The sequence below is a fragment of the Nocardia sp. NPDC058480 genome (assembly GCF_042720495.1).
Classification (GTDB): Bacteria; Actinomycetota; Actinomycetes; order Mycobacteriales; family Mycobacteriaceae; genus Nocardia.
Window position 1 is genome coordinate 992,161 of record NZ_JBHXMN010000001.1, and the last position, 112,162, is coordinate 1,104,322.

General features: G+C 66.7%; 113 protein-coding genes, 1 pseudogene and 1 riboswitch (2 of these 115 running past the window's edge). Of the genes and pseudogenes, 48 read left to right on the plus strand and 66 right to left on the minus strand.

Going from position 1 to position 112,162, the window contains the following annotated elements; all coding sequences use genetic code 11:
* The 3 genes in view from narH to ACFWO8_RS04600 are tightly spaced (at most 57 nt apart) and all read right to left on the minus strand, a layout consistent with a single transcriptional unit that may run on beyond the window.
* Positions 1-1,143 carry the 5' portion of a nitrate reductase subunit beta gene (gene narH / locus ACFWO8_RS04590; RefSeq protein ID WP_378941907.1) on the minus strand. It extends 507 nt beyond the left edge of the window, so 1,143 of the gene's 1,650 nt are visible here — the first part of the coding sequence; the start codon lies at positions 1,141-1,143; its stop codon lies beyond the left edge, outside the window.
* Positions 1,143-4,829, minus strand: a complete 3,687-nt coding sequence (locus tag ACFWO8_RS04595; RefSeq protein WP_378941911.1) for a nitrate reductase subunit alpha — start codon at positions 4,827-4,829, stop codon at positions 1,143-1,145. Before ACFWO8_RS04595 ends, narH begins: the two co-directional genes overlap by 1 nt.
* Before the next feature lie 57 nt (positions 4,830-4,886).
* A complete protein-coding gene (locus tag ACFWO8_RS04600; RefSeq protein WP_378941916.1) occupies positions 4,887-6,083 on the minus strand; it encodes an MFS transporter in 1,197 nt (398 codons plus the stop codon).
* A gap of 191 nt (positions 6,084-6,274) precedes the next feature.
* Here ACFWO8_RS04600 and ACFWO8_RS04605 point away from each other — a divergent pair, with 191 nt between their 5' ends.
* Positions 6,275-8,335 (plus strand): prolyl oligopeptidase family protein, encoded by a 2,061-nt coding sequence (locus ACFWO8_RS04605; protein WP_378941921.1) that lies wholly within the window; start codon positions 6,275-6,277, stop codon positions 8,333-8,335.
* Positions 8,336-8,356: 21 nt separating this feature from the next.
* Here the strand turns inward: ACFWO8_RS04605 and ACFWO8_RS04610 are convergent, their stop codons facing one another.
* On the minus strand, positions 8,357-9,226 hold the full coding sequence (locus tag ACFWO8_RS04610; protein ID WP_378941925.1) for an alpha/beta fold hydrolase: 870 nt from the start codon (positions 9,224-9,226) through the stop codon (positions 8,357-8,359).
* Positions 9,226-9,858, minus strand: a complete 633-nt coding sequence (locus ACFWO8_RS04615) for a TetR/AcrR family transcriptional regulator (RefSeq protein ID WP_378941934.1) — start codon at positions 9,856-9,858, stop codon at positions 9,226-9,228. The genes ACFWO8_RS04610 and ACFWO8_RS04615 overlap by 1 nt, the downstream gene beginning before the upstream one ends.
* Positions 9,859-10,405: 547 nt before the next feature.
* Here ACFWO8_RS04615 and ACFWO8_RS04620 point away from each other — a divergent pair.
* Positions 10,406-10,858, plus strand: a complete 453-nt coding sequence (locus ACFWO8_RS04620) for an SRPBCC family protein (RefSeq protein WP_378941939.1) — start codon at positions 10,406-10,408, stop codon at positions 10,856-10,858.
* Positions 10,859-10,908: 50 nt separating this feature from the next.
* Here ACFWO8_RS04620 and ACFWO8_RS04625 read toward each other — a convergent pair whose 3' ends face one another.
* Positions 10,909-11,358, minus strand: coding sequence for a MarR family winged helix-turn-helix transcriptional regulator (locus ACFWO8_RS04625; RefSeq protein WP_378941949.1), 450 nt, complete (start codon positions 11,356-11,358; stop codon positions 10,909-10,911).
* A gap of 115 nt (positions 11,359-11,473) precedes the next feature.
* On the opposite strand from ACFWO8_RS04625, the gene ACFWO8_RS04630 reads away from it, so the two are divergent.
* Entirely contained in the window at positions 11,474-12,418 is a 945-nt protein-coding gene (locus tag ACFWO8_RS04630; RefSeq protein WP_378941958.1) for an SMP-30/gluconolactonase/LRE family protein, read from the plus strand.
* On the opposite strand, the gene ACFWO8_RS04635 is transcribed toward ACFWO8_RS04630, so the two are convergent.
* Complete coding sequence (locus tag ACFWO8_RS04635) at positions 12,405-13,184, minus strand: alpha/beta fold hydrolase (RefSeq protein ID WP_378941963.1); 780 nt, start codon at positions 13,182-13,184, stop codon at positions 12,405-12,407. The two genes, ACFWO8_RS04630 and ACFWO8_RS04635, sit on opposite strands and share 14 nt — an antisense overlap.
* Positions 13,185-13,259: 75 nt before the next feature.
* Between ACFWO8_RS04635 and ACFWO8_RS04640 the strand changes: the two genes are divergently transcribed.
* Both ACFWO8_RS04640 and ACFWO8_RS04645 read left to right on the plus strand, forming a co-directional pair.
* Positions 13,260-13,946, plus strand: coding sequence for a ZIP family metal transporter (locus tag ACFWO8_RS04640; RefSeq protein WP_378941970.1), 687 nt, complete (start codon positions 13,260-13,262; stop codon positions 13,944-13,946).
* A gap of 105 nt (positions 13,947-14,051) precedes the next feature.
* The gene (locus tag ACFWO8_RS04645) at positions 14,052-14,852 is read left to right on the plus strand and encodes a DUF6585 family protein (RefSeq protein ID WP_378941976.1); all 801 of its coding nucleotides are present in this window, start codon (positions 14,052-14,054) and stop codon (positions 14,850-14,852) included.
* Between the two features lie 16 nt (positions 14,853-14,868).
* Here ACFWO8_RS04645 and ACFWO8_RS04650 read toward each other — a convergent pair whose 3' ends face one another.
* The 3 genes from ACFWO8_RS04650 to ACFWO8_RS04660 all read right to left on the minus strand — a co-directional run bounded on the left by ACFWO8_RS04650 (position 14,869) and on the right by ACFWO8_RS04660 (position 17,894).
* Positions 14,869-15,204: a hypothetical protein gene (locus tag ACFWO8_RS04650; protein ID WP_378941983.1), complete on the minus strand. Its 336-nt coding sequence runs from the start codon at positions 15,202-15,204 to the stop codon at positions 14,869-14,871.
* Positions 15,205-15,291: 87 nt separating this feature from the next.
* A complete protein-coding gene (gene groL, locus ACFWO8_RS04655) occupies positions 15,292-16,917 on the minus strand; it encodes a chaperonin GroEL (RefSeq protein ID WP_378941994.1) in 1,626 nt (541 codons plus the stop codon).
* Positions 16,918-17,162: 245 nt separating this feature from the next.
* Positions 17,163-17,894, minus strand: coding sequence for a Clp protease N-terminal domain-containing protein (locus tag ACFWO8_RS04660; protein ID WP_378942055.1), 732 nt, complete (start codon positions 17,892-17,894; stop codon positions 17,163-17,165).
* Between the two features lie 72 nt (positions 17,895-17,966).
* On the opposite strand from ACFWO8_RS04660, the gene ACFWO8_RS04665 reads away from it, so the two are divergent.
* The gene (locus tag ACFWO8_RS04665) at positions 17,967-19,208 is read left to right on the plus strand and encodes a hypothetical protein (RefSeq protein ID WP_378942063.1); all 1,242 of its coding nucleotides are present in this window, start codon (positions 17,967-17,969) and stop codon (positions 19,206-19,208) included.
* 108 nt (positions 19,209-19,316) lie between these two features.
* Here ACFWO8_RS04665 and ACFWO8_RS04670 read toward each other — a convergent pair whose 3' ends face one another.
* The 5 genes from ACFWO8_RS04670 to ACFWO8_RS04690 form a co-directional block, all read right to left on the minus strand.
* Complete coding sequence (locus ACFWO8_RS04670) at positions 19,317-20,399, minus strand: NAD(P)/FAD-dependent oxidoreductase (protein ID WP_378942069.1); 1,083 nt, start codon at positions 20,397-20,399, stop codon at positions 19,317-19,319.
* An 84-nt stretch (positions 20,400-20,483) separates the two neighbouring features.
* Entirely contained in the window at positions 20,484-21,359 is an 876-nt protein-coding gene (locus tag ACFWO8_RS04675) for an RNA polymerase sigma-70 factor (RefSeq protein ID WP_378942075.1), read from the minus strand.
* A 100-nt stretch (positions 21,360-21,459) separates the two neighbouring features.
* Positions 21,460-22,329, minus strand: coding sequence for a CDP-alcohol phosphatidyltransferase family protein (locus tag ACFWO8_RS04680; RefSeq protein WP_378942080.1), 870 nt, complete (start codon positions 22,327-22,329; stop codon positions 21,460-21,462).
* A complete protein-coding gene (locus ACFWO8_RS04685) occupies positions 22,326-23,039 on the minus strand; it encodes a phosphatidylserine decarboxylase (RefSeq protein WP_378942085.1) in 714 nt (237 codons plus the stop codon). The genes ACFWO8_RS04680 and ACFWO8_RS04685 overlap by 4 nt, the downstream gene beginning before the upstream one ends.
* 70 nt (positions 23,040-23,109) lie before the next feature.
* Entirely contained in the window at positions 23,110-23,382 is a 273-nt protein-coding gene (locus tag ACFWO8_RS04690) for a GlsB/YeaQ/YmgE family stress response membrane protein (protein WP_378942091.1), read from the minus strand.
* Positions 23,383-23,620: 238 nt separating this feature from the next.
* Between ACFWO8_RS04690 and ACFWO8_RS04695 the strand changes: the two genes are divergently transcribed.
* From ACFWO8_RS04695 to ACFWO8_RS04715, 5 genes are all read left to right on the plus strand, one after another.
* A complete protein-coding gene (locus ACFWO8_RS04695; RefSeq protein ID WP_378942100.1) occupies positions 23,621-24,649 on the plus strand; it encodes a beta-ketoacyl-ACP synthase III in 1,029 nt (342 codons plus the stop codon).
* A gap of 189 nt (positions 24,650-24,838) precedes the next feature.
* Positions 24,839-25,024, plus strand: a complete 186-nt coding sequence (locus ACFWO8_RS04700; RefSeq protein WP_378942107.1) for a hypothetical protein — start codon at positions 24,839-24,841, stop codon at positions 25,022-25,024.
* Between the two features lie 248 nt (positions 25,025-25,272).
* Positions 25,273-26,940 carry an FAD-dependent oxidoreductase gene (locus ACFWO8_RS04705; protein ID WP_378942111.1) on the plus strand — a complete coding sequence of 556 codons (1,668 nt, stop codon included), beginning with the start codon at positions 25,273-25,275 and terminating at the stop codon, positions 26,938-26,940.
* A 10-nt stretch (positions 26,941-26,950) separates the two neighbouring features.
* Positions 26,951-28,417 carry an ATP-binding protein gene (locus tag ACFWO8_RS04710; protein ID WP_378942118.1) on the plus strand — a complete coding sequence of 489 codons (1,467 nt, stop codon included), beginning with the start codon at positions 26,951-26,953 and terminating at the stop codon, positions 28,415-28,417.
* The gene (locus ACFWO8_RS04715; protein ID WP_378942125.1) at positions 28,410-28,757 is read left to right on the plus strand and encodes a UBP-type zinc finger domain-containing protein; all 348 of its coding nucleotides are present in this window, start codon (positions 28,410-28,412) and stop codon (positions 28,755-28,757) included. The genes ACFWO8_RS04710 and ACFWO8_RS04715 overlap by 8 nt, the downstream gene beginning before the upstream one ends.
* Positions 28,758-28,962: 205 nt before the next feature.
* On the opposite strand, the gene ACFWO8_RS04720 is transcribed toward ACFWO8_RS04715, so the two are convergent.
* Positions 28,963-29,427 (minus strand): hypothetical protein, encoded by a 465-nt coding sequence (locus tag ACFWO8_RS04720; RefSeq protein ID WP_378942128.1) that lies wholly within the window; start codon positions 29,425-29,427, stop codon positions 28,963-28,965.
* 77 nt (positions 29,428-29,504) lie between these two features.
* Between ACFWO8_RS04720 and ACFWO8_RS04725 the strand changes: the two genes are divergently transcribed.
* The 8 genes from ACFWO8_RS04725 (at position 29,505) to mnhG (ending at position 39,094) form a co-directional block, all read left to right on the plus strand.
* Positions 29,505-31,751 carry an AAA family ATPase gene (locus ACFWO8_RS04725; protein ID WP_378942135.1) on the plus strand — a complete coding sequence of 749 codons (2,247 nt, stop codon included), beginning with the start codon at positions 29,505-29,507 and terminating at the stop codon, positions 31,749-31,751.
* Positions 31,752-31,833: 82 nt separating this feature from the next.
* Positions 31,834-33,111: a hypothetical protein gene (locus tag ACFWO8_RS04730; protein WP_378942139.1), complete on the plus strand. Its 1,278-nt coding sequence runs from the start codon at positions 31,834-31,836 to the stop codon at positions 33,109-33,111.
* A gap of 114 nt (positions 33,112-33,225) precedes the next feature.
* Positions 33,226-36,015, plus strand: coding sequence for a Na+/H+ antiporter subunit A (locus ACFWO8_RS04735; RefSeq protein WP_378942144.1), 2,790 nt, complete (start codon positions 33,226-33,228; stop codon positions 36,013-36,015).
* The gene (locus ACFWO8_RS04740) at positions 36,012-36,395 is read left to right on the plus strand and encodes a Na(+)/H(+) antiporter subunit C (RefSeq protein ID WP_378942148.1); all 384 of its coding nucleotides are present in this window, start codon (positions 36,012-36,014) and stop codon (positions 36,393-36,395) included. Before ACFWO8_RS04735 ends, ACFWO8_RS04740 begins: the two co-directional genes overlap by 4 nt.
* Positions 36,392-37,987: a Na+/H+ antiporter subunit D gene (locus tag ACFWO8_RS04745; protein ID WP_378942154.1), complete on the plus strand. Its 1,596-nt coding sequence runs from the start codon at positions 36,392-36,394 to the stop codon at positions 37,985-37,987. The genes ACFWO8_RS04740 and ACFWO8_RS04745 overlap by 4 nt, the downstream gene beginning before the upstream one ends.
* The gene (locus ACFWO8_RS04750; RefSeq protein ID WP_378942159.1) at positions 37,984-38,538 is read left to right on the plus strand and encodes a Na+/H+ antiporter subunit E; all 555 of its coding nucleotides are present in this window, start codon (positions 37,984-37,986) and stop codon (positions 38,536-38,538) included. The genes ACFWO8_RS04745 and ACFWO8_RS04750 overlap by 4 nt, the downstream gene beginning before the upstream one ends.
* Positions 38,535-38,795, plus strand: a complete 261-nt coding sequence (locus tag ACFWO8_RS04755; RefSeq protein ID WP_378942162.1) for a monovalent cation/H+ antiporter complex subunit F — start codon at positions 38,535-38,537, stop codon at positions 38,793-38,795. The genes ACFWO8_RS04750 and ACFWO8_RS04755 overlap by 4 nt, the downstream gene beginning before the upstream one ends.
* Positions 38,792-39,094, plus strand: coding sequence for a monovalent cation/H(+) antiporter subunit G (mnhG, locus tag ACFWO8_RS04760; protein ID WP_378942177.1), 303 nt, complete (start codon positions 38,792-38,794; stop codon positions 39,092-39,094). Before ACFWO8_RS04755 ends, mnhG begins: the two co-directional genes overlap by 4 nt.
* 256 nt (positions 39,095-39,350) lie before the next feature.
* Here mnhG and ACFWO8_RS04765 read toward each other — a convergent pair whose 3' ends face one another.
* The 6 genes from ACFWO8_RS04765 to ACFWO8_RS04790 all read right to left on the minus strand — a co-directional run bounded on the left by ACFWO8_RS04765 (position 39,351) and on the right by ACFWO8_RS04790 (position 44,131).
* Positions 39,351-39,677: an Rpn family recombination-promoting nuclease/putative transposase gene (locus tag ACFWO8_RS04765; protein WP_378942181.1), complete on the minus strand. Its 327-nt coding sequence runs from the start codon at positions 39,675-39,677 to the stop codon at positions 39,351-39,353.
* Positions 39,678-39,866: 189 nt separating this feature from the next.
* Complete coding sequence (locus tag ACFWO8_RS04770; RefSeq protein WP_378942186.1) at positions 39,867-41,216, minus strand: DUF5933 domain-containing protein; 1,350 nt, start codon at positions 41,214-41,216, stop codon at positions 39,867-39,869.
* 50 nt (positions 41,217-41,266) lie between these two features.
* A complete protein-coding gene (locus ACFWO8_RS04775; protein WP_378942189.1) occupies positions 41,267-42,409 on the minus strand; it encodes a glutamate--cysteine ligase in 1,143 nt (380 codons plus the stop codon).
* Positions 42,410-42,419: 10 nt separating this feature from the next.
* Entirely contained in the window at positions 42,420-43,106 is a 687-nt protein-coding gene (locus tag ACFWO8_RS04780; protein WP_378942195.1) for a superoxide dismutase family protein, read from the minus strand.
* Between the two features lie 89 nt (positions 43,107-43,195).
* Entirely contained in the window at positions 43,196-43,756 is a 561-nt protein-coding gene (locus ACFWO8_RS04785) for a LytR C-terminal domain-containing protein (protein WP_378942200.1), read from the minus strand.
* Between the two features lie 42 nt (positions 43,757-43,798).
* Positions 43,799-44,131 carry a DUF3263 domain-containing protein gene (locus ACFWO8_RS04790; RefSeq protein ID WP_378942205.1) on the minus strand — a complete coding sequence of 111 codons (333 nt, stop codon included), beginning with the start codon at positions 44,129-44,131 and terminating at the stop codon, positions 43,799-43,801.
* A 171-nt stretch (positions 44,132-44,302) separates the two neighbouring features.
* Between ACFWO8_RS04790 and ACFWO8_RS04795 the strand changes: the two genes are divergently transcribed.
* The 9 genes from ACFWO8_RS04795 to ACFWO8_RS04835 all read left to right on the plus strand — a co-directional run bounded on the left by ACFWO8_RS04795 (position 44,303) and on the right by ACFWO8_RS04835 (position 54,710).
* The gene (locus ACFWO8_RS04795; protein ID WP_378942210.1) at positions 44,303-44,893 is read left to right on the plus strand and encodes a peptide deformylase; all 591 of its coding nucleotides are present in this window, start codon (positions 44,303-44,305) and stop codon (positions 44,891-44,893) included.
* Between the two features lie 111 nt (positions 44,894-45,004).
* Positions 45,005-45,955, plus strand: a complete 951-nt coding sequence (locus ACFWO8_RS04800) for a GNAT family N-acetyltransferase (RefSeq protein WP_378942218.1) — start codon at positions 45,005-45,007, stop codon at positions 45,953-45,955.
* A gap of 22 nt (positions 45,956-45,977) precedes the next feature.
* On the plus strand, positions 45,978-46,787 hold the full coding sequence (locus ACFWO8_RS04805; RefSeq protein ID WP_378942229.1) for an exodeoxyribonuclease III: 810 nt from the start codon (positions 45,978-45,980) through the stop codon (positions 46,785-46,787).
* Positions 46,788-46,857: 70 nt separating this feature from the next.
* Positions 46,858-48,060: a homogentisate 1,2-dioxygenase gene (locus tag ACFWO8_RS04810; RefSeq protein WP_378942237.1), complete on the plus strand. Its 1,203-nt coding sequence runs from the start codon at positions 46,858-46,860 to the stop codon at positions 48,058-48,060.
* Positions 48,061-48,062: 2 nt separating this feature from the next.
* Entirely contained in the window at positions 48,063-49,238 is a 1,176-nt protein-coding gene (fahA, locus tag ACFWO8_RS04815; protein WP_378943217.1) for a fumarylacetoacetase, read from the plus strand.
* A gap of 181 nt (positions 49,239-49,419) precedes the next feature.
* Positions 49,420-51,678: an MMPL family transporter gene (locus ACFWO8_RS04820; protein WP_378942240.1), complete on the plus strand. Its 2,259-nt coding sequence runs from the start codon at positions 49,420-49,422 to the stop codon at positions 51,676-51,678.
* Positions 51,679-51,751: 73 nt separating this feature from the next.
* Positions 51,752-51,876, plus strand: a riboswitch (TPP riboswitch).
* A complete protein-coding gene (gene thiC, locus ACFWO8_RS04825; protein WP_378942245.1) occupies positions 51,869-53,512 on the plus strand; it encodes a phosphomethylpyrimidine synthase ThiC in 1,644 nt (547 codons plus the stop codon). Its footprint overlaps the riboswitch before it by 8 nt.
* A gap of 167 nt (positions 53,513-53,679) precedes the next feature.
* Entirely contained in the window at positions 53,680-53,874 is a 195-nt protein-coding gene (locus tag ACFWO8_RS04830) for a hypothetical protein (protein ID WP_378942254.1), read from the plus strand.
* Between the two features lie 44 nt (positions 53,875-53,918).
* On the plus strand, positions 53,919-54,710 hold the full coding sequence (locus ACFWO8_RS04835) for a thioesterase family protein (protein ID WP_378942259.1): 792 nt from the start codon (positions 53,919-53,921) through the stop codon (positions 54,708-54,710).
* A gap of 63 nt (positions 54,711-54,773) precedes the next feature.
* Here the strand turns inward: ACFWO8_RS04835 and ACFWO8_RS04840 are convergent, their stop codons facing one another.
* The 8 genes from ACFWO8_RS04840 to ACFWO8_RS04875 form a co-directional block, all read right to left on the minus strand.
* Positions 54,774-55,280, minus strand: coding sequence for an SRPBCC domain-containing protein (locus ACFWO8_RS04840; protein WP_378942264.1), 507 nt, complete (start codon positions 55,278-55,280; stop codon positions 54,774-54,776).
* Between the two features lie 15 nt (positions 55,281-55,295).
* Complete coding sequence (locus ACFWO8_RS04845) at positions 55,296-55,625, minus strand: ArsR/SmtB family transcription factor (RefSeq protein WP_378942270.1); 330 nt, start codon at positions 55,623-55,625, stop codon at positions 55,296-55,298.
* Positions 55,615-56,046 carry an SRPBCC domain-containing protein gene (locus ACFWO8_RS04850; protein ID WP_378942279.1) on the minus strand — a complete coding sequence of 144 codons (432 nt, stop codon included), beginning with the start codon at positions 56,044-56,046 and terminating at the stop codon, positions 55,615-55,617. Before ACFWO8_RS04850 ends, ACFWO8_RS04845 begins: the two co-directional genes overlap by 11 nt.
* Before the next feature lie 215 nt (positions 56,047-56,261).
* Complete coding sequence (locus tag ACFWO8_RS04855) at positions 56,262-57,242, minus strand: aliphatic sulfonate ABC transporter substrate-binding protein (protein WP_378943222.1); 981 nt, start codon at positions 57,240-57,242, stop codon at positions 56,262-56,264.
* 48 nt (positions 57,243-57,290) lie between these two features.
* Positions 57,291-58,046: an ABC transporter ATP-binding protein gene (locus tag ACFWO8_RS04860; RefSeq protein WP_378942284.1), complete on the minus strand. Its 756-nt coding sequence runs from the start codon at positions 58,044-58,046 to the stop codon at positions 57,291-57,293.
* A gap of 91 nt (positions 58,047-58,137) precedes the next feature.
* A complete protein-coding gene (locus ACFWO8_RS04865) occupies positions 58,138-58,944 on the minus strand; it encodes an ABC transporter permease (protein WP_378942294.1) in 807 nt (268 codons plus the stop codon).
* A gap of 45 nt (positions 58,945-58,989) precedes the next feature.
* Positions 58,990-59,412, minus strand: a complete 423-nt coding sequence (locus tag ACFWO8_RS04870) for a VOC family protein (protein WP_378942302.1) — start codon at positions 59,410-59,412, stop codon at positions 58,990-58,992.
* A gap of 75 nt (positions 59,413-59,487) precedes the next feature.
* Positions 59,488-60,135, minus strand: coding sequence for a TetR/AcrR family transcriptional regulator (locus ACFWO8_RS04875; protein WP_378942309.1), 648 nt, complete (start codon positions 60,133-60,135; stop codon positions 59,488-59,490).
* 89 nt (positions 60,136-60,224) lie between these two features.
* On the opposite strand from ACFWO8_RS04875, the gene ACFWO8_RS04880 reads away from it, so the two are divergent.
* Positions 60,225-61,361 (plus strand): epoxide hydrolase family protein, encoded by a 1,137-nt coding sequence (locus tag ACFWO8_RS04880; protein WP_378942314.1) that lies wholly within the window; start codon positions 60,225-60,227, stop codon positions 61,359-61,361.
* A 104-nt stretch (positions 61,362-61,465) separates the two neighbouring features.
* Here the strand turns inward: ACFWO8_RS04880 and ACFWO8_RS04885 are convergent, their stop codons facing one another.
* Positions 61,466-62,608, minus strand: coding sequence for a GTP-binding protein (locus ACFWO8_RS04885; protein ID WP_378942330.1), 1,143 nt, complete (start codon positions 62,606-62,608; stop codon positions 61,466-61,468).
* Between the two features lie 80 nt (positions 62,609-62,688).
* Here ACFWO8_RS04885 and thiD point away from each other — a divergent pair, with 80 nt between their 5' ends.
* Positions 62,689-63,537, plus strand: a complete 849-nt coding sequence (gene thiD / locus ACFWO8_RS04890) for a bifunctional hydroxymethylpyrimidine kinase/phosphomethylpyrimidine kinase (RefSeq protein ID WP_378942344.1) — start codon at positions 62,689-62,691, stop codon at positions 63,535-63,537.
* Between the two features lie 113 nt (positions 63,538-63,650).
* On the opposite strand, the gene ACFWO8_RS04895 is transcribed toward thiD, so the two are convergent.
* Positions 63,651-64,376, minus strand: coding sequence for a TetR/AcrR family transcriptional regulator (locus ACFWO8_RS04895; RefSeq protein ID WP_378942351.1), 726 nt, complete (start codon positions 64,374-64,376; stop codon positions 63,651-63,653).
* Positions 64,377-64,526: 150 nt separating this feature from the next.
* Between ACFWO8_RS04895 and ACFWO8_RS04900 the strand changes: the two genes are divergently transcribed.
* The 3 genes from ACFWO8_RS04900 (at position 64,527) to ACFWO8_RS04910 (ending at position 68,626) form a co-directional block, all read left to right on the plus strand.
* Entirely contained in the window at positions 64,527-65,153 is a 627-nt protein-coding gene (locus ACFWO8_RS04900; protein WP_378942358.1) for a class I SAM-dependent methyltransferase, read from the plus strand.
* Between the two features lie 69 nt (positions 65,154-65,222).
* Positions 65,223-66,539: a glycosyltransferase gene (locus tag ACFWO8_RS04905; protein ID WP_378942368.1), complete on the plus strand. Its 1,317-nt coding sequence runs from the start codon at positions 65,223-65,225 to the stop codon at positions 66,537-66,539.
* Positions 66,536-68,626 carry a glycosyltransferase family 39 protein gene (locus tag ACFWO8_RS04910; protein WP_378942373.1) on the plus strand — a complete coding sequence of 697 codons (2,091 nt, stop codon included), beginning with the start codon at positions 66,536-66,538 and terminating at the stop codon, positions 68,624-68,626. Before ACFWO8_RS04905 ends, ACFWO8_RS04910 begins: the two co-directional genes overlap by 4 nt.
* Positions 68,627-68,657: 31 nt before the next feature.
* Here ACFWO8_RS04910 and ACFWO8_RS04915 read toward each other — a convergent pair whose 3' ends face one another.
* The 10 genes from ACFWO8_RS04915 to ACFWO8_RS04960 all read right to left on the minus strand — a co-directional run bounded on the left by ACFWO8_RS04915 (position 68,658) and on the right by ACFWO8_RS04960 (position 79,145).
* Entirely contained in the window at positions 68,658-68,954 is a 297-nt protein-coding gene (locus ACFWO8_RS04915; RefSeq protein ID WP_378942378.1) for a hypothetical protein, read from the minus strand.
* On the minus strand, positions 68,921-69,700 hold the full coding sequence (locus tag ACFWO8_RS04920) for an SDR family oxidoreductase (RefSeq protein WP_378942381.1): 780 nt from the start codon (positions 69,698-69,700) through the stop codon (positions 68,921-68,923). Before ACFWO8_RS04920 ends, ACFWO8_RS04915 begins: the two co-directional genes overlap by 34 nt.
* 73 nt (positions 69,701-69,773) lie before the next feature.
* A complete protein-coding gene (locus ACFWO8_RS04925) occupies positions 69,774-70,016 on the minus strand; it encodes a DUF2191 domain-containing protein (RefSeq protein WP_378942388.1) in 243 nt (80 codons plus the stop codon).
* Between the two features lie 40 nt (positions 70,017-70,056).
* Positions 70,057-70,671 carry a TetR/AcrR family transcriptional regulator gene (locus tag ACFWO8_RS04930; protein ID WP_378942391.1) on the minus strand — a complete coding sequence of 205 codons (615 nt, stop codon included), beginning with the start codon at positions 70,669-70,671 and terminating at the stop codon, positions 70,057-70,059.
* Positions 70,672-70,675: 4 nt separating this feature from the next.
* Positions 70,676-71,458, minus strand: a complete 783-nt coding sequence (locus ACFWO8_RS04935; RefSeq protein WP_378942396.1) for an enoyl-CoA hydratase family protein — start codon at positions 71,456-71,458, stop codon at positions 70,676-70,678.
* A gap of 61 nt (positions 71,459-71,519) precedes the next feature.
* Positions 71,520-72,680, minus strand: a complete 1,161-nt coding sequence (locus ACFWO8_RS04940; protein WP_378942402.1) for an acyl-CoA dehydrogenase family protein — start codon at positions 72,678-72,680, stop codon at positions 71,520-71,522.
* Positions 72,677-74,677: a biotin carboxylase N-terminal domain-containing protein gene (locus ACFWO8_RS04945; protein ID WP_378942409.1), complete on the minus strand. Its 2,001-nt coding sequence runs from the start codon at positions 74,675-74,677 to the stop codon at positions 72,677-72,679. The genes ACFWO8_RS04940 and ACFWO8_RS04945 overlap by 4 nt, the downstream gene beginning before the upstream one ends.
* A 9-nt stretch (positions 74,678-74,686) precedes the next feature.
* Positions 74,687-76,285: an acyl-CoA carboxylase subunit beta gene (locus ACFWO8_RS04950; RefSeq protein WP_378942418.1), complete on the minus strand. Its 1,599-nt coding sequence runs from the start codon at positions 76,283-76,285 to the stop codon at positions 74,687-74,689.
* The gene (locus ACFWO8_RS04955; RefSeq protein WP_378942424.1) at positions 76,282-77,433 is read right to left on the minus strand and encodes an acyl-CoA dehydrogenase family protein; all 1,152 of its coding nucleotides are present in this window, start codon (positions 77,431-77,433) and stop codon (positions 76,282-76,284) included. The genes ACFWO8_RS04950 and ACFWO8_RS04955 overlap by 4 nt, the downstream gene beginning before the upstream one ends.
* Complete coding sequence (locus ACFWO8_RS04960; RefSeq protein WP_378942430.1) at positions 77,430-79,145, minus strand: acyclic terpene utilization AtuA family protein; 1,716 nt, start codon at positions 79,143-79,145, stop codon at positions 77,430-77,432. Before ACFWO8_RS04960 ends, ACFWO8_RS04955 begins: the two co-directional genes overlap by 4 nt.
* An 85-nt stretch (positions 79,146-79,230) precedes the next feature.
* Between ACFWO8_RS04960 and ACFWO8_RS04965 the strand changes: the two genes are divergently transcribed.
* Positions 79,231-79,374: a hypothetical protein gene (locus ACFWO8_RS04965; RefSeq protein ID WP_378922306.1), complete on the plus strand. Its 144-nt coding sequence runs from the start codon at positions 79,231-79,233 to the stop codon at positions 79,372-79,374.
* A 52-nt stretch (positions 79,375-79,426) separates the two neighbouring features.
* Complete coding sequence (locus ACFWO8_RS04970) at positions 79,427-79,765, plus strand: hypothetical protein (protein ID WP_378942434.1); 339 nt, start codon at positions 79,427-79,429, stop codon at positions 79,763-79,765.
* On the opposite strand, the gene ACFWO8_RS04975 is transcribed toward ACFWO8_RS04970, so the two are convergent.
* From ACFWO8_RS04975 to thiO, 6 genes are all read right to left on the minus strand, one after another.
* Positions 79,748-80,587 (minus strand): adenylate/guanylate cyclase domain-containing protein, encoded by an 840-nt coding sequence (locus ACFWO8_RS04975; RefSeq protein ID WP_378943227.1) that lies wholly within the window; start codon positions 80,585-80,587, stop codon positions 79,748-79,750. The genes ACFWO8_RS04970 and ACFWO8_RS04975 overlap by 18 nt on opposite strands.
* A 253-nt stretch (positions 80,588-80,840) precedes the next feature.
* Positions 80,841-81,602 (minus strand): ABC transporter permease, encoded by a 762-nt coding sequence (locus ACFWO8_RS04980; protein ID WP_378942439.1) that lies wholly within the window; start codon positions 81,600-81,602, stop codon positions 80,841-80,843.
* Positions 81,602-82,537 carry an ATP-binding cassette domain-containing protein gene (locus ACFWO8_RS04985; protein ID WP_378942447.1) on the minus strand — a complete coding sequence of 312 codons (936 nt, stop codon included), beginning with the start codon at positions 82,535-82,537 and terminating at the stop codon, positions 81,602-81,604. Before ACFWO8_RS04985 ends, ACFWO8_RS04980 begins: the two co-directional genes overlap by 1 nt.
* 85 nt (positions 82,538-82,622) lie before the next feature.
* Entirely contained in the window at positions 82,623-83,381 is a 759-nt protein-coding gene (locus ACFWO8_RS04990; protein ID WP_378927978.1) for a thiazole synthase, read from the minus strand.
* Positions 83,374-83,589, minus strand: a complete 216-nt coding sequence (thiS, locus tag ACFWO8_RS04995; RefSeq protein ID WP_358104244.1) for a sulfur carrier protein ThiS — start codon at positions 83,587-83,589, stop codon at positions 83,374-83,376. Before thiS ends, ACFWO8_RS04990 begins: the two co-directional genes overlap by 8 nt.
* Positions 83,586-84,677: a glycine oxidase ThiO gene (thiO, locus tag ACFWO8_RS05000; RefSeq protein WP_378942458.1), complete on the minus strand. Its 1,092-nt coding sequence runs from the start codon at positions 84,675-84,677 to the stop codon at positions 83,586-83,588. The genes thiS and thiO overlap by 4 nt, the downstream gene beginning before the upstream one ends.
* Before the next feature lie 164 nt (positions 84,678-84,841).
* Between thiO and thiE the strand changes: the two genes are divergently transcribed.
* Positions 84,842-85,585, plus strand: a complete 744-nt coding sequence (gene thiE, locus ACFWO8_RS05005; RefSeq protein WP_378942464.1) for a thiamine phosphate synthase — start codon at positions 84,842-84,844, stop codon at positions 85,583-85,585.
* 46 nt (positions 85,586-85,631) lie between these two features.
* Here the strand turns inward: thiE and ACFWO8_RS05010 are convergent, their stop codons facing one another.
* The gene (locus ACFWO8_RS05010; RefSeq protein WP_378942469.1) at positions 85,632-86,270 is read right to left on the minus strand and encodes an NUDIX domain-containing protein; all 639 of its coding nucleotides are present in this window, start codon (positions 86,268-86,270) and stop codon (positions 85,632-85,634) included.
* Between the two features lie 128 nt (positions 86,271-86,398).
* Here ACFWO8_RS05010 and ACFWO8_RS05015 point away from each other — a divergent pair, with 128 nt between their 5' ends.
* The 3 genes from ACFWO8_RS05015 to ACFWO8_RS05025 are packed head-to-tail and all read left to right on the plus strand — an operon-like array spanning position 86,399 to position 91,550.
* Positions 86,399-87,880: a hypothetical protein gene (locus ACFWO8_RS05015; protein WP_378942473.1), complete on the plus strand. Its 1,482-nt coding sequence runs from the start codon at positions 86,399-86,401 to the stop codon at positions 87,878-87,880.
* Entirely contained in the window at positions 87,880-88,833 is a 954-nt protein-coding gene (locus tag ACFWO8_RS05020; RefSeq protein ID WP_378942477.1) for a glutamate ABC transporter substrate-binding protein, read from the plus strand. The genes ACFWO8_RS05015 and ACFWO8_RS05020 overlap by 1 nt, the downstream gene beginning before the upstream one ends.
* Positions 88,834-88,838: 5 nt before the next feature.
* Complete coding sequence (locus tag ACFWO8_RS05025; protein ID WP_378942482.1) at positions 88,839-91,550, plus strand: tetratricopeptide repeat protein; 2,712 nt, start codon at positions 88,839-88,841, stop codon at positions 91,548-91,550.
* 59 nt (positions 91,551-91,609) lie between these two features.
* Here ACFWO8_RS05025 and ACFWO8_RS05030 read toward each other — a convergent pair whose 3' ends face one another.
* Both ACFWO8_RS05030 and pta read right to left on the minus strand, forming a co-directional pair.
* Positions 91,610-92,809: an acetate kinase gene (locus tag ACFWO8_RS05030; RefSeq protein WP_378942491.1), complete on the minus strand. Its 1,200-nt coding sequence runs from the start codon at positions 92,807-92,809 to the stop codon at positions 91,610-91,612.
* Positions 92,806-94,884, minus strand: a complete 2,079-nt coding sequence (gene pta, locus ACFWO8_RS05035; protein WP_378942494.1) for a phosphate acetyltransferase — start codon at positions 94,882-94,884, stop codon at positions 92,806-92,808. The genes ACFWO8_RS05030 and pta overlap by 4 nt, the downstream gene beginning before the upstream one ends.
* A 182-nt stretch (positions 94,885-95,066) precedes the next feature.
* Here pta and ACFWO8_RS05040 point away from each other — a divergent pair, with 182 nt between their 5' ends.
* Positions 95,067-95,573 carry a nitroreductase/quinone reductase family protein gene (locus ACFWO8_RS05040; RefSeq protein WP_378942499.1) on the plus strand — a complete coding sequence of 169 codons (507 nt, stop codon included), beginning with the start codon at positions 95,067-95,069 and terminating at the stop codon, positions 95,571-95,573.
* A gap of 54 nt (positions 95,574-95,627) precedes the next feature.
* Here the strand turns inward: ACFWO8_RS05040 and ACFWO8_RS05045 are convergent, their stop codons facing one another.
* Both ACFWO8_RS05045 and ACFWO8_RS05050 read right to left on the minus strand, forming a co-directional pair.
* Positions 95,628-96,725 carry an SPFH domain-containing protein gene (locus ACFWO8_RS05045; RefSeq protein WP_378942508.1) on the minus strand — a complete coding sequence of 366 codons (1,098 nt, stop codon included), beginning with the start codon at positions 96,723-96,725 and terminating at the stop codon, positions 95,628-95,630.
* 12 nt (positions 96,726-96,737) lie between these two features.
* A complete protein-coding gene (locus ACFWO8_RS05050; RefSeq protein ID WP_378942514.1) occupies positions 96,738-96,956 on the minus strand; it encodes a hypothetical protein in 219 nt (72 codons plus the stop codon).
* 121 nt (positions 96,957-97,077) lie between these two features.
* On the opposite strand from ACFWO8_RS05050, the gene ACFWO8_RS05055 reads away from it, so the two are divergent.
* Both ACFWO8_RS05055 and ACFWO8_RS05060 read left to right on the plus strand, forming a co-directional pair.
* Positions 97,078-97,698: a DJ-1/PfpI family protein gene (locus ACFWO8_RS05055; RefSeq protein ID WP_378942518.1), complete on the plus strand. Its 621-nt coding sequence runs from the start codon at positions 97,078-97,080 to the stop codon at positions 97,696-97,698.
* Positions 97,695-98,147 (plus strand): MarR family winged helix-turn-helix transcriptional regulator, encoded by a 453-nt coding sequence (locus tag ACFWO8_RS05060; protein ID WP_378942526.1) that lies wholly within the window; start codon positions 97,695-97,697, stop codon positions 98,145-98,147. The genes ACFWO8_RS05055 and ACFWO8_RS05060 overlap by 4 nt, the downstream gene beginning before the upstream one ends.
* 25 nt (positions 98,148-98,172) lie before the next feature.
* On the opposite strand, the gene ACFWO8_RS05065 is transcribed toward ACFWO8_RS05060, so the two are convergent.
* From ACFWO8_RS05065 to ACFWO8_RS05085, 5 genes are all read right to left on the minus strand, one after another.
* Positions 98,173-98,433, minus strand: a complete 261-nt coding sequence (locus ACFWO8_RS05065; protein WP_378942531.1) for a hypothetical protein — start codon at positions 98,431-98,433, stop codon at positions 98,173-98,175.
* Between the two features lie 24 nt (positions 98,434-98,457).
* The gene (locus ACFWO8_RS05070; protein ID WP_378942534.1) at positions 98,458-98,790 is read right to left on the minus strand and encodes a hypothetical protein; all 333 of its coding nucleotides are present in this window, start codon (positions 98,788-98,790) and stop codon (positions 98,458-98,460) included.
* A gap of 30 nt (positions 98,791-98,820) precedes the next feature.
* Complete coding sequence (locus ACFWO8_RS05075) at positions 98,821-99,441, minus strand: FMN reductase (RefSeq protein WP_378942540.1); 621 nt, start codon at positions 99,439-99,441, stop codon at positions 98,821-98,823.
* A gap of 52 nt (positions 99,442-99,493) precedes the next feature.
* Positions 99,494-100,585 (minus strand): LLM class flavin-dependent oxidoreductase, encoded by a 1,092-nt coding sequence (locus ACFWO8_RS05080; protein WP_378942547.1) that lies wholly within the window; start codon positions 100,583-100,585, stop codon positions 99,494-99,496.
* Between the two features lie 77 nt (positions 100,586-100,662).
* Positions 100,663-101,421, minus strand: a complete 759-nt coding sequence (locus ACFWO8_RS05085; protein ID WP_378943232.1) for an HAD-IIA family hydrolase — start codon at positions 101,419-101,421, stop codon at positions 100,663-100,665.
* Between the two features lie 243 nt (positions 101,422-101,664).
* Here ACFWO8_RS05085 and tnpB point away from each other — a divergent pair, with 243 nt between their 5' ends.
* The 4 genes and pseudogenes from tnpB to ACFWO8_RS05105 all read left to right on the plus strand — a co-directional run bounded on the left by tnpB (position 101,665) and on the right by ACFWO8_RS05105 (position 104,959).
* Positions 101,665-103,134: an IS607 family element RNA-guided endonuclease TnpB gene (tnpB, locus tag ACFWO8_RS05090; protein ID WP_378942553.1), complete on the plus strand. Its 1,470-nt coding sequence runs from the start codon at positions 101,665-101,667 to the stop codon at positions 103,132-103,134.
* A gap of 62 nt (positions 103,135-103,196) precedes the next feature.
* Positions 103,197-104,207: a glucose-6-phosphate dehydrogenase (coenzyme-F420) gene (gene fgd, locus ACFWO8_RS05095; RefSeq protein WP_378942561.1), complete on the plus strand. Its 1,011-nt coding sequence runs from the start codon at positions 103,197-103,199 to the stop codon at positions 104,205-104,207.
* 105 nt (positions 104,208-104,312) lie between these two features.
* Positions 104,313-104,462: pseudogene (locus ACFWO8_RS05100) on the plus strand (type II toxin-antitoxin system Phd/YefM family antitoxin); the annotation flags it as partial.
* Positions 104,463-104,560: 98 nt separating this feature from the next.
* A complete protein-coding gene (locus ACFWO8_RS05105; RefSeq protein WP_378942566.1) occupies positions 104,561-104,959 on the plus strand; it encodes a type II toxin-antitoxin system VapC family toxin in 399 nt (132 codons plus the stop codon).
* Positions 104,960-105,141: 182 nt separating this feature from the next.
* On the opposite strand, the gene ACFWO8_RS05110 is transcribed toward ACFWO8_RS05105, so the two are convergent.
* From ACFWO8_RS05110 to ACFWO8_RS05145, 8 genes are all read right to left on the minus strand, one after another.
* Positions 105,142-105,444: a hypothetical protein gene (locus ACFWO8_RS05110; protein WP_378942570.1), complete on the minus strand. Its 303-nt coding sequence runs from the start codon at positions 105,442-105,444 to the stop codon at positions 105,142-105,144.
* A 206-nt stretch (positions 105,445-105,650) separates the two neighbouring features.
* The gene (locus tag ACFWO8_RS05115; protein ID WP_378942574.1) at positions 105,651-106,454 is read right to left on the minus strand and encodes a hypothetical protein; all 804 of its coding nucleotides are present in this window, start codon (positions 106,452-106,454) and stop codon (positions 105,651-105,653) included.
* Complete coding sequence (locus ACFWO8_RS05120) at positions 106,454-106,783, minus strand: hypothetical protein (protein ID WP_378942578.1); 330 nt, start codon at positions 106,781-106,783, stop codon at positions 106,454-106,456. Before ACFWO8_RS05120 ends, ACFWO8_RS05115 begins: the two co-directional genes overlap by 1 nt.
* Entirely contained in the window at positions 106,780-107,532 is a 753-nt protein-coding gene (locus tag ACFWO8_RS05125) for a hypothetical protein (protein WP_378942581.1), read from the minus strand. The genes ACFWO8_RS05120 and ACFWO8_RS05125 overlap by 4 nt, the downstream gene beginning before the upstream one ends.
* 84 nt (positions 107,533-107,616) lie before the next feature.
* On the minus strand, positions 107,617-108,375 hold the full coding sequence (locus tag ACFWO8_RS05130; protein WP_378942586.1) for an ESX secretion-associated protein EspG: 759 nt from the start codon (positions 108,373-108,375) through the stop codon (positions 107,617-107,619).
* Between the two features lie 479 nt (positions 108,376-108,854).
* Positions 108,855-109,571, minus strand: coding sequence for a WXG100 family type VII secretion target (locus ACFWO8_RS05135; protein WP_378942596.1), 717 nt, complete (start codon positions 109,569-109,571; stop codon positions 108,855-108,857).
* Positions 109,568-109,918 carry a hypothetical protein gene (locus ACFWO8_RS05140; RefSeq protein WP_378942600.1) on the minus strand — a complete coding sequence of 117 codons (351 nt, stop codon included), beginning with the start codon at positions 109,916-109,918 and terminating at the stop codon, positions 109,568-109,570. The genes ACFWO8_RS05135 and ACFWO8_RS05140 overlap by 4 nt, the downstream gene beginning before the upstream one ends.
* A 106-nt stretch (positions 109,919-110,024) precedes the next feature.
* Positions 110,025-110,615 (minus strand): DUF3558 domain-containing protein, encoded by a 591-nt coding sequence (locus tag ACFWO8_RS05145; RefSeq protein ID WP_378942603.1) that lies wholly within the window; start codon positions 110,613-110,615, stop codon positions 110,025-110,027.
* An 839-nt stretch (positions 110,616-111,454) separates the two neighbouring features.
* Between ACFWO8_RS05145 and ACFWO8_RS05150 the strand changes: the two genes are divergently transcribed.
* A complete protein-coding gene (locus ACFWO8_RS05150) occupies positions 111,455-112,006 on the plus strand; it encodes a Fic family protein (protein WP_378943236.1) in 552 nt (183 codons plus the stop codon).
* 139 nt (positions 112,007-112,145) lie between these two features.
* On the plus strand, positions 112,146-112,162 hold the beginning of the coding sequence (locus ACFWO8_RS05155; RefSeq protein WP_378942608.1) for a Uma2 family endonuclease. It continues 598 nt past the right edge of the window; 17 of the gene's 615 nt are visible here — the first part of the coding sequence; its start codon is at positions 112,146-112,148; its stop codon lies beyond the right edge, outside the window.

The window sequence follows — 112,162 nt, forward strand, 5'->3', positions numbered from 1 at the left end:
TTCGAGTGCACCGAATAGGTTGCCCGCATCCTCGCCGTCGTGCCCGTCCCGGCTGACCGCGTCGACCACCGGCGACAGCGGCGGGACGTACCACACCATCGGCATCGTCCGGTATTCCGGATGCAGTGGGAGCGCCACCCGGAAGTCCTTGATCAGCGCGTGAATCGGGGACCGTTGTGCCGCCTCGATCCAGCTGTCCGGAATGCCGGAGGCACGCGCTCCCGCGACAACGTCCGGATCGGCGGGATCGAGCAGCACGTTCACCTGCGCCTCGTACAGATCGCGCTCATCGGCGACGGCGGCAGCGTCGAGCACCTTGTCCACGTCGTAGAAGATCAGCCCGATATACCGCAACCGGCCGACGCAGGTCTCCGCGCAGACCGTCGGCAAGCCGACCTCGACCCGCGGATAGCAGAAGGTACATTTCTCGGCCTTGCCGGTCTTGTGGTTGAAATACACCTTCTTGTACGGACATCCGGAGATGCACATCCGCCAGCCACGGCACTTGTCCTGGTCGACGAGCACGATTCCGTCCTCGGTGCGCTTGTACATCGCGCCGGAAGGACAGGACGCGACGCATGCCGGATTGAGGCAGTGCTCGCAGATACGCGGCAGGTAGAACATGAAGGTCTGTTCGAGATCGGCCTTCACCTTCTCGCTCACCTTCGCCAGCACCGGGTCACCGGGGAGGATCTCGGGCGAACCGGCCAGATCGTCGTCCCAGTTGGCCGAGCCCTTGATCATCATCGGCGCGCCGGTGAGCAGGCTACGCGGTGCGGCTACCGGAACCTGGTCGCTCAGTGGGGCATTGGTCAAGTTCTCGTAGTCGTAGGTCCAGGGCTCGTAGTAGTCCTCGATCGAGGGCATCTTCGGATTGGCGAAGATATTGGCGAGCTTGCTGAAACGGTCGCCGCCGAGCAAGCGCAACCGGCCGTTCTTCATAGTCCAGCCGCCGCGCCACTTCTCCTGATCCTCATAGGTGCGCGGATAGCCCTGTCCCGGCCGGGTTTCCACATTGTTGAACCACACGTATTCGGTGCCGGTGCGGTTGGTCCACGCCTGTTTGCAGGTCACCGAACAGGTGTGGCAGCCGATGCACTTGTCCAGGTTCATCACCATCGCCAACTGCGCCATGACTTTCATCAGTACGTCACCTCCTGGCTGCGGCGACGGACCACGGTGACTTCGTCGCGCTGATTTCCGGTCGGGCCGAGATAGTTGAACGCGAACGAGGTCTGGGCGTAGCCACCCGCCAGATGCGTCGGTTTGATCAGCAACTGAGTGAGCGAATTGTGAATGCCACCACGGGTTCCGGTGGTCTCCGACAGCGGGACATCGATGGTGCGTTCCTGCGCGTGGTACACGTACACCACACCGTCGGGCATGCGCTGGGACACGATCGACCGGCAGACCAGCACACCGTTGCGGTTCACCGCCTCGACCCATTCGTTGTCGCGCACGCCGATCTTCGCCGCGTCGCCGGGGCTCATCCACATCGTCGGGCCGCCGCGCGAGAGCGACAGCATCAGCAGGTTGTCCTGGTATTCGGAGTGGATCGACCACTTCGAATGCGGGGTCAGATAGCGCAGGGTCAGCCCGACACCGTCGCGGGTTTCCCCGATTCCGGGTTCGCCGAACAGTTTTCCCATATCCAGCGGCGGGCGGTAGATCGGCAGCGCCTCGCCGAGTTCCTCCAGCCAATCGTGGTCGACGTAGAAATGCATGCGACCGGTGAGCGTGTGAAAAGGCTTGAGGAATTCGATGTTCTGGGTGAACGGCGCGTAGCGGCGCCCACCGGTTTCGCTGCCCGACCACTCCGGACTGGTGATCACCGGAACCGGCCGGGATTGGGTCTCCGCGAACGTGATTCGACGTTCCTCGCTACCCTCGGCCAACTCCACCATGTGGCGCCCGGTGCGCCGGTCCAGTTCCTCGAACCCCGCCACCGCGAGCCGGCCGTTGGACGTGCCCGACAGCATGAGAATGGTCTCGGCCATCTTCTCGGCCGTCTCCAACGCCGGACGGCCTGCTGCCACACCGGAATTCATCACGCCGTGCAGCCGGCCCAGCTCGACGACTTCCTGATCGGGGAACACGGTGATGCCCTTGGTTGTCAGACCCGCCTTCTCGACCAGCGGGCCGAGTGCCGCCCATTTCTCCGCGATGGCGGCGTAATCCCGCTCGACCACCGCCAGTGGACCCATCGTTTTACCCGGCACCGGAACATCGCCGGTGTCCTGCCAATTCGACTGGGTGCCATGGGGATAGGCCATCGCGCCGGGGGTGTCGTGCTGCAATGTGCCGAGCACGACATCGGTGCGGGTGCCCAGGTGCACCGCCGCCATCGCCGAGAACGCGCGGGCGATCGTGGCGAACGCGTCGAAATCGGACCTGGTTTCCCACGGTGGGTCGATGGCCGGGGTGAAAGCGTTCATGAAGGGGTGCATATCGGTGCTGGACAGGTCGGCCTTCTCGTACCAGGTGGCCGCGGGCAGCACGACATCGGAGAACAGGGTGGTCGAGGTCATCCGGAAGTCGATCGACATCAGCAGGTCGAGCTTGCCCTCCGGCACCGGATCGGGCGAGACCACATCCACGGGACGCTGCCCCGCCTCGGCCAGCGTGTTGCGCACATTCGAACCGGTACCGAGCAGATGCTTCAGGAAGTACTCGTTGCCCTTGGACGAGGAGCCGAGCAGATTCGACCGCCACACGCTCAGCACCCGCGGCCAGTTCTTCGGACTGTCCGGATCCTGGACCGCGAATCGCAGTTTGCCGCTGTGCAATTGGTCGACGGTGTAGGCCACCGGGTCGATGCCCGCGGCGGCCGCCTCGTCGGCCAGGTCCAGCGAGGAACGGTCGAACTGGGGATAGAACGGCGTCCAGCCCATCGCCACGGCCGAGCTCATCACGTCCATGGTGTGCTTGCCGCGGAACAGGCCGCGACCGGTCGGCGCGGCGAGCACATCGGCGCGGTAGCCGTCGTAGCGCCACTGGTCGGTGTGCGCGTACCAGTACGAGGTGCCCGCCATCAGGCGCGGCGGGCGCGACCAGTCGGTGCCCATCGCGACGGTGGACCAGCCGGTCACCGGCCTGCACTTCTCCTGCCCGACATAGTGGGCCCAGCCGCCGCCGTTGCGGCCCATCGAACCGGTGAGCAGCAGCATCGCCAGAATCGCGCGGTAGGTGGCGTCGCCGTGGAACCACTGGCAGATCCCCGCGCCCATGATGATCATGCTGCGGCCACCGGAATCGACGGCGTTGTCGGCGAATTCGCGGGCGATCCGGATCACCTGCGCGCCCGAGACGCCGGTGATCGGTTCCTGCCAGGCGGGGGTGTAGAGCGAACCGGGATCGTCGTAGCCGCTGGGCCATTGCCCCGGCAGGCCCGGCCGCGCCACACCGTACTGGGCGAGCATGAGGTCGAAGACCGTGCAGACCGGACGGCCGGCGACCATCCGCACCGGCACCCCACGATCGATCGTCTCGCCGTGGCCGTCGACGGTGTCGAAGCGCGGCATCGTCACCACCACCGACCGCCCGTCGCCCGTATCGGCCACGGTCAGCGCGGGTTGCAGATCACCGAGGTCGAGGTTCCATTTCCCGACACCTTCCTGCCCGAACCGGAAGCCCAGCGAGCCGTGCGGTACCGCGGGCTCGCCGGTGACGCTGTCGATGAGCACTGGCTTGAAGGCGGCGTTCTCGGCGCTGGAGCCGAGTTCGGCGGCGGTGAGATTCTTGCCGGGAACCAGGCGTCCGTCGCGTTCGATCAGGCTGACCAGAAAGGGCAGATCGGTGAACTGCCGGACGTAGTCGACGAAGAACGGCTCCCGTGCGCGCACGAAGTAGTCGGTGAGGATGACGTGGCCCATCGCCATCGCCATCGCGCCGTCGGTACCCGCCGCGCACGGCATCCATTCGTCGGCGAATTTGGTGTTGTCGGCGTAGTCGGGGCTGACCGTGACGACCTTGGTACCGCGGTAGCGCACCTCGGCCATCCAGTGGGCGTCCGGCGTGCGCGTCACCGGCACATTGGATCCCCACATCATCAGATAGGAGGCGTCCCACCAGTCACCCGACTCCGGCACATCGGTCTGGTCACCGAAGACCTGCGGCGAGGCCACCGGCAGGTCGGCGTACCAGTCGTAGAACGAGGTCATCACCCCGCCGATCATCTCGACGAACCGCGACCCCGCCGCGAAGGACACCATCGACATAGCCGGGATGGGTGAGAACCCGGCCACCCGGTCCGGGCCGTATTCGGCGATGGTGTGCACGTGCGCCGCGGCGATCATCTCGACCGCCTCGTCCCAGCTCACCCGCACCAAACCGCCCATGCCCCTGGCCTTTTGATAGGCGCGGCGCCGATCCGGATCGGCTTGCAGGTCGGCCCAGGCCAGGACGGGATCGCCGAGCCGCCGTTTGGCTTCGCGATACATCTCGACCAGCACACCGCGCGCGTACGGGTAGCGCACCCGCGTCGGCGAGTAGGTGTACCAGGAGAAGGCGGCCCCACGAGGACAGCCACGCGGCTCGTAATCCGGCCGGTCGGGGCCTGCCGAGGGGTAGTCGATGTCCTGGGTCTCCCAGGTGATGATGCCGTCTTTGACGTAGACCTTCCACGAACACGACCCGGTGCAGTTCACACCGTGGGTCGAGCGCACCACCTTGTCGTGACTCCACCGGTTGCGATAGAAGATGTCGCCCTCGCGACCGCCGGAACGGGAGATAGTGCGCAGATCAGCGGATTCGACACCGGGGGTGAAGAACCGGCCGCTGCGCACCAACAGGTCTTCGACGGGTCCGCCGATCCGCGCTCGAGATGCCACTGTTCATTTCTCCTTCGACGAGGTCCGATCCGATCAGGGATGGCGCGGGGAGCACCGCTACTCGACGGCGTGCAGCTTGAACACGGTGTAGGCCAGCGCGGCCAACGCGGTCGCGGCCAGCAGCAGCAGGCCGACGGCGTAGCTGTTGCTCGCTTCGTTGTAGGTCATGCCCATGATCAGCGGCGGGAAGTAGCCGCCGAGCCCGCCCGCGGCCGACACGACGCCGGTGACGCTGCCGACGCTCTGCGCGGGTGTTCGCCGCGCCACCCAGGCGAACACGCCACCGGTGCCGACCCCGAGGAACAGCGCCAGGGTGATGAACGTGGCCGCCGAGGCGACATCGGCAGGCGGCTTGAACGAGGCCACCACCGCCATCACCGCGGTGCCTGCCAGCGAGACGATCACGATGTATTTCGGCGCGATGCGGTCCGAGAGCGCGCCACCGATCGGGCGCGCGATCACGGCGGCGAGCGCGAAGGCCGCGGTGCGGCTGCCCGCGTCGACCGCGGAGAAGCCGTAGATGACCTTGATGTAGGTCGGCAGATACGAGCTGAAGGCGACGAACCCACCGAACACCACCGCGTAGAGGAACGACATCTCCCAGGTGACACCCAGCTTCATCGCGGCGCGCAGCTTGGGCAGCACCGGTTCGGTGTTCGGGGTGAAATCCGGCGAGTTCCGCATGAACAGGATGCACAGCACCGCGGTCACCGCGAGCGCGGCCGCCACGATCAGGTGAGTGGGCAGCAGCCCGAACCAGCGGACGAACCGGGGCGTGAAGAACGCCGACACCGCGGTGCCGACCATGCCCGCGCCGAACACGCCGGTCGCGAAGCCGCGCCGGGCAGGCACGTACCAGGAGTTCGCGAACGGGATGCCGACGGCGAAGATGGTGCCGGGGATGCCGAGCAGGAAGGCGAACACCAGCATCAGCGGGTAGGACTCGATGCTGCCCGCGATGCCGACCGCGACAACCGGCACGATCGAGGCCAGCGAGACCGCGATGAACATGGTTCGGCCGCCGATGCGGTCGGTGAGCGCGCCGGACACGATCCGGCCGAGCGAGCCGACGAGAATCGGCATCGCCACCATGATCGAGGCCGCCATGCTGCTGAGCGCCATCTTGTCGGCGTAGTTCGGCGAGAGCGGGCCGATGAGGTTCCACGCCCAGAAGTTGATGGCCGAAACCCAGGTGGCCAGGGCGAGATTGAGGGTCGGGGACCCGTTGCGTACCGCTGCCTGTAGCGAGGTCACCAACCCAGGAGAACACACTCCCCCGAACCTGACCGGACAACACGCAACAAGATGGCAACCATCGAATGTTCTACCGCTACCTGTGCATAGACAACACGGAAACCACGTACAGACCGCTGACAACCCCCAGCAGCAAACCATCGACTACCACGGGTGTGAATGCGGTCGGCCACATCGGCAACAATGTGGGGATGAGCGGCGTTGAGCGATGCGTGACCGATTCCTATCTCTGGCTCGAGGACGTGACCGACGAGGGCGCGCTGGACTGGGCGCGCGCCCGCAACGAGGTGGTGGGCCACCGGTTCGCCGCCACCGACCGATTCGCCGATATGGAGCGTCGTGTACTGGCGATGCTCGACGACGACACCAAGATCGCCTACCCAGGCAGGCGGGGTCCGTGGCTGTACAACTTCTGGCGTGATGCGCAGCATCAACGCGGACTGTGGCGGCGCACGACGTTCGAGTCCTACGCCACCGATGCGCCCGAGTGGGATGTGCTGATCGATGTCGACGCGCTGGCCGAGGCCGACGGGGAGAACTGGGTGTGGTCGGGTGCCGCGGTGCTGCGGCCCTCGCAGGAGCGCGCCATCATCCACCTGTCCCGCGGTGGTGCCGACGCAGGCGTCGAGCGCGAATTCGACTTGCTCACCAGGCAATTCATCGCCCCGGAGGACGGTGGGTTCTCCTTGCCGGAGGCCAAGTCGCGAATCGGCTGGATCGACGCCGACACCGTCTACGTCGGCACCGATTTCGGACCCGGATCGCTCACCGACTCCGGATACCCGCGCATCGCCAAGCGCTGGCGACGTGGCACGGAATTGTCCACAGCCGAAACGGTGTACGAGGGTAAGCCGAGCGATGTGTCGATCAGCGCCGGGTACGACCGCCACCCCGGCTACGAGCGCCACTACCTGCACCGGTCGACGGACTTCTTCAACAGTGAGGTGTCGCTGCTCGACAATGCCGAATGGCGCCTCATCGAAACCCCCACCGACGCGGACGTCGACTGGTACCGCGACTGGCTGCTGGTGCGCCTGAAGACCGAATGGACACCGGCCGACACCACCTACGCTCCCGGCAGCCTGCTGGTCACCGACCTGAACGACTTCCTCGCCGGCTCGCGGGAGTTCGAGGTTCTCTTCGCCCCCGACCCGCACACCTCGCTGGAATCGTGGGGATGGACCGAGAACCACCTGATCCTGACCACTCTGCACGATGTGCAGACCGGATTCCGGGTGCTCACTCCCGGCCCGGACGGGTGGACGACCAGCACGCTCACCGACTCCCCCGCGATGTCGTCCACCTCGGTCAACAACCTCGACCCGCTAGAGGGCGGCGACGAATTCATGCTCACCACCACCGGTTTCACCACGCCGACCACGCTGCTCAGCAGCGCCATCGGCGAAACCGCGGTGACCTTGAAGCAGGCGCCCGGCTACTTCGATGCCACCGGCATCGAGACCGAGCAGTTCTTCGCCACCTCCGACGACGGAACCGCGGTGCCCTACTTCGTGATTCGGCATCGTGACCGCCGCGGCACGCCGGGCCCGACGATCATGAACGGATACGGCGGCTTCGAAATCTCCAAGACCCCCACCTATCTCGGCTCCGCGGGCATGAACTGGCTCGAACGCGGCGGCACCTACGTGATGACCAATATCCGCGGCGGCGGCGAGTACGGACCCGAATGGCACACTGCCGCACTGAAAGAGCACCGGCACCGCGCCTTCGAAGACTTCGCCGCGATCGCCCGCGACCTGGTCACCCGCGGCATCACCACTCCTGACCGGCTCGGCGCGATCGGCGGCAGCAATGGTGGGCTGCTGATGGGCGTGATGCTCACTCGCTATCCGGAACTGTTCGGCGCCATCGTCTGCCAGGTGCCGCTGCTGGATATGAAGCGTTACCACCTGCTGCTGGCCGGTGCGTCGTGGGTCGCCGAATACGGCGACCCGGACAAGCCGGAGGAATGGGCCTACATCAGCGAGTATTCGCCGTATCAGAACACCGACACCGGCAAGCAGTACCCGCCGATCCTGCTCGCCACTTCCACCCGCGACGACCGGGTGCATCCCGGTCATGCGCGAAAGATGGCCGCGCTGCTGGAGTCTCAGGATCGCACCGTCTGGTACTACGAGAACATCGAGGGTGGTCACGGCGGTGCCGCCGACAACAAGCAGTCGGCGTACCTGTCCGCGCTGGTCTACGAGTTCTTCATCCAGATGCTGATCGAGGGCCGCCGCTCGGCCTGAGCCTGCGCGGTCGTCGCCGGATCAGCGGTCGCGCAACCACTTCTCCACCGCGTCAACGGTGGAGTCCGGATTGGTGATCCAGCCGATGTGCCCCAGGGCCTCCGGCTGGAACCACCGGGTGATCTGCGCACCGGTCAGCTTGCCGAGCAGGTGGTCGGCGGAGGTCTGTGGGGCCATGTCGTCACCGGCGACGGTGATCGACAGGACCGGGAACTTCAGCCGCGACATCCGCTCGTCGTAGTCGATATCGGCGCCGACGGGCACGAAGCGCCCGGTGCGCGCCAGCCTGGCCCAATCCGACATGAGCACTTTGGACTGCCTGCCGTACGCGCGCTTGCCGAGCAGGTCCCCCGGCCAGAACCCGGCCAGGTTCGACGCGACCGCCACCGCGGCGGTACCGACCAGCACACCCGGACCGAGAACACCGCGAAACCCCCGGAAGTACGGGGTGCCGGAAGCGACCAGGATCAGGCCCCCGAGCCTGCCGCGCACCCGAGCCGCGTACATCGCCGAGAGCTGCCCGCCCATGCTGTGGCCGAGCAGGTACGGCGTGCTGGCCGGGAACCGGTTGCGCACCGCGGCCAGGATCGCCGGAAAGTCCACCGAGACCAATTCTTGGTAGCCGTACGAACTTCCGGCATCAGGACGAGGTGTGCTCGCACCCTGACCACGCAGTTCGCCGATGGCGACGTCGAATCCGCAGGCGGCCAGCCGGTGTCCGAAATACTCGTAGTACTCCCCCGGCACGGCCAGGCCGGGCACGATGACCACGACCGGGCGTGGCGCGTCGGCGGTGACCGGATGCCGGTGTACACCGGTGGCCGGAATGAGCCGGACCGGCAGGGTGCTGCCGTCGGGTACCTGGATCGGGACGATCTCGACCCGCGCCATCAAGCCCCGACCGCGCCCAGGATCACCCGGCTCAGCACCTTGATCACCTCGTCGAGCGGAGGGCGCGGGTCGCTGCCGCTCCAGCCGTCGACGACATAGTTCACCGCGCCGATGATCGCGAGCACCCGCAGTTCGTAGTCGCCGGACGGGATTTCACCGTGCATGGCCGCGTCCTCGGCGGCACTGGCCAGCAACGACCCCCACACGCGACGCAGCTCCAGGCGGAACTTCTCGACCTTGGGGCCCGCGCCGACCACTTCGACCAGCGCCACCCGCGCCTTGCGGGGATCGTTGCCGATCGACTCGACGTATGCCCGCACGGCCGCGTCGATCTGCTCAAGCACGGTCGCCTCGGACTTGTCCTCGAGCGCCCTGGCTACCGCCTCACGCGAATGCCGGTCGATCTGCTCGTACAACTCCAGCAGCAGCGATTCGCGGCCGGTGAACTCCTCGTAGAACTGCCGAGACGATAGCCCCGCGTCCTTACAGATGGCACCGACCGAGCTGTTGGCATACCCGTCGCGCGCGAAGACCGTCAGGCCTGACTCCAGAAAACGCGCACGCCGCTGGCGTTGCCGGTCCTCTACGGGTTGCCCGGCATACATTCGTCCCGTATTCGCATCCTGTGACATTGTCGCTGACAATACCTAAGGGCCTGATCCCCTCGTCATGGATCAGGCCCTTAGGCTGCCCTTTCGGCCAACCGCGCGTTAGCCGAAAGTTGGCTACTGCCGTATCAGTTCCCGGAGGCCTGCGCAGAACCGGTGCTCATCGAGCTGGTGAGCAGGCCGAGCAGCAGGGTCAGAATGTTGCCGTCGCTGCTGTCGTCAGTGATGTTGTAAAGCATGTGTCACTCCAAGTCGATGTTTTGTGACTTCGTTGTCACGGGCCATTTGCCGTCTCGGACGATACCCAGACACAATGTGAAGTGGAGGTGTTTTAAAGGAATTTTGTAGAATTTTTTGGCAAAGGACACAAGACCCAAGAAGTTCGGTCTCGCCAAGGGCTGACCAGCCCGGGCTACCGACATGTGAAACGCGAGTGTACCGAGGCGAAAGCTCCCCTTTCGCGGTATCGGGAGTACCCGCGGACAAGTTCCGACCACGGGCGGAGGTCCGGGCGAGGTCACGGTGCTTATGCTGAGCGTGACAGCCCGTCACGTTTACCCCGGAGGCACCGTTGCCGAACACTCTCGAAGCCAGCATCGACATCGCCGCATCGCCGGAAAAAGTCTGGTCGGTGCTCGCCGACCTGCGCCGCATGCCCGAGCTCAGCCCGACGACGTTGAAGATGGTCGCGGTCGGTGGCGTCCGCGACGGCGCGTTCACCGTCAATGTCAACAAGGTCGGCTGGAAGATCTACCCGACCACCTCACGCATCGTGCGCTTCGAGCCGAACAAGGCGCTGGCGTTCCGGATGAACGAGAACCGCACGACCTGGGCCTACGAGCTCGAGCCGACCGCCACCGGCACTCGCGTCGTCGAGACGCGCACGGTCGACGTCAAGGGCTTGCCCGGCTGGCTGCGGGGAACCATCAAGGTCGCCATGGGCGGCGAGGAGAAGTTCGAGGCCGACCTGGTCTCGGGGATGCAGGAGACGCTGAGCAAGGTGAAGGTCGCCGCCGAGCGCTGACCTCGATCATCGTGTGAGCCCGCCGGATCCATCCGGCGGGCTCTTTTTTCTCACGGCAGGTTGTCGCGAATCTCGTCGAGCGCCACCGCGGCGCGCGTGAGCGACTCCTGGACCGCCGCGAGTTCGGCCGCGGTGAATCGCTCGGCGAGCGCGCGCTCCACCGCGATCGCGCGGGCGTCGGCGTCGTCCATCACCGCCCGCCCCTGCTCGGTCAGGCGGGTTTCCAGCACGTTCTTGTGCCACTCGTGCGGGGTGCGGTCGACCAGACCGCGGTCCTGCAGATTGGTCAGGACGGTGTTCATCGTCGGCGGGGTGACGCCGGCCAGCCGGGCCAATGCCGCCGCCGAGATGCCCGGATTCTCCGCGAGGTGCAGCAGCGCGCTGTACTGCGGGACGGTCAGCCCAGCCGGTTTCAGCGCGGCCGTCTTCGTCGCGATCAGGGCTTGCTCGGCGCGCTTGATATACGAGCCGAGCCGCTCGGCGGCGGACATGGACGTCATGCGTTGCATGGTATCCGCCCATCACATCATAATGCCCTTGACGATCATAACGACTCTAATTTACATTATTGTCTGTTGCTTGATGATTGGCATTACATCACTGAGAGGCTTTATCATGTGGAGAACCGTCGCCGTTGCCGCCGCGTGCCTGGCTATGACCGCGTGCGGAACCTCGCCCGCCACACCCACGCTGAGCACCGCCTATGAACTGCCCGGCGCTGCCGTATATCCCGAGGGCATCGGCCTGGACGCCCGCAACGGTGACACCTACGTCGGGTCGTTCGCGGACGGTGCGGTGTACCGAGCGGCCGCCGGCGCATCGCGCGCCGAGGTGTTCCTGCCCGCGGGCGCCGACGGCAGGAAGACGGCGAACGGCCTGAAGGTCGATCGGAGCGGTCGGCTGTGGGTGATCGATTCCGGTGTGGGCGTGAGTGTTTACGACACCGGGTCACGTGCGCTGCTCGCACGGTTCGACGTGCCCGGTGACGCACCGCGTTTCGTCAATGATCTGGATTTCGGCGCGGACGGGTCGGCCTATGTGACCGACAGCGTGCGAAACGTCGTCTACCAGGCGACTATCGGTGCCGGTAGTGCATTGACCGTCGCCTACGACCTGAGCACCGCGCTCGGGCCACGCGATCCGAAGGTGTTCGAGCTCAACGGAATTGTCGCCGACCCGGCCGGGAAGTATCTGATCGTCGTCGCCATGTCAGCGGCCCAGCTGTACCGCATCGACCTCACCGGCGGCCAGGACCCGATCCGAAGAATTGCGCTGAACGGCGGCGACGCACGCCACGGCGACGGGCTGGACCTGCGCGAGGACACCCTGTGGGTAGTGCACAACCTCGACAACACCATCAGCCGCTGGACGCTCACCGACAACGGCGCGACCGCCACTCGCACTGGCGAATTCCACGATCCGGCACTGAATGTTCCCACGACGATGGTGCATTCGGGTGAGCGGGCGCTGATCGTGTCATCGCAGTTCGACAAGGGTGGCCCGCTGGGTCAGGCGGGCACACCGGGGACGTTCGTGGTCTCGGCGGTCAGTGGGTTCTAGCGATGAATTCGCCGAGGACGGAGACGAATTCGTCCGGTTGCTCCACCTGGGGCGAGTGGCCCGCGTGTTCGACGAGGTGGGTGTCGGCGCCCGCGGCGGCGAAGCGGGCGAGGGTCGCGGCGCTGTCGTAGAGGTGGTCGTGGCGGCCGTGGATGGCGAGGACGGGCTGTTCCAGGGCTTGTACGCGGGTGTCGAGTGGTTGCGCGGCGAGGTCGTCGGCTCGAGCACCCACGGCGTAGGCGAGGCCGGTGGGGAGGGTGGCGCGGAAGTCGCGGACCAGCGCGTCGGCCAATCCTGGTGCCGAGTCGTAGCGGAAGCGGGGCGCGAAGGCCGATCGGCTCGCCAGCCGGATCACCGGTGCGGGTGTCCACCGTTGCGCCAGGCGCACCGCCCACGGGCGGACGACCCACTTCGCGGCGGCCGGGATCCTGGCAGCCCGGTAGTCCGGGGCTTGGCCGACGACCACCACGCGGGCGACGCGGTTCGACACGGCCGCGAGTTCCAAGACGATCTCGGCGCCGAACGAATGGCCCACCGCCGTCACGTCGGTGAGGTCGAGGTCGTTCATGAGCGCGACGAGTGGGGCGGTGCGGGCCGCGGCGCTGAAGTCGCCGTCGGCGCCGAGTTCGTGCGCATCGACCCGGATCACCCGGAACTCGCCGGTCATCCGCTCGGCGGCGGCTGCGAACCAATCGACCGAGCCCGGAATGCCGTGGATGCACACGATCGCAGGCGCGGTGGGTTCGCCCTCGTCCAGAAACAACACGTCAACCACCCTAATCGGCGCGGACGCGCAGGGTTTCCGGGAATTCGCGAACGGCGGTTCGAATAGGCTCTGCCCATGCCTACCGCCCTGCTGTACGGCCTCGGTACCGCGGTCCCGCTGCTGATCGGGGTCGCGGTGGGCCTGCGGTGGACGCTGCCGAAGGCCGTGCTCGCCGCGATGATGGCATTCGGTGCCGGAACGATGATCGCGGCGGTGTCGGAGGAGCTCTTCGCGCCCGCCTTCCGCCGCGACGGCGCACTGATCGCGGGCAGCGCGCTGTTCGCCGGTGCGGGGGTGTACGTGGTCGCCAACCACCTCATCGAGAACAAGCTCGGACCTGCCGCGATCGGCTGGGCATTGCTGCTGGGGACCGTGCTCGACGGCGTGCCGGAGAACCTCGCTCTGGGTGTATCCCTCAGCAGCGGAGGCGGATTCGTGTTGCTGGTGGCGATCGCCGCGGGCAATGTGCCCGAAGCGCTCAGCGGGGCGGTGCTGATGCGCGAGCAGCACGGGTTCGAGGCGGGCCGGACGTTCGCGCTGTGGGCGGTAACGGCCTCGGTGCTCGTCGCGGTGACCGTGCTGGGCAACGGATTCGCGGATTCGGTGTCGACGACGGCGATCAGCGCGGTCCAGGCCTTCGCCGGCGGCGCGACGATCGCGGTGCTTGCCGACTCGCTCATTCCCGAGGCCTACCGCGAAGGCGGCTGGTGGGTCGGGATGGCCACCGCGGCAGGCTTCTTCGTCGCTTTCGCCATCGGCTGAACCATTCCGCCCGGTCGCGGCCAGAATTTCCGAACCATCCCGGTGGCAATATTCCGCCGGTTCGCATACGCTTCGCCGCGGATGAATACGCCTCGGGAGGGACGAGTGATCACTCCGAACAGGCCGGAGGACGTAGCCGATACTCGGCACGCGGTGCCGTTGACCCAACTGATACACCTGATGGCGGAGTATCAGCACCTCGGCGCGCACCGTGACACCTTTCTCGCCACCCCCGCCGACGACACCTTCGTGCGCGGCTGCGGCATCGTGGCGGGCTGTATCGCCACCATCGGCGTCATCGTCGCCGCTGTCGGCGCATGGCAAGGCGGTGTGGCACTACTGACGATCGCTGCCGCGCCCGTGCTCCTCGCACTCCGCCGCGGCGTGATCAACCGGCAGAACCGCGCCGCCCGCATCGACCTGTTCGACCACGGCGTCACCGTCTACCGATCGGGCCAGCGTGTGGCCGGATTCCGGTGGGACAGTACCGAAGTGCGTCAGCACTCGATCCCCTTCCACGACACCACGCCGGTCACCTACCTGCTGGAACTGTCGGGCCCCGGCGGTGTCGAGGCGACCATCGACGAAGAGGGTTTCGCCCGCGCCCGCGAATGGGCCCGCGCCATCCAATCCGCTGTCACCGCAACCCAACTCCCCGCCGCGGTTGCCGCCATCGACAACGGCGAAACCGTCCCCTTCGGCGACCTCTCCCTCTCCCTCGACGCCCTCACCTTCCGCGGCGAAGCCCTGCCCTGGGAAGACATCCAGCTCATCGACGCCCGCAGCGGCCACATCCGCATCAAACTCTCCGGCATGTGGATGTCGCTGGCCCCTGTGAGCACCATCCCCAACTTCTACATCTTCAACGAACTGGCCGAGCGCCTGCGATTGACCCCGGTCGGCTGAGCGCGCGTAGGCCGACCTATTCGCTCGGGTAGGCCTTCTTGGCCAAGTCGCGTATGGCAGAACAACTTATCCACAACATCACCGCACCGATGATGACCCGCACCGAGTCCAGGACATTGTTGATCATCTTCACGTCCGCGTAGTTGGCGTAGCCGGACTTCGGCATCCCGCACGCGTTATCGCCTGGGGCCATGTCATAGCTGGTGAAATCCAGGACGAGGGGGCTCCAGTCGTGACAGGTGACCGTATCGTCGGCCAGATCGAGCAGACCCGACAGGATCGGCCAGCCGCAAATTATCCCCATCAGTACACAGAACAACCAGTACTTGCGGACCGTGTGGACGATCGCCATGTTCACTCCCCTAGTTCATGCCGAAGGCCGGCCCACCGAGTGGTGGACCGGCCTTCGTGACTTGCGTTGGGCTAGCTGATCAAGAGATCAGAAGTCCATGCCGCCCATGCCGCCGGTGGGGTCGCCCGCGGGGGCGGCCTTCTCCGGCTTGTCGGCGACGACTGCCTCGGTGGTGAGGAAGAGCGCGGCGATGGAGGCCGCGTTCTGCAGGGCCGAGCGGGTGACCTTGACCGGGTCGGCAACGCCGGCGGCCAGCAGGTTCTCGTAGACACCGGAGTCGGCGTTCAGGCCTTCGCCCTCGGGGAGGTTGGAGACCTTCTCGGCCACGACGCCGGGCTCGAGGCCCGCGTTGAAGGCGATCTGCTTGAGCGGAGCCGACAGCGCGACGCGCACGATGTTGACACCGGTCGCCTCGTCAGCGGTCAGGCCTTCGAAGCCGTCGAGCGCGGGGGCGGCCTGCAGCAGCGCGACGCCACCACCGGCAACGATGCCCTCTTCGACGGCGGCCTTGGCGTTGCGCACGGCATCTTCGATGCGGTGCTTGCGCTCCTTGAGCTCGACCTCGGTAGCGGCACCGGCCTTGATCACCGCGACGCCGCCGGCCAGCTTGGCCAGACGTTCCTGCAGCTTCTCACGGTCGTAGTCCGAGTCCGAACCCTCGATCTCGGCGCGGATCTGCGCCACGCGGCCCTTGATGGCCTCCGCGTCGCCCGCACCCTCGACGATGGTGGTCTCGTCCTTGGTGATGACGACCTTGCGCGCGGTGCCGAGCAGCTCGATACCGGCGGTCTCCAGGGAGAGGCCGACCTCTTCGCTGATGACCTCGCCACCGGTGAGGATGGCGATATCGGCCAGCTGGGCCTTGCGACGGTCACCGAAGCCGGGCGCCTTGACGGCGACGGACTTGAAGGTGCCACGGATCTTGTTCACGACCAGGGTCGAGAGGGCTTCGCCCTCGACGTCCTCGGCAATGATCAGCAGCGGCTTGCCGGCCTGGATGACCTTCTCCAGCAGCGGCAGCAGGTCCTTGACGGTCGAGATCTTCGACGACACCAGCAGGATGTACGGGTCCTCGAGGACCGCTTCCTGACGCTCGGGGTCGGTGACGAAGTAACCGGAGATGTAGCCCTTGTCGAAGCGCATACCCTCGGTCAGCTCCAGCTGGAGCCCGAAGGTGTTGCTCTCCTCGACGGTGATGACACCTTCCTTGCCGACCTTGTCCATCGCCTCGGCGATGAGCTGGCCGATGGCCGAGTCGCCCGCGGAGATACCAGCGGTAGCAGCGATCTGCTCCTTGGTGTCGATCTCCTTGGCGGTGTCGAGCAGCTTGGCGGTGACGGCCTCGACGGCCTTCTCGATGCCACGCTTCAGGCCGAGCGGGTTCGCGCCGGCCGCGACGTTGCGCAGACCTTCACGCACGAGCGCCTGGGCGAGCACGGTAGCGGTGGTCGTACCGTCGCCGGCGACGTCATCCGTCTTCTTGGCGACTTCCTTGACCAGCTCGGCGCCGATCTTCTCGTACGGGTCCTCGAGGTCGATCTCCTTGGCGATGGAAACACCATCGTTGGTGATCGTGGGGGCGCCCCACTTCTTCTCGAGCACGACGTTGCGACCCTTCGGGCCCAGCGTCACCTTGACAGCGTCGGCGAGGGCGTTCAGACCCCGCTCGAGACCGCGACGGGCCTCTTCGTCGTACGCAATTGTCTTGGCCATTGCGTTGAGATCCTCCACATGTCTATGGCTGACACACGAGACGACCACAGGTTGGATCGCCCCAAAGTTACGCTGGCCAGGTGCGGTGCCCGCGACGGACGACCGAGGGTGTCGATGGAACCCGATCTCACCACCCCGACCTGGCACTCAACAGTCACGAGTGCCAAAGCCATTTTTAGCACTCGGGTGACGAGAGTGCAAGGTCGCGCCCGGGCGCGAAGGACACACCGGGCGCGACCGCCCGCTCAGGCCTCGTCCTGCGCCGAAGCCAGGAACTGATTCAGCAGCTCGACGAGCTCGGCCTCGACGACGGCCTTGTCAAGGCCCACACCGCTGAGTACGCCCGCGCCGTTCTCCTGTTCCAGCAGAGCCAGCAGGATGTGTTCGGTGCCGACGTAGTTATGGCCCAGTCGCAGCGCCTCGCGAAAGGTGAGTTCGAGAACCTTCTTCGTGTCACCGTCGAACGGGATGAGGGCAGGCACGTCACCCTCGGCGGCGGGCAGCGAGGCGGTCGCGGCATCGCGCACCGCGTCCAGCGCGACGCCCCTGGCGACGATCTCCCTAGCGGCCAACCCCTCGGACTGACCGATCAGGCCGAGGATCAGATGCCCGAGCGCGATCTGACCGCTGCCCGAGGCGCGGGCCGCTTCTTGGGCGCCGACGACTACCTGCCGGGCCCGATCGGTGAACTTGGCGAAGCCTGCCTGCGGGTCCATGGCGGCCGTGTCGCTCGGCCCCTTCGGCACGAATCGTTTCTGGACGGCCTGTTTGCTGACACCCATGCTGGAGCCGATGTCGGTCCAGGAGGCGCCGGAACGGCGGGCCTGGTCGACGAAGTGGCCGATCAGGTGGTCGGCCGTCTCACCGAGGTGATTGGCGGCGACCACGGCGTCGGAGAGCTGGTCGAGGACGTTGTCGGGGCGGGCCTTCTTGATGCCGTCGATGAGGTCGTCGAGGCGGAAGTTCGGAGTGCTCATGCGTCAACTGTAGGTTGACGATGTGGGATCGTCAACGGTTGGTTGACGGCAAATTCCTGGCACAGTGGCGTCATGGGGAGAATCCGGCGCTGGGCGCCGCGCATTGTGGGGATTGTCGTGACTTTGGCGTGCCTGGTCGGCGCCGGACGGCTGCTGTGGCCGCAGCCGGGACTCGACGAGCAGCCTGGGGCGACCGAGCGGCAGCTGGCATTCGTGCGTGCCACGCTCGACGAAGGCTCGGATACGGCCGCGCAAGAACTGTTTCCGGAGGGATACGTCTTTTCGAACGTGCTCTACGGTCTCGCCTGGGTGCAGGCCGCGCACACCGATTCGGCACTGCGCGATGACGCGCTGCGGGAAGCACGCTGGGCGCTGGCACGAGTGGAGTCCGACGAGGGTCGCGCGGTTTTCAGCCCTCGGTTGCAGCCCGCGTACGGGGTGTTCTGGGCGGGGTGGACCAACTGGTTGCGCGGAGCGATCTTGTCGCTCGATCACTCCGATACCGCGGCGGTGCACCAGTTCTCCGCGTCCAGCGCCGAGATCGCGCAGGCATTCTCGACGGCTGACACACCCTTTCTCCAGGCCTATCAGGGTCAAGCCTGGCCGGTCGATTCGACTGTCGCGATGGCTTCACTTCGCCTGCACGACAAGTTGTTCGGCGCGAAGTACACCGCGGTGATCGATCGGTGGCTGGAGCAGGCGAAGACCCGACTCGATCCCGCGACCGGCCTACTGCCGCATCAGGTTTCATCGGCCGACGGATCGATGATGACCGGTGCGCGAGCCACCTCGCAGACAGCGATACATCGGTTCCTGCCCGAGATCGACCCAGCGTTCGCGAAGAACCAATACTCGCTCTACCGCGAGCAATTCGTCGCTTACCCAGGCGGTTTCGGGCCTGCCCTTCGTGAATACCCGAAGGGGGTCGAAGGCAGTGGCGATGTCGACTCGGGACCACTGATCGCCGGTATCAGCCTGTCCGCCACGGTTGTCGCCCAAGGTGCCGCCCGCGTGAACGGTGATCGCGATTTGGCGGCCGCGATCGGCGCCGAAGGCGAACTGCTCGGGCTACCGGTCAGCCTGCCCGGCTCCAAGCGGTATGCCTTCGGGCTGATGCCGATCGGGGACGCGTTCGTGGCGTGGTCGTCGACGGCCCGGATACTGATCGAGCCGACGACGGCGTTCGAACAGGATGTGCGCTGGTGGTGGCGGCTTCCGTGGCTGGGCATGCTCATCCTGATCGCGATCGCACCCTGGGCATGGACGTTGGCCGGCCTTGCTCGACACCGGTGGCGTGAAACCATCACCGACTGACGCCGAACGGATCGCCGCCAACCCGGCGTAATCGTGCAATACGCGGCCCGCCAGTCAGCATTCTGATTATTCGAGGCCCGATTGCACGATTACGCCAGTCCGATCGGACTATCGCAGACCGACCGTGAAGGCGGTCCCGCGCACGATCAGCTCCTTCATCACCACCCCGATTCGGCCCTTGAACACGGTATTCGTCGGAGTGTCGTCCGCCTTGACGAGCTGGAGCACCGCGTCGTTGCGGCCGAGGCTGATGCACTGCGCGACGTAGCGGCCGTTCATCGGCTCGGGTTCGCGACCACGCGCCCGCGCTGTGATCGCGCCGACCACGTATTGGCCGGCGGGAATCGCTGTCGCACAAGCCATCCGCAGCGGGCGGCCGTCCACACCCGCCATCAGCGCGGCGTCGCCGACGGCGTAGATGTCGGGGTGCGACACCGAGCGCAGCGTGTCGTCGGTGCGGATGCGTCCGTCGGCGGCGACCTCGAGGCCCGCCCGGCGAGCCAGATCGGGGACGGTGAACCCGGTGGTCCAGACGGTGGTGGCGGCGGGCACCAGGGTGCCGTCGGCGAGCCGGACAGCGTCGGGCAGCACCTCGACAACCTTGACGCCGGACAGGATCTCGACGCCGAGACGGGTGAGCGCGGCCCGGATCGCCTGATGCGCGCGCGGCGAGAGCCAGGCGCCGGGATCTTCGGTACCGAGCAGGCTGATCCGCGAATCCGGGTGCGACTCAGCGAGTTCGGTGGCCAGTTCGATGCCGGTCGGGCCCGATCCGACGATGACGATCTGGCCCGACAGCTCCGTCACGTCTTCGGCGATGGCGACGAACGTCGCGTGCTCGGCCGCACCGGGCACGGCGTTGCGGTCGGCCTGGCTGCCGAGCGCGTAGACGAGGGTGTCGTAGTGCAGCGTCCACTCACCGTCGATGGCGACGATCTTGCGGTCCGGGTCCAGATCGGTTGCCCGCGCCTGGATGAACTCGATGCCCTTGCGTTCCAGCGACTTCCGCAGGTCGAGCCGCTTGACCGGCTGGCCCGCGGCGGCCTGGTGCAGACGCACCCGCTGCACGAATTCGGCGCGGCCGTCCACGACGGTGATCTGGGTGTCGCGAGTCTTCTTCGCGAGGGCGCGGGCCGCGGTGAGTCCCGCGTACCCGGCGCCGAGGACGACGATCCGATGCTGACCGGTCATGATCTGGCTCCTTCTCCCGAAATGCCGACGCACACCAGACCGATCAGCAGCCGAGTTCCTGACAGGTTCTCGACGTGATCTGGCTCACACCGTTACCGCACTCAATTTGATCGGGTTCACGACCGTGCGAACCGCCGCGATCGAACCCGCTTCGTCGAAGTCGAAGACGAGCACGCCGGCCGGGACCTCGTCCTGGAACATGACCAGACCCACGTCGCCGTTGATCTCGGCGAATTCGAACCGCGACGTCGGAGTCAGGAAGCGTCGCAGGTTGGACAGGTAGCGCGCGACCACATCGCCGCCGACCACCGGGATCTTGGCCGCGACAACCTTGCCGCCACCGTCGGCGACCGACACCACGTCGTCGGCGAGTAGTTCGCGCAGACCGCCCACATCGCCGGTCGCGGCCGCCTGCAGGAACTTCTCGATCATCGTGCGCGCGTGCTCGGCCGACACCACATAGCGCTGTTTGCCGGTGCGCACCCGCTGACCGGCCCGATGGAAGACCTGCTGGGTGTTGGCCTCGGTGAGATCGAGCATCTGCGCGATCTCGGCATGCGGATAGCCGAAGGCCTCGCGCAGCACGAACACCGCGCGCTCGATCGGGCTGAGCCGTTCCATCGCGGTGAGCACGGCCAGGGAGACCGACTCGCGTTCCTCGACGGTCCCCAGCGGACCGAGCGCACCGGCACCGGTCGGCACCGGCTCCGGCAGCCACTGACCGACATAGGTTTCGCGCCGGGCACGGGCCGAAACGAGCTGAGTACGACACAGATTCACGGTGACGGTCGTCAGCCACGCTTCGGGATTGGCGATCTCCCCGCGGTCGGCCAGCGCCCACCGCAGATAGATCTCCTGCACAACGTCCTCGGCCTCGCTCGCCGCACCGAACATGCGATATGCCAGTGAGAACAGCCGCGGGCGATGCTCCATGAACTCCGCGACACCGTCGGATTCCACCTGTTGCCCCCTTAGCCCACTGATCTAGTGCCGCAACGGTACCGCCGCACTCCCCGCCGATCACCACGATGTGGGCGCCGTCTCGCGCGGGCGGCAGAACCTAGTCGTCGTTGCGCGGACGACGCAGACGCAACCGCGCCGACCCGCGAATAGCCGGTCGGCGAATCGCGGGCATCCGCCGCTGCGCCCGCCGCTGCGCACGACGCTCAGCAGGCTTGTGCTGCCAGGTCTCGGGCCGGGCAGCCACCCAGCGGGCCGAACGCCAGGCGAACGGGATGTGTGCCAGGTACAGCGCGACCAAGATCAGCAGCAGCACGATCGGGTAGGTCACCAGCAGCGCGGCAGCCAACGCGGTCAGGACCAGCAGACCCGCTGCGGCCTGGGGAGCGACGGAGACGGACTTCATCGCCAGGGTCGGAATCGTGCTCACGCACAGCAGTGCGGCGAAGACCGTCCAGGCCGCGACGAAGGCGAAACCGTCCCACCAGCCGTCGCCGAACTGCACCTTCAACGCGATCGGCACCAGCGCGATCAACGCACCGGCGGGCGCGGGCACACCGACGAAGTACTCACGCGCCCAATTCGGGCGGGAATCGTCGTCGAGCAGGGTGTTGAAGCGGGCCAGGCGCAAGACCAGGCTCACCGCGAACAGCAGCGCGACGATCCAGCCCGCGCTGTAGCCGTCGAGCAGGGTCACGTAGATGACCAGCGCGGGCGCGACACCGAAGGAGATGGCGTCCGACAGCGAATCGAGTTCGGCGCCCATCTTCGACGTGGCGTCGAGCATGCGCGCGAGCCGACCGTCGAGGGTGTCGAGCACGGCGGCCGCGCCGACCATCGCCAACGAGATAGCGAGCTCGCCGTCGAGCCCGAACTTCACCGCCGACAGGCCCGCACACAGCGCGAGGATGGTGACGACGCTCGGCAGCAGCCGTACCGAGCGAGGACGCTTACGAGCCTGTTCGATCATCCCAGCACAGCCAGGACGGTCTCTGCCCCGATCGTGCGCTGCCCGGGGGCGACCAGCAGTTCGGTGCCGACCGGGAAGTACGTGTCGACGCGAGACCCGAACCGAATCAGGCCGTAGGTGTCACCGATGGTGAGCAGGTCACCGACGCGGGCATCGCAGACGATGCGGCGGGCCAGCAGACCGGCGATCTGAACCACGACGATCTGCTTACCGTCGGCGGTGTCGATGACCATGCTGTTGCGTTCGTTGGCATCGGAGGCCTCGGGCAGATCGGCCGAGAGGAACTTGCCCGGCTGATGGTGCACCTCGCGCACGGTTCCGGACACCGGAACGCGCTGCACATGCACATCGAGCACCGACAGGAAGATGCTCACGCGCGGCAACGGCTGATCGCCGAGTCCGAGCTCGACGGGCGGCACCGCGGTGTCGACCAGCGCCACTTCACCGTCGGCGGGCGCGACCACGATGCCCGGCCGGTTCGGCGGCACGCGATGCGGGTGCCGGAAGAAGGCCGCGCAGGCGGCGGCAGCGGTCAGACCGGCTCGACGCACCCATTTATTGCGTCCGCCGACGACCGCCACCGCCAAGGGCACCGCGACAAACGGCAGTCCGGCGGGATGAAGCGGGGGTACAGCGGCCCGAACCAGGTCGACGACATGGCCGACGGCAGTGGTATCGGGCGTGCCGGACGGGGTGGGGCGGCGTGCCACGGGCTCCCTCTTTCGTGTGATGACTACAAGCGATCACACCTTACGGGAAGCCCGGGGCAAGCACCCGTGGTCAGTGGACCGATTTACGCCCGGTGAACAGCTTCACCAGGTACAACAGCACGCAGGCGCCGACCAGACAGGTGATGAAGCTGAAAATCCAGCCCGCGCCTTCGACATCGACTCCGAACAGGCTCAACAGGAAACCGCCGAGCAGACCGCCGATGACCCCGACCACGATGTTGAGCAGGATGCCCTGCTGTGCGTCGGTCTTCATGAACTTGCTCGCGAGCCAACCGGCGAGACCGCCGATGATGATCCAACTGATGATGCCGAGTCCGAGCATGATGTCCTCGATCCCTCGATGGGTCGGCGAGCAATCGCCGTGCAACCAAGATACCCCCGGCCCTCTTGTGACAATCGACACTCGGATCACAATCTGACGCGCTAATATGAGGAAGCCTCATGTCTGAGCGTTCACATGGTATCCACGCGCGGGCCACGGGCGATGAGGGACAGATTTCGATGCTTCGGGTACACCCAGCGGTGCTGCCGCCGGTTGACAGGTACATAGGAGACACACAATGGCTGCTCGAATCGCCCAGACGACGGGTGCTGAGCACACCGCGATCCTCGGATTGGGTGTCTACCGCCCAGCCCGGGTGGTCACCAACGACGAGGTCGCGGGACCGATCGACTCCAGCGACGAGTGGATCCGCACCCGATCGGGCATCAAGACCAGGCGCTTCGCCTCGGCCTCCGAAACCATCCAATCCATGAGTGTCGCCGCCGCACGCGACGCGATCGCCGCCGCGGGCGTGCAGGTCGAGCAGATCGACTGCGTCATCGTGGCGACGTCGACGAATCTGGTGCTCACTCCCTCCGTGGGCCCGCGCATCGCCACCGACCTCGGCATGACCGGCGCGGCCGCCTTCGACATCGCGGCGGGCTGCGCCGGGTTCTGTCACGCGGTCGGGATGGCATCGGACCTGGTCCGCGCGGGCACCTCGAACCACGTGCTGGTGGTCGGCGTCGAGAAACTCACCGAGACCATCGATTTCACCGACCGGTCGACGGCGTTCCTGTTCGCCGACGGCGCGGGCGCGGTGGTGATCGGCCCATCGGCCGAGCAGGGCATCGGACCGACCGCCTGGGGTTCGGACGGCACCCAGCACCACGCCATCCGCCAGTCGAAGGACTGGGCGGAGTTCTTCGCCGAGATCGAGGAGAAGGGCACCGACGCGGTACGCCCGTACCTCACGATGGAGGGCACCGCGGTGTTCCGCTGGGCCGCGCACTCGCTGGAGAAGGTCTGCCGCGAGGCGATCGACCGCGCGGGCCTGACCACCGGCGACCTCGACGCGATGATCCCGCACCAGGCCAACGGCCGGATCATCGAGATCATGGCCAGGGTGCTCGAGCTACCGGAGCACTGCGCGCTGGCCAACGACATCGAGGATTCCGGCAACACCTCGGCAGCATCGGTCCCCCTCGCGATGGAGGCGCTGCTGCGCAAGGGCGAATCGAAGCCGGGCGACACGGCACTGCTGATCGCCTTCGGTGCCGGGCTGTCCTATGCGGCACAGATTGTCACCATGCCCGCCTGGAAATAGCTGATCAGCAATTCTCGCGAAACCGGGGTGGCCTGCGTCGAAGCAGGCCGCCGACCGGTTGGCTCGCCGTGTCCACCTTGTCCCACTTGCACCAACTCGGACATGCTGGCAAACTTTTCGCTACCGATGTTTGCTGATCTACGAAGCTCAGCCTCCGCGTTCCCGTCGTCAAACCCGAGGTGATCGGCCGTGAAACTGCGCTCATTCCTGCCACGCAGGCACATCAACGAGGTTCCGCTCTTGCCGGGACCGGACGACGCCTTCGCCCTCCCCAGTGCGCTCGTGCCGCGCGGCACGCGTCTCAAACGCGAGGAACGCCTCGAACGTTTGCTTACTCCTAGTGAGCTCGACTTGGTGCTGCACCACCAGCTGTGAGCCTTCGGTCGAGATCGCCTGGTCTCCGATCTTCGGTAGAGACACATCGCGGCTACCCGCTCGGGGTTGTCTGGTGGCTGTATTTTTGGAGCGCTGGCGCGCTCGAGCGGGCCCCTGGGGGGCCCTGATCTTCCCTCCCTCCGGGTACTCCTTCGTCGCACCCTCCGGTCAGTCCAGATCAGGGCGGGGCCCTTTGGGTAGAGACTTACGGGGGTTACCTGGCCCGTGGAAGGGGGATACTCGACTCCGTGAGCACTCCCTCGGTAACCAAACCGGCCATTCTGAGCGTTGACGATGATCCCGGCGTGTCGCGGGCCGTGGTGCGCGATCTGCGTCGGCGCTACGGCGCCGATTACCGGATTCTGCGGGCCGAATCGGGGCAGCAGGCGCTGGAAGCGCTGCGGGAGATGAAACTGCGCGGGCAGCCTGTGGCGGTGCTGATCGCCGATTACCGGATGCCCGGCATGGACGGGATCGAATTCCTCGAACAGGCGATGGACCTGCACCCGTATGCGCGCCGGGTGCTGCTCACCGCCTACGCCGACACCGATGCCGCGATCGACGCGATCAATGTCATCGATCTCGACCACTATCTGCTCAAGCCGTGGGATCCGCCGGAGGAGAAGCTGTACCCGGTGATCGACGGGTTGCTCGAGGTGTGGCGCAGTGCCGAGCAGCGGCCGGTGTACGAGACCAAGGTCGTGGGCGATCGATGGTCGCCGCGGTCTTCGCAGGTGCGAGAGTTCTTGGCGCGCAATCAGTTGCCGTATCGGTGGTACCCGGTCGACGAGCCGGAGGGCACCCGGTTGCTCGAGGCGGCAGGCGCGGATCCGCTGACCTGTCCGGTGGTGATCACGGCCGCAGGTACCGCGCTGATCCAGCCGACCGACAGCGAGCTCGCCGAGAACGTCGGGCTCGCCGTCGAACCCAGCGGGGACTTCTACGATCTGATCGTGGTGGGCGGCGGGCCCGCCGGGCTCGGCGCGGCGGTGTACGGCGCGTCGGAGGGGTTGCGCACGGTGCTGGTGGAACGCACGGCCACCGGCGGGCAGGCGGGGCAGAGCTCGCGGATCGAGAACTATCTCGGATTTCCCGACGGGGTGTCGGGGTCGCAGCTGGCGGATCGGGCCCGGCGGCAGGCGGCGAAGTTCGGCGCGGAGATCATCACCACTCGCGATGTGGTCGCGCTCGAGGTCAACGGTTCGGCGCGCACGGTGCGGTTCGCCGATGGCGGAAAGCTGTGCGCACATACGGTTCTGATCGCCACGGGCGTGGACTATCGACGTCATCCGGCGCCGGGTGTGGACGAATTCACCGGGCGCGGTGTGTATTACGGCTCGGCGATGACCGAGGCGGCCGAGTGCGCCGAGCAGGAGGTCTACATCGTCGGCGGGGCCAATTCGGCCGGGCAGGCCGCGGTGTTCCTGTCCCGCAATGCCCGTCGCGTGCACCTGGTTGTCCGGGGCGACTCGCTGGATCGGTCGATGTCGCACTATCTCGTCCAGCAGATCGCGGAGATCCCGAACATCGTGGTACACACCGAGACCGAGGTGGTCGGCGTGGACGGCGACACGCACCTGGAACGGATCATCCTGCGCGACAACAGCACCGGCACCGAAGACAAGGTCGACGCGCAACGACTGTTCCTGTTCATCGGCGCCGCACCGCAGACCGGCTGGCTCGACGGCGTCGTCACCCGCGACGCCGCCGGATACGTGCTGGCCGGACCCGATCTGATGGTCGACGGCGCGCGACCACCCGGCTGGGAACTGCCGCGCCCACCGCAGCATCTGGAGACCAGCGTGCCGGGTGTGTTCGTCGCGGGCGATGTGCACGCCGAATCCGCCAAGCGGGTCGCCTCGGCGGTCGGCGAGGGCGCGATGGCGGTCATGCTCGTCCACCGGTATCTGGCCTAGGCCCTAGGAGATGAGTTCGTTGATCTGCGATCCGGAAGAACTGCGCACGCTGTTCCTGTTCGAGAAGCTCGACGACACCCAGCTCGCCGAGCTGTGCGCCGTCGGGCGCATCGAGTACGTCGACCCTGGTCCGGTGTTCCGCGAGGGCGAACCGGCGACCTGCTTCTACGTGCTGATCGACGGCGAGGTGCGGCTGACCAAGCTGTCCGGTGGGGTGGAGATCGAGATCAACCGGACCGACCATCGCGGGGTGTACGCCGGCGCCTGGATGGCGTATCTGGGCGAGCGGGCGAACCAGAACTACAACGGCTCGATGTACGTGCTGCGCCGCTCCCGGTTCCTGGTCATGGACGCGGCGGATTTCTCCAGGATCATGCACGAGTGGTTCCCGATGGCCGTGCACCTGCTCGAGGGCGCGTTCTTCGGCGGGCAGAAGTCCAGCCAGCGGATCGCCGAACGGGAACGGCTGCTCGCCCTCGGATCGCTGTCGGCCGGGCTCACCCACGAGCTCAACAATCCCGCCGCCGCCGCGGTGCGCGCCACCTCCGGCCTGCGTGAACGCGTGGCCGGGATGCGGCACAAGCTCAAGATGATGGCCGAGGGCAAGTTCCCGGCCGACGCGCTGGTCAAGCTCGTCGAGCTGCAAGAGCAGGCCGCCGAGCAGGTCGCCAAGGCACCGGACCTCAGCCCGCTGGAAGCGGCCGATCGGGAGGACGCGCTGGCCGACTGGTTCGACGAGCGCGGCATCGCCGACGGCTGGAATCTGGCACCGACCTTCGTGCAGGCAGGCCTGGACACCGACTGGCTCGAGGGCGTGCACGCGACGCTGGAAGCGTGCCAGGCGCCGGTGTTCGAGGGTGCGGTGCGCTGGCTGAACTACACCATCGAGACCGAGTTGCTGATGAACGAGATCTTCGACTCGACCACCCGTATCTCCACGCTGGTCGGCGCGGCCAAACAGTATTCGCAGATGGATCGCGCGCCCTATCAGGTCGTCGACCTGCACGAACTGCTCGATTCCACGCTGGTGATGCTCAACCGCAAACTCGGTGACGGCGTACATGTGGTGAAGGACTACGACCGCGGCCTGCCGCCGATCCCCTGCTTCGCCGCCGAGCTCAATCAGGTGTGGACCAACCTGATCGACAACGCGGTCTACGCGATGGGCGGCGAGGGCACCCTGACAATCCGCACCTTCAAGGAAAACGACTGCGCCGCCATCGAAATCGGCGATACCGGGCCGGGCATTCCCGCCGAGGCGCGTGGTCGCATCTTCGAGCCCTTCTTCACCACCAAACCGGTCGGCGACGGTACCGGCCTCGGCCTCGACATCTCGTTCCGGATCGTGGTCAACAAGCACAACGGCGACATCCGGGTCGAATCGGAACCCGGCAACACGCGGTTCATCGTCCGTCTGCCCCTGAAGCCGGCAGCGGAGGATGTGAGCACACCTAGTACAGGAGGTCAGGATGGCTGAAGCGGGGATCGATCCGAGCGTGCCGCCCAGTGGCGCCGGTTGCGCCGAGTGCGACGAGAGCGGCGGCTGGTGGGTGCATCTGCGCCGCTGCGCCGAATGCGGGCATGTCGGCTGCTGCGACAGCTCCCCCAGCAAGCACGCGACCAAGCACTTCGAGGCCACCGCGCACCCGTTCATGCAGAGCTACGAACCGGGCGAGGACTGGTTCTACAACTTCTCCAGCGGGGAGATGTACAGCGACGGTCCCGAACTAGCCCCGCCGACCAGCCACCCGACCGATCAGTCCGCCCCCGGCCCGGCCGCCCGCGTACCCGCCAACTGGCAATCGCTCATGAGCTGACGCCGAGACGCCCTCGGCGCCCGGACGGCGCACCGGGGGCTCAGCTGCAAACATCCCGAAGATCCCGCCTGGCAAACGTCGTATGTCTCTTCCCTAAGGGGCCCGCCCTGATCTGGACTGACCGGAGGGTGCGACGAAGGAGTACCCGGAGGGAGGGAAGATCAGGGGCCCGAAGGGCCCCGCTCGAGCGCGCCAGCGCTCCAAATCAAGGCTTCATCGCGGCGGCCTCGGCGACCGGCTTGTCGGCATTGGCCGGCACCAGGCAGACCAGCTTCACGGTGCTGAGCGCCACGTTGGGGCTGCCGTCGAACGGGCCACCGGGGTTTTCCGCGAGGATCTTGTCGATCGCCTGCTTCTCGCCGTCCGCGTCGAGGGACTTGAACTGCGTGCAGGTGATGTCGGCGCTCACGGCGGCAGCGGTCGGCGCCGCGCTCGAGGTGGGCGCTGTGGTGGTGGCGGGCGCGCTGGAGCTCGGCGTGCCCTTGCGCAGCCCGCTCGCATCGGTGGAGTCGTCGCCGGAACCGCACCCGACCAGTGTCAGGGTCAGTGCCCCGGCGGCCAGAACGACGAGGGAGATTCGGTTCATCTGCTGCTTTCCCCGATAGATCGCGGCGCCGGTACCTCCGGCGCGTCCGGTGCAGCGTACCGACTTGCGGCGATAGTTCATCATGTCAGCCAGAATGGCCCTCTGACCTTGCAGGCGGCCTATCGATTCCTGATCGCGCCGCGAAGCGGCAGAATGGGGCGGTGGCTGAACTTTCGCTCACCGCCCGGCTCAACCCCTCCGCAGCCGATGCCCGCCGCGGGGTGGTTCGCTTGCACCCCGAGACACTGACCGCGCTCGGCCTGCGCGAGTGGGACGGCATCTCCCTGATCGGCGCGCGCAGGACCGCGGCGGTGGTGGCGAAGGCGCCGGCGGACAGTCCGCCGGGGGTAGCCCTGCTCGATGACGTGACGCTGTCGAATGTGGGGTTGCGGGAGAACGCGGCGGTGACGGTCGCCCCGGTGACGGTCTTCGGCGCCAAACAGATCTCGCTGAGCGGCTCGGCGCACGCGATGGCCAGCATTCCGGCGGCCACCCTGCGGCAGGCGCTGCTCGGCAAAGTGGTGACCGTGGGTGACACGGTGTCGCTGCTACCGCGCGATCTCGGACCCGATATCAGTTCCTCGGCGGCCACGCAGGCGCTCTCGCGCGCCTTCGGTATCGCCTGGACCACCGAGCTGCTCACTGTGACGGCGATCGAGCCGATGCCGGGACCGGTGAGCGTGCAACCGAATTCGGCCGTCGGCTGGGGTGCGGGCGCGGCCGCGATCCAGCACACGCTGGAACGTGACGGCGAGACGCACCAGCCTGCGGGAAGCACGGCTGGGCAGCAGTGGCTTTCGGAGTCTGATCAGCCGGTACCGGTTGCCGTGAAGGTGAGTTCGGGGAGCACACCGATCCAGGTCGAGGACCTGGCCGGGGTGCAGAGTCAGGCGGGCAAGCTGGCCGAATGGCTGAGCTTGGCGCTCGACGAACCCGAGTTGCTCAAGACGCTCGGCGCACCGGCGCATCTCGGGGTGCTCATCACCGGCCCGGCCGGGGTCGGCAAGGCCACGTTCGCCAAAGCTGTTGCCGCACCGCGTCGCATCGTCGAGGTCGACGGTCCGAGCGTCGGCGCCACCGAGAGCGGCACCCGGCTGCGCGAGGTCGCCGAGGCGGTCGCCGATGTCGCCACCGGACAGGGCGGCGTGCTGCTGATCACCGATATCGACGCACTGCTACCCGCCGAGGCCGAACCCGTCGCCACCCTGATTCTCGACCAGCTCCGGGCTGCGGTGCGCGCGCCGTGCGTGGCCCTGCTGGCCACCACCGCCCATCCGGCACAGGTGGATTCGCGGCTGCGGGCACCGGACCTGTGCGACCGCGAACTGGCACTGCCGCTGCCGACCGCGGCGATCCGGCGGGCACTGCTCGAACACTTGCTGCGCAAGGTGCCTGCCGGAAAACTCGATCTCGAGACGATCTCCTCGCGCACACCGGGTTTCGTGGTGGCAGACCTGACAGCGCTGTGCCGGGAAGCGGCCGTGCGCGCGGCAGGCCGGGCCAGCCGCGAACACACCGAACCCGCACTCATTCAGGACGACCTGATCGGCGCACTCGAGGTGATCCGGCCGCTGTCACGTTCGGGGACAGAGGAATTGGCGATCGGATCGCTCGACCTCGACGACGTCGGCGACATGGTCGAAACCAAACAGGCACTCACCGAAACGGTGCTGTGGCCGCTGCGCCACCCCGACTCGTTCGCCCGTCTCGGTGTCGAACCGCCCCGCGGCGTCCTGCTCTACGGGCCACCCGGCTGCGGCAAAACCTTCCTCGTGCGGGCACTGGCAGGCACCGGCCAGCTCAGTGTGCACGCGGTGAAAGGCGCTGAGCTGATGGACAAGTGGGTCGGTTCCTCGGAACGCGCGGTGCGCGAACTGTTCCAGCGGGCCCGCGACTCGGCACCGTCGCTGATCTTCCTCGACGAGGTCGACGCGCTCGCTCCCCGCCGCGGCCAGAGCAGCGACTCCGGGGTGTCGGACCGGGTGGTAGCCGCACTGCTCACCGAACTCGACGGTGTCGAACCCCTGCGCGACGTGGTGGTGGTCGGCGCGACCAACCGCCCCGAACTGATCGACCCCGCACTGTTGCGGCCGGGCCGGCTCGACCGCCTCGTCTTCGTCCCACCGCCGGACGGCCCGGCGCGGCTCGAGATCCTGCGCACGGCGGGCCGCTCGGTTCCGCTCGCCACCGACGTCGACCTGGCCGTCCTGGCAGAGGATCTCGACGGCTACTCGGCCGCCGACTGCGCCGCCCTGCTCCGCGAGGCCGCGCTCTCGGCACTGCGCCGCGATATGGCCGCCGCCGACGTCACCGCCGAGGACGTGGCCACGGCCCGCGCCACCGTGCGCCCGTCCCTCGATCCCGCACAGGTCGAATCGCTGCGCCGCTACGCGGAGAGCAGGGCCTGATCTCGGCCACCGGAACTCGCCACCTACCGATCCGGACACGACATCCCAGGTGGAGGGGGTAGTCGCCGGTATCGTCGGCACGGTGCCCAAGATCGGTGATGGTCTGGACGTGGTCACGGCATTCGCCGGGGCCGCGACCGCGGGAATGTCGCTGTTCCTGCCGTTCAGCTTCGGTGACGAGTCGGGGATCGATTCGCCGTACCGCGTCACCAGTGTGATCAACAGCGTGCCCCGCGCGGCCGCGCTCGGCCTCATCGTCGCTGTCGTCGTCGCCGTGCTGGCCAGGCCGGTCACCCGGCCGGGGCTGATCTGGCTCACCGCGACGGGCGGGGCGACGGCCTTGGCGATCAACTACTTCATCGGCCAGGCGATGACCTCCGCCGATGTGATCACCACCCAGAACTACATCGACTCGCTGTGCGGCGGTGTGCTGTTCGGCGCGCTGTGCATCTGCGCGTGGCGGATGCGCTGGTCGGCGGTCGGTTTCGGGCTCGGGGTCCTGGTCGTGTTCGTCTACGGCCAAGTCGTCGCGGTGTTCACCTCGAACACCTCGGCGACGGCGGACAAGGCCGTGCACACCCCGTTCTGGCTGGTCGGCGCCGCGGTCGTCCTCCTCGCGGTGAACACCGCGCGCCACCGGCACGGCATCATGCTGTCCGCGGTGCCGCGCATAGCAGCGGATCTGCCGATCACCCCGATCATCGCCACCACTGTGCTGTCGCTGTCGCTACTGATCGCCACCGACTGGCTCGGCGCCGAGTTCGACGGACGGGACGTGACCACCTGGCACATCGTGGTCGCCGTGATCGTCACGCTCGTGGCGGCGTTCGTGGCCGCCACGCTGCTGCCCGGCCGCGACGGCACCGGTGTCCTGCTCGCGGTGAGCGTTGCCGCGGCAGCCGATTCGCTCGGTGACGCGCCGAGTCTCGGTTGGCATCTTCTCGTCGTTCTCGGCGTCGGTGTAGTCGCCATCCTGGCGGGCCTGCGATGGGCGACACCGTGGGGCGTGCTGCTCGGCGTCGCCGCGATCTGCGGTTTCGCCACGGTGGGCGAACACCTGCCGTGGGCGTTCGTGTGGCCGGCCGGGGTGGTGCTGGTGACCGGTGTCGCCGGCTACTTCATCGGTTCGATCCGGGTCACCTACCTGCCGAGCGCGATGCTCGGGCTCGGCGCGCTGTACCTGCCGTCGATCCTGTGGGCGATTCCCACCGGGCAGCGGCACTGGCCGACGAGCAACACCGCCGTTGCCGAGCGGGTGCCGGGCCTGGTCGCGCTGGCCATCACCGTCGGTGCCGCGGCCGGACTCGCGGTGCTGTACCAGATCCGGCCCGCCGCGCCGCCACGGGTGGCCCAGCCATAGCCACACCGCACCCGACATGGCCGACGCGACAACCTCGGTGCCACCGAACATCTCGTTCGCGCCCGTAGGATCGGGGCGCGCTACTCGACCGCTACCTACCCGACGGAGGGGGAGTTGCTAGCCGTTCTGCTCGTTCACGCACTGGCCGCCCTGCTGGCCCCGCTGTGCGTACGAGTGCTCGGCCGCAACGCTTTCTACCTGCTGGCACTGGTCCCGCTGGGCAGCCTCGGCTGGGTGATCGCGCACTGGGGCGACACCGTGCGCACGCAGGTGCGGTGGGCGCCGCAGATCTCGATGAATATCGACCTGCGGTTCGACTCCCTCGCCGCGGTGATGTGCACGCTGGTGCTCGGCGTCGGCGCGTTGATCCTGGCCTACTGCGGTCGCTACTTCCAGCGTGACGAAGCCCGGCTCGGGGTGTTCGCGGCCGAGCTGACCGGGTTCGCCGGTGCCATGTTCGGGCTGGTCGTCAGCGACAACATGGTGCTGCTCTACGTGTTCTGGGAAATCACGACGGTGCTGTCGTTCCTGCTCGTCGGCCATTACGCCGAGCGTTCGGTCAGTCGAAGGGCCGCGATCCAGGCGCTGCTGGTGACGGGCGCGGGCGGGCTGGCGATGCTGGTCGGGATCGTCATCCTCGGACTTCGCTACGACAGTTTCCTGCTCTCGGATCTGCTCGCGGCGAGCGCTGCCCCGCCGGGGAGCGCGGTATCGGTCGCTGTCGGCTTGGTACTGCTCGGGGCGATCAGCAAATCGGCGATCGTGCCGCTGCACTTCTGGTTGCCCGGTGCGATGGCGGCGCCGACGCCGGTGAGTGCGTACCTGCACGCGGCCGCGATGGTGAAAGCCGGTATCTACCTGGTGGCCCGGCTGGCGCCCGCGCTCGCGCAGACACCGCCATGGCATCTGATGCTCCTGCCGCTCGGCATCGCCACGATGCTGCTCGCCGGGTGGCGGGCGATCCAGGTACACGATCTGAAGCTGGTGCTGGCGTTCGGCACCGTCAGCCAGCTGGGTCTGATGATCACGATGATGGGCATCGGCACACCGGACGCGGCGCTGGCCGGGCTCGCCCTGCTGGTGGGACACGCACTGTTCAAGGCGTCGCTGTTCATGGTGGTCGGCATCATCGATCACGGCGCGGGCACCAGGGATCTGCGCAGGCTGTCCGGGCTGGGTCAGCGCGCGCCGGTGCTGTGCGCGATCGCGGTGCTCGCGGCGCTCAGCATGGCCGGCCTGCCACCGCTGCTCGGATTCGTCGGCAAGGAGTCGGCGCTCAGCGCGCTGTGGTCGGCCGAGGTGCTGAGCCCGCCGGTGCGGTTCGCCCTGCTGGCGGGGGTCACCGTCGGCTCGGCGTTCACCGTGGCCTACAGCATCCGATTCATCTGGGGCGCTTTCGGCATCACCGCGAATCCCGAGCGCGTGGTCACCTGGCACGCACCCGGCGCGCTGTTACTCGCTGCGCCCGCGGTGCTCGCGGTGGCCGGGCTGGCAGGCGGTCTCGACACCCCGATCGTCGATCGATGGTTGAGCCCCTACGCCGAGTCGCTACCCGGCGTACTCGATACCCATCTCGCCCTCTGGCACAGCTTCACCGGACCGCTCGCGCTGACAGTGGTCATCGTCGCGGCCGGTGTCGCCCTGTTCCTGACCCGCGGCCGGATCGGCGAACCCGCGCACCCGCGTCTCGGCAATGCCGATCGCGGCTACGACGCGGCGCTGCGGGCGATGGACCGGCTTTCGTTGCGCATCACCGGAACTGTGCAGTCCGGTTCGCTGCCTGCCAGCCAGGCCACCATCCTCGGCACCCTCATCGTGCTGCCGACGGTCTTGCTCGCCGTCGGCACACGTACGGGAGTGCAACTGCGACTGTGGGATTCACCACTGCAGGCCGCGATCGGCGCGATCATGATCGCGATGGCCCTGTCCGCCACCGTATTGCGGAACAGGTTGGCCAGCGTGCTCGTCGTCGGGGTGACCGGATACGGCTGCGGCGTGATCTTCGCGCTGCACGGCGCCCCCGATCTCGCGTTGACCCAATTCCTGGTCGAGACACTGACTTTGGTTGTCTTCGTGCTCGTCCTGCGCGGGTTCCCCGCGGAGATCGCCGACAGCCAGAACACGGCGTTCAAATTCCGCCGGGCCCTACTGGCCATCGCCGTCGGCATCACCGTCCCCGTTCTCGCCGCGTTCGCCATCGCCGCCAGGCACGGTGACCCGATCTGGCAGGCCATCCCGGACGCGGCCTACCGGATCGGCGGCGGCAAGAACGCGGTCAACGTCTTGCTGGTCGACATCCGCGCCTGGGACACCCTCGGCGAGATCTCGGTGCTCGTGGTCGCCGCGACCGGCGTCGCGTCGCTGGTCTTCCGCAGCCGCCGCTTCGGCAGCGCACCCCGCGCCGCTGATTCACCGAACTACGACCCCGACGCGGTGAGCTGGTTGCCCGCCGCACGCCTCCTCGACCGCCGCGACCGTTCGATGGTCCTGCAGATCACCACCCGCCTGGTCTTCCCCACCATCATGGTGCTGTCGGTGTACTTCTTCTTCTCCGGCCACAACGCGCCGGGCGGCGGGTTCGCGGGCGGCCTGGTCGCCGGGTTGGCCCTGACCCTGCGTTACCTCGCGGGCGGCCGATACGAACTGGGCGAAGCACTCCCGGTCGACGCCGGACACCTGCTCGGCGCGGGCCTCACCCTCGCCGCGGGCACCGCCACCGCATCGCTGCTGTTCGGCGCACCCCCGCTGTCCTCAGCGATCATCGAGGTGACGCTGCCGCTACTGGGCCACGTCAAACTGGTCACCTCCATGTTCTTCGACCTCGGCGTGTACCTGGTGGTTGTCGGGCTGGTGCTGGACGTGCTGCGCAGCCTCGGCGCCCGCCTGGACAAGGAGCTGACATGACCGCGAATCTCACTGTGCTGGTCACCATCGGCGTGCTCACCGCGTGCGGTGTCTACCTGCTGCTCGAGCGGGTGGTGTCGAAGATGCTGCTCGGGATGATCCTGCTCGGCAACGCGGTGAACCTGCTGATCCTCACGATGGGCGGCCCGGATGGGAAGCCACCGATCCTCGGCAGCTCCGACACCTCCCCCGACGGCATGGCCGACCCGCTCGCACAGGCCATGGTGCTCACCGCGATCGTGATCACCATGGGCCTGGCCGCTTTCGTGCTCGCCCTGGCCTATCGCGCCTACATGCTGACCACCACCGAAGACGTGGCCAACGACCCCGAGGACGCCCAGGTCGCCGCCCGGCGCGAGCGGGAGGATCCCGAACAGTGACCCTGTCCCCGGATCTGCTGCCGACCATCGCCGCACTGCCCGTGCTGGTTCCGCTGCTCGCCGCCGCGGCGACGCTGGTGTTCGGCCGCCGCCCGCGCCTGCAGGGATTGATCACGCTGACCGCGCTGTCGGTGGTGCTGGTGATCAGCGGACTGCTGCTGTACCTCGCCGACCGCGACGGCACCACCGCCGTGCAGGTGGGCGGCTGGCCGACCCCGATCGGCATCACCCTCGTCGTCGACCGGCTCAGCGCCGCGATGCTGCTGGTCTCGGCCTTCGTGCTGCTCCTGGTGTCGATCTACGGTGCGGGACAGAACATTTCCGACGGTGACCAACACCAGCCGACCTCGATCTACCGGCCCACCTACCTGATCCTGACCGCGGGCGTGTCGACCGCGTTCCTGGCCGGTGACCTGTTCAACCTGTTCGTCGGCTTCGAAATCCTGCTCGTCGCCTCGTTCGTGCTGCTCACCGTCGGCGCCACCGAGGAGCGGATCCGCACCGGCATCGCCTATGTGATGGTGTCGATGGTGTCGTCGCTGATCTTCCTGATCGGCATCGGCCTCACCTACGCGGCGACCGGCACCCTGAATCTCGCGCAACTGGCCGTGCGCCTGGAAGCGACGCCGAGTGGCGTGCGCACCGCCTGCTACGCGGTGCTGCTGGTCGCGTTCGGGATCAAGGCGGCGGTGTTCCCGCTGTCGAGCTGGCTGCCCGACTCCTACCCCACCGCGCCCGCGCCGGTCACCGCGGTGTTCGCGGGTCTGCTCACCAAAGTCGGTGTCTACGCGATCATCCGCACCCACACGCTCTGGTTCCCCGATGGCGCGTTCGACGACATCCTGCTGGTGTGCGGGCTGGCGACGATGCTCATCGGCGTCCTCGGCGCCATCGCGCAGACCGATATCCGGCGACTGCTCTCGTTCACGCTGATCAGCCACATCGGCTACATGGTGTTCGGCATCGGCCTCGCCAGCACCGCCGGGCTGACCGGCGCGGTGTTCTACGTGGCCCACCACATTCTGGTGCAGACCGCGCTGTTCCTCGCTGTCGGATTGATCGAACGCCAAGCCGGGTCGGTGTCGTTGCGACGGATCGGCGGACTGGCGACAGCGAGTCCGCTGCTCGGCGTGCTTTTCCTGGTCCCCGCTCTGAATCTCGGTGGCATCCCGCCTTTTTCGGGATTCATCGGCAAGGTCGCGCTGCTGGAAGCCGGTGCCGCCGACGGCAGCGTACTGGCCTGGGTGCTGGTCGCGGGCTCGGTGCTCACGAGCCTGCTCACGCTGTACGCGGTGGCGCGGGTCTGGAGCAAAGCGTTCTGGCGGCCGCGCGAAGAGGCGCCGGAAGGTCATCTCACCGCGGCGAACCTGCCGACACTGATCGAGGATTCGACCGATGTGCACTACGAGGACCGCACCGATCCCGGCCGGATGCCCGTGCTGATGGCGCTGGCCACCGCCGGGCTCGTCTGCGCCGGGCTCGCGCTCACCGTGTTCGCCGGGCCCATCCTCGGTATCGCCGAACGCGCCGCGGGCGACCTGAACGACCCGTCGGTGTACATCGACTCGGTACTCGGACCGGAGCAGCGATGAGCCGACTCATCAACCGCGACAACGTCCTTCGCATCGGCGTACTGATCTGGCTCGCCGCCGTCTGGGTCGCGCTCTGGGGCGATCTGAGTGTCGCCAACGCACTCGCCGGCGGCGTGGTCGCGCTGATCGTGGTCTTCGCGCTTCCGCTCCCCTCGGTTCCGGTGGCCGGGCGCTTCCATCCGCTGTCGTTTCTCGAATTGATCGCAGTCAGTACCTATTACGCGCTCGAGTCGAGTCTGCAGGTGGCCTGGTTCGCCATCCGGCCCAGCGGGCCGCCGGTCTCGGGCGTGCTGCGCGTGCACCTGGGCATCCAGTCGGATCTGGTGCTGGTGATGTGCGCCGACCTGCTCAACCTGATCCCCGGCACCATGGTCCTCGAACTCGACCGCCCGCGCTGCGTGGTCTACGTGCACGTGCTCGATGTGGGCAGCGACGAGGCGGTCGCGAAGTTCTATCACATCACCCGGCGCCTGGAGCACCTCATGATCAATGCCTTCGAACGCCCGAACGAACGCCGCCGGGTCGACCCACCACCGGAGGTGCAACCGTGACCGTCGTCGCCATCATCGCAGGCATCCTGCTCACCGCCGCCGCGGTGATCACCAGCTACCGCGTGCTCGCCGGGCCGAGCACCCTCGATCGCGTAGTCGGTATCGATTCACTGATGGCCATCGCCGCGTCCGGGCTCGCGGTATGGGCCGCCTACAGCGACGACACCACGGTGATCCCCGCGATCGTCGCGCTCGCGCTGGTCGGTTTCCTCGGCTCGGCCGCGGTCACCCGATTCCGCGTCAGGGACGACCGATGAGCATCTGGGAATGGGTATCGGCGGTCCTGATCCTCACCGGCTGCGCACTCGCGTTCACGGCCTCGATCGGCATCGTCCGCTTCCCCGACACCCTCACCCGCATGCACGCGGCCACCAAACCCCAGGTGGTCGGCCTCATCCTGATCCTCGTCGGCACCGGCATCGACATCCGCGACGACCTCAACGTCTGGATGCTCGTCCTCACCGGCCTGTTCACGATCATCACGGCCCCGGTCATCGCCCACCTCATCGGCCGCACCGCCTACCGAGAACAACGCCACCGCGACGGGTTGTTCTGACAGCGAATGTTCATGTCATCGAGTGTGGCTGCGGTCAGAATCGTCGCCGACCATCCGCGCAACTGCGCGAGGTCAGCACTGCCCACAATCGCAAGGATCTCGAGTGACACCGCACCGAACTTCAACGCGAGCTGATCAGCGAGCAACTCCCGCAACATCGCGACCCGCCCGCGCGCTTCCCCGCGCGCCTCCCCGCGAGCTTCCCCGCGGGCCTCCCCAATGGCTTCGCCCTCGGCCCGAAGCTGTTCAGCAGTCGTCACGAGTGCGTCCTTTGCTTGGGGCCCGAGCTGGTCGATGAGCGGACGCAGCTCGACTGTCGGTGTTTTGCGCTGGACTGGTGTTCGAGCAGGAAGTACAGGTACGCCTCGTGGCCGTCGATGCGGGTTCGGAAAAGAAGGTCGCTGTAGGTCGCACGTAGATGTTTCGATACGAAACTGCACGGCAGTAGCTCGAGCGCGGACCAGTCGACCCGGGCCTCGAGCTCATCGGGCACCATGGGTCGTATCTGCGACGCGGCGTCGACCGGGTTGGTGAGCAGATGACGAACCAGCGAATCGTGTGGCTTCGAAGCCGAATCCCCCATAGCCACACGCTATCTCGCATGGTCAGCTCATCAGACAGCGGCATCGCCTTTCGCGGGCGTCGGACGCGCGGCCAGAAGTGTTGGCCGAGGACGCAACTCGGGGTTCGGTGCTTGGAAGCGGGCAAGGACCCGGTCCTTCACACCACAGACCCGCCGCAGAGCCTCCGGTAGGTCCCGTCCGTTGTGGCCTTAGGCGGCGGTCGTGATTCGCTCCATGGCGGGCGCGGGGGCGGTGGCGAACCAGGTGGTGTGGAAGGCGATCGCCACCGCGGCCAACAGCCCGATGACGATCGCGCCCGCGGCCACCGGGTACTCCGCCATCGGCACCGCCAGGTAGCGGTAGGACAGCAGCAGCGCCGCGAACACCACGGCACCGAAGCCGACCAGCCGAATCCGGAACGCACCCCAACCACGCTCGGGCGCGCGCAACGCCGATTCGACGGTCAGGCACAGCACCGCGCCCGCCACCAGATCCACGCCGTAGTGATACCCGAACCCCAATGTCGCGGTCACCGTGGCGGCCAGCCAGAACGCCCCGCCCCAGCGCATCCAGATCGGCGCGCGCGACCCGTCCACATCGCGACGGGTGTGGATGAACAGCGACAGCGCCCACGCGGTGTGCATCGAGGGCATGCAGTTGCGCGGGGTGAACTCGTCGAACGGCAGCGCGGCCGGGTTCGAGTCGATCGGCGGCAGCGCGGCGGGCCAGAAGTTGCCCACCTCGAAACCGTGCCCGTCGGCCCCGAACGCGAACATCGGCCCGACTACCGGGAACAGCACATAGAACAGCGGCCCGACCAGCCCGAGCACCAGGAAGGTGCGCACCAGATAATGGGTCGGCCACTGCCCGGTCGTGACCACCTTGCGCAATTGCCACACCGCCACCGCGATCGCGGCCACCGGCAATTCGATGTAGACCCAGTGCAGCACCGCGTACACCTCGGGCCCGAGCACATCCAGCACCCGCCCGACGACCCACGCCGGGTCACCGAGCGCGTGATCGGCGAGCAGCGCGTACTCGTCGAGCACCGTGGGTCGCACCGCCGAGGTCAGGTGCAACCACACATCACCCACCTTGGTCGCCAGCACCAGCAGCGCACCGAGTGCGACGGCCTTCAACGCGTCACCGCGCTCACGACCCCGCCAACGCAGCACCGCGATGACCGCGAGCATGGCCAGCACGATCGTCGGCCCGTTGCCGACCGTGAACGGCTTGCCGTCGATGAGCCGCAGCGCGACCCACACCGCATCGATCCCGATCGCGGCGGCCAGCGCGATCACCCGGCGGCGCGCGGAGATCCCGACGAGTGCGAGCACCAGCCCGGCCCACGGCACCGACATCGATTTCGGCGTGCCGACGAAGTCGCGAGCCAGGCTGGCCAGTGGTCCGTCGAAGCCGTTGACCGACGCGACGATCTGCAATCCGACCAGCAGTGCGAGCACCGCGGCCACCGCGACAACGGCGAGTGTGCGTGGTTCACGCAGGCGAGAACCGAGGGCGGCACCCCCCGCAACGGCGCGCGGATGTTCGACAAGCATCCAGCCATCGTAAACGGCGGGTAAACGCCGACAACCCGCGCAGCTGAACGCTAATGATCCAGCTCGCGCACCAGCGCGTCGACGACCGCGACCATATCGCCATGGGTCTGCGTGGCGACCCGGCGTTGCCGCTGGTAGGAGGCACCGTGGCGGGGGATGTCAGCCACCGCGGCCAGCTCGTCGACACAGCCGAGACGCTTCGCGGTCGGCTCGAGCCGGGTGAGCAGGTCCATCAGATCGTCGGTGACCAAACGCTCATTGCTGGCGTCGTCGACGATCACGATCGCGTCGAGCCCGTAGCGCGCGGCCCGCCATTTGTTCTCCTGCACATGCCATGGCGGCAGCGTCGGCAGTTCCTCGCCGTTTTCCAGGCGCCGGTCCAGGTCGACGATCAGGCAGTGGATCAGCGCGGCCACCGAAGCCAGTTCGGCGGGGCTGGACAGCCCGTCGCATACGCGCACCTCGATGGTGCCCCACTTGGGTGCGGGCCGGATATCCCAGTGCATGCCGCCGAGTTGTTCGAACACACCGGTTTTCATCTGGTCGTGCACGAAACCTTCGAATTGGCGCCAGTTCTCGAACTGGAACGGCAGCCCGGCGGTCGGCAACTGCTGGAACATCAGCGCCCGGTTGCTCGCGTAGCCGGTGTCGTCGCCGGACCACATCGGCGAGGACGCCGACAGCGCGAGCAGATGCGGATACGACAGCAGCAGCGAGTTCAGGATCGGAAAGACCTTGTCCCGGTGCGAAACTCCCACGTGCACATGCACGCCCCAGATGAGCATCTGGCGGCCCCACCACTGGGTGCGTTCGATCAGTTCGTCGTAATGCGGTGAGCGCGTGAGCTGTTGGGACGACCACTGCGCGAACGGGTGGGTGCCCGCGCAGAACAGGTCGACACCGAGTGGATCGGCCGCGCGCCGCACCGCGTTCATGGTGCCGCGCAGATCGTCCACCGCGCCGCCGACCGTGTCGTGCACGCCCGTCACCAATTCGACGGTGTTGCGCAGCAGTTCCTTGGTGACCTGCGGGGTGCCGTCGTGGGCACGCAGGTCACCGACGGCATCGAACACCGCCGAGGCCGTGTTGGACAGATCGCGCGTCACTTTGTCGACGAGCGCGATCTCCCATTCGATGCCGATCGTCGGCCGGGGCGAACCGCGAAACGGAACCGACTCGTATGCCCCGGCCATGGGTGTCTCGCTAACCGACGACGCCGCACGCCACCCGGGCGCCCGCATCACCGGTGTTCAGGGTGGTCTCGTCCGGGCCGGTGCCACCCTCACGGGTGTAGCGCGGGGGGATGTTGCCGAAGTTGTCGGCGCCGGCGTGGATGATCAGCGCCTTGCCCTTGACGTTGTCGAGGGTGACCGTGCTGGTCTGGGTGACCAGCTTCGCGGAACCGTCGGCGCCGACCTGCAGCGAGGTGAGGTCACCGCTGGCCGGGTGCGCGGTGGCACCGCCGACCTGCAGATGCCCACCGGCCGAGGTGAAGTCGCCCTCGCAGGTGCCGTTCTGGTGGAAGTGCAGGCCGTGGAAGCCGGGCGTCAGACCGTGCGCCTCGACGGTGACGACCAGGTGGCCACCCTCCTGCACGATGGTCGCGGTGCCGACCTCGGCACCCGAACCGTTCTTGAGCGAGGTCTTCAAACCGCCCGCGACGCCACCGTGCTCGTCGCCGTGGCCGGGGGCCGCCGCGGTCGGCGAGGGTGCGGCGTGGCCGCCGTTTTCACCTGCCGGTGCCGACGAGCTGGTCCACACCGGCGGCGTGGTGCCCTTGACGTCACTCGACTCCTGGCTGTTGGTGCAGGCTGCGAGCCCGAACGCGGCGACCGCGAGCACCGGGGTCACAATGCGCCAGGACGGGCGACGAGTTGTCGACGTGGCCATCAGGGGACTCCTTATCGGACTGGGGCTATACCGCTCAAGATGATGCCACAGCGGCGACGCGACCTACGGCACCGCGTGCCGCGCCTGGTTCAGCGACCGGTCAGTACGACGACGACACCCGGCGAGGTGTCCCCCGACTTGGGCGCGACCGTCCCGCCGACCTGTGCGGCGATCTCGGTGGCCGCGGCCTTGTCGCCCGCGCCGCCGCCGTAGTACACGGTGGTGGTGGTGAGGTTTTCGCCGCTGTAGTTGCCGGTGCTGACATTGGTCCAACCCGCCGTGGTCAGTTCGCTCGCGGTCCGCGCGGCCAGGCCCGCGACCAAGCTGTTGTTCAGCACCCGTACCGGCACCGCCTGATTGGCGGCACCCGCGGCGGGGGTCGTGGTCGTGGCGGTGGTCGTCGGCGCGACGGAGGTCGTTGTGGTCGGAGCGGCCGCGCTGGTGGTGGTCGGCGCGGCCTTGGTGGTGGCGGGCGCCTGCGCGACCGCGCTGGAGGTGGTGGTCTCGGTCGGCTCCGCATCCGATGCCACGGCATCGGAGTTCGACAGCGACATCGCACCCAGACCGGCGAAGACAATGGCCAGCGCGATCAACACCATCGCCAGCGCGCGCAACGGCGGGCCGCCGGGGGTGGGGTTCGGGTTGCTCACCCGCCCAACCCTAGCCGCAACAGCGGGTGTGTGGCCGTCATGTCAGACCTGGAAACCGAGTTTGCGGGCGGCACGCGACTTCTGCCGGCTCGCCCGCAGTCTGCGCAGCCGCTTGACCAGCATCGGGTCGGCGGCCAACGCCGCGTCGGAGTCGACGATCGCGTTGAGGACCTGGTAGTACCGGGTGGCCGACATGGCGAACAGTTCGCGGATCGCGTCTTCCTTGGCGCCCGCGTATTTCCACCATTTGCGTTCGAAGTCCAGGATGTCGAGCTCGCGGCGGCTCAGACCGGTGCTCTCGTCGGCCACCGAATCCTGTTCGCCCCCAGCGGGGCCGTCGGAGATCCCGGAGATATGCCGAGCTGCGCCGTCCATCTTGCTCCCTCGCCGAGTATCACGAGACGCTGAATACCGTCGTCATTCAACCACGGGTTCCCCGGATCCTTCGACCCATGTCACGGCGTGTTGACTCCGAGCCAGTAGGGGTGGCGCGGCCCACAGGGGTCCGCCGATCACCGGCCCACCCGAGCGGCGATAATGGCGACCATGGCAATTCTCCCGATCGTGATCGTCGGTGACCCCGTTCTGCACAACCCCACCGCGAAGGTGACGGAGACCCCCGCGGAGCTGGCCGAGCTCATCGCGGATATGTACGACACTCTCGAAGAGTCGAAGGGTGTCGGCCTGGCGGCCAATCAGGTCGGCGTCGGCAAGCGGCTGTTCGTCTACGACTGCCCCGATTTCGACGCGAGCGGCAATCCGCTTCGCCGCAAGGGCGTGGTGGTGAACCCGGTGCTGGAGACCTCGGCGATCCCCGAGACCATGCCCGACCCCGATGACGACGAGGAAGGCTGCCTGTCGGTGCCCGGCGAGCAGTTCCCGACCGGTCGCGCGGATTGGGCGAAGGTCACCGGGACCGACGCGGACGGCGAGCCCGTCGAGCTGGAGGGGACCGGCTTCTTCGCGCGCATGCTGCAGCACGAGGTGGGCCACCTCGACGGTTTCCTCTACGTCGACGTGCTGATCGGCCGCAATGCCCGCGCCGCCAAGAAGGCGATCAAGCGAAATGGCTGGGGCACACCGGGTTTGAGCTGGATCCCGGGAACCGTCCCCGACCCCTTCGGCCATGACGACTGAGACATGGCGGCTGGCGCCGCGGTTCTCGGCCCTGAGGCCTCGATCTTCCCTCCCTCCGGGCACTCCTTCGTCGCACCCTCCACTCAGTCCAGATCAAGGCGGCCGAGAACCATGATTCCGCTCGGGCGGCGCGTGGTGATGCGGTACCAGCTGCCCGCCGGTTATCCCCAGCCGCTCACCGATGTGATCGGCGAACTGGTGTCGCTGACGCCGCCGTCGGTGCGTACCGCCGAGGGTGAGCTGGTCTCGGTGTCCGCCGATCGCGTTGTCGCGTTGAAAGCGCTGGGGCCAAGGCCCATTCGGACCAAGGAGATCCGGTCGCTGGAGACCGCGGCGGCCATGGCCTGGCCGGGCTGCGCGCACCTGTGGATCGACGGCTGGCTGGTACGGGCCGGTAACGGCTACACCGGGCGGGCGAATTCGGCTGTGCCGCTGGGTGAGTCGGGTGTGCCTGCGGTGTTGTCGATCGACACCATGCACAAGATCGCGGACTGGTACACGAGTCAGGGGTTGCCGCTGCTGCTGCAACTGCCCGATCGGCTCGCCCCGGTCCCGCCGACCTGGAACACCTGGAGCGAGACCGTCGTCCTCGGTCTCGACATCGCGAATTTCGTGCTGCCGCAAGGCCCCTCGATGGTGCGGATCGCCGACGAGCCCGAGGACGGTTGGCTGCGGACACACCGCTACCGCGGCGAGATCCCCCTCGACCCCGCCGTGCGCGAACCGGACCGGACCGTGCTCACCTCGGTCCTGGACGGCACTGTCGGCTTCGCCTCACTCGGCCTGCCCGAGCCACTGTCCATCGGCCGCGGCGCGGTGACCACCGCCCCCGACGGCCGACGCTGGGTCGGCCTCACCTGTGTGGCCGTAGCGACCGCGCACCGCCGCAACGGACTCGGCGCGCTGCTGTGCGCCGAACTGATCCGATGGGGTGCCGAGCAGGGCGCGAGCCACGCCTACGTCCAGGTAGAGGTGGGCAACTCCGGCGCCCTGGCCCTGTACCGCGAACTCGGCTTCATCGAACACCACGCCTACCGCTACGCCGCCCCGCAGAATCATTAGCCCCGAAAGGTCCCTCGCTGTCGTGCGTCTCGCCACCTGGAACGTCAACTCGATCCGCTCCCGCGTCGATCGGGCGATCGCTTTTCTCGACCGCCACGACATCGATGTGCTGGCGTTGCAGGAGACCAAGTGCCGTGACGATCAGTTCCCCTTCGAGCAGTTCGAGGCCGCGGGGTACGAGGTGGCGCACGTGGGGCTCAATCAGTGGAACGGTGTCGCGATCGTTTCGCGGGTCGGGCTCACCGATGTCGAGCTCGCGTTCCCCGATCAGCCCGGTTTCGACAAGGACGCGGGCGATTCGCTGATCGAATCGCCGGTGGTCGAGGCGCGCGCGCTCGGTGCGACCTGTGGCGGGGTGCGGGTGTGGAGCCTTTATGTCCCCAACGGCCGCTCGCTCACCGACCCGCATTACACCTACAAGCTGAACTGGCTCTCGACCCTGCACGCGAAGGCGGCGGGCTGGCTGGCCGACGACCCCGAGGCCAAGATCGCGCTGGTCGGCGACTGGAATATCGCCCCCACCGACGACGACGTCTGGGCGCCGGAGCTGTTCATCGGCAAGACCCACACCTCCGCGCCCGAACGCGAGGCGTTCGCGTCCATGCTCGATCTCGGCTTCCGCGATGTGATGCGCCCGTTCGCCCCCGGCCCCGGCGTCTACACCTACTGGGACTACACCCAGCTGCGTTTCCCCCGCAAGGAGGGCATGCGCATCGATTTCATCCTCGCCTCCCCCGCCCTCGCCGACCGGATCAAGGACGCTGCGGTGGACCGCGAGGAACGCAAAGGCAAGGGCGCCAGTGACCACGCCCCGGTCATCGCCGAATTCTGAGTGGTCGGCGCGCATTCTCGGTACGTTGGAGGTGGAAGTTCCAGCTGCAACGTAGCGGGAGGTATCCCTTATGTCGTTCTATCGCCGCGTCGGGTCAGTGCCGCCGAAGCGCCATACTCAGCATCGGGATGAGTTCGGCAACCTCTACTACGAAGAGTTGATGGGCGAGGAGGGGTTCTCCGGGGACTCCTCGCTGCTCTATCACCGCGCCTTGCCACCCGCGATCGTCGATGCGACCGTCTGGCAGCTACCCGACCAGACCTTGACGCCGAATCATCCACTGCACCACCGACATCTGCGGCTGCCGCTGCTGTTCCCCGGCGATACACCCACCACGACCGACCCGGTGACCGGGCGCAGGTTGCTGCTGGCCAATGCCGATGTGCGGATCTCGTACGTGGTCGCCAAGGGCGCGTCGCCGCTGTACCGCAATGCCATCGGCGACGAGCTGGTGTACGTGGAATCCGGTGCGGCCGTGGTCGAGAGCGTGTTCGGGATCTTGCCGGTGCGCCAGGGAGACCAGGTGTTGATGCCGCGGGCGACAACCCACCGCTGGTTGCCGATGGGCGAGGAACCGTTGCGCGCGTATGTGATCGAGGCGTCGAGCCACATCACCCCGCCCAAGCGCTATCTCTCGAAATTCGGTCAGCTGCTGGAGAATTCGCCGTACTGCGAACGGGATCTGCACGGACCGCTCGAATTGCTGCTCGTCGAGGACACCGACGTGGAGGTGCTGGTCAAGCATCGCGCGGGCAACGAGGTGATCGGCACCAGGATGACGTACGCGAGGCATCCGTTCGATGTCGTCGGCTGGGATGGCTGCCTGTACCCGTACACGTTCAATATCGCCGATTTCGAACCGCTGACCGGCCGCGTACATCAGCCGCCGCCGGTGCATCAGGCCTTCGAGGCCACCAATTTCGTCATCTGCAATTTCGTGCCACGCAAGGTCGACTATCACCCGCTGTCGATTCCGGTGCCGTACTACCACTCCAACGTGGATTCCGACGAGATCATGTTCTATTGCGGCGGAAACTATGAGGCGCGCAAGGGTTCCGGCATCACCCAGGGTTCGGTGTCGGTACATCCGGGTGGTTACGCGCACGGGCCACAACCCGGTGCCTATGAACGCAGTATCGGGGCGGAGTTCTTCGACGAACTGGCGGTGATGGTGGATACGTTCCGGCCGCTGCAACTCGGCGAGGGCGCGCTGGCCTGCGAAGATCCGGCTTATGCGTGGACGTGGTCGGGTCGCGGGCCGGGGCTGCGATGAGCCTGCTGCGTGTGGAGGTCCCCGCCGATTCCCTGTTCGGGGCGGAGAACATGCCCTACGGCGTTTTCGCACCACCCGGTGGTGAGTTCCGCGTCGGTACCCGATTGGGCGATTCGGTGCTCGATCTGGCCGCGCTGCTCGACGATGCGGTGTTCCGCCGTCCCGACCTGAATGCCTTTCTCGCACAGGGCCACAGCCGCTGGCGCGAAGTCCGCGACCGGCTTCGTGAACTCGCAGGCACCGCGCTGCCCGTCGATGCCGTGCACCCGCTGTCCTCGGTGCGGATGGCGCTGCCGGTGCGGATCGGCGATTACGTCGACTTCTACGCCAGCATCGACCACGCCACCAACCTCGGCAGGCTGTTCCGCCCGGATAGTGAACCGCTGCTACCGAATTGGCGGCATCTGCCGGTGGGCTATCACGGCAGGGCAGGCACCGTCGTCGTCTCGGATACGCCGGTCATCAGGCCGCGGGGCCAGCGCCGCACAGCCTCCGGCGCACCCGATTTCGGACCGTCGGAACGGCTGGACATCGAGGCCGAATTGGGCTTCGTCGTCGGTACCGGCTCCACCCTCGGCGCACCGGTGACTGTCGACGAGTTCACCGAGCATGTCTTCGGCGTCGCCCTGGTCAACGACTGGTCGGCTCGCGATATCCAAGCCTGGGAGTACCAACCGCTCGGCCCGTTCCTCGGCAAATCGTTCACCACCTCGATCTCGGCCTGGATCACCCCGCTGGCCGCACTGACGCAGGCCCGGGTACCGCTACCGGCACAGGACCCCGAACCCCTGCCCTACCTGCGCGGCACCGGCAACTTCGGCCTCGATATCGATCTGACCGTCGCCTGGAACGGCGACGTCGTCGCACACCCGCCCTACTCACGCATGTACTGGTCCCCCGCCCAGATGCTGGCCCACCTCACCGCCAACGGCGCCTCGATCCGCCCTGGCGACCTCTACGCCTCCGGCACGATTTCCGGCCCGGGGCCTGCCCAACGCGGCTCCTTCATCGAATTGTCCTGGGGTGGTACCCAACCCATCACGGTGAACGATCAGACACGCACCTTTCTGGCCGACGGCGACGAGGTAACGATCACCGCCACCGCGCCGGGCACCGAGGGCAAGCGAATCGGTCTCGGCGAGGTCGGCGGCCGAATCCTGCGGGCACGCGACACCTGAGGCCCCGAATTCTCGCGGCAGCCGAGCTCCGAAGCACCGATAGCGGGTGCGGGCCTGCCGCCGCGTCCACCCAGGGGCGGAGATGGTACTCGACCTACCTCCACCCCGAGGCGGTATCGGGCGGATTCGGGCGCGGGATACGGTGACGGTTCGAACGTTTCCGAGCAGAGGGCACCCGACGATGTTGACGAGTATCGCCCGCACCGCCGTTGCCCGACCACGGCTGGTGGTCGCGGTCGCGCTATTGCTGATGATCCTGAGTGGCGCGATCGGCGCCACCGTGCACTCGCACATGAAATCGGGCGGATTCGTCACCGACGATCTCGATTCGGTGCAGGCCAGCCAATACCTGAGCGACCACTTCCCCGGTAGCGAGCCCAACTACGTCCTGACGATCTCCGCCGATGACGTGGCCGATTCCGCCGCCGCGCGCGCGGCCGCCGACCATGCGATCGCCGTCCTCGACGCACATTCCGAGATAGTCAGCGGGGTGCAGTCGTATTGGACCGCGCGCCCCGACCTCAAACAGGCAATGCTGAGCAAGGACCGCAAGCACGCGCTGATCCTGGCCAGCATCGAAGGCGACGATGCCGAGCTGCCGGTTCGAGCGGCGAAACTGAGCGAAGAACTGCAGATCGACAGCGGTCCGGTGACGATCAAGGCCGGTGGGCTCGCCGCGACCTTCGGCGACATCAACACCCAGATCAGCAAGGATCTGATCATCGCCGAGGCGATCGCGATCCCGATCACCGGTCTGCTGCTGGCGCTGGTGTTCGGCAGCCTGATGGCCGCCGCGCTGCCGGTGGCGATCGGACTGTTCGCCATCGCGGCGTCGCTGGGCATTCTGCGCGTGCTGACCGCTCTCACCGACGTGTCGATCTTCGCGCTGAACATGACCACGGCACTCGGACTGGCGTTGGCGATCGATTACAGCCTGTTCATCGTCAGCCGGTATCGCGAAGAATTGACGGCGGGCGCCACCCCGGCCGCGGCGGTGACCCGCGCGATCCGCACCGCTGGTCGCACGGTCGTGTACTCGGCACTGGTCGTCGCGCTCTCGCTGTCGGCACTGCTGGTGTTCCCGCAGTACTTCTTCAGGTCGTTCGCGTACGCGGGCATCGCCGTGGTCGCCGCCGCGGCGGCCGCCGCGGTGATCGTGCTGCCCGCCCTGCTCATTCTGGTCGGTCATCGCATCGATGCGGGCGACCTGCGCGCACCGATCCGCCGGCTGTTCCGGCTGGCTCCGAGGACGGAAAAGGCACCGCGTCAGACGTTTTGGTATCGCCTTGTCATCGCCGTGATGAAGCGGCCGATGTCGATCGCGCTGGCCACCACCGCGTTCCTGCTGCTGCTCGGCGCGCCGTTCCTCGGTGTCCAGTTCGGCTATCCCGACGACCGGGCGCTGCCCACCGACGTCGCCAGTCGCGAAGTGGGTGACATCCTGCGCACCGAATTCGACGCCGACCTCGCCTCGAGCGCGACCATCGTGCTGCCCGAGTTCCGTGGCAGTACAGCGGAACTCGACACCTACGCCCGCGAGCTGTCCAAGGTCCCCGATGTACCGGCCGTCCTCAGCAGTGCTGCGGTGTATCGCAACGGGATGCGGGTAGCAGCGGGCGTGCCCGAGATGACGGACCCGCAGCACGGCGCCTACCTGTCGGTCGCGACCTCACTGGACCCCTACTCCAGCGCGGGCGGCGCCCAGCTCGACACCCTGCGCACGGTCGCCGCACCATCGAAGGCCCTGATCACCGGCCCTGGGGCGCTGAATCAAGACTCGGTCACCGCGATCACCGGCAAACTGCCGCTGGCCGGCGCGCTGATCGCGCTCACCACCCTGGTGCTGCTGTTCCTGTTCACCGGCAGCGTGGTGTTGCCGATCAAGGCACTGATCCTCAACATCTTGTCGCTGGCGGCGACGTTCGGCGCGATGGTGTGGATCTTCCAGGACGGTCACCTGTCGGGGCTGCTCGGCTTCACCGCCACCGGCACCCTCAACCTGGCCATGCCCATCCTCATGTTCAGCCTGGCCTTCGGCGCGTCCATGGACTACGAGGTCTTCCTGCTGTCGCGGATTCGCGAGGAATGGCTGGCCGGGCCGAAGACCACCGCGGGCAATACCGAGGCCGTCGCGATGGGCGTGGCCCGCACCGGGCGCATCTTCACCGCCGCCGCGTTGCTGATGAGCATCGTGTTCCTCGGCGTCGCCACCTCGGGTGTGTCGATGATGAAACTGTTCGGCCTCGGCTGCGCGCTCGCGGTGATCAGCGACGCGACGGTGATCCGTGGCCTGCTCGCACCGGCACTCATGCGGATGATGGGCACCTGGAACTGGTGGGCGCCCAAGCCCCTCGTGGTGCTGCACAACAAGTTCGGGCTCGACGAGGCCGAGGACATCGCCCACGACGCACCGAAGCGGCTCCACTCGGCGTCGAGGTAGCGACCGCGCGCGCGATCCGTCCGGTCTATCCCCGGGCGGGTCGCGAATCCCGGCGGGTATCGTCGGCGGGGCAATTCACACCAACGGGGGCTCGCACCAGCGGGCTGAGAGGACGGCTAGCCCAATCGGGCGTCAGGGCCGTCGACCGTATGAACCTGACCGGATAATGCCGGCGTAGGGAGGAAGAATCATGGGCTCGAGCACGTCTTCTGACGGGGCGGTCGACACCGTCACCACCGGTCCGATCCAGGGCAGCGTCAAGCACTACCAGGAGGTAGACGGCCTGCGCATCCCGGTTCGCCGCATCAACCTCACCAACGGCGACCACTTCGATGTCTTCGACACCTCCGGTCCGTACACCGACGACAACGCGGTGATCGACCTCGAGGCAGGCCTGCCGAAACTGCGCGACGAATGGGACTCCCCCGCCGTCGACGGCCCGCCGACTCAGCTCGCCTGGGCTCGCCAGGGCATCATCACCCCCGAGATGCGGTTCATCGCCGCCCGCGAGGGTGTCTCGCCCGAGCTGGTGCGTGACGAGGTGGCGCTCGGTCGCGCGGTGATCCCGGCCAACCACAACCACCCGGAGCTGGAGCCGACCATCATCGGCAAGAAGTTCCTGGTCAAGATCAATGCCAATATCGGCAACTCGGCGGTGTCGTCGTCGATCGCCGAAGAGGTCGAGAAGATGGTGTGGGCCGCGCGCTGGGGCGCCGACACCATCATGGACCTGTCCACCGGCAAGAACATTCACGAGACCCGCGAGTGGATCCTGCGCAACTCTCCGGTCCCGATCGGCACTGTGCCGATCTACCAGGCACTGGAGAAGGTGAACGGTGATCCCACCAAGCTCACCTGGGAGATGTACCGCGACACCGTGATCGAGCAGTGCGAGCAAGGTGTCGACTATATGACCGTGCACGCGGGGGTGCTGCTGCGCTACATCCCGCTCACCGCCAAGCGGGTGACCGGCATCGTCTCGCGCGGTGGATCCATCATGGCCGCCTGGTGTTTGGCGCATCACCAGGAATCGTTCCTGTACACGCACTTCCGTGAGCTGTGCGAGATTCTCGCGAAGTACGACGTGACCTACTCCCTCGGTGACGGCCTGCGTCCCGGCTCCATCGCCGACGCCAACGACGAGGCCCAGTTCGCCGAGCTGCGCACCCTCGGCGAGCTCACCAAGATCGCGAAATCCTATGGCGTGCAGGTGATGATCGAGGGCCCCGGCCACGTGCCGATGCACAAGATCGTCGAGAACGTTCGTCTGGAAGAAGAGCTCTGCGAAGAGGCCCCGTTCTACACTCTGGGCCCGCTCGCCACCGATATCGCGCCCGCCTACGACCACATCACCTCGGCCATCGGCGCCGCGATCATCGCCCAGGCCGGCACCGCGATGCTCTGCTACGTGACGCCCAAGGAGCACCTCGGCCTGCCCAACCGCGACGACGTCAAGGTCGGCGTGATCACCTACAAGATCGCCGCCCACGCCGCCGACCTCGCCAAGGGTCACCCGCACGCCCAGGACCGCGACAACGAATTGTCCAAGGCCCGTTTCGAATTCCGCTGGCACGACCAGTTCGCGCTCTCGCTCGACCCCGACACGGCCCGCGAGTACCACGACGAGACGATGCCGGCCGAGCCCGCCAAGACCGCCCATTTCTGCTCGATGTGCGGTCCGAAGTTCTGCTCGATGCGCATCTCCGCCGACGTGCGCGAGTACGCGGAGAAGCAGGGGCTCACCGATGTCGCCGCGATCGAGGCGGGCATGGCCGAGAAGTCCGCCGAGTTCGCCGACCAGGGCGGCAAGGTGTATCTCCCGGTCGTCTCCTGACCGCTAGCACTGTCGACGCCCGTCCGATCTCCCCGATCGGGCGGGCGTCGCACTGTGCAGGTGTGCTGCGTGCACCCCTGGATTTCGGGGCTTTCGCTCGCGGTGCCGCTCGGTAAAGTTGGCGGCGTGTCGACCTACCGACACGCCGAACACTGGAGCTGAACCACATGAAGCGCATCGTCGCCGGAGCCCTCGCGGCCGCCGCCCTGTCCCTCGCCGCCCCGCTCGGCACCGCCTCTGCGGCATCGCTGCCGGTCGCCGACTCCGGGTCCTCGTCCATCGGCTGCACCTCCGACACCAGCCCGTGCGCCCTGCGCCCCCTGTTCGACCTGTTCACAGCTCTGACCACGGGCAGCGCGTAGAGCGCGATCCCGCCACGAAGGGTCGGCGGGGTAACGTCGGCGAGGTGGCCGATGCCTTCTATCTCACCGACCCCGCCGACCCCGATCGGTACATCTCGACCGAGCTGACGCGCGGCCCGTGGTCGCCGGACGCCCAGCACGCGGGACCACCGTCGGCGCTGCTCGGGCATGTGATCGAGCGGTGTGCGCCGCGACCGGGGTTTCAGGTCGGGCGGGTCGCCGTCGAGATTCTCGGGCCGGTGCCGCTGGCTCCGCTCACCGCGCAGGCGAAGGTGGTGCGGTCGGGGCGCAGTGTCGAGCTGATCGAGGCGACCTTGTCGTCGGAGCGTGGGCCGGTGATGCAGGCCACTGCGTGGCGGCTCAAGCTCGCCGAGCCCGCGCTCGATCTGCCCGCGGAGTTCTTGCCGACCGGCACCAGGCCGCTGCCCGCGGCGGCGGAGCCGGAGGCGTTTCCGTCCGAGCAGGAGATCGGTTTCCACACCGGTATCGAATATCGATTCACCGCAGGCTCTTTCGCCGCGCCCGGTCCCGCTGTCTGCTGGATCCGGTTGAAGTACCCGATCGTCGCGGGCACCACCCCGAGTCCGCTGGAACGCACACTGGCCGCCGCCGATTCCGGCAACGGGGTCAGTGCGGTCCTCGACTGGTCGAAATACCTGTTCATCAACACCGACCTCACCGTGACCCTGCATCGTCAGCCGGTCGGTGAGTGGGTGTGTCTGGACGCGGTCACCCATCCCCAGCCGCACGGCATCGGCCTCGCCGAATCCGCGCTGTTCGACGAGACCGGGCCATTGGGTCGCAGCACCCAAACGCTGCTGCTGGCACCGCGTTAGCGACTGCCAGATCGCGGGGGCGCCGCTGGCTGATCCGCGACACCCGTCAGGTGCGGCCGTGCCTCAGTGGCGCGGCTTCACCAGGTCAGTGTTGCCATGCTTGAGCAGTTCGGAATCGAAGGTGCTGTCGGTCCGGAACGGGTCACCGGTGCCGGTGGTGATCAGCCCGTACAGGCTCTTGGTGATGTAGCCACCCCAGGCATTGGCGCACACTTCGTAGCATTCGTCGGCGGGCCGCAAACCCACATGGGTGAAGCGGATTTCGGTGCCGCCGTCACGGTCGATGAGGTCGAAAACCACGTCGGTGCCCTCCCATTCGCTGGTGTCCGCGATGAAGGAGATGTAAGCGTCGGTGACGTGCCACACCAGGCGCTTGCCAGGGATCGACTCGGTGGTGGTCATCGTGCAGCGGTGGGCGCCGGGGACCTCGAAGCGGTAGCTGTCGCCAACGGCTCCTGTGGTGCCTTCGATGGTCTCGTTCCACCAGCCGCGGACATTGTTGATCGCCGCGAATGCTTCCTCGGGGCTCGCGTCGACAGTCGCGGTCGCGGTGAAGTTGTTGTCGCTCATGAGTTTTCCTTCGGTTCAGCCGTCCAGGTAGTTCCGGAGGGCCTCGAATGGCCTGTCCCAGTCGCGGGCCACGGCGGCCAGAAACTGTTGGGCCACTTGCATAGGAGCGGAGTCGAGGCGGTAGCGCACCCTGCGCCGCTCCCCCGGTTCCGCGATCACCAGGCCCGCATCCGCGAGCAGGGCAAGGTGTTTCGCGATCGCCTGCCGGGTGATGGGCAGTCGATCGGCGAGGTCGGTCGCGGTGGCCGGACCGTGCTGAGCGAGTGCGGCGAGTACCGACCGCCTGCTCGGATCGGCCAGCGCGACGAAGACCCGTTCCGCGGTGGCCTCCAGCTCAGGCCGCATCGAGGTACTCGACGAGCTCGCCCAGCTCGCTCTTCCAGCCGCCGACATTGCCCTCGAACGCCTCCTTGTGCGCTTCATCGGGCAGTTGGGCGAAGCCGGTCTCGGTTACGGTCAGGCGGGTTCCAGCACCGACCGGCTCGAGGCTGAACTCCACATAGGTGCGCCGCGGGTCGTCGTCGGGCAGTCCGTTGATCGGCCAGGTGTAGCCGAACACCGATGGCTCCTCGACCCGCTCCACCCGTATGTCCGCGGCGAACCCTTCCTTCCAGGTCATCCGCATGTCCCCACCCGGCCGCAGGTCGATCTCGGCGGTATTGCCGAACCAGCTCCCCAGCCCTTCCGCGGTAGTGATCGCCGCCCACACCTTGGCGGGCGGATGCGCGAGCTCGACGGTCCGCACGATCTGATCAGGGAATCCCATGACGCCTCCTCTAATAGCAACTGATTGGTTGCTATTCAATGTATTGCAACCGATTGGTTGCGTCAAGGGTTGGTCCGGCATAATCGCCCAATCCACCGCGTTCTAGTCAGTTTTCTGACTGGCCGAAGCCGAAGTGGTCGATTTCGCCAGTGCACGTCCGAACCGTCGGCGGCGCACAACATCGGCGACCTCATCCGCGCAGCGTGTCGGGCGAGCTACGCCTTGTCGAACCGAGTGTCGACGAAGGACTTGAAGTCGACCTTGCCGGGGATGGCCTTGGCCTTCGTGAAGGCGTCGGCGATCTCCTGTTCGGAGGCGATGACCTGGTCGGTCAGCTTGATCGGCTCCTTGATCGAGCGGGTCCAGGTGGTGCGGGAGGCGTCGACGCTGATCTGGGTCAGTTCGGCGTACTTGGTCGACCAGGTGTCGAGGTTGTCCGAGGACCACTTGGTTGCCGCGGCATAGAGCTGGAAGAAGTCGGCCAGCGCGGCGGATTTGCCCGCGTCGGCGACGGTCTTGTTGCCCGCGACCCAGAAGTTGTAGCCGTTGGCCGCCTGGTCGGCGGTGGCGATCGACTTGGCGCCGATCTCCTTTTCGGCGATGGCGGTGTAGGGGTCCCAGGTGGCCCAGGCGTCGACGTCACCGCGGGTGAGCGCGGTGTAGCCGTCGCCGGGGGCGAGGTAGACCGGCTCGACATCGCTGAGCGACAGGCCCGCCTTCTGCAGTTGCAGGAGCAGGTTCGCGTTGGCCGAACTGCCCTTGTAGACGGCGACCTTCTTTCCTTTGAGTGCCGCGACGGAGCCGATGGTCGAGTCCTTGCCGACCAGGATCGCGTCACCCTTACCGGTGGCCGAGAGCGCGCCGACGATCTTGATGTCGGCGTCGGCGGCCGCGCCGAAAATTACTGGGGTATTGCCTGTTTGGGCGATATCGATGCCGCCCGCGCTCGCCGCCTCGACCAGCGGCAGACCGGCGGTGAAGGTGGAGAATTCGATCTTGTAGGGCAGGTTCTCCAGTTGCCCCGATGCCTTCAACAGCACCTCGATCGAAATCGCCTTCTGATCACCGACTTTCAGCGTGACGGTGCTGAGGTCGACCGGCCCCGAGGGTGCGGCCTCGGTCGCCGCGTCGTCGCCGCAGGCGCTCAGTGCGAGCGTTGCGACAACAGCGAGGGCGAGACCTGCCAGGCGGGACATCGGATTGCGTTTCACTGGGGCAACTTTCGTGCGATGGTGCGGAGGGGATCAGTGGGTGACACCGAGCAGCGCGAGCAGCTGCGTCGCGTACTCGGCGACTTCCGGCGCGGCGGCGGTGCGTGGGCGTGGCAGTTCGATGGCCACGTCGGCGGCGATGCGGCCATCGTCGAGGACCAGCACACGGTCGGCCAGGGTGATCGCCTCGAGCACGTCGTGGGTCACCAGCAATACGCCGAATTCGCGCTGGGCGTGCAGGCCGAGAAGCAGGTCGTGCATCGTCAACCGGGTCAATGCGTCGAGGGCGCCGAAGGGCTCGTCGAGCAGCAGCAGGGTCGGCTCGGCCACCAATGCCCTCGCCAGCGCGGCACGTTGGGCTTCACCGCCGGACAGCGTGAGCGGCCACGCGTCGACGCGACCGGCGAGGCCGACCTCGGCGAGCAGGTCGCGGGCGGCTTGCTCGTCGGCACGTCGATGGCGTGGCTTCGGCCTGCCGAGGGCGACATTGCGCACCACCGGCTGCCACGGGATCAACCGCGCTTCCTGGAAGACGATGGTCGGCCTGCCCTCGACGGAAACCGCACCGCGAGTGGCGGTATCGAGTCCACCGAGAATGCGCAGCAGCGTGGACTTGCCCGATCCGCTTCGTCCGACCAGCGCGACGATCTCGCCCGCGCCGATCTCGAGATCGATCCCGTCGAGCACAGTGCGTTCACCGAATCGCTTGCTCAGCCCGGTGATTCGCGCGGCGGCCGCACGGGTCGGCCGAGCGGAGATGGGGGTGACAGTCGCGGCGGCAGCGGTCATGATGTGAACCTCGTAATCGAACGGCGGCGGGTAGCGGGCCTGCCGACCAGCGGGACAGGGTGGGTCCGCTGGTCGGCGGAGGTGGCGGACATCAGCGGTGCACCGCCGGGCGCCAACGCAGGGCGCGGCGTTCGAGCAGCCGCACGATCGAGTCGGTGAGCAGGCCGAGCAGGCTGTAGACCACCAGGCCGAACACCACGATGTCGGTGCGCAGGAATTCGCGGGCGTTGTTGACGACGAAGCCGAGTCCCGCACTGGCATTGATCTGTTCGGCCACGATCAGCGAGAGCCAGGCGATGCCGAGGCTCTGGCGCGCACCGACCAGAATCTGCGGCAGCGCGCCGGGGAGGACGAGCAGGCGCAGGCGTTCGACGAGTCCGAGGTGCAGGGCGCTGCCGAGTTCGAGCAGTTTCGGGTCCAGCTGGCGGATGCCCGAGAAGGTATTGAGATACAGCGGGAAGAACACGCCGAGCGCGATCAGGTAGACCTTGGGTTCCTCGCCGATGCCGAACCAGATGATGAACAGTGGGATCAGGCCGAACAGCGGGATGGTGCGGATCATCTGCAGCGGCGGGTCGACCGCGTACTCACCGATCTTGCTCAGGCCGGCGAGCACACCGAGCGCCAGCGCGAGCACCGCGCCCAGCGCGAAGCCGTACAGCGCGCGCTGGCCGGACACCAGCAGGGCCTCGGTGAGCTGGCCGGATCGGTAGGTCTCCAGGCCGGCGTCCAGCACCGCGGACGGCGCGGGCAGCTTCTTGGCGGGAATCGAGCCGCTGGCGCTGGCGAGCTGCCAGATGAGCAACACCGCGATCGGCGAGAGCGCACGAAGGAACCCGGGGCGGCGGTACAGCGGGATCCGTCGCTCGCCGGTTTCGGTGGGCCTCTCCAACAGCATGCGAGCATGGTGCCCGCCCGAGGCGGCACACCGACAGGGTTCGAATCAGCTCGAGGATTTGTCGGCTCTGCTGGAGATCTGCTGTACCGCCCAGCTATTGCCGTCGGGGTCGCTGAAGAAGACGAAGCCGACATTGTCGAGCCGATGCGGGACGGGCCGCGGATTCTCGCCGAGCTCCTGCACCGCACTGACCTCGACCCCGCGCGCCACCAGCTCCGCGTGCGCCTGCTCGATATCAGGGACCACGAGTTGCAGGCCCTTCAGCGAGCCGGGCGGCATCTCCGGCACGGCACCTTTACCGATGACGATCGAGCAGCCCGAGCCGGGTGGGGTGAGTTGCACGATGCGCACGCCGTCGGAGATCACCGTGTCGTGGTCGACGGCGAAGCCGAGCTGGGTGGCGTAGAAATCCTTGGCCCGGTCGATGTCGGAGACCGGGACGATCACAACTTCCAGAGTCCAGTTCACTACGCGCCTCCGCGTTGTAGTCCGGGTGAAATCCCAAGTCTGCCAGCCCGTACACAGCAGGGGCCAGGTAAGCGCTCAGGACCGACGTTCCCAGCGCCAGGCGAATTCACCGGTAGCGGGGGGCGGACCAGGTAGCCGCCCCTCAGCGGTGAGCCCGTCGATCATCAACGCGAGGACCCGCTGGCGCAGTTCGGCGGTGCGCACCGGGTCCGGCATCGTGATCGCGGCGCAGGCCTCGAAGATCAGGCCGAGGTCGAGGGCGTCGACATCGGGGCGAAGCCTGCCGCTCGCGTGGGCGCGGCGGACCAGTTCCTCACCGGCCTCGCCCGAGTGCATCACGTCGGGCAGCATCGACTCGTCGGGAGTGAAGGTGCCCGCCAGCCGCACGGTGAGCGAGTGCACATCGGCCTCGACGACCCGTTCCAGGAATCCGACGAACCCCCGCCACCCATCCGAATCCTCCAGCGCCGCATCGGCTTCGGTGTTGAACCGCCGCAGCCCTTCGTGGCAGAGCGTGCGCAGCAGCACCTCCTTGCTCGGATAGCGCCGGTAGAGCGCGCTGATCCCGACCCCCGCGCGTTCCGCGACGGCGGCGATCGGCGCGTTCGGATCGTCGAGGAACACCGCGCGGGCCGCATCGAGGATCAGTCCGTTGTTGCGCGCGGCCTGCGCCTTGCGGCCGGGCAAGCGTGGCTGATCTGCGGTTTCGGTCTGGTTCGCCATGAATATCAGCCTACCACTTGAAACGGAATGATCCGTTCTGCTACATTTGGAACAGAACGAAACATTCCGTTTCAATAGGAGGAGTCGACATGGCCACCATCACCCCGTTCCGGATCGAAGTTCCGCAGGCCCGGCTCGACGATCTCGCCAACCGCCTGCGCGGCGCCCTGTACCCGGACGAGCTGCCCGGCGTCGGCGACGCGTACGGCGTGCCTGCCGGCCGGGTCAAGACCCTCGCCGAGTACTGGCTCGAGGAGTTCGATTGGCGTGCAGTGGAATCCGAGCTCAATGCCTACCCGCAGTTCACCACCGAGATCGACGGCGAGGACATCCACTTCCTGCACATCCGCTCCTCGCGCGCCGATGCCACGCCGGTGATCCTCACCCACGGCTGGCCCGGTTCGGTCCTGGAATACCTCGACGTGATCGCGCCGCTCACCGAGCCGGAATCGGCCGATCAGCCCGCCTTCCACCTGGTCATCCCCTCGCTGCCCGGCTTCGGCTTCTCCGGCCCCACCCGCAGCACCGGCTGGAACCGCTACCGCACCGCCCGCGCCTGGGCCGAGCTGATGGATCGCCTCGGCTACCAGCGCTACGGCGCCATCGGCAACGACGGCGGCTCGATGGTCTCGCCCGAAATCGGCCGGATCGCCCCCGACACTGTGATCGGCGTGCACGTCACCCAACTGTTCTCGTTCCCGTCCGGCGACCCGGCCGAGTTCGAAGGCCTCGACGAGGCCGATATGGCCGCGCTGCACCATCTTCAGTGGTTCCACGCGAACAAGATGGCCTTCAACACCCTGCACAGCCAGCAGCCGCAGACCCTGGCCTACGCGCTGGCCGATTCCCCGGTGGGCCTGCTCGGCTGGAACGCGCAGCTGTTCGGCGAATCGCTCGACGCGCGGTTCGTGATCGCGAATGTGGCGCTGTACTGGCTCACCGGGACCGCCGGTTCGTCGCTGCGCTTCTACTACGAAGACGCGCACGCGGGCGAGCAGCCGACCGAGCCGACCACGGTCCCGACGGGCCTGGCGATGTTCGCCGGCGATTTCCAGTCGATCCGCCGGTTCGCCGAGCGCGACCACAGCAAGATCGTCAGCTGGAATTCCTACGACACCAGCGCGGGCACGGGCGGCGCGAACGACGCGGCCGGGCACTATGCGGCGCATGAGGCACCCGAGGTGCTGGTCGGCGACATCCGTGAGTTCTTCGCCGGGCTCGCCTGATTCTCTTCAGGTGCCGCGGCCCACGCTCCCCTCATCGGTGCGTGGGTCGCGACCCATTCGAATCATGCACCAGCGCAGTGTGATACGCGCACCAAAGTTGCCAATCAGTGATGCTCGTGCAGCTCACCCCACGCCGGGAACGGATCGGGGTAGCCGGTCCACGCGCTCGCGCCCGCCGCGAACTCGGCGTCGGTGAGCAGCGCGGCGTCGAGCTCGCGCCGGACAGCGGGCGCGTCGAGGCGCACCCCGATGAACACGAGTTCCTGTCCGGCGGGAACTTCCAGTTCCGACCACCACGCGCCGGGTTCGAAGGTGATATTCGGACCGGCCTGCGACCAGATCGCCGCCAGCTCGGGGCGACTCGCGATCCAGCAGAATCCCTTGCTGCGCAACATCCCCCGCAGTCGCGCGAGCACGTCGGCCAGGCGCTGCGGATGGAACGGGCGATCGGCGATGAAGCTGATGCTGCTGATCCCGTATTCCTCGGTCTCGGGAGTGTGCCCGCCCGCCAATTCCGCTGCCCAGCCTTCGGATTCGGCGGCGACTTCCAGGCTGTAGCGGCCGGTGGCGAGCACCTCGGACAGGTCGACGACACCCTTCTCGGTGCGCAGCACGTGGGCGCGCGGGTTGAGCCTGCGCACCGTCGCCTCGACGGTGGCCGCGGCGTTCGCGCTGACCAGGTCGGTCTTGTTGATCAGCAGCACGTCGGCGAACTCCACTTGGTCGACCAGCAGATCCGCGATCGAGCGGGCGTCACCCTCCCCCGCTTCGAGATCGCGCTCGGCCAGCGCCTGTCCGCGAACCAGTTCGGCCAGGAAGGTGGAGGCGTCGACGACGGTGACCATGGTGTCGAGCCGGGCGATGTCGCCTAGGTGGAACCCGTCGTCGAACTCCCAGTCGAAGGTGGCGGCCACCGGCATGGGTTCGGAGATTCCGGTCGACTCGATCACCAACTGGTCGAAGCGGCCCTCGCGCGCCAGGCGGGCGACGGCCTCGATCAGGTCCTCGCGCAGGGTGCAGCAGATGCAGCCGTTGGTGAGCTCGACCAGCTTTTCCTCGGTGCGGTCGAGGTGCCCCTGGCCCGCGATCAGCGCCGCGTCGATATTGACCTCGCTCATGTCGTTGACGATGACCGCGACCCGGCGGCCGTCGCGGTTGGCGAGGATGTGGTTGAGCAGCGTGGTCTTGCCCGCGCCGAGGAAGCCGGACAGGACGGTGACGGGCAGATGCGTCAGGGAGTTGGTCACGAGAGTTAATGATAATGGTTTTCATTTTCTAGCGATTGCCTGGGTCTCGCGCAGACCGGCACGAGCCGTAGGGTTGGGGCGTGAAGATGTTGCCGCTGACCCCTGATGGCCAGACCCCCGTTCGCGCGCTCACCATCGCGGGCACCGACTCCGGTGGCGGCGCCGGCATCCAGGCCGATTCGCGCACCATGGCGCTGTGCGGGGTGCACGCGTGCGTGGCGGTGGCCGCCGTGACCGTGCAGAACACGGTGGGCGTCAGCGGTTTTCACGAGATCCCGGCGCAGATCGTGGCCGATCAGGTGCGGGTGGTCGTTCGCGATATCGGCATCGGTGCCGCCAAGACCGGCATGCTCGCGTCCACCGCGATCATCGAGGCGGTCGCCGGGGTATGCGATGAGCTCGGGATCGGGCGCGCCGGCACCATCCCGCTGGTGGTCGATCCGGTCGCGGCCTCCATGCACGGAGATCCGCTGCTACACGCGGAAGCCCTCGAGGCAGTACGTAACACGCTGATTCCGCTCGCGACGGTCGTCACCCCGAACCTCGACGAGGTGCGCCTGATCACCGGTATCGAAGTGGTCGACGACGCCACCGCACGCAAGGCCGCCGAGGCATTGCACGCGCTGGGGGCGCAGTGGGCGATCGTGAAGGGCGGGCACCTGCGCGCCTCGGAATTCAGCACCGACCTGCTCTACGACGGCGACACCTTCCGCGAGTTCACCGCACCGCGCATCGCCACCGGCAACGACCACGGCGGTGGCGACACCCTGGCCGCGGCGATCGCCAGCGCACTCGCCAACGGCTACTCGGTGCCCGACGCCGTGGAGTTCGCCAAGGAGTGGACCTACCGCTGCCTGGCCGCTTCCTACAACCTCGGCGCAGGTCACGGCCCCGTCTCCCCGCTCTGGAGACTGCACACCGACGCTTAGCGTGGCGTCGCGAACTTGTCGGTGCCCAGGTTCATACTGAACCCATCGCACCCCCAGCCGACCCCAACGGCGTGATCGGCGAGAACAACGGAGTTCGTGTCGGGCGCGAGGATTCAGTCGAGACCAAAAGCGTTGTGCAGAGGTTTCGATGGGTCGATTTTGACCCCGTTGAAGCGGGCATGTGCCTGTGCCAATGCCGAGATACTCTCGGCCAGATAGTCGACGAAGCGCTCGACCGGCATCGCCGATACTTCGCGTTGATTCGCGCCGAGCCACCAGTCCGTAGCCGAGGCGACCGCACCGAAAATCGAATAGTTCACCAATTCGATCCCGGTCACGTCGATCGATTCCGTCGGGAGCAGGCCCGCGAAGAATTCCGCTGCGCGCCTTGCCGATTGACGGGCCGCGACCAGCGCGCGTTCGGTTTCCTTGGCCTGCTGGCTGAAATGGCTGTGCAGCATGAACCGGAAGACATTCGGGTGTGCCGACACCACCGCCACATACTCGGTAGCCGCGGTGTGAACGAGTTCGGCGATGGAATCGTCGGTGAGGTTCACGCTGGTGAGCACGCGCTCCCAGAGCATGTCGCGCACGCGGTCGACGATCGCGTTGTACAGGTCGGTCTTGTCCTCGAAATGGCGATAGAGCTTCGGCTTGGCCGCGCCGGCCTCCTTGGCGATATCGCCCATGCTCACATCGGGCCCGAACTGATCCAGCGCCCGGAAAGCCGCATCGACGAATTCGATGCGCACCCGCACGCGATGCTCGCGCCAGCGTTCGGTCCGCGCGTCGACACGACGACGCGGCGCCTCGTCCGTTTTGGGGTAACCGCGCGTCACGGTAGTAATACTAGGGCGGGCAGGCCCGCGGGCTACGCACCCCACCGAGAGTGGAAACACATTTGCTGGAACGGCAAGATTTCTGGCGGTCATCGGAGGTGCCGATGCACTATCGGATGATCCTTTCACCCTGACCGACCAGGAGCATCGATGACCGAGACCGTGGCGAACGCCGAAGAGTTCTGGGAAGACTTCTACCGCGAACGTGCGCAGATCTGGACCGGTAACCCGAACCCACTGCTGGTGCGTGAGGTGTCCGAGCTGAACGCGGGGACGGCCCTCGATCTGGGGTGTGGCGAGGGTGCCGACGCGATCTGGTTGGCACAGCGCGGCTGGCAGGTCACCGCAGTCGACATCTCCGCGACCGCGATGGAGCGCGGTGCGCAGCGGGCAGCCGAGGCCGGGGTGACGATCGTGTGGGATCGCCACGACCTGCAGGCGAGTTTCCCCGCGGGCACCTTCGACCTGGTGTCCGCGCAGTTCCTGCACTCGCCGGTGGAGCGGCCGGACGAGCGGGCCGGGATCCTGCGCAGTGCGGCGGCCGCCGTCGCGCCGGGCGGTGTGCTGGTGATCGGCGCGCACGCGGCCGCGCCGAGCTGGGCCGCGAGCGCGATGCACGAGCATGTGTTCCCGACCATCGAGCAGGTGCTCGAGCAGCTCGGGCTCGGGCCCGACTGGCAGGTCGAGACCGCCGAGCTCGTCCACAGCGCCTCGACCAGCCCCGACGGCGTGGTCGGCGAGCGCGCCGACAGCGTGCTGCGCGTGCGTCGCGGCTGATCACGATCCCCAGCAACCTCCCAGCTCGGTCCCAGCTCGGTGGCAGCGCGGCCATCGAGTCTGGGTGTCATGACTCAGACCGAGGCCGAGCAGAAGGCCATGCAGAGCAGCCGCGCGCCGGTGCTCGACGTAGTGATACCCGTCTACAACGAAGAGGTCGATCTCGGCCTGTGCGTGCGCAGGTTGCATGCCTATCTGCGCGCCGGATTCCCGTTCACGGCCCGCATCACCATCGCTGACAATGCCAGCACCGACGCCACCCTCGCGGTGGCCGAGCTGCTGGCGGCGGAACTCGACGGCGTCGAGGTGCTGCACCTGGATGCCAAAGGGCGTGGGCGGGCGCTGCGGACCGCGTGGGCAGGGTCGGATGCGGCGGTGGTCGCGTACATGGATGTCGACCTGTCGACCGACCTGAACGCGCTGCTGCCGCTGATCGCACCGCTGGTGTCCGGGCATTCCGATCTCGCGATCGGCACCCGGCTCGACGCGTCGGCCCGCGTGGTGCGCGGACCCCAGCGTGAAATCATCTCCCGCTGCTACAACCTGCTGCTGAGAACAACTCTGCGGGCCGGCTTTTCGGATGCGCAATGCGGATTCAAAGCCGTGCGAACCGAGGTCGCCCGCCAGCTGCTGCCGCTGGTGCGCGATGGCGAGTGGTTCTTCGATACCGAGCTGCTGGTGTTGGCCGAGCGGGCGGGGCTGCGAATTCACGAGGTGCCCGTCGACTGGATCGACGATCCGGACAGCCGGGTCGACATCGTCGATACCGCGCGCAAGGATCTGCGCGGGATCTGGCGGTTGACCAGGGCACTGACCACCGGCACCCTCCCGTTGGACGATCTGCGGGCCGCCGTCGGTCGCGAACCGCTGGTCGCCGGGGTGCCGCTCGGCATGGTCGGGCAGCTGGTGCGGTTCGCGATCGTCGGGGTGACCTCGACGCTCGCCTACATCGCGCTGTACCTGCTGTTGCAGCCGCTGGTCGGCAGCCAGGGCGCCAATCTGGTGTCGCTGCTGATCACCGCGGTGGGCAATACCGCCGCCAACCGGGCATTCACCTTCGGGGTGCGCGGGCGCGGCAACGCGATGTCGCACCAGTTCCAGGGCTTGGCCATTTTCGCGTTCGGGCTGGCGATCACCAGCGGCTCGCTGTTCGCTCTGCATCGCTGGGCTCCTGATGCTCCCGTCGCGGTGGAGCTCACCGTGCTGATAACCGCCAATCTTGTTGCGACCCTTGCTCGTTTCGTGGGCTTGCGCTGGGTCTTCCGGCACGCGGGCGCCGATCGGCCCGCGAACACCACCGCCACTGCGGCGATCGGGGCTACGGACCGCACCGCGAACGCGGCGGATTCGACAGCACCCCTGAACTCAGTGGGGGTGCGTCGATGACCACGACCATCGCACCATCCTCAACCGGCATCGAGATCGCCGCGCCGACCCGAAAGCGTTGGGAGCGCCCCGTATTGGTGGCGCTACTGCTCGGCACGCTGATCGCCTATCTCATCAATCTGAGCGCCAACGGGTGGGCCAACGACTTCTATGCCGCTGCGATACAGGCGGGTTCGCAATCGTGGGAGGCGTTCTTCTTCGGCTCCTCCGATGCCGCGAACTCGATCACGGTGGACAAACCGCCCGCTTCGCTGTGGGTGATGGGACTTTCGGTACGGCTGTTCGGGCTCAACAGCTGGAGCATGCTGGTGCCACAGGTCCTGCTCGGAGTCGCGAGCGTCGCGCTGTTGTGGGCGACAGTGCGCAGATCGTTCGGGCCCGCGGCGGGGTTGATCGCGGGCACGGTGCTGGCCGTGACTCCCGTTGCGGTGCTGATGTTCCGGTTCAACAATCCTGACGCGCTGCTCGTGTTGCTGATGATCGCGGCCGCGTGGGCGATGACGCGTGCGGTCGAGGACGGGCGGTGGCGATGGTTGCTGCTCACCGGCGCGTTCATCGGATTCGGGTTCCTCGCCAAGCAGTTGCAGGTGCTGTTGGTGGTGCCGCCGCTGGCACTGATGTATTCGGTCGCCGGGCCGCCGAAGCTGGGCAAGCGGGTTGCGCAGTTGTTCGCCGCCGGCGCGGCGATGGTTGTCGCGGCGGGCTGGTGGTTGCTCGCGGTAGAGCTGTGGCCATCGGATTCCCGGCCGTGGATCGGTGGGTCGCAGAACAATTCGATCATCGAGCTGACCCTCGGATACAACGGGCTCGGGCGGTTGAACGGCAACGAGACCGGCAGCGTCGGCCCCGGCGGCGAACTGCCCGCCGGCGGAAACGGGATGTGGGGAAGCACCGGGATCACCCGGATGTTCGAGCCTGCGCAGGGCGGTCAGATCGCCTGGCTGATTCCCGCCGCATTGGTCGCGCTGGTGGTGGGGCTCATGTTGCGCGGGCGAGCGCCGCGCACCGATCGCCGACAGGCGGCGCTGATCCTCTGGGGCGGTTGGCTTCTCGTCACCGGGCTGGTGTTCAGCTTCATGGCGGGGATCTTCCACCAGTACTACACGGTGGCGCTCGCGCCTGCCGTCGCGGCGCTGGCCGGGATCGGAGCCGTGCAGATCTGGGGTGCGCGTGACCGGTTACCGGTGCGGTGCGCGGGCGCTGTCGCCATCGGGCTCACCACGGCGACCGCGTGGATGTTGTTGTCGCGCAGCGCTTCCTTCCAGCCATGGTTGCGATGGTCGATCCTGGTTGTCGGCGTTATCGCCACTGTTGCCTTCGTGTTCCCGCCGGCCCGCAAGCAGTCGGTGATCATCGCGCTGGCCGCCGCCTTCGTCGGGCTCGCCGGGCCGATCGCCTACTCCGTCGACACCCTCGCGTCCGCGCATGCCGGTGCGATCCCGTCCGCTGGACCGAATTCCGGTGGGATGCGCGGAATGGGTTGGCCCGGAATGCGTCCCGGCGGAGACGACGGCTGGCCCGGCGCCGATGGATCCGCCACTACCGGTGGTGGGGATGGTGCGCCGCAGGGTGGCACTTCGCCTGGCGAGCAGACCGGCACGCCCGCGGACGGTGGCGTGCCCGGGCAAGACGGCGCGGCGTCGCCGGACGGTTCCGCGCAGGGTGCGACCGCCCCGGACGGCATGTCGATCGGTGGTGACCAGCGCATGGGTGGCCCGGGTGGACTGCTGGGCGGATCACGTCCGGGCGACCAGATCGTCACCCTGCTCGAGGCGAACGGCACCGACTACACCTGGGTCGCCGCGGCGGTCGGTTCCAACAGTGCCGCCGGGTACCAGCTCGCCACCGAACTGCCCGTGATGCCGATCGGCGGCTTCAACGGCAGCGACCCGTCGCCCACTCTCGAACAGTTCCAGCAGTACGTGGCCGAGGGAAAGATCCACTACTTCGTCGCCGGTGGGCGCGGTGGTCCCGGTGGGAGCAGTGAGTCGACCAGCTCGGCGATCACCGCCTGGGTGACGGCCAACTACACCGCGACGACGGTCGACGGGGTCACCCTCTACGACCTCACCCAACCGAAGCCGTAAGCCGTCCCGACATAAGGCTGGGCCCGGCGGATCACCCCGATCCGCCGGGCCCAGCCTTCGTGTCGCTGCCCGAGGTCACATCCCGTCGGTCGCCCGCGGGCCCTTGCTCGGTCAAGCCCCAGGTCGGCAGCGCCCGCGAACGGCGGTCACCGTGACCATTGCTCGAGCCGCCCCAGATCGTCGGCGTCAGCGAACGGCTGGCACCGTGACCATCGCTCGCGCTGTCCCAGGTCAGCGGCGTCAGCGAACGGCTGGCACCGTGACCATCGCTCGAGCTGCCCCAGGTCAGCGGCGTCAGCGAACAGCTGGCACCGGGGCGGCGATCCATTCGGCGAAGGTCGGACCGGCCAAGGTGGCGTGCGGGGAAGGCAGGAGGGTGCCGTTTTCGAATTGCTCGCGGTCGGGGTTGGCGGTGTCGGAGGTTTCGATGATCCGCAGGGCATCGCCGCGAGTCGCGACCAGAGCGGTGGCCGCGGTGGCCATCGTTTCCGGCTGCGGGCCCGCGATCTCGGGGAACGGAATATCCTCGGCGGGAATCGGATTCGCGGCGAGGTCTACCAGTGCCTCGGCGACAGTTCGGGCCGCGACCAGCTGGGTGCGCATGGCCGGAAGGTAGGCGACGGCATCCTTCGTGCCCCAGCCGACCATGACCTCGACGAGCTCGTGGAACTGCGCCGCACGCAGAATCTGCACCGGCAACGCACCTTTGAGCAACTCCTGCTCGTGGGCGAGCTTGGCGGCGTTGTACCCGGCGAGCGAGCCGTCGATCCCGATGATGGACACCACAACGAGCCGCTCGACCCCGGCCCGTTCCCCCGCCGCGTGCAGATTCCGCGCGGCGACGGTGAAGAACTCGGTCGCCACCTGCTGATCAGCCGAGGGCGTACTCGACGCGTCGATCACGATGTCGACCCCGGTCAAAGCCTCGTCGAGCCCCACACCGGTCTCGATGTCGACACCGTTGGCCCGCGAGAAGGCAACGACCTCATGCCCACGCTCGACCAGCACATCCACCACATGCCGACCCAACCGCCCGGTCGCCCCGGCCACCGCGATCTTCTTCCGCTCCACCATGATCCACTCCTCAGTCGCTTCTTTCGCGTTCACAGAGTCGACGAAGCAGCCGACCGGAGTGTGACATCCCAAGTCAGCGCGTCTCGAGATTCCCCGGCGGCGCAACTCGCCTTCGCCACACCACCTCGCGCTGACTCTTGTCAGCCATCTCGGCCATGCCACCGCCGACCAGCCATTCGATTTCCCGCGTGCGAGCGCGAGCGACCACAGCCGCCTTCATCGCAGCGCGGACCGTATCGGCGACGCCACTGGTCCCGAGTGCGTCTTGCGCATATTCGAGCAGCTCATCGTCGATCTCGATCCGTCGCCTCGTCATACCCAGACCCTATTGCAGACGAACTGCCTGTTTACAGAGTTCAGTGGGACAAATTCAGGGCGGTGTGGAGCGTGGCGGCCCACTGGTCGACGATCAGTTTGCGGCGGGCGGAGTCGTCGGTGAGGACGTCGGCGAGGCCTAGACCACGGGCCAGATCGAGGGTGGCTTGGACGAGGTGGTGGGCTACCGGGTCGGAATCGTCGACGCCGAGGGCTTCGACCGCGCGGCGGTGGGAGATCCGGCCGAAGCGGGCTTCGAGGGGAAGAATCCGCATCCGCAGGGCCGGGTCGGCGGCGGCGTGGGTCCAGACCTGTAGGGCGGCCTTGAAAAAGGGGGTCGTGTAGGACTCGACGAGTGCGGAAACGACTGCGCGTGTACGTCCTTCGCCCTGGGCGACCGCGTTCACCGTCTCGGCTTCGGCCTTGGCCTGGTCCATCCGGAACTCGAACATGAACTCGAGCGCCGCGGTGATCAGGTCCTCACGGGTGGGGAAATGATGCTGGGCCGCGCCGCGCGACACCCCGGCCCGCTCGGCGACCACCGACACGGTGGCGGCTGCCCAGCCGGTTTCGGCCAGGCAGTCGATGGTCGCCTCGAGCAGCCGCTGCCGGGTGGCCCGGCTGCGGTCCTGCTTGGGTTCGTGGGGTGTCGCCATCGGACTATTGTGCCCAGCTGGGCGGGCGCTTCTGGAAGAAGGCCGTCATACCCTCGATCACTTCGGGGGTACCGAAGAAGCCCGCCGACCGCTTGGCCAGCGCTTCGGCCTCGGCGTCGAAGGTCGCCAGCAGCGCCGCGTTGACCAGCTTCTTGGACTCGGCCAGACCCTGCGGTGACCCCTTGCGCAGCTCCCCGGACAGGCGTTTCACCTCCGCGGCGGCGTCCTGCGCGGCCACGGTGACCAGGCCGATCTCCTGCGCGGTCGCGGCGTCGAACTTCTCACCGGTCAGGAAGTAGCGACTCGCGGCCCGCTGGTCCAGCCGCGGCACCAGCGTGAGCGAGATCATGAACGGTGCCATCCCGATGCGCACCTCGGTGAGCGCGAAACTGCTGCTCGGCCCCGCGACGACGAGATCGCAGGCCCCGATGATGCCCATGCCGCCGGCCCGGACATTGCCGTCGATCTGCGCGATCACCGGCTTGGGCGAGGCGAGGATGCCGCGCAGCACATCGATCATCACCCGGGTGCGCTCGTCGGCGGCCACTGCGGGATCGGCGTTGCTCGCCTCCTTGAGGTCGGCGCCCGCGCAGAAGGTGTCACCGGTGTGAGCCAGGACGATGCCGCGCACGGCGGGATCGGTTGCCGCGGTATCGAATCCGGCGAGCAACTCGCGAACGAGCTTGGACGAGAGCGCATTCCGGTTGTGCGGCGAATCGAAGGTCAGCGTGGCGAAACCGTCGACGACCTCGTAGCGGACGAACGGTGCTTCCGTCGCGTCACTCATCGGGACTCCTGTTCATCCGGTAGGGGTGATCGCCCCGGTTCCGGGGCGACCACCGTTGTGCCTAATACGAGCGCGGCAGGCCGAGCGAATGCTGGGCGACGAAGTTCAGGATCATCTCGCGGCTGACCGGGGCGATGCGCGAGATCCGCGCCGCCTGCAGCATGGCCGCCAGCCCCACCTCACGGGTCAGGCCCGAACCGCCGTGGGTCTGAATCGACTGGTCCAATGCTTTGATGCTGGCCTCCGCGGCCGCGTACTTGGCCATGTTGGCAGCCTCGGCAGCGCCGAACTCATCACCGGTGTCGTAAAGCGTGGCAGCCTTCTGCATCATCAGCTTGGCCAGTTCCAGCTCGATCTTCACCTGAGCCAGCGGATGCGAAATACCCTGGTGCGCACCGATCGCCGTCTTCCAGACCGTGCGCTCCTTGGCATACTCCACGGCCCGATCGATGGCGTAGCGCCCGAGGCCGACCGCCATGGCCGCGCCCATGATGCGCTCGGGATTCAATCCGGCGAACAGCTGGGCAATGGCCGCATCCTCGGACCCGACGAGGGCGTCGGCGGGCAGGCGCACGTCGTCGAAGAACAGCGTGAACTGGTTGTCCGGCTCGATGACGTCCATCTCCTGGACGTTCTTCACCAGGCCGGGCGCGTCCACCGGCACGATGAACAGCGCGGGCTTGAGCTTGCCGGTCTTGTGGTCCTCGGTACGCGAGACCACCAGAATGGCCTCGGCCTGATCGACACCGGAGATGAAGATCTTGCGGCCGTTGAGGATCCAGTCGCCACCGTCGCGACGGGCGGTGGTGGTGATCTGGTGCGAGTTGGAGCCCGCATCGGGTTCGGTGATCGCGAAGACCATCTTCGACGAGCCATCGGCCAGCTTGGTCAGCCAGTTCTGCTTCTGCGCGTCGGTGCCGTACTTGGTGATGATGGTGCCGCAGATCGCCGGGGAGACGACCATCAGCAGCAGCCCGGCGCCCTGCGCCGCCAGCTCCTCCTGCACCAGCGCCAGCTCGTACATGCCGACGCCACCGCCGCCGTATTCCTCCGGCAGGTTCACGCCGAGGAAGCCGAGCTTGCCCGCCTCGTCCCACAGCTCGGTGAGCGGCTCGTTCTTGCGCGAGAGCGGCAGCACGTAGTCGCGGTAGTTGTACTTCGACGCGAGCGAGGCGACCGCCGCCCGCAGCGCCTTCTGCTCGTCGGTCTCGATAAAGCTCATGCCTGCTCCTGCTCCTGCTCTTCTTCCTCGACGACGGCGAGGACGGTTCCGACCTCGACCTGCTGGCCCACGGTCACATTGAGTGCGCTGAGAATGCCGGTGGCCGGGGCCGCGATGGTGTGTTCCATCTTCATCGCCTCCAGCCACAGGATCGGCTGCCCATGCTTGACGTGGTCGCCCTCGGCGGCACCGAGGCGGATCACGCTGCCCGGCATCGGCGCGAGCAGCGAACCGGCCGCGACCTGTGCCGAGGGATCGGTGAAGCGCGCCAGCCTGCGCACTGCCACCGGGCCGAGCGGGGAGTCGATCGCGACGAGGTCGCCGTAGCGGGCGATCTCGAATTGCCTACGCACCGAGCCACGTTCGCCGGGAACACCGAGAACGACTCGATCAGGAGCGACCGAGATCACCTCGAGCCCGTCGTGGCCCTCTACCGCGACACCGGTGCGGGTGAAGCGGTATCGCACCTCGTGTGTGCCGGTGGTGCGGCTCTCGTAGGACTTGGTCTGTGGCAGCGAAGCCAGGTTGCGCCAGCCGCTCGGCGTGAGTCCGGCCAGGCGCGACGTGCCGCGGTTGGCAGCCGAATCGGCAAGTGCCGCAGCCACGATCGAGAGCGCCTCGTCATCCTCCGACGCCAGCGGCGCCGAGAGCACTGCCAGATCATGGGTGGCGAAAAAGGCGGTGTCGGTGTCGCCTGCGAGGAAGGCCGGGTGACGCAGCACGCGCACGAGCAGATCGCGGTTGGTGACCAGGCCGTGGATCTTGGCGCGCTGGAGCGCGGTGGCGAGCAGATGCGCTGCCTCCGCGCGGGTTTCGGCGTAGGAGATCACCTTGGCCAGCATCGGGTCGTAGTGCACGCCGACCACCGAGTTGTCGACCACGCCGGTGTCGAGGCGCACGCCAGGCTGGTCGAGAACAGTGAATTCCCCAGCGGTGAACGGGCTCTCGATCTTGTGCACCGGCCCGCTCTGTGGCTGCCAGTCGTGTGAGGGATCCTCGGCATAGAGCCGAACCTCGATCGAGTGACCGCGCTGCGCGGGCTGGGTAGCGGGCAGCGGCAAGCCTGAAGCCACCTGCAACTGCAAACGGACCAGGTCGAGGCCGGTGGTCTGTTCGGTGACCGGATGCTCCACCTGCAGACGGGTATTCATCTCCAGGAAGAAGAAGTCACCCTTCTCGTCAGCCAGGAACTCGACGGTGCCCGCGCCCTCATATCCGATCGCCTCGGCGGCAAGACGCGCCGCCTCGAACAACCGATCACGCATGCCGTCGATCTTCTCGACCAACGGCGAGGGCGCTTCCTCGACAACCTTCTGATGACGACGCTGAATCGAGCACTCACGCTCACCAACAGCCCAGGTCTTGCCGAAAGTGTCCGACATGACCTGGACTTCGATGTGACGGCCGGTCTCGAGGTAGCGCTCGCAGAACACCGTCGGATCGCCGAAGGCCGACTCGGCCTCGCGCTGGGCGGCGGCAATCTGGTCGCGCAACTCGGCGAGGTCGCGCACCACGCGCATGCCGCGACCGCCACCACCGGCGGACGCCTTGATCAGCACGGGCAGGTGCGCGTCGGTGACCTCGGCCGGGTCGAGCTCGGCGAGAACGGGGACACCGGCGGCGTCCATCATCTTCTTGGACTCGACCTTGGAGCCCATCTGCTCGATGGCCGCGACCGGCGGACCGATCCACACCAGACCCGCGTCGAGCACCGACCGCGCGAATTCGGCGTTCTCGGAAAGGAATCCGTAGCCGGGGTGGATCGCGTCGGCACCGGCCGACAAAGCGGCCTCGATGATCAGCTCACCGCGCAGGTAGGTTTCGGCGGGGGTGTTGCCGGGCAGCCGGATGGCGGCATCGGCCTCTGATACGTGCGGCGACGCGGCATCAGCATCCGAGTAGACCGCGGTGGTGCCGATGCCCATCCGACGGCAGGTAGCGAAGACGCGGCGAGCGATCTCACCACGATTGGCAACAAGAACATTCGTGATTGTCATGTCCGCGACTCACATTCGGAAGACGCCGAAGCCCTCGGCGCCCTTGATCGGGGCTGTGTGAATGGCCGACAGAGCCATTCCCAGCACGGTGCGGGTGTCGCGGGGGTCGATGATGCCGTCGTCGAAAAGCCTGCCCGATAAGAACATCGGCATGGCCTCGGCCTCGATCTGCGCCTCGACCATCGCGGCGAGACCGGCGGCGGCCTCCTCGTCGAACGGCAGGCCCTTGGACTCGGCCGCGCCGCGCTGGACGATGGTGAGGACGCCGCCCAGCTGCGCCCCACCCATGACGGCGGATTTCGCGCTCGGCCAGGCGAACAGGAAACGCGGGTTGAACGCGCGTCCGCACATGCCGTAGTGCCCGGCACCATAGGAGGCGCCGACCAGCAGCGAGATGTGCGGCACCGTGGAGTTGGCGACCGCGTTGATCATCATCGCGCCGTGCTTGATGATGCCGCCGTGCTCGTACTCCTTGCCGACCATGTAGCCGGTGGTGTTGTGCAGGAACAACAGTGGGGTGTTCTTCTTGTTGGCCAGCTGGATGAACTGGGTGGCCTTCTGCGATTCCTCGGAGAACAGCACACCGCGCGCGTTGGCGAGGATGCCGATCGGGTAGCCGTTGATCTCGGCCCAGCCGGTGACCAGGCTCGAACCGTAGAGCGGCTTGAACTCGTCGAAGTCGGAGCCGTCGACCACGCGGGCGATGACCTCACGGGGATCGAACGGGATCTTCAGGTCCGATGGCACGATGCCGAGTAGTTCCTCGGGATCGTAGATCGGCGAGGTGACCTCGGCGCGCGGCTCGGGGCCCTGCTTCTTCCAGTTCAGGCGACGAACGATATTGCGGCCCAAGCGGATCGCGTCCTGCTCGTCGGCGGCCATGTAGTCGGCCAGACCCGATGTGCGGGCATGCATTTCGGCACCGCCGAGGGTTTCGTCGTCGGAATCCTCACCGGTGGCCATCTTCACCAGGGGCGGCCCGGCGAGGAAGACCTTCGCGGCTTCCTTGACCATCACCACGTAGTCGGACATGCCGGGAATGTAGGCGCCACCTGCGGTGGAGTTGCCGAAAACCAAGGAGATGGTGGGGATTCCGGCTGCCGAGGCCTGGGTGAGGTCGCGGAACATCGCGCCACCGGGGATGAACACTTCCTTCTGCGTCGGCAGGTCCGCACCGCCGGACTCGACCAGGGAGATCACCGGCAGCCGGTTCTCCCGGACGATGTCGTTGATGCGCAACGTCTTGCGCAGCGTCCAGGGGTTCGACGTGCCGCCGCGCACCGTCGGGTCGGGCGCCACGATCATGCACTCGACACCCTCGACGAGGCCGATACCGGCGATCGTGGACGCACCGACGTGGAAGTCACTGCCCCAGGCGGCGAGTGGGCACAGTTCGAGGAACGGCGAGTCCTCGTCGAGCAGCAGTTCGACGCGCTCACGCGCGGTCAGCTTGCCGCGCTTGTGGTGCCGGGCCACCTTGTCGGGGCCGCCACCGGCGATGGCCTTGGCGAACTCCGCCTCGACCTCGGTGAGCTTGGTCGACATCGCCTCGGCGGCCGCGGTGTACTCGGGCGAGGCGGTATCGATGATGGAACGGAAGGTCGTCATGACTGGTACCCCAATACTTTCGACGCCAGCATGGTCAGGATCTCGTTGGTGCCGCCGCCGATCCCGATGATGCGCACATCGCGGTAGATGCGCTCGACTTCGGCCTCACGCATGTAGCCCATTCCGCCGTGCAGCTGCACGGCCTGATTGGCTACCCATTCGGCGGTCTCGACGGCGTTGTTCTTGGCGAAACACACCTGGGCGATCAGGTTCTCGTCACCGGCTACGTAGCGCTCGACCAGCGCACGCGTGTAGGTGCGCGAAATGTCCACGCGCTGCGCCATATCGGTGAGCGTCATCTGCACCTTCTGGCGGCTGATCAGCGGGCGACCGAAGGTCTCGCGATCGCGGCACCACTGCACGGTGAGATCGAGAGCGCGCTGAGCCAGCGAATACGCCTGCACCGCGAGGCCGACCCGCTCGCTGACAAACGCGGCGGCGATCTGCGCGAAGCCACTGTTCTCGGCGCCGACCAGATTCGTCGCGGGCACCCGTACGTCCACATACGACAGCTCGGCGGTGTCGGAGGCCAGCCAGCCCATCTTCTCCAGCTTGCGGCTGACGGTGAAGCCCGGCGAGCCCTTCGGCACCAGGATCAGCGAAACACCCGCCGCGCCGGGGCCGCCCGTGCGCACCGCGGTGACGACGAAGTCGGCACGACAGCCAGAGGTGATGAACGTCTTGGCGCCGTTGATGATGAAGTCCTCACCGTCGCGCACGGCGGTGGTGGTGAGGTGGCCGACATCGGAACCGCCGCCGGGCTCGGTGATGGCCAGCGAGCCGATCAGGTCACCGGCCAGCGTCGGCTTGGCCCACTGGTCGATCTGGGCCTGGTTGCCCGAGGCGATCATGTGCGGCAACGCGATGCCGCAGGTCAGCAGCGAGGCCCACAGGCCACCGGACGCACCGGCGACATGGATCTCCTCGCCCACGATCACCGAGTCGATGGCGTTGCCGCCCTCGCCGCCCGCCGACTCCGGGTACTCGATGCCGAGCAGGCCGAGTTCGCCCGCCTTCTTGTGCAGCTCGCGCGGCAGCTCGCCGGCCCGCTCCCAGGCATCGAGATCGGGCAGGATGTCCCGCTCGACGAACCCGCGCACGGTGGCGCGCAGCTCTTTTCGTTCCGGCGTTTCCCAAACAGACGTCATGCGAGCAGCTCCGTCGGCAGATCGATGTGGCGGGAGCGCAGCCATTCGCCGAGCCCCTTGGCCTGCGGGTCGAAACGCGCCTGGTAGGCGACGCCCTTGCCGAGCAGGCCGGAAATGATGAAGTTGACCGCGCGCAGGTTGGGCAGCACGTGGCGGGTGACGGTCAGTTCGGCCGTCTCGGGGAGCAGCTCCTGCAGCTTCGACACCGTGAGGGTGTGCACCAACCACCGCCATTGCTGGTCGGTGCGCACCCAGACGCCGATATTGGCGTCCCCGCCCTTGTCGCCGCTGCGTGCAAGAGCGATCGTGCCGAGCGGGACTCGGCGGGTCTCGGAAGCAGGCAGGCCGGCCGGGAGCTCGGGCTCGGAAACCGGTTCGAGCACAGTGGTTTCCGTTGCCTGGGCGATATCGACGCGGGTGCCGTCGGCCAGTACCGCGACGTGCGGCACCTCGTGCGCGTCGACGAAGCCGGGCGTGAAAACGCCGTAGGGCGAACCGTTTCCGGGCAGCGCGGTGAAGCTCGCACCCGGATAGCTGGCCAGCGCCAATTCCACAGCGACACTGGAGAACCCGCGGCCGACCTTGTTCGGGTCCGCATCGCGCACCACACAGCGCAGGATCGCGCTGGCCTGCTCCTCGGTCTCGGCATCGGGACGGTCGAGGCGAGCCAGTGTCCAGGTGAGCTCGGCGGGCTTGTCCGGCAGCCAGGATTCCAGCTGTCGTTGCGCCAGTTCGGCTTTGGCTTCGATATCGAGGCCGGTGAGGATGAACGACATCTCGTTGCGGAAGCCGCCGAGAGTGTTGAGCGAGACCTTGAGCTGCGGCGGCGGTGCCTCACCGGTCACACCGCTGATCAGCACGCGATCCTTGCTCTCCTGGCTCAGCGTGATGCTGTCCAGGCGGGTGGTCACGTCGGGTCCGGCGTAGCGCGCGCTCTGGATCTCGTACATGAGCTGGGCTTCGACGGTGTCGACGGTGACCGCGCCGCCGGTGCCGTCGTGCTTGGTGATCACACAGGAACCGTCGCGACGGATCTCGGCGATCGGGAAGCCGGGGCGGCCGATGTCACCGAGTTCGGTGAAGAAGGCGAAGTTGCCGCCGGTGGCCTGGGTGCTGCATTCGATCACGTGCCCGGCCGCCACGGCCCCGGCCAGTGCGTCGTAATCGGTTCGGCCCCAGCCGAAGTGGGCCGCGGCCGGGCCGACGATCACCGAGGCGTCGGTGACCCGGCCGGTGACGACGATGTCGGCGCCGGAGTTCAGACACTCGACGATGCCCCACGCGCCGAGGTAGGCATTGGCCGTGAGCGGCTGACCCAGGTCGAGCTCGGCGGCGCGCGAGACCAGGTCGTCGCCCTCGACGTGCGCGATCTTGGCGTCCAGCCCGAGGTCGGCGGCGACCTTGCGCAGCCGCTGCGCCAGCCCGGCCGGATTGAGCCCGCCCGCGTTGGTGACGATCTGCACGTTCTTCTCTAGCGCGAGGGCCAGACAGTCCTCGATCTGGCGCACGAAGGTCTTGGCGTAGCCGAGGCTGGGGTCCTTCATCCGGTCGCGGCCCAGGATCAGCATGGTGAGTTCGGCGAGGTAGTCGCCGGTCAGCACGTCGAGCTGCCCGCCCTCCAGCATCTCGCGCATAGCGCTGAGCCGGTCACCGTAGAACCCGGAACAATTCCCGATCCGGATCAGGTCCGGGTCAGCGGAGAGAGCACTCATGGCACCCAGGATCGCAGCGGTTCAGAAAAAAAGCAAGCATGCGTGCTTGTTAATCTCGCGCAATCGACCAGGCAAGATGGAGTCCATGCTGTCCGTCCTCCTCTTCGCCCTCGCCGGATTCCTGCTCGGCGGCGCGTACACGACCTGGAAGAACAATCGCGCGATGGCGATCGGCCTGATCGTCGCCGCCGTACTCGCGGGCCTCGGCGCCGTGCTCTGGCTGGAGTAGTAGCAAGACTTTCGCAAGATCAGGGCAAGGCGAAAGCTGTTGGCTTGCCGACATGTTCACTTGGTATGTCGGCCTGCTCGCAGTCAGCGGCCTCGCGATGATCATCATGGCCAACATCGACAACGGCCGCAGCGAGCTCTCGCGCGGGCTCAACGCCGTGTTCGGCATCGCGTTCCTCGGCTACGCGGGGTACCTGGCGTTCGTGTTCGAAGGTGGCGAATACCTGATCTTCTTCCACGCGTTCATCCTGCCGGTGCTGCTGGGAATCGACTTCGTGCGCTCGACGAACTGGCAGGCGCTGACCACCAGACCGACCCCGACCCAGCAGGCCTTCCGCGCGTACTGGAAGGAACAGGATCGGCTGGAAAGGCGCTCAGCCCGCCGTATGTAGCTTGAAGATCCTGACGTCTTCCGGGACGCCGCTCAGCGGCGCGGCCCAGAAGTTGCGCTTGTACGGCCTAGCGGTAACGCCCAGCTCATCGAGGGTTTCCGAGCGCAGTGCGGTCAGGGTGGTGCTGGACAGCATGGTGTTGCCGTTGCCGCCTGCCTCCATCATTCGGGCGGCGATATTGACATCGACGCCCAGCCAGTCGCCACCGATCTCGCGGGGCGAACCGGTATGCAGGCCCACCCGCATGCGCGGGGTGTAACCGCCGATCTCGACCTCGGTGAGATTGCGGCGAGCCGCCAGCGCGGCGCGCACGGCACGATCTGGCGAGGAGAACACCGCCATCAGCCCGTCGCCCATCCGCTTGACCACCTGACCGCCACGCTCGACGATCGGCGGCTCGATGGCCCTGGCGACCTTGCGCAGCAGTTCCAAAGTGCGCTCGTCGCCCACCGCCAGCGACCAACTCGAGAACCCGACCAGGTCGGTGAACACGATGGTCACCTCCTCGGTGCCACGCCCACGGCCGATCCGCTCCAGCCCGGCCTGCCAGACCTGCAGGGCACCGAAACCGATCTCCCTGGCCGCCGTCGGGGCGCCGCCGGCGATCTTGTCCGCCGCCCGCGCCACCGCGCGCACACCTCCGGGCCCCGCCACCGACAGCGGATCGCCGAACGCGGGATCACCGGGCAGCTGATGACGCGCCTTGCGCACAGCACCGATCAGGTCGGCCCGGCGGTTGGCGGCTTGCAACTTCGACGAGATCTGGGCGCGCTTTCTGCCTGCGCGCGCACCGCGGTCGGATTCGGCGGATTCACTCACGATCGGCTCCAACGGAATGGACACCTCCGCAGCGGCGTCGCGCCGCGGACTCCCCCCGCCAGAAGGCGTTTCACTCACGCCAAAAGGTTATATCACCCGACGACGACCGCCGGTCCGCTGCTTGTGTGCAGCGGACCGGCGGTCCTACCTTCGAGCCACCGGGCAGCGGAAGCCCGAAGGTCGGGTCGCACGACCTCCCGACAAGGTCGCGGCCCTCGCGGCCCGGGCCATTACGAGGGCGGCCCGGGCTGGTTTGTCAGGCGTCTCGGCGGTTGACCAGCACGAGTGCCCCGGCGAACACGACCGCCACGAAGACGGCGAAGTAGATCAGGCTGCCCCACACGCCCCAGTGCCAGTCGCCTGCCACGGGTCGGTCGCTCAGGAAGCGGTTCACGTTCGCGAAGGGCAGGAAGGGGTTGACCGTGCGGCCGAAGCTACCGAACGAGCCGAGCAGGGTCTCGATCAGCAGCGGCCACAGGATCAGCAGCGAGATCGCGGCGGCCGACTGACGCACCAGCACACCGACCGCGATGGCCAGCACCACGCACAGGATGGCGTAGATCGGCAGGCCGTAGATCGCTCGCCAGTTCCCATCGAGCACCAGGCCCGGCGCCCGATCACCGCTGATCGCCTTCGCCACGATGAACGCGATCAATCCGAGAACGCCCGTGAGCACGGCCGAGTAGGCACCGACCAGTGCGACCTTGGACACGATGACCTTGGACCGGTTCGGCACCGCCAGGAAACTCGAGCGGATGACACCGAACCGGTATTCGCTGGTCACCGACAACGCGGCCATGATCATCAAAACCATCACGCCGAGCCCGGTGATACCCGAGACAGCCGTGCTCGGGGTGAGCGGCGGCGCGCCCTCGGCCGAATCGCCCGCAGAGTCGGCGTTGAGGACCAGTGCCATCAGCACGGCGAATCCGACGCCGAGCACGACCACGACCGCCGAGCACCACCAGGGTGAACGGGTCGAGGTGAGTTTGATTCGTTCCGCAGCGAGCACGCCCATCAGAGCGCACCTCCCATCACCTGGTGGTCGAAGCTTTCACCGTGGTACTCCACGGCGCCGCCGGTCATCCGCATGAACGCTTCCTCGAGCGAGGCCGACTGCGGTGCCAGCTCGTAGAGCGTGACGTTGTTCGTGCCCGCCACCTTGCCGACCTCGTCGGAGGTGACGCCGGCGACGATCAGCGCGGCATCGCCGTCTTCCTTCACGGTCATGCCGTGCGAGGTGAGCAGGCTGCGCAGCTGATCCAGTTGTGGGCTGCGCACGCGCACCGACTGCTCCGAGGCTCGGTCGATGAACTCCTGGGTGGAGCCGTCGAACATCAGCTGACCACGGCCGATGACGATGAGCTGCTCGGCGGTCTGGGACATCTCCGAGAGCAGGTGGCTCGAGACGAGCACCGTGCGGCCCTCGGCGGCCAGGCGCTGCATGAACCGGCGGATCCACAGGATGCCCTCCGGGTCGAGGCCGTTGACCGGCTCGTCGAACAGCAGCACCTTCGGGTCACCGAGCAGCGCGCCCGCCAGGCCGAGGCGCTGGGACATGCCGAGCGAGAAACCGCCCGCGTTCTTGCTCGCCACCTCGGACAGACCCACCAGGCGCAGTACCTCTTCGACCCGCGACTTGGGGATGTCGTTGGAAGCGGCCAGCCACTCCAGATGGGCGCGCGCGGAGCGGTTCGGGTGCACCCACTTGGCATCCAGCAGCGCGCCGACCTGCGTGAGCGGGCGCTCCAGCTCCTGGTAGTGCTTGCCGTCGATGAGCGCGCTGCCCGCCGTCGGCTTGTCCAACCCGAGGATCATCCGCATTGTTGTCGATTTACCAGCACCGTTGGGTCCGAGGAACCCGGTCACCAGTCCAGGCTGGACGGTGAACGTGAGGTCCTGCACCGCGACGGTCTGGCCGAATTGCTTCGTCAGGCCCTTCAGCTCGATCATGAGCCCTAGCTTGCCTGACAACCCCCGTGCCGCGCGTCGCCGAGAAGTAGCGAGTCGGGTCATCCTCGAGGATGACCTTCGACCCCTAGACGGATGGGGAAGAAGCCTGAGCCCAGAAACGCTTGGGGATGCGGCCCGCTTGCCTGGCGAGGTAGCCCGCCCGCACGGCGGCCGACATTGCCGATGCCATGAGTTCGGGTTCCTTTGCCCTGGTCACGGCGGTGGCGAGCAGGACTGCCGAGCAGCCGAGCTCCATGGCGAGGGCGGCGTCGCTGGCGGTGCCGATGCCCGCGTCGAGGATGACGGGGACGCCGGCGGCCGCGACGATCATTTCGATGTTGTGGGGGTTGCCGATGCCCAAACCGGTACCGATCGGGGAGCCGAGCGGCATGACGGCGGCGCAGCCCGCTTCTTCGAGTCGGCGGGCGAGGATGGGGTCGTCGGTGGTGTACGGGAGGACGACGAAACCGTCGTCGACGAGCTTTTCGGCGGCGTCGAGGAGTTCGAAGGGGTCGGGCAGCAGGGTGCGGTCGTCGGCGACCACCTCGAGCTTGACCCAGTTGGTGTCGAGGGCCTCGCGGGCCAGCTGAGCGGTGAGCACAGCTTCGGCGGCGGTGCGACAGCCCGCGGTGTTGGGCAGCAGGGTGATATCGAGGCGCTTGAGCAGATCGAGGACGCCGGTGCCGCCCGCGGCGTCGACCCGGCGCATCGCGACAGTGGTGAGCTCGGTGCCCGACGCGATCAGAGCCTGTTCGAGGACGGCGAGGTTCTCGGCGCCGCCGGTGCCCATGATCAAGCGGGAGCCGAACTCCTTGTCGGCGATGCGCAACGGCGACTCAGCCACCCTGCACCGCCGTGAGCACCTCGATGGTCCAGCCGCGGCCGACCGGTTCGTCCCAGCGGGATTTCGAGAAGACCGCACCGTCGACCGCCAATGCCACACCCTGGCAAGGCAATTCGAGCTTTGCCAGCAGCTCGCGGACGCTGAGCGGCTCGGGGAACTCGTGGTCGACACCGTTGACGGTGACGCCGATCGGGATGGTCGAGGTCATCGAACTCCTCCTTGCGACAGAGATGGCATCTGCGATGCCGGAAAACGTTGGGGTGAAGCGGCTTCGACAACCGCGGGCGTCGCACCGTCGAGCAGCGCGGGCACGACCGCCGCGGTGAGCGCCAGGGTGAGCATGCCGTTGCGGCCGTGCCCGGTGGCGGCGATGACCCGGTCGTCGAGGTGGCCGAGCAGCGGGAGGTTATCGGGGGTTCCCGGCCTCGAACCCGCATTCGCTTCGGCCAGTTCGTATTCGGCGATGCCGGGCAGGATGGTCTCGGCGTCGGCGATCAGGTCACGGACCCCACCGACGGTGACAGTGGTGTCGAAGCCCGCTTCGTATTGTGTTGCACCGACGACGATTCCGTCTTCGCGGGGAACCAAGTAGACCTGCCTGCCGTGAACTCGGGCGCGGATCACCCTTGTCGGCGCCGGACTGACGCCGGGCCTGCGACGCAACCGGAGGATCTCGCCCTTCACCGGACGCACCGGTAGGCCCGGCCAGAGCTCGGCGGAGCGGGCGCCCGCCGCGAGGATGATCCGGTCGTGCGGGAGATCATCCAGTGCGGCAACGGATTCGGTGCGGATCTCGACACCTGCCGCGGCGCAGGCGGACTGGAGCGCACGCAGGACCCGCCGGTTGTCGATGGCGGGTTCGGTTTTCGCGTGCAGGCCCGCTCGGACGGTGCGCGCGAGCGCGGGTTCCAGTGCGCGGACACCCGCGCGGTCGAGCACTCGCAGGTCGTGGCCGAAACCGGCCAGCCAGTCCGAGACGGTGCGCAGGTCGGTGGCGTCGGCACCGTCGAGCGCGACGGTGAGCGTCTCATCGGCCACGAACATCGATTCGCCCGAGATCCCGCGCAGTCTGTCCGCGAAGGCGGGCCACTCCGCGAGCGCGGCGGCGCCGAAGGCGAGGACGCGATCCTCACCTGGCCAGCCTTCCGACAGGGGGGCGAGCATTCCGCCTGCCACGAAGGAGGCGCCGCGCGCGGGTTCGGGGTCATAGACGGTGACTGCCCAGCCCGCGTCGGCCGCTCGCCATGCGACGGCGAGTCCGACGGCGCCGCCGCCAACGACCGCCAGCGTTCGCATCGCGTTCCTACCTGTCTCGATCAGCGGCTGCTGCCGCGGGTTCTCGGGCTTACTCCCCCGATCTTCCTCTCCCACCCGTGACGCCTTCGTCGCGACCTGAAGATCAGTCGAGTTCGGGGCGGCCGCGCGCTGACTCCGCAGTGGCCGAAGCCGCGGTACTGGGCATGCGGCGCTCGCGTCTCAACGGTAGCGCGACTACCGTCGACATCGTGCAGTCCTCCCATCCGAACCGTTCTGTCCCGCCCCGGGAGCGCCTGTCGAGCGCGCTGCTGTATCTGTGCACCGATGCACGGCGAGAGAAGGGCGATCTGGCCCGATTCGTCGATGCGGCGCTCGCCGGTGGCGTCGATATCGTGCAGCTCAGGGACAAGGGGTCGCCGGGCGAGGCCGAATTCGGTCCGCTCGAGGCCAAGGCCGAACTGGGCGCGCTCGCCGAGATCAAGGCCGCGACCCGCCGACACGGCGCCTTGCTCGCGGTGAACGACCGCGCCGATATCGCATTGGCCGCGGGCGCCGACGTGCTGCACCTGGGCCAGGGTGACCTTCCGCCGGCGTATGCCCGCCGCGTCGTCGGCCCCGATGTGGTGATCGGCCGCTCCACCCACAACCGCAACCAGGCAGGACTGGCCGCCATCGACGGCCACCTGGACTACTTCTGCACCGGCCCGATCTGGACCACGCCGACCAAGCCCGGCCGCCAAGCCGCAGGCGTCGACTTCCTCCGCTCGACCGCCGAATCGCACCCGACGCTGCCGTGGTTCGCCATCGGCGGGGTCGACGGGCAGCGGCTGCCCGAGGTGCTCGGCGCTGGTGCCCGCCGTGTGGTCGTGGTCCGGGCGATCACCGAGGCGGCTGACCCGGAGGCCGCAGCCCGTGAGCTCAAGCAAGCGCTACTCGCCGCGAATTGACACCGCTCGCCTCTCCGCAGCGCTCGCGATCGGACAGAACCGGCGCTCAGGTGAGGATGTCGGCTCGGGTCAGGGCGGGGCCATCGGGAGCATCCGCGTCGAGGACGATCTCGATGCCCGGTCCGTCGACACGGGTGTGCAACCAGAAGAACCCCTGGTCGGGCAGTTCGATCGTGCGGGGTAGCGCGTCGGCGAGTTCGGTGTCGGCCTCGAGGCGTACGCGCAGCGGCACCGCTCGCAGTTCGGTCCACGCGGTCGCGAAGCCGGGGTGCAACGGCAGGTCGGCGACCTCGTCCTCGGGGACCCAGGCCAGTTCGGCGCTCTCCTTGTTGGCGACCGTGGGCAGCGGCTTGTCGGCGTCGGCGATGACAGTGATGTAGGTCCAGCCGCTCGGGGCGGTCATGGTGAGGCGCTCGGCGCGAACCCGGAGATCATCGGCGGTGATGCCCGCTTCTTCCTCAGCCTCCCTGACGGCCGCGTGCTCGGGTGACTCGTGCGAATCGCGCGCCCCGCCGGGCAGCGCCCAGGTACCGCCCTGATGACTCCACGGCGCCCGGTGCTGCAACAGCACCGCCGACCCCCCACCGGGCAACGGTGCGCGCAGCAGTAGCCCCGCCGCACCGAACTTGCCCCAGTGCTTGACCCCATCAGGGCTCTTGTACCAGCCGTCGCCATCGCCGCGCATCCCATACTCTTTCCTCCGAGCAGCCGAACAGCAACCGCTTCGGGGGTATGTGAGGGGCTGCGCTACCCGTACGCCCACAATAAACTCCGCACAGGTAGGTGTGCACGAACAGCGCCGGGAGGTGAACGATGGTCGAACCGGGGAATCGCAATGCCTCGACGGAGGTGGCGGCCGTCCGTGTTCGCCCGTCATCGCAGGCCAAGACGGGTGTGGAGCCCTCCGCGACGGGCGGGGCCGCGCCGGTGACACCGCGCTGGGCGCCGTTGCGTCGACCGGCTGCGCCCGTCGATCGACCCCCCGCGCCCGACGTCAGAGCGTTGCGCGCGCAGTTCCAGCCCGCCCGCTTGCGCAGTTTCGCGCACTCCTCGCCGGGGCGCCTGGTTGCCGCCGGACTGGTCCTGATGGTGCTGTGCGTGATCGCGGGCGCGGTGACTTCGACGACTGTGAGTGAGCGTCAGCAAGCTCTCGGCGTCCTGCTCGACGACACCGAACCCGACGCGCATTCGGCCAACCACCTCTACACCTCGCTCTCGATCGCCGACGCCGCCGCAGGCACCGCGTTCATCGCGGGCGGACTCGAACCACAAGCGGTGCGCGACCGCTACACCCAGGCCATCGGCGAAGCCGCCGCCGAGCTGGTGACCCAGGCCGGCCACATCTCCGATGCGGAGGCGGCCGACCCGTCGGGCGCCGATCGCCGCCTGCGCACCGGCATCGCGACCGGCCTGCCCGTCTACAGCGGGCTGATCGAGACCGCGCGGGTGAACAATCGCAACGGCTATCCCGTCGGCGCGGCGTATCTGAGCGAGGCATCGCATCAGATGCAGACCGGGTTGCTGCCGATGGCCGAGGAGCTCGAAGACCATCGCTTCGACGCGGTCACCGCCGCGCAGTACCGGCACGTGCAGCCACCGTGGACGGCGATCCTGCTGCTGGTGGTGGCACTCGGCGCGCTGATCTGGGTGCAGGTCGAGCTGGCACGGCGCTCGCGCCGGTTCTTCAATATGGGCCTGCTGATCGGCACCGGCGCGCTGGCACTGACGCTGATCTGGACGGTGGCGGCCGGTTCGGTCTCCGCGGTGGCGATGATTCGCTGCCGCGACGAGGGAGCGGTGCCGTCGGCCCGGTTGGCCGAGAGCCGAATCCTGGTGCAGCAAGCCAGATCAGCGGAAATGGTGAAGCTGGTGCGCCGCGACGCGACCGGCGACTACGACCGTACTTTCGATACCAATGCCGCCCGGCTCACCGAGCTGCTCGCCGGTTATCCCGAGGACGCCCCCGCGCGCGACGAGGTGGCGCACGCGCGCGCCGCGCTGACCCGCTGGCAGTCGGCCCATCAGCGGATGAACGACACACTCGAGCGTGGCGATTTCATGGGTGCGGCGGCCGTGGCCACCGGTCCGAGCGCCGCCGATTCGGCCGCCCAGGTCGACGCCCTCGACCGAGCACTCGACAAGGCGGGCGCGGTGACCCGGGATACCTTGCGTGCCAAGGTCTCACAAGCGACCGACGTGCTCTCGTTCCTCGCCCCCGGCGCGTTCGTGCTCGGGATCGCGGCGGCGGCGTGCGTCGCGCTCGGGTTGTGGCCGCGGCTGCGGGAGTACCGGTGATGCGCGGGCGCGTCCTCGCGGCGCTGGTGTTGGCCGGGCTGCTCGTCGGCTGCTCCGACAGCACGCCCGCGCCCGATGAGCGTGGCGTCTATTCCGAACCGCCGTTACCCGCCAAGGCCATTCCGATCGGCACCGACACCCCCGTACCCCCCACCGGCGGCGCGCAGTGCGGCGATCCGACCGCGAGCCTGCGGCCGAGCACCGCCGCAGGCCCGACGATCGATGCCATTCGCGCGCGCGGCAGGCTCGTGGTCGGACTCGACGCGGGCAGCAATCTGTTCAGCTTCCGCGATCCGCTCAGCGGTCGGATCGTCGGCTTCGACGCCGACATCGCCCGCGAGATCGCCCGCGACCTGCTCGGCAACCCCGATCTGATCGAATACCGCAGTCTCGCTTCGGAAGAGCGCGAGCGGGCGCTGCAGGCTCACACCGTCGACCTGATCGCGAAGACGATGACGATCACCTGCGAACGACGTCAGCGGGTGGCGTTCTCGACGGTGTATCTGCGGGCCGATCAGCGGGTGCTCGCGGTGAAGGGTTCCGGCATCGACGGCCTCGCAGACCTGGCGGGCAAGCGCGTGTGCGTGGTGCGCGGCACCACCTCGCTCGATCACATCCGCCGCGACCAGCCGGCCGCCACGATTCTGACGGTCCCGACCTGGGCCGACTGCCTGGTGGTCCTGCAGCAACGCCAGGTCGACGCGGTGAGCACCGACGACTCGATCCTGGCCGGCCTGGCCGCCCAGGACCCCTACACCGAGGTGGTCGGCGGCAGTATCAGCGCCGAACCGTACGGCATCGGCATCCCGAAGGGCGACGACGACCTGGTGCGTTTCGTCAACGCCACCCTGGATCGCATCCGCAACGACGGCACCTGGACCCGCATCCACCGCCGCTGGCTCGCGACCCTCGGCGAGACACCGAGCCCACCCGCCCCGAAGTACCAGGACTGACGGCCATGAGCACGACTTCTCCGAATGATGAACCACGGCATGGCGATCCGGCAGCGCAGCCACGTGATGAGTCGGCACCGCATGACCCGGAACGGCGCGAGCCCACTCAGCTGACCCAGCGTCAGCGGCCGGGCACGCTGCCCGGTGGGTGGACCCTGCCTGCCGATGACGAGACCCGGCCATTGCCCAAACTCACCGCCGAGGCCGCCGCGGAGTTCGCCAGAAAGCAGGCGAGCAGCCGCGACCAGACTCCGTCGACCGATGCCACCGAGCGCGCGAAAGAGTCCGGCGCCGCCCAGCGCTCGGGCGGGGATTCCGACGACGCCAGGACTTCGCAGCATGCGGATCTCGCTACCCAGCGGGCGAGTCGACCCGTGACAGCGGGCAGCGAGTCCGCGGCCTACGCGGCGACCGAAGCCGCCCAGCGTGCCCCGGCGCCGTACGCGCCGACCGAAGCCGCACCGCGCGCCCCCATCACCGCGCCGCACGCGGCGACCGAGGCCGCTCAGCGCACCGAACCACCTGGCACGCAGGCGACCGAATCCTGGCCCTCCACGCCGCAGACCGGTGGGAGTACCCGGTCGGGGCGCAGTGTGCGAACGGCGCGTTCGCGGCCTACCCGACGGCTCGGGGCCGGACTGGTGCCGATTCCGACGGTGACCCCGGCCGACCCGCGTGCCGCTGTGCTGACGGATCCGATGGTGTCGGAGGGTCGGCGCTACTGCTGGCGCTGTAGCAATCCGGTCGGGCGTTCCACGCCGGCGCGGGCCGCGTCGACCAGCGGTGAATGCGAAACCTGCGGAGCCGCTTACGATTTCCGGCCGTCACTGCACGAAGGCGATATGGTCGCCGGGCAGTACGAGATCCAGGGGTGCATCGCGCACGGCGGACTCGGCTGGATCTATCTGGCCATCGACCGCAATGTGAGCGATCGATGGGTGGTGCTCAAGGGGCTGCTGCACGCGGGTGACGCCGAAGCGCAGGCCGTCGCGGTGGCCGAGCGGCAATTCCTGGCCGAGGTGGCGCATCCGAGCATCGTCAAGATCCACAACTTCGTCGAGCACACCGCCGGTGACGGTTCGATCGGCTACATCGTGATGGAGTACGTCGGCGGCCACTCGCTGCGGGACATTCTCGATGCCAGGCCCCGCGGTGAGCAGATGCCACTGGCCGAGGCCATCGCCTATGTGCTGGAGATCCTGCCCGCGCTGGAACATCTGCATTCGATCGGCCTCACCTACAACGACCTCAAGCCCGACAACGTGATGGTCACCGAGGACCAGGTGAAGCTGATCGACCTCGGCGCGGTCGCCACCATCGACGCCTACGGAAACCTGTACGGCACCAAAGGGTTCCAGGCTCCGGAGATCGCCCGGACCGGCCCGACACCCGCCTCCGATGTCTACACCGTCGGCCGCACGATCGCCGCACTCACGCTGGCGCTGCCCAGCGAACACGGCCGCTACCTCGACGGCATCCCCGACCCCGCCGACGAACCGCTGCTTGCCCGCTACGAGTTCTTCCACCGATTCCTGCTCACCGCCACCGATCCCGATCCGGCACAGCGGTTTCCGTCGGCGCGGGCGATGTCGGCACAGCTGGCCGGTGTGCTGCGCGAGATCCTCGCCTACGACACCGGCACCGAACATCCACAGCTGTCCACAGTGTTCAGTCCACAGCGCTCCAGCTTCGGCACCGAGGAACTGATCAGCCAGACCGACGCCTATCTCGACGGTGCCGGTCGCTCACCGCTGCTCGATTCCGGCGATGTGGTTGCCGCACTCCCGATTCCACTGATCGACCCCGCCGACCCGTCGGCCCCGCTGCTGGCCGCGACCGCCAACCCGGAACCCGAACGGGTGCTCGAGGCGCTGCACGATTCCCGCGAGCGGGCCGAAGCCGACCCCGACAACGCCCCCGATACCCTGGCGGGCGAATTGCTGTTCGCCGAGGCGCGAGCGCGGCTGGAACTGGGCGAGTCGGCGGCGGTACTGCACCTGCTCGAACGGGTACCCAACGAATCCGATTGGCGCACGGACTGGTTCACCGGTCAGGCGTATCTGCTCGAACTCGACTACGAGGCCGCCTTCGCCTCGTTCGAAGCGGTGCTGCGGGTGCTGCCCGGTGAGATCGCACCCAAACTGGCGCTGGCCGCCACCGCGGAACTCATTCTGCAACACTGGGATTCCGACGCGCCCGAACAGTGGCGCAGCTTCGCGCAACGCTATTACGACACCGTGTGGCGCACCGATCGGGCCGTGGTGAGCGCGGCATTCGGCCTGGCCAGGCAGCTGGCGGTGGCGGGGCGAGTCGGCGAAGCGGTGCACGCGCTCGATGACGTGCCCGCCGCGTCCCGCCACTTCACCACCGCCCAGACCACGGCAATCCTGTTGCTACTCACCAGCTCCCCCGTCGCCGACCTCGACGAGCAGATCCTGCGCCTGGCCGCCTCGCGCGCTCAGTCCATCGGTCCCGGCGAGCACCGGGCCACTCTCATGCGCACCCTGGTCCAGGGCACCGCGTTGGCCTGGCTACAGGCCGGGAACACGCCGAAACGCAAGGACGCCAAGCTGTTCGGGCGCGGCTTCGCCGAACGCGAACTGCGCGACGGCACCGAATCGGGCCTGCGCTCCCTCGCCCGCAACGCTCCGCACCGAGCCCACCGCTACGCCCTCGTCGACCTGGCCAACTCGCTGCGCCCCAAATCCTGGTTCTGAGATTCTGGCGGCTGGCGCCGCGGGTTTCGGCCTGGGAACCGCACTGACACCTACCGAATTCAGGTGTTAGCGACCAGTTCGTTGGCCGCTCGGGCGATAGCCAGTTCCTCATTGGTTGGTACCACCAGCACCGTCACCGGGGCGAAGTCCGGCGAAATGCGGCGGATGCCAGGGGCTCTCGTCTCGTTGCGGGTCGGGTCGACTTCGATGCCGAGCGCCTGTAGTCCGGCCAGGGCGTCGGCGCGCACCGCCGGGCTGTTCTCACCCACACCCGCGGTGAAGATGATGGCGTCGACGGTGCCGAGTTCCACCAGGTAGGCGCCGAGGTAGCGGCGCAGGCGGTGGATGTAGACGTCGTAGGCGAGCTTCGCCTGAGTGTCGCCACCATCGATGAGCTGCTGCAATTCACGGAAGTCGTTGACCCCGCTCATGCCCTTGAGGCCGGAATCGCGGTTGAGCAGTTGCTCCACCTGACTCACATCCAGATCGGCCGCCCGCATGAGATACGGCGTGACACCAGGATCCAGATCGCCCGGCCTGGTCCCCATCACGAGACCTTCGAGCGGGGTCATACCCATGGTGGTGTCGATCGCGACCCCACCTTGGATCGACGACGCGGACGCGCCGTTGCCGAGGTGGAAGACGATCTGGTTCAGCTCTTCGGTCGGCCTACCCAGGAATTCCGCGGCCTTCTCCGACACGTACTGGTGCGAGGTGCCGTGGAAGCCGTACTTGCGAATACCGTGGGCCGCAGCGAGTTTCGCGTCGATCGCATAGGTCTTGGCGGCGTCGGGCATGGTGTGGAAGAACGCCGTGTCGAAGACCGCGACCTGGGGAATGCCGGGCAGCAGCTCTCGCGTGGACTCGATGCCGACCACATTGGCGGGATTGTGCAGCGGTGCGAGCACCGACAGTTCGTCGATGGCGTGCAGCACGTCGTCGGTGATCAGGGTCGGCTCCCAGAACACCTCGCCGCCGTGGACCACCCGGTGCCCGACCGCGCCGATTCCGATCGTGGTCAGGTCGAGGCCGGTCTCGCACAACATCTCGAACGCCCGCAGCAGACCGGCTTTGTGATCGGGTATCGGCCCGTCGTAGTCGAGTTTGACGGGGCCTGCCTCGTGCACGATCCGCCCGCCGTGCGCCTCACCGATCTTCTCGACCAGCCCGGAGGCCAGGACTTCCGCCGAGACCGCGTGCAGCAGTTGGTATTTGATCGACGAAGAGCCGCTGTTCAGCACCAGTACCAGGTCGCTCACTTGCCATCTCCCTGTGCCTGAATGGCGGTGATCGCCACCGTGTTGACGATGTCGGCGACCAGCGCGCCGCGTGAAAGATCGTTCACCGGCTTGCGCAAACCCTGCAGCACCGGACCGATCGCCACCGCGCCCGCGCTACGCTGCACCGCCTTGTAGGTGTTGTTGCCGGTATTGAGGTCGGGGAAGACGAAAACCGTTGCCTTGCCCGCTACGTCGGAATCGGGCAGCTTGGCCGAGGCGACGGAGGGCTCGATCGCCGCGTCGTACTGGATCGGGCCTTCCACCGGCAGTTCCGGCGCCCGCTCACGCACGAGTTCGGTGGCCGCGCGGACCTTGTCGACATCGGCGCCGGTGCCGGACGCACCGGTCGAGTACGACAGCATCGCCACCCTGGGGTCGATGCCGAACCGGGCCGCCGTGCCCGCCGAGGACACCGCGATATCGGCCAGCTGCTCCGAGGTGGGATCGGGCACCACCGCGCAATCGCCATAGGCGAGAACACGATCGGCCAAGCACATCAGGAACACACTCGACACCGTGGAGACACCGGGCACCGTCTTGATGATCTCGAACGAGGGCCGGATCGTGTGCGCGGTGGTGTGCGCGGCACCGGAGACCATGCCGTCGGCGATCCCCTTGTAGACCATCATGGTGCCGAAATAGGAGATGTCGGCCATGGTTTCGCGCGCACGCTCGAGCGTCATGCCCTTGTGCTTGCGCAGTTCGGTGTACTCGGCGGCGAATTCGTCGAGATGGCCCGAGGTGCGCGGGTCCATCACCTGGGCGGCGGCGATGTCGACACCGAGCTCGGCGGCACGCGCCCGCACCGAGGTCTCGTCGCCGAGAATGGTGAGGTCGGCGATCTTGCGCTGCAGCACCCGTCCGGCCGCGCGAAGGATGCGGTCGTCGTCGCCCTCTGGCAGCACGATGCGTTTGCGATCGGCGCGGGCGCGTTCGATCAGCCGGTATTCGAACATCTGCGGTGTCACGACCGCCGAGGACGGAACCTGGATGCGCCGCAACAGCTCCGGCGCGTCGACACGCTGTTCCATGAGCGCGAACGCGGTGTCGACCTTGCGCGGGCTGCCCGCCCACATGCGGCCGCGGGTGCGGTGCACGGCACTGGCGGTGTCGTAGGTGCCGAGCTCGGTGGCCAGGATCGGCAGCCTGGGGTGCAAGCCCTCCATCAGCCGCGCGATCGCCGGGTGTGGGCGAAGGCCACCGTTCATGATCACGCCTGCCAGCGACGGGAACCCTTCTGCCTCATGGGCGTTCACGAGGCTCAGCAACACATCGGAGCGGTCGCCCGGCGCGATCACCACCACACCGTCGGAGAGTCGCTCCAGGATGTGTTCGGCGGTCATGCCGCCGACCATGATGCGCAACGCCTCACGCTGCAGCAATTCCGGGTCGCCACTGTAGATTTCGCCGTCGATCGCCTCGCACAGCTCGCCCATGGTCGGCGCCATCAGCAGCGGCACTTCGGGCAGCGTCCAGGACGGCACCTCGAAACCCGCCAGGGTGGTGGCGATTTCGTCGAGTTCGTCGGGAACGCAGCGATTGGCCACGATCGCGACCAGGTGGGCGTGCTCGGCGGTGAGCTCGGTGGTACACAGTTCGACCAGTTGCTTGACCTCGCCGGGCGTGCGGTCGGCACCGCGAACGACCAGCAGAACCGGCGCGCCCAGGTTCACCGCGATGCGGGCGTTGAAGCGCAGTTCGCTCGGGCTGGCGACGTCGGTGTAGTCGCTGCCGACGATCACCACCGCGTCGCAGGCCTTGGCGACGTCGTGGAAACGCATCACGATGTCGCTGATCGCGGCGGTGGGGTCGCGGTGCACGTCCTCGTAGGTGACGCCGATCGCCTGTTCGTAGCTGATATCGGCGGTGCTGTGCTCGAGCAGCAGTTCGAGGATGTAGTCGGGTTCGTCGGTGGAGCGGGTGATCGGACGGAACACGCCAACGCGTGCGGTGGTCGCGCACAGCATGCCGAGGACACCCAGTGCCACCGTCGATTTTCCGGTGTCACCCTCCGGTGAGGCGATGTACACGGTGGACGGCGCTTGTTCGACCATGCTCGCGAGCTTAGTGAATCGGCGGCGATTCAGGGGCTCGGCGGGGTCCGATCGGTCGCGTTATAGTCCGCCCAAATGACACTCAGTCCCCGGATCCGGGTGCGATCTGTCGGGCTATAGTCCGCCAAAATGACACTCAGTCCCCGGATCCGGGTGCGATCTGTCGCGTTATAGTCCGCCCCATGACATCGCAGTTCCCGGATCGGCAGTGGGGTTCGCGCACCAATCCCCTGTCCCGCGCAGCCAACCGTTTCGCCGCGACCAAGCCGGGTTCCTGGCTGATCCGCACGATCACCCCACTCGACCGGGCCCTGCTCGAACGCACCGATGCCAAATACACCGTGCTCGGCCCGATCGGCGCCCCGGTGATCCTGCTCACCACCACCGGCCGCAAGTCCGGGGCCGCGCGCACCCAGCCACTGCTCTACGTCCACGACGGCGACGCTCTCTACGTGGTGGGTTCCAACTTCGGCCAGCAACACCACCCGGCGTGGACCGGCAACCTGCTCGCCGACCCGTCAGCCACCGTCGCCATCGCGGGCGAGCGCATCCCGGTCACCGCAACCCCGATCCCCGACGCGGACAAGGACGCGATCTTCGCCCGCTTCATCGACATCACCGGCGCCTACGCCGCCTACCGCGATCGCACCACCCGCAACCTGCGCATGTTCGCCCTGCGCCGGGCATAAGGACCCGCGACTCGTCCTACTGAACCGGGTCGAAGACAGCGAACCCGAGGTGATTCAGACCTTGTCGACCTCGCCGTTCGCCAGTGCCTTCTGCAGGGAGTTGAACACCGTCAGGCCCTGGCCGACCATGCCGTTGAGCAATTCACCGACGCCGTCGGGGCCGTTGAGAACGGTGAGATTGGCGCCTGCCAGGCCGTGGGAGGCCTGCTTGACGATTTCGGGGAGTTGCTCGATGAGCATCTGGTCCAACGCGATTCGGTTGTTGGACGCAGCCGCTTCGGCCTGGATACGGGTACGGTCGGCCTCGGCTACGGCGAGGATGCGGACCCGTTCCGCTTCTGCCTCAGCGGGTTTCACCACTTCGGCCTGAAGTTGCTGTTCGCGGAGTTCAGCGTTCTTGCGGGCCTGCTCAGCCTGGGCGTGCAGGACCGCCTGCCTGGCGATGGCGTCGGCGAGCGGGCCCGCCTGTGCCGCTTCGGCATTGGCCTTGTCGATATCGCGCTGGTACTGGGCCTTGAGGATCGAGGTTTCGCGCTCGTATTCGGCGCGACGGCGCAGCGATTCCTGTTCGGCTTCGGCGGAGCGCTGGGAGGCTTGGGCCTGGGCGATCTGGGCATCGCGCTGGACCGCCGCATTGTGCGGTGCGGCCAGGGCATTGATGTAGCCGAGGTTGCCGTCGTCGATGGATTGGATCTGGAACGAGTCGACCCACAGGCCGATATTGCTCATCTCCACTTTGGAGGCGATGAGTACCTCGTCGGCCAGCTTCTGGCGTTCGCGGATGATCTCCTCGACCGTCATCGAGCCGACGATCGAGCGCAGGTGACCGGAGAAGATGCGGCCCGTCAGCACCGACATCTCCTGCTCCTGCTCGGACAGGAAGCGTTGTGCCGCATTGACAATCGACTGGGTGTCGTTGGCGACCTTGAACGCGATCACCGCACGCACATCGAGCTGGATGGCCTGCTTGGTGACGCAGCGCTCGCGGATCTCGGATTCGAACATGGCCAGCGACAGGTAGCGGACCTTCCGGAACAGCGGCACCACCCAGGTGCCGCGCCCGATAACCACCTTGAACGGGGTGTCGTCCTTGGTCTTGGCGCCACTGACCAGCATGGCTTCGTCGGGATCGGGAACGTGATAGCCCAGCATGGCGGGCCCCTTTCATTCAGAGGGAAGCGGAATCCAAGTGACCACGTCGACCAGGCGACCCGGGTGGACCGCGACGATCAACACGGTGGTCCAGGCGGCGATCGGCTCGTCGGCTCGGGCGAGGTAGAGCTCAGTGCCCCCGCGAATCGACACCAGCACCTCACCCAGTGCGCCCGCCTCCCGAATCGGTGACGTGATGGTGCCCGTCATGCCCTGCACGGAATCGGTCATCGCGGGTGAACCTCCCTGTCTCGCACCGGATGCCGTCAGAGTACGGAGCGTCGGCTATAAGCGGGTAGCAAAATTCTTATTGACAGCATTCTGTCAAATATGACACCATACTGTCATGCCGATGAAAACAGTTCACGTAGCCGTCTACGACACCCTCGCCGACTGGGAGGTCGGTGCCGCCACCGCGCACATCGCCAATGGCGAGTGGCATCGGGAGCCGGGAACGTTCGAGGTCAAAACGGTCGGTCTCACCACCGAGCCGATCACCACGATCGGCCGAATGCGCATCACTCCAGACCTCGCCATCGCTGATATAGACCCCGCCGACAGTGCCATGCTGATCCTGCCCGGCGCCGACCTGTGGGAGGGCGATGACCTGAATGCCTTCGCGCACAAGGCGAGACAGTTTGTCGAGGCGGGCGTTCCGGTCGCGGGAATCTGCGGCGCCACCTTCGGGCTCGCCAAGGAAGGCCTGCTCGACGACTGCGCGCACACCAGCAACGTCGCGGAATATCTCGTCTACAGCGGTTATTCGGGCGCCGACCACTACGTCGACGCCCCTGCCGTCACGGACCGCGATGTGATCACCGCGGATGCCATGTCCCCCTTCGAATTCGCCCGCGAGATCTTCGCCCGCCTCGATCTCTACGAGCCGCATGTTCTCGACGCGTGGTACGCACTGTTCGCGCAGAAGGATCCGGCCGGGTACGCGGTGCTCGCCGGATACGAGGCCACCGAATGAAAGAAGGCGAACAAGAACTGTTCTCCACCGCGGCCATCACCTCGTTTCGCCTCAACGGCCAATTCCTCGCCATCGCTGAGGAATTGGCCGCGTCGGCCGGGCTCACCGCCGCCCGCTGGCAGGTGCTCGGCGCGGTGCTCACCGAACCACTGCCGGTCGCTGGTATCGCCCGCGCGATGGGCATCACTCGCCAGAGTGTGCAGCGCATCGCGGACCTGCTGGTCGGCGACGGTCTCTGTGAATACCGGCCGAACCCGGCGCACCGCCGGGCCAAATTGGTCGTCGCGACAGCGTCCGGCCGTGCGGCGGTGCAGCGCATCGATCCGCACCATGCGAAGATCGCGGATCGCCTCGTCGACGAACTCGGACCCACGGAGTTCGCAGCCACCGTCGCGGCGCTCACGAGACTCTCCGCGGCACTCGACGTGATCGCTGACGACAAAGCGTAGGGCCGCGTCTGTCGTCCGGATTGCCCTAACCGAGATAGGCATCCAGTGCACGGCGGATCACTTCGCCCTCGCCGACGTGGTCGGCTTGCGCACGTCGACTAAGGCGAGTACGCATCCCATCGGCCAGGCGTACCGAGGTGGTCGGCGTGCGGCCACCCCGACCCTCATCCTTGCGCGGTCGACCTCGCTTGAGTGCGGCAGGGTTGACGATCTCGACCGAGAGAACTTCATCGGCGGTCGGCGGATTGACCGCGTAGTCGTCTGCCATCGCTTCGTAGTCAGGCATCGGCTTTCCTTTCTGGGGCGAACGTCAGCGGCGCTGGTGCGCGTAGTTCGGTTCGAACAGGTGACCGATACCGATCTGTGCGACCAAGGACGGGCGCAGCATCATCGCGTGGAAGACGACCGGTATCGGCGGTGCCACATCGGCGATTACTTCAATATGGGGTTCACTGTCTGCAAGCGCACCGATGTGCAGCACCAAAGCAGCATCGTCGCGACGGGCGCGGATGGCTACGCGCAGGATCGGATAGGTCATGATCGCGGTGATCTCGGCAGCGTCGATGCCGTGTTTGGTAGCGCTGGCCAAGATCGTGATCTGCATGATTAATGGTACTACCTTTAATGGATAATGCAATACCATTTATCGGCAGTCTCACCCGCCGATCCTCCATCAGTGGGAGAGATTTGCTGCGAGTAGTTCTTCGAACGGGGTCGTGTCGGCATAGGGATCGGTCGGGCGGCTGGCGGTCCTGCCGAGCAGTAGCGCGCTGAATTCGTTTGCCGCGCGGTCTATTCGGTTGTTCAGCGCCTGGTCGGCGCCGTTTGCGCCCCAATCGGTCGAGGCCGCGTAGACCGCGGTGGGGACGACGATCGAGTGCAGGTAGGCGAACAGTGGGCGCACCGCGTGCTCGAGCGCCAGGGAATGACGCTCGGTGCCGCCGGTCGCGCCGGCCAGCACCGGCATCCCGGCGAGCGAATCCGGTTCCAGCACATCGAAGAAGGTCTTGAACAGGCCGCTGTAGGAGGCGCTGAAGATCGGCGTCACGGCGATCAGGCCGTCGGCGGTGACGACCTTGTCGATCGCCGCTCGCAGGGCCGGCGCCGGGAACCCGGTGAGCAGGTTGTCGGCGAGATCGCGAGCGTGATCGCGCAGGTCGACGAAGTCCACTTCGACCTCGGAGCCCTTCGCACGCAGCTCACGTGCTGCCGCGGCGGCCAATCGATCGGCCAGCAAACGTGTCGACGAAGGCTGCGAAAGCCCTGCCGACACCACGGCGATACGGGTTGTCATGAGATCACCTCCGTTGTGTGCGGGCCGCCGAGTGCGCGGCGCGGTGTGGATATCACGCACTGACCTCCGCCATGGTCTTGGCGGCGAGCAGCGAGTCGTGCGTCGGCGCGTCCGGGACGTGCGCCGGGCGTCCGGCCGCGAACTCCTTGCGCAACACCGGGATTACCTCCTCGCCGAGCAGGTCGAGCTGCTCGAGCACCGTCTTCAACGGGAGTCCGGCGTGGTCGACCAGAAACAGCTGGCGCTGGTAGTCGCCGAAGTGCTCGCGGAAGGTGAGCGTCTTCTCGATCACCTGCTCCGGGCTACCCACGGTGAGCGGGGTCTGCTCGGTGAAATCCTCGAGCGACGGGCCGTGCCCGTAGACGGGCGCGTTGTCGAAGTAGGGGCGGAACTCACGAACCGCGTCCTGAGAGTTCTTGCGCAGGAACACTTGTCCACCGAGGCCGACGATGGCTTGGTCGGCGCTGCCGTGGCCGTAGTGCTCGTAGCGGCGGCGGTACAGATCGATGAGCCGCTTGAAATGGTCGGTGGGCCAGAAGATGTGGTTGGCGAAGAAGCCGTCACCGTAGTACGCGGCCTGCTCGGCGATCTCCGGGCTGCGGATCGACCCGTGCCAGACAAACGGCGGCACATCGTCGAGCGGACGCGGCGTGGAGGTGAACGACTGCAGCGGCGTGCGGAACTTGCCTTCCCAGTTCACCACGTCTTCACGCCACAGCCGATGCAGCAGAGCGTAGTTCTCGACGGCCAGGGGGATGCCGTCGCGGATGTCCTTGCCGAACCACGGATAGACCGGGCCGGTGTTGCCGCGGCCGAGCATCAGGTCGACTCGGCCGTCGGCCAGGTGCTGCAGCATCGCGAAGTCCTCGGCGATCTTGACCGGGTCATTCGTGGTGATCAGCGTGGTCGAAGTGGACAGCATGATGTTGTCGGTGCGGCCCGCGATGTAGCCGAGCATCGTGGTCGGCGAGGACGGTACGAAGGGCCGATTGTGGTGCTCGCCCATCGCGAACACATCCAGACCCACCTCTTCGGCCTTCTGCGCGATCGCGACCATCGCCTTGATCCGCTCGGCCTCGGTGGGGGTGCGGCCGGTGGTGGGATCGGTGGTCACATCGCCGACGCTGAAGATTCCGAACTGCACGGGCCCTCCTTTGGTTGCCATGGCAACTATAACCAGGGAGGGCGGGAACCTATTCCGGTGAGACGCGGCTCACATGGCTACTCGGCGAAAGGGCGGCGGGTCCGGCCGATCAGGTCGGCCACCGAGTCCACCACCATCGTGGGCCGGAACGGGTAGGCCTCCACCGAGGACTTCGTCGAGATACCCGAGGTCACCAGCACCGTGCGCAGGCCCGCCTCGAGGCCCGCGATCACGTCGGTGTCCATCCGGTCGCCGATCATCACCGTCGATTGGGAATGCGCGCCGATCCGGCGCAGCGCCGAGCGCATCATCAGCGGATTCGGCTTGCCGACGTAGTACGGCTCCTTACCGGTGGCCCTGGTGATGAGGGCCGCGACCGAACCCGTGGCGGGCAGGACACCGTCGCGGGAGGGGCCGGTGGCGTCGGGGTTGGTGGCGATGAACTTGGCGCCGCGATCGACCAGGCGGATCGCGGTGGTGATGGCCTCGAAGGAATAGGTGCGGGTCTCGCCGAGCACCACGTAGTCGGGATCGCTATCGGTGAGCACGTAGCCGATCTCGTGCAGCGCGGTGGTGAGGCCGGATTCGCCGACCACATACGCGGTGCCGTTGGGGCGCTGGTCGTCGAGGAAGGTCGCCGTGGCCAGCGCCGAGGTCCAGATCGACTCCTCGGGGATGTCGAGGCCGGTGTGGCGCAGGCGGGCCTGCAGGTCGCGGGGGGTGCGGATCGAGTTATTGGTGAGCACGAGGAACGGGATCTCGTTGGCGCGCAGATCGGCGAGGAACTCGTCGGCGCCGGGGATCAGCTGATCCTCGTGCACCAGCACGCCGTCCATGTCGGTCAGGTACGACAAGATCTGCTCATCCTTGGTGGTCACCAGTTAATTGTCCGCTAAAACCTGGCGTGGTGGGAGACGAAACAGCGCTCGTGTTCAGCTGCAATCTGGTCGAACAGCCGCAAGCAGCAGCACTATCGCGGCCTGATCGCTGGCATGGATCGAAACATGTCATACCGCTATGGCATGGTGGTCGGTGTTGGTGAGCGACACCGAAACTCAGAGGGAGGGGGTTGATCGCTGATGGCTAGGTTCGACATCCCCGACGGATGGACGATGCAGGCCTACCGATTCGCGCTCGACCCCACCCCACGACAACAACCGGTACTCCGATCACATTGCGGTGCATCCAGGTTCGCGTTCAACCACATGCTCACCTTGGTCAAAGCGGTGATCGACCAACGCTCCGCTGAACGCAGCTACGGGATCTCCGAGACCGAACTGACCCCGTCGATCGGCTGGTCACTACCCGGACTCCGCAAAATATGGAACCAGCGTAAACACGAGCACGCGCCGTGGTGGGCGGAGAACTCGAAAGAGGCCTACAACACCGGACTCGATGGCCTCGCCCGGTCGCTCGATAACTGGACTGCCTCCCGAACCGGTCTGCGAGCCGGTAAACCGGTCGGGTTCCCGAGATTAAAAACCGCGGCCCGGTCACGGCGGTCCGTTCGATTCACCACGGGGACGATCCGGGTCGAGCCCGACCGCCATCACATCGTCCTTCCACGGGTCGGGCGGCTCAAAACACATGAGTCGACCCGCAAACTCGCCCGCCGGGTCGAGGCGGGAACCGCGCGCATCCTCTCCGCCACCCTCGCCCAGGATTCGCGTCGCCGCTGGTACGTCTCATTCCAAACCCTCGTCACGGCCAAAGCCCGTCCCGGGCATGCCCGCCGGTCACCGCACCCGGTGGTCGGGGTCGACGTCGGGGTCAAAGCCGACGCGCTGCTGGTGATCGCGGCCCCTGACGGTTGCGAGGTCGCCCGTGTTCGAGCGCCGAAACCCTCAACTGCCATGCAGGCGCGGCTGCGGGTATTGCAACGGCGGGCGGCGCGTCAGCAGGGCCCCTATGATCCGGTTACGAAAACCCGGCGGAGGCCATCGAAGCGGTGGCAGGCCACCACGGCACGGATCGCCCGTATCCACGGGCGGGCCGCCGCAGTCCGCCGCGACGTTCTCCACAAGATCACCACTGAACTGGCCCAGCAGTACCAGGTGATCACCGTGGAAACTCTGAACGCGGCCGGGATGCGGTCCGCGGGCGGTGCCCGGAAGAAGGGGTTGAACCGGGCGCTCGCTGACGCGGCCCTCGCTCAGGTCCGGCAGATGTTGGCCTATAAAACTCGCTGGTACGGGTCGATCCTGGTGGAAGCTGACCGGTGGTTTCCGAGTTCGAAGACGTGTTCGGGGTGTGGTGGGCGAAAGCCAAGCCTGACCCTCGCCGACCGCGTCTATAGCTGTGAGTCATGTGGTCTGTCGATTGATCGTGATCGTAATGCCGCGATCAACCTCGCCCGACTCGGCGAGACCCGCCTGTCCAGGGTGGGTGAACAGGGTTGCGCCGGCAGTGGGTCGGTGCCAGGACGTGGAGCCATCCGCAAGTCCGAGCCCGCGCGAGCGGGCGAGGCAGGAGGCCGTGAAACGTCTACCCCGTACAAGCTATGGTTGGCTTCGGCGGGGACCGCTTCACCGCAAGGTGAGGCTGCCTGATGGAGCAGACTAAAGGTTGCTCATGAGAAGGCAACGGTCAACGGACGACAGGAGTGGCTGGAATGGTTGAGCTCAAGCTCGGGTACAAGGCATCGGCAGAGCAGTTCGGGCCGCGAGAGCTGGTCGAACTAGGCGTCGCCGCCGAGCAGCACGGTCTCGACAGTGCGACCGTCAGCGACCACTTCCAGCCGTGGCGCCACGACGGCGGCCACGCGCCGTTCTCGCTGGCCTGGCTGGCGGCCGTCGGCGAACGCACCGATCGCATCCAGCTCGGCACCTCCGTGCTCACCCCCACCTTCCGCTACAACCCGGCCGTGATCGCGCAGGCCTTCGCCACCATGGGCTGCCTGTACCCGGGCCGGGTGATGCTCGGTGTCGGCACCGGTGAGGCGCTCAACGAGATCGCCACCGGCTACAAAGGCGAATGGCCCGACTTCAAGGAACGTTTCGCTCGACTGCGCGAAGCGGTGAACTTGATGCGCGACCTGTGGACTGGCGAGCGCACCGATTTCGAGGGCGAGTACTACCACACCGTCGGCGCCTCCATCTACGACGTCCCCAAGGGCGGAATCCCCGTCTACATCGCCGCGGGCGGCCCGGTGGTCGCAAGGTACGCCGGCCGCGCGGGCGACGGTTTCATCTGCACCTCGGGCAAGGGCATGGACCTCTACACCGAGAAGCTGCTGCCCGCCGTCACCGAGGGCGCCGCGAAGGTCGACCGCAACGTCGCCGACATCGACAAAATGATCGAGATCAAGATCTCCTACGACACCGATCCCGAACTCGCACTACAGAACACCCGCTTCTGGGCCCCACTCTCCCTGACTCCCGAACAGAAGCACGACATCACCGACCCCATCGAAATGGAAAAGGCCGCCGACGCCCTCCCCATCGAACAGGTAGCCAAGCGCTGGATCGTCGCCAGCGACCCTGACGAAGCCGTCGCCCAAATCAAGCCCTACCTCGACGCAGGTCTCAACCACCTGGTCTTCCACGCCCCCGGGCACGACCAACTCCGTTTCCTCGACTTGTTCAAGCACGACCTGGCACCCCGCCTCCGCGCGCTGGGCTGAGATCGCGAGTGACCTGAGCAGGATCGGCCCCGGTCTGCCGCATGCTTCGGCATGCGGCGCGGGGACCGTAGACAATAGTAGATAATTTTCGGCTAGACTGAGTTCGTGAAGTCGATCAGTGTCGGCGAACTCCGCCAGAATCCGTCCGCCATGGTCGCCGATGTCGAGTCGGGCGAGGTCTATGAGTTGACGCGCCACAACCATCGGGTCGGCTACATCGTCCCCGCGGTCTCGTCCACCCAGATCATCAGGCGCGCGGTCGATGGTGGGGCGAGCACGAGCACCATCGCCCGGCATGAACTCCGCAGCGCTGCGTCTATCGACGAACTCCTCGAGTCCGAGAAGGGCGAGTGGTGAGGGCCTATTACCTCGACACCTCAGTAGCCATGCGGATCATGCTGGGACATTCCATCGAAGCCGCGCGATGGTTCGACAATGCCACCGCGGACAAAGAGTGCCGGATTGTCTCTTCACGACTGTTGCGCACCGAGATCACTCGCGTCCTTCGCAGAGAAGGCCTACCCGTACTCGACCGAGGTCAGATCATCGACCACATCGACGTCATTCCGATCGATCACGCTGTTCTGAACGAAGCCGAAGCGATCATCTCGCACATCCGAACACTCGATGCGATTCACCTGGCGTCTGCGCTGCGCAGCGGCTTGGAAGATCTGACGGTGGTAACCCACGACAAGAACATGGCCACTGTCGCAGGACAACTCGGATTCGCGGTCTTCGACCCGGTCCAGTAGATGATCTACGAGTCCGACGTCGACCTGCCGAGCTAGGAACCTTCGACAGGTCGACTCGGGACATTCGAACGACGCTAGCTCAACGCGTGGTCAAGGTCGCCAAGGAGATCTTCGAAGTCTTCCAAACCAACCGAGGGCGAACTACGCCGTCGAACAAGGGCCAATGGACCGTCACCTCCGATTCATCCGTTAGCAGTCCACGGTACCCAGGAAGCCAACTCCGATTCGCGTGACGGCGAGCCGTCCCACGGCTGCTTGTAGAACTCGTTGGCGATAACCCCGGCGTAATCTTTCGAACTATTCTTGGGCGTCAAATTTGAAACGTACAGCTCGGAAACAGGAGAATTATAGGGCATCTTCTTAACCACGTGCGCAACTTCGGTCGCCGCTGGCCGCAGATCGTCGAGCTTGCCTTGAGAATTGACCACTGACAGATAGACATTAACACCCAGCATGCCAGTTTTATCGTTTCTATTGATACTCACATTGTATACACAATAGCCCGAAGGTAGCGCGTCGGAATCATCTATCGCCTTCCTGGTCTCTTGTTCGAACTCTTTCGATTCCAGCTTTGCCGTCGCGACTTCACACTTTTCGGAGCCACCGTCCGTGGACGTGCAACCGGTCGCAACTATCGATGTCACAGCAACGGAAACAGCCAACCAAATTGCCGTTCGAAACGTATTAGACATTAATCTTCGCCATCCAATTCCCAGCCATCATCTTTATCATTATACTCACGCGTATTCGGAGTGGGCCACACAGAATTCCCGTGCGCGTCAACAGACAATCCGCTCGGACTTCTAATCATATTCTGAAGCTCATTAGACGCTATCCAAACCTTCGTTTGAACCTCAGCGAAGTTGGTAATTAATTCCACGACCAACTCGACAGCGGCAGTAATTGCCGCATTTGCGGTCGGCAAAGCGAATGGAACCGCAGCACCCGCTGTTGAGGCCGACTCTGCAGCGAACTCCACCGCCGCCGAAATGACCGTCGCGAGCTTGTCAATCAATGCTTTATAGAGAACGCGTCCCTCCTCAGCGATTGTCAACAGCTCATCATGAACACTCTCGCAGAGAGTTACAATCGCGGTCATCGCGGCCGCCTGATACCCCCTCGATTCCTTGAAAGATTTGTACGCACTTCCGTCCCAGTTGCCTTCCAGATTGAATTCCTCCGAGTTTTGCCTCGCGTAAACGGCCCCGACTGGGCTACCTACCTGCTGCCATTTCGATGCATAGTCAACAAACAGCCACGGGGCGAACATCCCCTCGACTGCTTCCTTGATCTTCTCGATCAGCTTCTTCAGCTGCTCTTGGACCTCGTCTCGGGTGTCGGTCAGAGCCCAGTATGTCGCCATGCTTACCCAACGAACTCGATCAAAGCCTTCATTGATCTCGGCAGGCATCTCGTCGAGTCGCTCTACACTTTTCGAAAACTCCTCACGAAGTGTGGTCAGGGATTCTTGCGTCAATTCCGGAAATGGGCTCATTATATCGAGAAATCCATATCTCCAGCGAGACGGTTTGTCGCCTGGACCTGTTCAGCCTGCTGTTCGCCGAAGCTGATCACTGCCGCGTGCAAGGCGTTGCCAATCTGTTCGGCGACCGGTTCCGATTCCCTAAGCCTGTCCTGAATATATGTGGCCGCTTTGCTGTAAGAACTCCACGCGCCAATAAACAATGGACCAAACTGCACAGCCGTGTACTTCAAAGCATCGATCGACCCAGCCGCAGATTTCAGGCCTGGAGATACTTCAGATAACCAGACCTTAGATACTTTCTCAAGCTCGTCGAGTTCGACCTTAAGATTCTTCGTCATCCAATACTCCCCATGAGTAGCTTTTCGTGACGGACCACTCTAGCAATCAAGGCTTGATCGGTTTCGCTATCCAGATCGGCGCTGTGCTCCAATTTGGGCGCTCCCGCTCGCGCACGATTACAGCAATTTATAATATCGATTGCAATATGATCCGGATCGGTCAGATATCCCCAATCAGGATCAATATTGACCGATATCAGTTTGGCAGAGGTTGCCGTAACAGTCAATCCCACGATTCCACTGCTATTCCGACCAGGCCCATGAAATGTGCGCGCCGTCGGCTGGAATATTGCAGAGTAAATTTCTTGAAACTCCGCCGATGTATTTGTTCGCAAAAGAATTGGTGCGGCGAGCCTCAGCGTCGGCGGTCGACTCAGAACCCTACTCGGATCCGCTACTTGAGAGGCCTTCTCGAATACGGCGTGCATATAAGCATCCATAATCGATTTCCCATAATCCGATGGTTCGAAGAGGTTCTTCCATTGGCGCCCAATCTTGATCTGCGTGGGAAGCCGGTCCATGTTCAGTTGCACGTTAACTAGTGCAGACTTCTGGAATGGATTTTCAACCCTAGGTTCAGAGTTGGCACTCACTTCGTTGTCCGCAGGCGACGTAGACGCCCTGCCCATCCCCCGTCCATCTAGATTCGCCTGGTTATCCAGATGCGAGGGAGCCGACCGGGCGACGGGTTGTTCTTCCCAATATTCATCGTCGGGGTCGTCATAATGATTGAACCACCCTTGTGTCACAGTCGGTTTCCCCGCTTATTCATATTTCCGGCTTCTCTCACACTCAAGCTGCCTCCTTTGGTCACGATTCTTGATATGAAACGGTCAACTGTCTCGGTGTTCAATCCGCCGTCTCAGCTCGTTATCAATCAACTTGGTCATTTGTTCGGCTAGATGCGAACAGTCCCCTGGCTCAATCTCTATTCGCTCACTATTTCTGCGTTGGAGGTATCGGCCGTCGTCCGCATAGTCCAGCCATTCGATGATGTGGATGGGCGCGGATTGATGGTGGTGGTCACCAGCACGGACGGCTGCCGATCCTGAACCAGTTAATGGCCGACTAATGAACCGCTGATATCGCTCGTGAGGAGAGCTACGGGCAACGTCGGTGAAGTAGGTGCCGAAGTCGGGCTCAAGATCCCGCGTGTAGAATTCCTTGGCTGATTGTCGGCCAGGAGAACAATTCGGGATGCAATTCGCGATCCCGTTGCCGAGGTTTTCGGGTCGCCCTCGTCGGACCCAGATCGGACCCTCGACGCCATTTACTGCGGTTTGGGCCGCGATGACCGCGGAGCCGCGGCTTCGCACACCTAGGATTCGGTAGGTGCGGGTGGTGGGGCCATCGGCGCCTGTCTCGCCTGATGCTTCGATGCGCAAGTCAGCAGTAGCAAGAGTGTGCAGGACAAGTTCGATCGCATTCGACTCCTCTTTCGAGTACCCCGTACGAACGGACCGGCCGTGTGCGTCGAACTCCTCGCGATAGCGGAAGCGACTGGCGAAGTGCAGGGGGCGGGGGAAGCGGTCGCGACCGTCATTGAACCAGAGTCCAGCGAAATCGTCTGGTTCCCAGAACCATTCAGACATCGGATGATCTGTCTCGTGGTGGGTTCGCGGACGGATACTGACTGCCGAGGACCCCGCCTTCGACTACGAAACCACGGTCGCCGATGAGCTCATCCGCGTTGGCCTCGTTGATCAAGTAGTCAGGAATAGCGTGCTCTGCCTGGTCGTCTTTTCCGCGCCCGGCACCAGCGCCCATCATGCCTGGCATGCCAGACATCCCGCGAGTGCCAGCCGCAGCACCTGCAGCAGCACCACCAGCGGATACCGTGGCTGCCAGCGCCCCTGCCTGCGGGGACCCTGGAATTGCCTGTCCAGGGGCACCTGCGCTGGGAGCGACGCTGCCGCCTGGTCCGGTCCCCGTTCCTGGACTACCGCTGGAACCTGGGGTTCCGCCAACCCCTGGGGAGCTGGGGGTGGCCGAAGCTGGTGTGGTCGGCGTGGTGGACGGCGAGGTCGACGTTTGGTCGGTACCCGATGAGGAGTCGGATGTGTCCTCATCGTCAGTGGACCCCGGGATCCGACGTAGACGGATCCTCGGCGGCGGAGTCCTCGGCAGGTGTTTCTGGTGTTGCTGCCGGGTCGTCAGGAGCATCGGTCGATGGCTGCGTGCCGGTGGAGTCAGTGTTCGGCTTGCCTCCACCGTTGTCCGTGGTGATGCCAACCGGCTTGTCACCCGGGTCATTCTGTTGCTGGGTGGGATTGGTCGGCCGCGGTAAGATCGGGATCGCGCCGTCGGTGCCGGCGAAGGGCATCACGTACTTGTTGTCCATCACCTCACGCGCTTGGTTCTCGGCTTCCTCACGCTGACCTCGAACAACCGCCTTGTTCCAAGGCATGCTGTCCAGAAAGCCTGGGTCCACTTCACCGGGAAGCGCCGATTTCGTGTTCACTGCGGATGTTGCTGCGGCGGCGACTTGCTCACTCATCGAAGTGAAGGCAGGCGTGAGTTTGTCTGCGTCGGTGGTGTATTGGCGAATCGCGTTGATCGAGGCATCCGCTGAACTGCCTTCCCAGGCCGACGCGATCGAGACCTCCATCCGCTGCCGAAACTGTTCGAGTGCTTGCGTCCATTGGGTGCCGGACTCACGGTATTTCGCTGCCGCGCCGTTGGCTGGCTCGGTGGCGATCCGTTCGAACGCGCTCAGGATGTCCTGATGCTTCCAGTTGGGTGGATATTCCGTGGTGGGTGGGATCTGTTTGCCCTCGGTGCCGGTCATTTCGCGCCTGCCTGTGCGAGTGCGGCGGCTTCAGCGTTGAAGCGGGTGGCCCACTCCTCGTCAGCGGCCATGAACCGGTCACGGATCAATTGGTGCAAGGTGCGGATGTCCTCGACGATGACGTAGTGCTCTTCGAGTACGTCGTAGAAGGAGTCGTCGCTGCCACGGGCCTTGTTGCGGAAGCGGTGCGCCATAACGCGGGCAGAGGATAAGCCGGACTCTGCGTTGTCACCGAAACCCCAGGTGCTGATATTGGAAATATCGGTCATGGTCTGCTGGATCTGCCGAATCACGGTTTCGAATTCGGTGCACTCACGATCGAGGCGAGCGAACTCCTCGGGTTCCATGCGCAGATTCAAGGCGCCGCTCCGCGCTTCCTCGATCAGACCTGTAAACGGACTCTTGGTTTCCCCGGACACCACTTTCCCTCCCCGTTCCGTATGATGTTGTGGCTCAGAGACTGTCCGGAATCGACGGCGCGATCTTCTCGGTCAGTGAGCGTGCGATCTCGCACGAGTCCAGGTGGCCGGTATCTCGACCTGACGGCGGATTTACCACGTTGATCTCCATGCTCCCGCCACGCACTGCGACGTTGACGTCGCATACGTCCTTGGTGCTGCGGCCAGCGTCCTGGCGCCAAGCGATCGCCTCACGGCCTCCGACGGTGAACTCGTTCGACTCCGGGAGCTTGCGGTCTCGCACCATCGCAACGGTGAGGTTCGTCATCCGCACGCTCATCGCGTATCCGCCACCGCCGACGTATACCCAGTCGCAGCCCTTCCAGACGACGCCCCCCGGCGCCTCGGTGAGGTCTGACTTCTTCGAGCCCAGCTTTTCGTCGGTGATTACTTGCGTTGGGATATCGGCGCAAGGATCGAAGCCGGTCGGCACGTCTTTGGCGAGTTCACGCCCGTTGACCGACAGGGCGCTTGTCGGAGCAGAACCGCCGTCCGTAGACTCGCCTTCGCATCCGAGCAGCGCGGCAGCGACCGCGACCAAAACGGGGGCAACCATCACATATTTGGGCCTGACCAGGCGATTCATGCGTCCCCTCCCGTGCACGACAGGGGAAGACTAAGCCCCCCCCCCCCGAAGTTTCGTCAAGCCGCACCGTCTCCATCGTGGCCATATCGACCGCGGGACATCGCCGAACTCACCATCGAGGATTTCGAGTCGCCGAGCCTCTTTCAGCACTCACCGACGCTGACCTCAGGTGGTGTCGCCACTGCCGCAGGGTTGGTGATTGATCTGCCGCTGCCTCGACACGAGGAATCTCAGTACAACACGCCGGTTGATCTGACTATCACGAAGATAAACACACATTATCTGCGGTTTTTCTGCCGTTTATCCGTAGCATCGGGTGATGTTCGAGCCGAGGTTCACGATCAGCCCCGCGACGGCGACAGCGCTGATGGCCATCGAGGCCGATCGGCAGGTGATCATGGAACTGCCGATCAATGTCGATGTTCTCGCAGGGCTTCGCGAGACCGCACGACTCGCGGCCACCCACTACTCCACGCAGATCGAGGCAACCGGCTTACCCTGCCGCAGGTTGCCGAAGCGCTGGCAGGCAACCACTTTCCGGGGCGTGAACGCGATGAGGCGGAGGTGCGCAACTACTACCGCGCGCTCGAGCGCATCGAAGCTGCGGCCACCACGCCCGGCCCAATCGCAGAGGCGGACTTACAGCGTGTCCATGGGCTTGTCATGTACGGGAAATGCACCCCAACTCCATACCGCCCCGGCCAGAACGTAATTCGCGAAGGGGCGTCCGGAGGTGTCGTATATATGCCGCCCGAGGCATCTGATGTACCGGACTTGATGGCGGGTCTGTTCGACTGGATCAACACTCAGATAGACACGCGGAAACTGCCTGCCCCCTGATCGCTGCGCTCACTCACTACCAATACGCCACAATCCACCCGTACTACGACGGCAACGGCCGGACAGCGCGTCTGCTCACGACGCTGGTGCTGCACCGCGCGGGCTATGGGCTCAAGAGCATCTATTCGCTGGACGAGCACTATGCCCGCAATCTGTCCGACTACTACGCCGCATTGACGGTCGGACCTTCACACAACTACTACCTCGGCCATGCCGAAGCAGACCTCACCAGCTTCCTCGACTTCTTCTGCGAAAGCATGGCGGCGGCACTGGGATCGGTGCGTGCCCGCGCGGCCGACGTCGCCCAGAACCCCCGAAACGCGACACGTCGACGATGCCGCCACGCTCCGCACACTCGATCCTCGACTACGTCGGCTACTCGAACTCTTCCGAATCAGCGTAGTAGTCACCACATCCGACATCGCCACGCACCTGGGAATCAGTGTGCGCACCGCGAACACGTTGGTGCGCAAGTGGATCGCGGACGACTTCCTCGAAATCGACGACCCTTCCCGAAAGAGTCGGACCTACCGTCTCGCCCCGCGCTATGAGCGGATGGTCAGTCCGTAGACTTCCGCCACCAGACCTCCCGCCTCTTCCGCTGCACCCGTGGTTGATCTGCCGCTATCGACAGGATCACGCGCGGCACAAACCGGGGTTGGTGGTCACGGTTTGGCGTAGTCTGGCGTCATGTCGCCACCGCGCAA

Excerpts from the sequence above, each read along its gene's own strand:
- ACFWO8_RS04770 (WP_378942186.1), bottom strand. The coding sequence starts at position 41,216 with ATGCTTGTCGAACATCCGCGCGCCGTTGCGGGGGGTGCCGCCCTCGGT.
- thiC (WP_378942245.1), top strand. The coding sequence starts at position 51,869 with ATGGGCTCGAGCACGTCTTCTGACGGGGCGGTCGACACCGTCACCACC.
- ACFWO8_RS04695 (WP_378942100.1), top strand. The coding sequence starts at position 23,621 with ATGGCTGCTCGAATCGCCCAGACGACGGGTGCTGAGCACACCGCGATC.
- ACFWO8_RS04915 (WP_378942378.1), bottom strand. The coding sequence starts at position 68,954 with ATGGATCGCCGCCCCGGTGCCAGCTGTTCGCTGACGCCGCTGACCTGG.
- ACFWO8_RS05140 (WP_378942600.1), bottom strand. The coding sequence starts at position 109,918 with ATGGAACCCGAGGAGTTCGCTCGCCTCGATCGTGAGTGCACCGAATTC.
- ACFWO8_RS04845 (WP_378942270.1), bottom strand. The coding sequence starts at position 55,625 with ATGCGGCCTGAGCTGGAGGCCACCGCGGAACGGGTCTTCGTCGCGCTG.
- ACFWO8_RS05130 (WP_378942586.1), bottom strand. The coding sequence starts at position 108,375 with ATGTCTGAATGGTTCTGGGAACCAGACGATTTCGCTGGACTCTGGTTC.
- ACFWO8_RS04715 (WP_378942125.1), top strand. The coding sequence starts at position 28,410 with ATGGCTGAAGCGGGGATCGATCCGAGCGTGCCGCCCAGTGGCGCCGGT.
- ACFWO8_RS04905 (WP_378942368.1), top strand. The coding sequence starts at position 65,223 with ATGACTCAGACCGAGGCCGAGCAGAAGGCCATGCAGAGCAGCCGCGCG.
- ACFWO8_RS04720 (WP_378942128.1), bottom strand. The coding sequence starts at position 29,427 with ATGATGAACTATCGCCGCAAGTCGGTACGCTGCACCGGACGCGCCGGA.
- ACFWO8_RS05045 (WP_378942508.1), bottom strand. The coding sequence starts at position 96,725 with ATGCTGGGCTATCACGTTCCCGATCCCGACGAAGCCATGCTGGTCAGT.
- ACFWO8_RS05010 (WP_378942469.1), bottom strand. The coding sequence starts at position 86,270 with ATGCGCGGCGATGGCGACGGCTGGTACAAGAGCCCTGATGGGGTCAAG.
- ACFWO8_RS04865 (WP_378942294.1), bottom strand. The coding sequence starts at position 58,944 with ATGCTGTTGGAGAGGCCCACCGAAACCGGCGAGCGACGGATCCCGCTG.
- ACFWO8_RS05075 (WP_378942540.1), bottom strand. The coding sequence starts at position 99,441 with ATGACAACCCGTATCGCCGTGGTGTCGGCAGGGCTTTCGCAGCCTTCG.
- thiE (WP_378942464.1), top strand. The coding sequence starts at position 84,842 with ATGCGGCGCTCGCGTCTCAACGGTAGCGCGACTACCGTCGACATCGTG.
- ACFWO8_RS04810 (WP_378942237.1), top strand. The coding sequence starts at position 46,858 with ATGTCGTTCTATCGCCGCGTCGGGTCAGTGCCGCCGAAGCGCCATACT.
- ACFWO8_RS05070 (WP_378942534.1), bottom strand. The coding sequence starts at position 98,790 with ATGGTATTGCATTATCCATTAAAGGTAGTACCATTAATCATGCAGATC.
- thiS (WP_358104244.1), bottom strand. The coding sequence starts at position 83,589 with ATGACCTCGACCATCCCGATCGGCGTCACCGTCAACGGTGTCGACCAC.
- ACFWO8_RS04795 (WP_378942210.1), top strand. The coding sequence starts at position 44,303 with ATGGCAATTCTCCCGATCGTGATCGTCGGTGACCCCGTTCTGCACAAC.
- ACFWO8_RS04605 (WP_378941921.1), top strand. The coding sequence starts at position 6,275 with ATGAGCGGCGTTGAGCGATGCGTGACCGATTCCTATCTCTGGCTCGAG.
- ACFWO8_RS04625 (WP_378941949.1), bottom strand. The coding sequence starts at position 11,358 with ATGACGTCCATGTCCGCCGCCGAGCGGCTCGGCTCGTATATCAAGCGC.
- ACFWO8_RS04680 (WP_378942080.1), bottom strand. The coding sequence starts at position 22,329 with ATGATCGAACAGGCTCGTAAGCGTCCTCGCTCGGTACGGCTGCTGCCG.
- ACFWO8_RS04950 (WP_378942418.1), bottom strand. The coding sequence starts at position 76,285 with ATGACGACCTTCCGTTCCATCATCGATACCGCCTCGCCCGAGTACACC.
- ACFWO8_RS05060 (WP_378942526.1), top strand. The coding sequence starts at position 97,695 with ATGAAAGAAGGCGAACAAGAACTGTTCTCCACCGCGGCCATCACCTCG.
- ACFWO8_RS04710 (WP_378942118.1), top strand. The coding sequence starts at position 26,951 with ATGAGTTCGTTGATCTGCGATCCGGAAGAACTGCGCACGCTGTTCCTG.
- ACFWO8_RS05050 (WP_378942514.1), bottom strand. The coding sequence starts at position 96,956 with ATGACCGATTCCGTGCAGGGCATGACGGGCACCATCACGTCACCGATT.
- ACFWO8_RS05055 (WP_378942518.1), top strand. The coding sequence starts at position 97,078 with ATGAAAACAGTTCACGTAGCCGTCTACGACACCCTCGCCGACTGGGAG.
- ACFWO8_RS05015 (WP_378942473.1), top strand. The coding sequence starts at position 86,399 with ATGGTCGAACCGGGGAATCGCAATGCCTCGACGGAGGTGGCGGCCGTC.
- ACFWO8_RS04670 (WP_378942069.1), bottom strand. The coding sequence starts at position 20,399 with ATGACCGGTCAGCATCGGATCGTCGTCCTCGGCGCCGGGTACGCGGGA.
- ACFWO8_RS05025 (WP_378942482.1), top strand. The coding sequence starts at position 88,839 with ATGAGCACGACTTCTCCGAATGATGAACCACGGCATGGCGATCCGGCA.
- ACFWO8_RS04855 (WP_378943222.1), bottom strand. The coding sequence starts at position 57,242 with ATGTCCCGCCTGGCAGGTCTCGCCCTCGCTGTTGTCGCAACGCTCGCA.
- ACFWO8_RS04615 (WP_378941934.1), bottom strand. The coding sequence starts at position 9,858 with ATGTCACAGGATGCGAATACGGGACGAATGTATGCCGGGCAACCCGTA.
- ACFWO8_RS04780 (WP_378942195.1), bottom strand. The coding sequence starts at position 43,106 with ATGGCCACGTCGACAACTCGTCGCCCGTCCTGGCGCATTGTGACCCCG.
- ACFWO8_RS04960 (WP_378942430.1), bottom strand. The coding sequence starts at position 79,145 with ATGAGTGCTCTCTCCGCTGACCCGGACCTGATCCGGATCGGGAATTGT.
- ACFWO8_RS04900 (WP_378942358.1), top strand. The coding sequence starts at position 64,527 with ATGACCGAGACCGTGGCGAACGCCGAAGAGTTCTGGGAAGACTTCTAC.
- ACFWO8_RS05065 (WP_378942531.1), bottom strand. The coding sequence starts at position 98,433 with ATGCCTGACTACGAAGCGATGGCAGACGACTACGCGGTCAATCCGCCG.
- thiO (WP_378942458.1), bottom strand. The coding sequence starts at position 84,677 with ATGCGAACGCTGGCGGTCGTTGGCGGCGGCGCCGTCGGACTCGCCGTC.
- mnhG (WP_378942177.1), top strand. The coding sequence starts at position 38,792 with ATGAGCATCTGGGAATGGGTATCGGCGGTCCTGATCCTCACCGGCTGC.
- ACFWO8_RS04750 (WP_378942159.1), top strand. The coding sequence starts at position 37,984 with ATGAGCCGACTCATCAACCGCGACAACGTCCTTCGCATCGGCGTACTG.
- ACFWO8_RS04800 (WP_378942218.1), top strand. The coding sequence starts at position 45,005 with ATGATTCCGCTCGGGCGGCGCGTGGTGATGCGGTACCAGCTGCCCGCC.
- ACFWO8_RS04955 (WP_378942424.1), bottom strand. The coding sequence starts at position 77,433 with ATGACGTCTGTTTGGGAAACGCCGGAACGAAAAGAGCTGCGCGCCACC.
- ACFWO8_RS04665 (WP_378942063.1), top strand. The coding sequence starts at position 17,967 with ATGGGGAGAATCCGGCGCTGGGCGCCGCGCATTGTGGGGATTGTCGTG.
- ACFWO8_RS04660 (WP_378942055.1), bottom strand. The coding sequence starts at position 17,894 with ATGAGCACTCCGAACTTCCGCCTCGACGACCTCATCGACGGCATCAAG.
- ACFWO8_RS05145 (WP_378942603.1), bottom strand. The coding sequence starts at position 110,615 with ATGAATCGCCTGGTCAGGCCCAAATATGTGATGGTTGCCCCCGTTTTG.
- ACFWO8_RS04880 (WP_378942314.1), top strand. The coding sequence starts at position 60,225 with ATGGCCACCATCACCCCGTTCCGGATCGAAGTTCCGCAGGCCCGGCTC.
- ACFWO8_RS05085 (WP_378943232.1), bottom strand. The coding sequence starts at position 101,421 with ATGGACGGCGTGCTGGTGCACGAGGATCAGCTGATCCCCGGCGCCGAC.
- tnpB (WP_378942553.1), top strand. The coding sequence starts at position 101,665 with ATGGCTAGGTTCGACATCCCCGACGGATGGACGATGCAGGCCTACCGA.
- ACFWO8_RS04775 (WP_378942189.1), bottom strand. The coding sequence starts at position 42,409 with ATGGCCGGGGCATACGAGTCGGTTCCGTTTCGCGGTTCGCCCCGGCCG.
- ACFWO8_RS05020 (WP_378942477.1), top strand. The coding sequence starts at position 87,880 with ATGCGCGGGCGCGTCCTCGCGGCGCTGGTGTTGGCCGGGCTGCTCGTC.
- ACFWO8_RS04860 (WP_378942284.1), bottom strand. The coding sequence starts at position 58,046 with ATGACCGCTGCCGCCGCGACTGTCACCCCCATCTCCGCTCGGCCGACC.
- ACFWO8_RS04765 (WP_378942181.1), bottom strand. The coding sequence starts at position 39,677 with ATGGGGGATTCGGCTTCGAAGCCACACGATTCGCTGGTTCGTCATCTG.
- ACFWO8_RS04840 (WP_378942264.1), bottom strand. The coding sequence starts at position 55,280 with ATGAGCGACAACAACTTCACCGCGACCGCGACTGTCGACGCGAGCCCC.
- ACFWO8_RS05135 (WP_378942596.1), bottom strand. The coding sequence starts at position 109,571 with ATGACCGGCACCGAGGGCAAACAGATCCCACCCACCACGGAATATCCA.
- groL (WP_378941994.1), bottom strand. The coding sequence starts at position 16,917 with ATGGCCAAGACAATTGCGTACGACGAAGAGGCCCGTCGCGGTCTCGAG.
- fgd (WP_378942561.1), top strand. The coding sequence starts at position 103,197 with ATGGTTGAGCTCAAGCTCGGGTACAAGGCATCGGCAGAGCAGTTCGGG.
- ACFWO8_RS05115 (WP_378942574.1), bottom strand. The coding sequence starts at position 106,454 with ATGAGCCCATTTCCGGAATTGACGCAAGAATCCCTGACCACACTTCGT.
- ACFWO8_RS04790 (WP_378942205.1), bottom strand. The coding sequence starts at position 44,131 with ATGGACGGCGCAGCTCGGCATATCTCCGGGATCTCCGACGGCCCCGCT.
- ACFWO8_RS04940 (WP_378942402.1), bottom strand. The coding sequence starts at position 72,680 with ATGAGCTTTATCGAGACCGACGAGCAGAAGGCGCTGCGGGCGGCGGTC.
- ACFWO8_RS04925 (WP_378942388.1), bottom strand. The coding sequence starts at position 70,016 with ATGACGAGGCGACGGATCGAGATCGACGATGAGCTGCTCGAATATGCG.
- ACFWO8_RS05120 (WP_378942578.1), bottom strand. The coding sequence starts at position 106,783 with ATGACGAAGAATCTTAAGGTCGAACTCGACGAGCTTGAGAAAGTATCT.
- ACFWO8_RS04980 (WP_378942439.1), bottom strand. The coding sequence starts at position 81,602 with ATGGGCGTGCTCGCTGCGGAACGAATCAAACTCACCTCGACCCGTTCA.
- ACFWO8_RS04970 (WP_378942434.1), top strand. The coding sequence starts at position 79,427 with ATGTTCACTTGGTATGTCGGCCTGCTCGCAGTCAGCGGCCTCGCGATG.
- pta (WP_378942494.1), bottom strand. The coding sequence starts at position 94,884 with ATGGTCGAACAAGCGCCGTCCACCGTGTACATCGCCTCACCGGAGGGT.
- ACFWO8_RS04930 (WP_378942391.1), bottom strand. The coding sequence starts at position 70,671 with ATGGCGACACCCCACGAACCCAAGCAGGACCGCAGCCGGGCCACCCGG.
- ACFWO8_RS04985 (WP_378942447.1), bottom strand. The coding sequence starts at position 82,537 with ATGATCGAGCTGAAGGGCCTGACGAAGCAATTCGGCCAGACCGTCGCG.
- ACFWO8_RS04920 (WP_378942381.1), bottom strand. The coding sequence starts at position 69,700 with ATGGTGGAGCGGAAGAAGATCGCGGTGGCCGGGGCGACCGGGCGGTTG.
- ACFWO8_RS04690 (WP_378942091.1), bottom strand. The coding sequence starts at position 23,382 with ATGCTCGGACTCGGCATCATCAGTTGGATCATCATCGGCGGTCTCGCC.
- ACFWO8_RS05040 (WP_378942499.1), top strand. The coding sequence starts at position 95,067 with ATGACATCGCAGTTCCCGGATCGGCAGTGGGGTTCGCGCACCAATCCC.
- ACFWO8_RS04875 (WP_378942309.1), bottom strand. The coding sequence starts at position 60,135 with ATGGCGAACCAGACCGAAACCGCAGATCAGCCACGCTTGCCCGGCCGC.
- ACFWO8_RS04910 (WP_378942373.1), top strand. The coding sequence starts at position 66,536 with ATGACCACGACCATCGCACCATCCTCAACCGGCATCGAGATCGCCGCG.
- ACFWO8_RS04640 (WP_378941970.1), top strand. The coding sequence starts at position 13,260 with ATGCCTACCGCCCTGCTGTACGGCCTCGGTACCGCGGTCCCGCTGCTG.
- ACFWO8_RS04830 (WP_378942254.1), top strand. The coding sequence starts at position 53,680 with ATGAAGCGCATCGTCGCCGGAGCCCTCGCGGCCGCCGCCCTGTCCCTC.
- ACFWO8_RS04740 (WP_378942148.1), top strand. The coding sequence starts at position 36,012 with ATGACCGCGAATCTCACTGTGCTGGTCACCATCGGCGTGCTCACCGCG.
- ACFWO8_RS04935 (WP_378942396.1), bottom strand. The coding sequence starts at position 71,458 with ATGAGTGACGCGACGGAAGCACCGTTCGTCCGCTACGAGGTCGTCGAC.
- ACFWO8_RS04650 (WP_378941983.1), bottom strand. The coding sequence starts at position 15,204 with ATGGCGATCGTCCACACGGTCCGCAAGTACTGGTTGTTCTGTGTACTG.
- ACFWO8_RS04630 (WP_378941958.1), top strand. The coding sequence starts at position 11,474 with ATGTGGAGAACCGTCGCCGTTGCCGCCGCGTGCCTGGCTATGACCGCG.
- ACFWO8_RS04965 (WP_378922306.1), top strand. The coding sequence starts at position 79,231 with ATGCTGTCCGTCCTCCTCTTCGCCCTCGCCGGATTCCTGCTCGGCGGC.
- ACFWO8_RS04820 (WP_378942240.1), top strand. The coding sequence starts at position 49,420 with ATGTTGACGAGTATCGCCCGCACCGCCGTTGCCCGACCACGGCTGGTG.
- ACFWO8_RS04850 (WP_378942279.1), bottom strand. The coding sequence starts at position 56,046 with ATGGGATTCCCTGATCAGATCGTGCGGACCGTCGAGCTCGCGCATCCG.
- ACFWO8_RS04610 (WP_378941925.1), bottom strand. The coding sequence starts at position 9,226 with ATGGCGCGGGTCGAGATCGTCCCGATCCAGGTACCCGACGGCAGCACC.
- ACFWO8_RS04945 (WP_378942409.1), bottom strand. The coding sequence starts at position 74,677 with ATGACAATCACGAATGTTCTTGTTGCCAATCGTGGTGAGATCGCTCGC.